Origin of the sequence: Streptomyces sp. NPDC014006, from assembly GCF_043088925.1 — a bacterium.
Classification (GTDB): domain Bacteria; phylum Actinomycetota; class Actinomycetes; order Streptomycetales; family Streptomycetaceae; genus Streptomyces.
This window is the reverse complement of the sequence record NZ_JBICAJ010000001.1, coordinates 704712-816078: the sequence shown is the minus strand read 5'-3', so window position 1 is coordinate 816078 and position 111367 is coordinate 704712. Positions and strand designations below refer to the sequence as shown.

Genomic DNA, 111367 nt, shown 5'->3' with positions numbered 1-111367 from the left:
GCCGGGCTCGCCGTCACCGGACCCGGCCGGCTCTCCGTCGACGCGGTGCTCGGGCACAGCGTGAACCGGGGCTGGATGGTGCCGGCCGCCTTCGCGACCGCCGCCGCGGGCACCGCCGCCGTCATCGGCGCCCGCGTGAAGCAGCTGCGCCGGCAGCGGGAGGGCGAGCAGGAGGCGCTGTTCGAGGGCGAGTAGGCCGACTGCCGTCGAAGTGGCGTATACCACCTCGGCGCCGGTGTGACGCAAGTGTTCGATGGGCAGTCACTGGCCGTGCGAAAACGATCTGTGGTGACGGTGTGGGGGGACGCGTGAGCGTGTGTGTGATCGGTGCGGGTCTGTCCGGACTGGCGGCCGCGCACGCGCTCAACGCCCGGGGCGTCGACTTCGTGTGCGTGGAGAAGGCGGCGGACGTCGGGGGGATCTGGCGGCAGCCGGGGGCGGGTGAGCGGGGCCCGGGGTATCGCACGCTGCACCTGAACACGGCCAAGTCGCTGACCGGGTACGCCGATTTCCCGATGCCCGGCGACTACCCGCTCTACCCCCGGCACAGCCAGGTCGCCGACTATCTGCGTGCCTTCGCCGACTGGGCGGACCTGAGGAAGCGGATCGAGTTGGGCACCGAGGTGCTGTCCGTGCGGCCGGAGCCCGGCGGCGGATGGCGGGTGACCACCCGGGCTGCCGGGGAGAGCCCCCGCAGCCGGGTCTTCGCCCATGTGGTCGTCGCTTCCGGGCACAACACCGATCCCGCGCTGCCCGATCCGCCGCCCCAGGGTGCCCGGTCCTTCACGGGAACGATTCTGCACTCCGTGGACTACCACGACGGCCGTTCCTTCGCCGGACAGCGGGTCGTCGTCGTGGGGCTCGGCGCCTCGGCCGTGGACATCGCCGCCGATCTGTCCCGGCACGCCGAGCGCACCGTGTTGTCGGTGCGGCGAGGACTGCACATCGTGCCCAAGCAGTTGTTCGGGATCTCCGTCGACCTGATCGCCGAGGCGCCCTGGTTCACCGCGATGCCCTTCGCTGAGGCGCGCCGGTTCGTGGAGAACGCGCTGCTGGTGGCGCGGGGCAAACTCGGCGACTACGGGCTGCCCGAGCCCGATCACCCGATCTTCTCGTCCGCCGTGACCGTCTCCGACGAGATCCTCAGCCGGATCCGGCACGGCGCCGTCGTACCGAAGCCCGGAATCGACTCGCTGGACGGGGACCGGGTGGTCTTCGCCGACGGCACCGCCGAGCGGGCCGACGCGATCGTCTACTGCACCGGGTTCCGGATGTCGTTCCCCGCCCTGCCCGACGGCTGCCCGGTGAACGCGCAGGGGGCGGTGGAGTTGTACAGGCGGGTGGTCGCGCCCGGGCATCCCGGGCTGTACTTCGTGGGGCTGGTCCGGCCGCAGGGGGCCATCACCCGGCTGGTGGAAGCCCAGGCCCGCTGGGTGGCGAAGATCGCCGCCGGGGACGTCGTGCTGCCGTCCGAGGACGTCATGCGCAAGGAGATCGGCACCTACCTGGCCGCCATCGCCGACCGGTACGGCGACACCGAGGGCTCCTCGATCCAGGTCGACTTCGGGCCGTATCTCGCGGAGCTGAGCGAGCTGCAACCCGCGTGAGCCGTGCGGCGAGGCCCCCGGCGGCACCGGGAGCCTCGCCGGTCCGGCTCAGTGCACGGGCTGTGCGTCGACCCGCTCGGGTGCCAACGCGGGAGGCCGGACCGCGTAGGCCTCCGAGGAGACGTACGCCGTCACTCGAGGCGGTTTGCCCTGCTGGTGGGCGAGGGCCAGGTAGGCGATCAGGCCCACGCCGTCCTCCGGGCGGCGGCCGGTGACGGCGGGCAGCGCGCGCACCAGCGGCCCCGCGTCGATGCCCTGAGCGGCGAGGACGGTGAGCGCGCGGTCGAGTGCCTCGGCGTCGTCGCGGACGTAGTCCCGGACCGGGATGTGCAGGGTGAACCCGCTGGGCAGTCCGCTGTCCGTCTCCATGAAGGAGTGGCAGGTCAGCCCGGGGCGTCGGTCGAGCCGTGACGCCGCGCCGGTCCCGGCGGCCGTGCGGAGGAAAGCGGCGATCTGCGGGGCGGGCGGGCCCGGATCGGTCCGGGACAGTCCCGCCGCCTCGGCGGCGGACAGGTCCAGGTGCTTGAGGTACACCTTGACCCGGGGCGCGTCCCAGTCGCCCAGGTCCAGGGCGAGGAAGGGGTAGCCGTCGGCCGGGGGCAGCGTCTCGAAGGCCCGCCCATGGCCGAGGCGGTCCAGGGCCTCGCGTACGGTCCGCGCGGCACGTTGCGGCCCGGACGCGGCCGGGTTCAGATAGACCTTGACCTGGGGCACGCCCCCGGGCCGCAGTTCCAGCGCGATCCACAGGGCCAGCGGGCCGTGCGGGGACGGGGGCAGGAACAGGTCCTCGAGGTCGTCGAGGCGCTCGGTGGAGAAGTTCCAGCGCCGGGCCATCTCCCGGACGGCGGCCAGGGCCGCGCGGCCGCCGCGCGCCAGGCTGCCTGCGCCACAGCCCGGTTCCAGCAGGACGCGCAGTGTGGGGTTCGCACCGGCGGTGAACGACAGGGAGTACTCCACCGGAGTGTGGTCGTCGGACAGGAACGTCCGCGACGGCGGCGGCAGGTCCAGCGGCCGTTCGGCGGCCGGGCCCAAGGTGGTGAGGAGGACGCCCGCGTAGGCCTCCGCATCGGCCGGGTCCAGTCCCGCCACCGCGCACAGCCGCCGCAACTGGCCGGCCGTGTGCCCGCCGAGCGTCCCGGCCCGCGCGGCGCTCACCGCTGCTCCCGCCGCGAGCCGGGCCGGGCATGAAGATACCCGCCTGCGGAGGCGGGTATCGGGGGGTGCCACACGGTGAGGGTGGATCTGGGTCCGGCGCCGGTGGATATGTGGTCCACGGAACCTCCTTCGCCTCGTCAGTAACTCGGAATACCGCGTTCCTCACTACCCGTGAGGCCGAGTCGTCATGCGACGCTGCGAAGGCGCTGAGTGTTGCGTGAATCACCTGAGCCAGTTGAGGAACTGGCTCCACAGACCGGTGCGTTCGGGCTTGCGGGCGGCCGGCGCCGAGGGGGCCGGAGCCGTGGGGACGGCGGTGACCGGCGGCACGGCGCCGGACGCGGTGCGCACCGGCGTGAAGCGGGCCGGCAGGGCGCCCAGGGCCCGGTGGAAGGGGCCGGAGCGCCAGGTGAGGCTGTCCTCGGGGATGGCGAGCTCGATGTCGGGCAGCCGGTTGAGCAGGTTTTCCACGGCCGTGACGGTGATCTGCCGGGCCGGCTCCTTGGACGGGCACGCGTGCGGGCCGGCGCTCCAGGCGAGATGGGCCCGGTTGCTGCCGGACTGCCGGGTGGCGGAGAGTGCCGGGCCGGAGTTGGCGGCGGCGAAGCTGACCAGAACCAGCTCGCCCGCCTCCAGCCGGTGGCCGGCGAAGTCCACGTCGTGGGCCGGGTAGTGCGGCGCGTAGTTGGCCATGGGCGGGTTGTCCCACAGCGTGTCGTCGAGGGCCTCGTCGATCAGACCGCCCTCCTTGGCGTACCGGTCGTCGGTGAGCAGCCGGTGCAGGGTGTTGCCGATCAGGTTGCGCAGCGGCTCGGCGCCGGCGCCCAGCAGGAGGGCGAGATGATGCACCATCTCCTCGTCGGACAGAGCGGCCTGATGCTGCATCAGCCAGGAGGTGACGTCGTCGCCCGGCCTGCTCCGCTTGAGCGCGACCAGTTCGCCGACGGCCCCGAACATCACCTCGACGGCCTTCTCGGCGTTGACGCCGTCGAACATGCCGGAGATGCCGAAGAGCACCCGGTCGCCGATGTCGGCGGGGCAGCCGAAGAGCTCGTTGAAGACGAACAGCGGCAGCTGCTTGGCGTAGTCGCCGAGCAGGTCGACCGAGCCGCGGGCGGCGAACTGGTCGATCAGGTACGTCGAGATCTGCTCGGTGCTCCGGCTCAGCCGCCGCACGTCGACGCGGGCCAGGGAGTCGGTGACCGCCTGGCGCAGCCGCAGGTGTTCGGCGCCGTCGGCGAACATGCAGTTGGGCCGGTACGCCAGCAGGGGCACCACCGGGCTGTCCGCGGGGACCTTGCCCTCGTGGAAGGCCCGCCAGCGGCGCGCGTCCTTGCGGAACGTGCCGGAGTCCTGCAGCAGTTGCAGGGCAGCGGTGTAGTCGGTGACGAGGGTCGCCTCGACGCCCGGGGCGAGCTCGACGGGCGCGGCCGGCCCGTAGTGGCGCAGATAGGAGTAGTACGCCTGCGGGTCGGCCGCGAACTCCGGCCCGTACAGCGGCACCCGGGCGCCGGAGCCGTGGGCCGGGCACCCGGGCGGGGGCACCGGGGCGGGGGTGTGAGCGTCCATGTGTCAGTTCCTAGGGGGTGTGCCGGCGGCGCGCGTCGGGGGCCGGGGGGTCTCGCTCGTGCGCGGGGCCGGGGGATGTCTCGCTAGTGCGCGTGCGCCAGCAGGTGGCGGACGAGGGTGGTCAGGGCGGCGGCCGACGACTTCTCGTCGCGCGCGTCGCAGGTGACGACGGGGGTGTCCGCCAGCAGGTCCAGCGCCTCGCGCAGGGCCGCCTCGTCGCGCAGGGGTGAGCCGCCGAAGTGGTTGACGGCGATGGCGTAGTCGAGGCCGTACGTCTCGATCAGGTCGATCACCGGGAAGGAGTCCGCGAGCCGTTCGGGGTCGACGAGCACCAGCGCGCCGAGGGCGCCGCGGGCCATGTCCTCCCACATCTGCACGAAGCGCTGCTGGCCGGGGGTGCCGAACAGGTACAGCACGACGCGGTCGCTGATGGTCAGGCGGCCGAAGTCCATGGCGACCGTGGTGGTGGTCTTGCCCGTCACGCCCTTGAGGTCGTCGATCCCCTCCCCCGCCCGGGTCATGGTCTCCTCGGTGGACAGCGGCTCGATCTCGGAGATGGAGCCGATGAAGGTGGTCTTGCCCACCGCGAAGTGACCGACGACGAGGATCTTCACGGCGGTCTGGTCGGCGCCGCCGCGCACGTACGCCTGCGCACCGAGCCGCGCGGGCTCAGCCGAACTTGGCGCGGAGACCATTCAGTACCTCCTCGAGGATCTCCCGGTCGGCGAGGGGGGCGCGGGCCACGGGCGGGCGGGTGACGAGGTAGCCGCCCTCCGCCAGGGAGGCGAGGAGGATCCGCACCACGCCGAGCGGCAGCCGGGTGTGCCCCGCGATCTCGGCGACCGAGAGGTAACCGGCGGAACAGATGTCCAGCAGCCGCTGTTCCTCGGGCGACAGCCGGGTGGGCCGCTGTCCCTCCTCGGGGGCCGCCGTGACGAGGGTGATCAGGGACAGCTGCTCGTCGTCGGGCAGTCCGCGTCCCTTGGTGATGACGTAGGGACGCACTAACGGCGCGGTCTCGGGCTCCCAGTCCTCGTACCCGCTCATGAGCGCACGCCGAGGTCTTCGCGCGGCGGCGCGGCGAGCACCTTGCCGAGCTGGCCGACGAGTTGCTGCATGCGGAAGGTGATGTCCTGCATGTCGACGTCCGGGGAGGCGGAGACGCCCAGGTAGGCGCCGTCGCCGGCGGAGATCAGGAAGACCCAGCCGCCGTCGAACTCCACCAGGGTCTGCCGCCAGGCGTGCCGGGGGTCCTCACAGAAGAAACCGAGCGAGCGGCTGAGGGACTGCACTCCGCTCATCGCGGCGGCGACCCGGTCGGCGTCGTCCTTGTCGAAGTCCTTCGTCCGGGCCATCAACAGACCGTCGGCCGAGATCAGGACCGCGTGCAGAGCCCCGGGAATCTCCAGGGCGCTGTCGAGCATCCATGACAGATCGTCGTTCACGAGACCTCATGTCCTTCGCTGCTTGCACCACGTGTGCTGCTCGTAGGGCCCGCCTCGTCGCGCGCGGCCCGGCCGGACTGCGTGCCCCGCTGGAACGCGCCCATGATCGCCGCCGTCTCGGCGCCGGAGCGGCCGGAGGTGCGGGCGTCGGATGCGCTGCCGGGCACGATCGCCATCGGCCGCTTGCGGCGCCTGCGGGGCAGGCCGTCGGCGGTGGCGGACGCGGTCAGCGCGGGCTCGGGCCCGTTGGAGTGGGGCATCGCGTGCGTGGGCATGGAGTGGGCCGGCGCCTTCTGCTCGGGCATGGCGGTGAGCAGTTCGTGGGGCAGCAGGACGACCGCGCGCACCCCTCCGTAGGGGGAGGAGGAGTCGACGGACACCTCGAAGCCGAAGCGTTCGCACAGCACGCCGATCACGGCGAAGCCGAACTGCGGCGGGTTGCCGAGCCCGGACACGCCCTTGACGCGGCGGCTGGACAGCAGTCCCTCGGCGCGGGTCCGCTCCTCGTCGTTCATGCCGACACCCGCGTCGTCGACGACGATGCAGATGCCCTTGGGCACGGTGCGGATGTTGATCTCGACGACGGTGTCCGGGCTGGAGTAGCTGGTGGCGTTGTCGAGCAGTTCGGCCAGGGCCAGCGCCACCGGCTCGACGGCCCGGCTGGTGATGCCGAAGTCGACCTGGGAGAGGATCTCCACGCGCCGGAAGTGACGGATACGGCCCTGGGCGCTGCGCACCACGTCGTAGACGGAGGCCACGTCGCGGTGGCGGCCGAGCCAGCCGTCGCAGAGCACGGCGATGGACTGGGCGCGGCGGCCGAACTGCGAGTTGGTGTGGTCGATCTCCAGCAGATCCTGGAGGATGGCCGAGTCACCGTACTTCTCCTGGAGCCGCGAGACGACGAGTTGCTGCTCGGCGGCGAGGCCCTGCAGGGTCCGCATCGCGGACTTCAGCACGGTCTTGGTCGCCTCCTCGGCCTCCTCCTGGGCGGCCTGAACCGACTGGGCGTAGTGGTTCTCCAGCTCGGAGTAGTGGCTGGTGAGCCCGTCGATCTCCTGCCGGAGCGCTCGGGCCGCCCTGCGCTGGCGGACGACGAGGGCGACGGCGGCGACGAGAAGGACGAGGAGCGCCCAGAGCACCGGGTTCGCTGTGTATTCCGTCATAAGACTCTCTTCAGGCGACTGACGGCCGGCTGATGATCCCGTCCAGGAGAGTGGACGCGCCCGCTCCGCAAGTCCGGTGATCGTATCACCGCCAGAACAAGTGACCGACCGTCAACAGGCGTCGCCTGTCGAAACGTTGGGACGACGCGACGTCTACGCGAGAAGAACTCCCGGTGGCTCAGACGCCGAGCCGCCTGGTCAGGGAGCGGCGTCCGAGCAGCAGGGCGGTCCCCGTCACCAGGGCCGCGGAGGCCAGGGCCAGGAAGTAGCCGGGGCCGGGGACGCGGTCGCCGGAGAGCTTCAGGGCGTTGCCGCCGATGCCGCCGCCGAGGGCGCCGGAGAGCCAGAACAGGGCCACCATCTGGCTGACGAAGGTCGCCGGGGCGATGGCCGTGGAGGCGCTCATGCCGACCGGCCCGAAGGACACCTCGCCCGCGGCCAGCAGTGCGAAGGCCAGCAGCAGCCACAGCGGCGACACCCGGGTGCCGCCGGCGGCCAGCGCGGCGGCGGACGCCATCACCAGGTAGGCGGCGGCCACGGCGGCCATGCCGGCGGCGTACTTGACCGCGGTCGGCACGCGGTCGCCCGCCCTCGTCCACAGCCAGGCGAACAGCGGGGCGAGGGTGAGGACGAACAGCGGGATCGCCGCCTGGAACCAGCTGGCCGGCACGGTACGGCCGAACACCTCGCGGTCGGTGGCGTGCTTGGCGAACAGCGAGAAGGCGGAGCCGCCCTGCAGGAACAGCGCCCAGAAGACGGCCGAGGCGAGGAACAGCCAGACGTAGGTGCGCACCCGGACGCGTTCGGCGGCGGTCAGCAGCGGGGTGCGCAGCAGCCGCCAGAAGCAGATCACCGGGGAGGCCACGCACAACAGGCCGATCAGCGCCATGAGATGGGGCATGCGAAAGGTGCCGAGAGCGGCGTCGGTGCCGTAGCCGAGGACGACCGGGGCGGTGGCGGCGAGCGTGATGCGCAGCACCCGGGTGCGCTCGGCGGGGGTGGCGGAACGCTCCGGGGCGCGGCCGGTGTCGCCGAAGTGGCGGGCGCCGCGGACGTACTGGAGCAGTCCGGCGCCCATGCCGAGGGCGGCGGCGCCGAAACCGAGGTGCCAGTTAACGCCCTCGCCGAGCGCACCCACGACGATCGGTGCGAGCAGGGCGCTGACCTGGACGCTCATATAGAAGACGGCGAAGCCGGCGTCCCGGCCGGCGCGGTCCTCGCGGTCGTAGAAGGCGCTGAGCAGGCCGGCCATGTTGGGTTTGAGCAGGCCGGTGCCGCAGGCGATGAGCAGCAGGCCGGGGTAGACGGAGCCGGTGACGGGCACCGCCATCGCCGTGTGCCCGAGGGCGATCAGGACGCCGCCGTGCAGGACGGCGCGGCGGGTGCCGAGGACGCGGTCGCCGATCCAGCCGCCGGGCACGGAGGCCAGGAAGACGGCGGCCATGTAGGCGCCGTACAGGACAGCGGCGTCACCGGTGGACAGTCCGAGACCGCCCGAGCCGCTGTCCTCCGTCGCGTACAGCACGAGGATCGCCGTCATGCCGTAGAAGCTGAACCGCTCCCATACGTCGGTGAGGAAGAGGGTGGTGAACCAGCGGGGGTGGTGCAGCGGGCCGGTGCGCCGCACGGGGCCCGGGTGCGGGACGCTGCCGGCCTGCCGCGAACGCCGGTCGGCGGCGGGCGGTTTGATCGGGGCGGCCATGTTTTCCTCCCAGCGAACGACGAACGGCGCGGGCCAGCATGGGGACGACCCGTCGACACCCGGTCGAGAAACACTCGGACGCGATCGGAACGGGGGCGTGCGTCGAAGGAGACCTCCAGGTCAGCGACACGTGGCCGAACTGGGCCGCCGGGGCGCGTCATGTCGGGCGGGGGCCGTCTTCGGCCCGGCCCGGGGGCGGACTTCGGACCTGGGCCGCAGGGGGCGAGGCTTCGGGCCCCGGACCGGCAGAGGCGTGGGCGTCGGCGTCAGAGGCGTGGGCGTCGGCGCCGGGGCCGGGGTCGTCCGAGGTGAGCGGCGGGTTCGAGGCGGCGGGAAGCAATCCTGAACCCCGGGAGGGTGTCGCGGCGCCCGGTCGGGGGATGTGCCGGGCGCCGCGGGTGAGGGGGGTGTCACAGGGCGCTCCCCTCGTGCCGGAAGGAAACCCCGGTCTGCTCGGAGATCGCTCGCGTCCGGCTCGCCCGCCGGGCGCTCGAGTGGGGCTCAAGCCGCGCTCGACCACAACTCCCTTGTCTTGTAGGCGGGTTCACTACCCTGCCCATATGTGGCTTATCGGAATACTCGGCGCTTTCGCCGTGATCGTCCTTCCGGCCCTGCTCGGGCGACGGCTGCTCGGCATCGACGCCGGCCTGCTGCGCCTGGTGATCGCCGCGCTGGTCGGCGTCTCCGTGTCCGGAACGCTGGTCGGCCCCCAGCTCCAGACGCCGGGGCGCGGCTGGATACTGCTGCCGCTGATGCTCGGCGTGGGGCTGCTGGCCTCCATGCTCTGCCTGCTCGTCCTCGACCTGGCCGTCCCCGCCCGCCGCGTCCGGCTGCTGGGCCGGCTGCGCGCGGTGCGCTCCCGCCTGTCCCGGGCCCGGCGCTACTCCGAGATCGTGGCCATCCTCGGCCGGCACGGCCTCGGCCCCTACCTCACCGGCCGCGCCCGCGGGGGCGGCACGGCCCGGCACGCCAAGCTCGCCCTCGAGCTGCGCGAGGCCCTGCAGGCGGGCGGCACGACGTTCGTGAAGCTGGGCCAGCTGATGTCCACCCGGCGCGATCTGCTGCCCGAGCCGTACGTCACCGAACTGAGCCTGCTGCAGGACCGGGTGCCGCCCGCGCGCTGGCCGGAGGTCGAGGCCACGCTGCTGGCGAGCTTCGGCGCCCCGGTGACCGAGGTGTTCGCCGAGTTCGACCGCGAGCCGCTCGCCGCGGCCTCGGTGGCACAGGTGCACGCCGCGGTGCTGCGCGACGGCACGCGGGTCGTCGTCAAGGTGCAGCGCCCCGGTATCCGCGACGCCGTGGAGCGGGACCTGGACATCGTGGAGCGGCTGGCCCGCACCCTGGAGAACCGCACCGAGTGGGGCCGCACCCTCGGGCTGGGCGAGCTGGCCGTCGGCTTCGCGGCGGCGTTGCGCGAGGAGCTGGACTTCCGGGTCGAGGCCCGCAACCTGGCCTCGGTGCGCCGGGCCGTCGAGGCGCGCCGCGACGACAGCGTCACGCTGCCGGTCACGTACGAGCAACTGACGTCCGAGCGGGTCCTCGTGATGGGCCGCATCGACGGCCAACCGCTCGGCCAGGCCCGCCCCGACAGCCCCGAGCACGGCGCGAAACTGGCCCGGACCCTGCTGACCGCGCTCCTCGACCAGATCATGTACGACGGTGTCTTCCACGCCGATCCGCACCCCGGGAACATCCTGCTGCTGCCGGACGGCAGCCCGGCGCTGCTGGACTTCGGTTCGGTGGGGCGCCTGGACGGCGGGCTGCGCGCGGCGATGATCGGGCTGTTCCTCGCCGTGGACCGCGGGGAGCCCGCCGCGCTGCGGGACGCGCTGCTGGAGGTGACGGATAGGCCGGAGGACGTGGACGAGCAGCGGCTGCTGCGGGCCCTCGGCCGGTTCAGCGGACGTCATCTCGGGCGCGGCTCGACGCCCGACGTGCAGATGTTCACGGACCTGTTCCGGCTGGTGGCCGACTTCCGGCTGGCCGTGCCGCCGGAGATCGCTGCGGTCTTCCGTGCGCTGGCCACGCTGGAGGGGACGCTCGGCCGGGTCTCGGCGGGCTTCGACATCCTCGCCGCGTCCCGGACGTACGCCGAGTCCCGGTTCACGCAGCAGTTGCAGCCGGAGACGGTGCGGGACGCGGCGCGGGAGGAACTGGTCGCCCTGCTGCCGGTGCTGCGCCGGCTGCCGCGGCGGCTCGACCGGATCAGCGGGGCGCTGGAGGAGGGCCGGCTCGGCATCAACGTCCGGCTGCTCGCCGACCCGCGCGACCGCCGGGTGATCGGTGAGCTGGTGGGCCGGGTGCTGCTGGCGGTCCTCGGCATCTTCTTCGGCGTCCTCGGCGTGCAGTTGCTGGGCATGCGGGGCGGTCCGGAACTGACGGCCGGGATGAGCCTGTACAGCGTGATCGGCTACCACCTGCTGGTGCTGTCCGCGGCGGTGGTGCTCCGCACGGTGTACGTCCTCGCCAAGCCGTTGCCGTGACCGGGCCCCGGCACACCGACACGTGAACAGCCGGGCCGGGCCCGCCCCCCACGGGGACGGGCCCGGACTCCTTCTCCGCCGGTCGTATCAGGCGGGGACGGTCGCGTCGCGGGAGCCTGCGAGGAGCTCCCCGGGCGTGCCCCGGCGGACGATCCGGCCCGCGTCCATCACCAGGATCTCGTCCATGTCCGCGAGGCCCTCCGTGCGATGGGTGACCAGGATCAGGGACATGCCCCGCGTGGAGGCGAGCACATCGCGCACGACCGACTCCGCGGTCGCCGGGTCCAGGCCCTCCGTCGGTTCGTCGAGCAGGAGCAGCGGCGGCGCCGCCAGCAGCGCGCGGGCGAGGAGCAGCCGCCGGTGCTGGCCGCCCGAGAGCCGTCCGCCGCCGTCGCCCACGAGGGTGTCGAGTCCGTCGGGCAGCGAGCGCACCCAGTCCAGCAGGCCGGCCCGGCGCAGCGCGTCGCACAGGTCGGCGTCCGTGGCGTCGGTGCGGGCGGGCAGCAGGTTGTTGCGCACCGAGGTGTGGAAGACGTGCGCGTCCTGCAGGGCGCCGCTGACCGTGCGCCGCAGGGCGGCCTCGTCGACGTCGGCCAGGTCAGCGCCGCCCAGCACGATCCGGCCCTCGCACGGGCGCGCGAACCGTGCGATCGCCGCGAGGAGGGTCGACTTGCCCGCACCGCTCGCGCCGACGACGGCGACCCGGCGCCCCGGCGGCAGGTCCAGGTCCACGCCGTGCACGGCGCAGGGGCCGTCGGGGCGGTGCCGTACGTGCAGATCGTGCAGGGTGAGGTGCGCGGAGGCGGGCGTCGCGGTGTCGCTGTCCCGTGCGGGCGTGGGCGGCGTGCGCAGCAGGGCGCGGACCCGGCGGGCGCCGACCGGCAGCGAGGTGAGGAGCTGGGCGGCCGCGGGCAGCGGGGCGAGCACTTCGAAGACGGCGAGCGTCATGAGCGGCAGGGCCACCGCCCACACGCCCGTGTCCCGGTGCGCGCAGACCACGGCGACCGCCACCGTGGTGGTGCCCTGCACCACGGTCAGCGCGGCCGCGGCGAGGGCGGACAGCAGGGCCGCACCCCGGTCGTGCGCACGCAGCCGGCGCGCGGTGTCGACGGCCCTCGCTGTCTCCCGGTCCGCCGCGCCGAAGACGCGCAGATCGGCGGCGCCGTCGAGCAGGTCGACCGCCCGGACGGCGAGTTCCGCGCGCAGGGCGGCACCGCGCCGTGCCGCCCTTGCCGACGCGGCCGCCGTCAGCGCGGGCAGCAGCAGGCCACCGGCCGCCAGGCCGAGCGCCAGGGCGGGCGCGATCGCCGGGACGGAAAGGGCGGCGCAGCCGATCGCCGCGGCGGACACCGCGAGCGCGGACAGCACCGGGAGGGCGACCCGCAGCAGGGCGTCCTGGACCAGGTCGACGTCGGCCACCAGGCGGGAGGCCGCGTCCGCGTCGCGGATCGCGATGTCCTCGTGGGCGGGCCTGCGGGCGAGGGCGCCGAAGACCGTGCCGCGCAGCCGTGCCACCGCGCGCAGCGCCGCGTCGTGGCCGGCGAGCCGCTCCCCGTACCGGAACAGTCCGCGGGTGACCGCCAGGGCCCGTACCGCGACGATGGCCACGGACAGCGCGCCCATCTCCGGCTGCTGCGCGGCCCGCGCGATGAGCCAGGCGGCGAGGGTCATCAGGGCCACGCCGGCCAGATCGGCGGCGAGCGCCAGGCACGCGGCGGGCATCAGCCGCCGTACCGGGCCGGACGTCCGCAGCACGGACAGCAGCGCCCTCACCGTGCCACCCCGCTCGACACGGTGCCCCAGACGTCCGGCTGCCGCTTGGTGTCGTGGACCGGCTCGATCTCGCATACCCGGCCCTGCCGTACCTCCAGGCGGCGGTCGGCGGCGCGCAGGAGGCGGGCGCGGTGGGCGACGAGCAGGACCGTGCGCCCGGTCATCAGGCGTTCGCTCGCCGCCAGGACGGCCTCCTCGCTGTCGCCGTCCAGTCCCGCCGTCGGTTCGTCCAGCAGGATCAGCGGTGCGTCGCGCAGGAACGCGCGGGCCAGGGCGAGGCGTTGGCGCTGGCCGGCCGACAGGCCCGTGCCGCGCACGCCGAGCCGGGTGGCGTAGCCGTGAGGCAGCGCGCCGATGAATCCGGCCGCCGCAGCCGCCGTGGCGGCGCGTTCGACCTGCTGGTCGGTGGCGTGCGGGGCGCCGAGCCGGATGTTGTCGGCGACGCTGCGGTCGAAGAGGTACGGCCGCTGCGGCACCCAGCCGATGTGCCGGCGCCAGGCGTCCTGGTCGAGCGTGGCGAGGTCGCGGTCGCCGACGAGGACGCGCCCCTCGTCGGGCCGGACCAGGCCGAGCAGCAGGGCGAGCAGGGTGGACTTCCCGGCGCCGCTGGGGCCGGTCAGCGCGATCCGCTCCCCCGGTTCGACGGTGAACGTGACGCCGCTCAGGACCGGTTCGGGGCGGCCGGGCAGGCGGACGGTGACGTTCTCGAGACGGATGCGCTGCGGGCGGCCGACGCCGTTGTCCGCGCCGGGGCCGGGCGCGGGGGCACCGGTGGGCGCGTCCAGCAGCGTCAGCGCCTCGCGGGCCGTCGCCACTCCCTCCGTACCGGCGTGAAAGCGGCTGCCCAGCGCGCGCAGCGGCAGATACGCCTCCGGGGCGAGCAGCAGCACGGTCAGGGCGGTGGGCAGGTCGAGGGAGCCGCCCAGCAGGCGCAGGCCGACGGGTACGGCGACCAGCGCGAGCGAGAGCGTCGCCACGGTGTCCAGCACGAGTGTGGACAGGAAGGTGATGCGCAGGGTGCGCAGGGTGGCCCGGCGGTGCACGTCCGCGACGTCGGCGACGAGCCGTTCCTGCGCGCCGGCCCGGCCGAAGGTGCGCAGGGTGGGCAGGCCGCGCAGGGCGTCGAGGAAGTGCCCGCCGAGGGCGGCGAGGGCCTCCCAGCGGCGGGCGGTGGCGTCCCGGGTGTGCAGTCCGACCAGGGCGCCGAAGAGGGGCACGAGCGGCACGGTGACCAGCAGGACGAGAGCGCTGAGCGGGTCGTGGGCGAGCATCGTGGCGAGGACGGCGGGCGGTACGACCGCGGCCACCAGCAGTTGCGGCAGATAGCCGACGAGGTAGGGGTCGAGGGCGTCCAGGCCGCGGGTGAGCAGGGTGGCGATCTCGCCGGCCCTGCGGTCCTGCGCGTCGTAGGCGGTGCGCCGGGCCGCAGCCTCCAACAGGCCGGTGCGCAGGGCGAGTTTGGTGGCGGCGGCGGCGTGCTGCGCGGCCATGGCCTGCACCCAGCCGGCGATGCCGCGTGCCGCGACGGCCGCCGCGGCCCAGGCCATCGTGGCGCCCGTGGGCGTGCGGCCGGTGAACGCCTCGCCGAGCAGCCGGGCGAGCGCCAGGGCCTGCCCGACGGTGCCGGCCGCGCCGAGCAGGACAGCGGCGGCCACCAGCAGGCCGGCGCCGCGGGCGCGCGGGGTCAGGCCCAGCAGCCGCCGCCGTGTCAGCCGGTCGGCGGCCCGCTCCGACGCACCGCCCGGCTGCGTGGGTCCGTCCGCGCTTCTGCCGCGCCGCACGGCCCGGCGCTCCCCGTTGCGGCCCGTCATGTCGCGTCCGCGAGGCATCAGAAGTACACCGGCGAGCGGTCGTCGGACTTGGTGCGGAAGCTCCACCACTGCATCGCCTGGAAGGCGAGCAGCACCGGCAGGACCAGCAGGACGACCGGGCCGACGACGCTGAGCGTGCCGGGGTCGGCGGCGGCCTCGGCCACCGAGACGTTCTCGTGCGCGCCCGCGGTGCTGACCACGGCCTGCGGGAAGTGGGCGGCGCCGATGAGCAGGACGGGAGCGAGCGCGGCGAACGCGCTCACCACCGGGGCCGCCCGGCGGGCGCCGGCCGCGAGGCGCGAGGCAAGCAGCAGGGCGGCGACGGCGGCGGCCAGCAGCAGCGCGGTGGGCACCGGGTTGAGCAGGCCGTCGCGGGCCCGGCCGTCGGCGACGGCGGCGGCCGCGGTGAGGACGGCGAGGCCGGCCGCGGCGGGCGCGAGGCGGCGCGCGGTCGCCGCGGCCCGCACGGCGACGCCGCCCTCGGTGCGCACCGCGAGGAACACGGTGGCGTGCAGGGCGAACACCGCGAGCGCGGTCAGCGCCGACAGCACCGGTACGGGACGCAGCAGGACGCCGGGATCGACGTCGAGCCGGCCGCCCTTGACGGGTACCGCGCCCAGCAGCGCGCCGCCGAGGGTGCCCCACATCAGGGCGAGGACGACGCAGACGATCTGGACGACCGTGTCCCAGCGGCGGCGCCAGCGGGCGCCGGGCACCCGGCGGCGGAACTGCACCGCCGCCTCCCGGGTCAGCAGCGCCCCCACGGCGAGCACGATGACCGGGTACATCCCGCTGATGACACTGGACTCCAGGCCGGGGAAGCCGCCGAGGGTGATGCCGGCGGCCGCGACCAGCCAGACCTCGTTGCCGAGGAAGAACGGCCCGGTGGCGGCGGCGACGGTGTGCCGTTCGGCGTCGTCACGGGCGAGCCACCGGCCGATGATGCCGGTGCCGAGGGTGATGCCGTCCAGGGCGAGGTAGCCGGCCAGGAACAGCCCCAGCAGCGCGTACCAGATGTTGTGCCACACGATGAACTCCCAGTGTGTTCGGCGCTGTCGTCGGGGCCGTCAGAAGGTGGGGGCGGCGGAGGAGGGGGTGGTCTGGCGGGGCAGGCCCGCGACCGCGGTGGGACCGTCGCCGTCCTCGCCGGGCGCCCGGCCGAGCTGGGCGGCGTCGGGGCCGCGCCGGGCGAAGCGGAACAGCAGCGCCCAGTCCACCAGGAGCAGGGCGGCGACGAGGGTTCCGAAGACGAGCAGGGAGGTCAGCACGGTGCCGTGGGTGAGGCCCGGGGTGATGGCGTCCTTGGTCTTGAGCACGCCGTAGACGGCCCAGGGCTGGCGGCCCACTTCGCGGAAGACCCAGCCGGAGACGTTGGAGAGGTAGGGCAGGAACAGCGCGGCGGTGAGCAGCCACAGCAGCACCTTGCGGCGGATCAGGTTCCGCTTGATCATGAACAGCACGCACAGGACGGTGATCAGCATCATGAACAGAGCCGGGATGATCATCACGAACTCGGCGGTCTGGCTGATCCCGGGCGGGAAGTAGTTGTCCGGGCCGAACTTGTGCGTGAACGTCTCCACCATGGCCTGCGCCCGGTCCGAGCGGTGGCCGTACTTGGTGGGCGTCTGCTTGACCGAGTAGCCGATCTGCCAGCCGCCCAGCGACGCCGTCAGCAGGACGAACACCGGGGTGAGCGGCAGGGCCAGCTTCAGCGACGACCAGAAGAACTCCTCGTGGCCGGTGCGCCGGCGCAGGTGCCAGGCGCTGACCGCGATGACGAAGAAGGACCCGGTGACCAGCGAACCGGCCAGGATGTGCGAGGCCGCCGCCAGGGCGTTGGTGTTGGTGAGCAGTTCGGAGAAGCTGGTGAGGTGGGCCTTGCCGTCCTTGATCCCGTAGCCCACCGGGTGGTTGAGGAAGCCGTTGGCGGTCAGCACGAAGAACACCGACGAGTAGGCGGTCAGCGCGACCAGCCACAGCACGACGGTGTGCAGCACGCGGCCCATCCGGTTCCAGCCGAAGATCCACAGGCCGAGCAGGGTGGACTCGGCGAAGAAGGCGACGAGGGTCTCGATGGCCAGCGGCGCGCCGAAGACGTTGCCGGTGTAGTGCGTCAGCCCGCTCCACACCAGGCCGAACTGGAACTCCATCACGATGCCCGTGCCGATGCCGAGGGCGTAGTTGATGACGTAGAGCTGGCCCCAGAACCGGGTCTGCCGGCGGTGGGCCTCCTTGCCGGTGACGGCCCAGCGCGTCTGCATCACCACCAGGTAGGTGACGAGCCCCAGAGTCAGGGCGACGAACAGGTAGTGCGCGATGGCGGTGATCGCGAACTGGAGCCGTGCGAGTACGAGCACGTCGTCCACGTTGGTTCCCCTCGGTCGGCCGGCAGCCGGTGTCATGTGATGGTGGTGCGTCGTTCACGGGTGGATGGACGGCCTTCCCACTCCAGCCGAGCGCGGTGGAGTGCCGCTCGAGCGGTGGTGGAGGCACGGTGGAGTTCCCCGGCGCCTGCGGCCGGCGGGCGGGCGCCGCCCGGGCCGCGGCCGTCCCTCCCGCCGGGACGGCCGCGGCCCTGCCGGGTGGTGCGTCAGGGGCTGCTCGAGTAGGCGAGTTCGCCGTGCTCGATGGCCATCTCGTCGGTGTAGACGAGGTCGAGATAGCGCTCGCCCCGGTCGGCCAGCAGGGTCAGGATGCGTCTGGGGCGCGGGAGTTCGGGCAGCAGCTCCTCGACGGCGGCCACCACCGAGCCGGAGGAGCCCCCGGCGAAGATGGCCTCCTGGCGCAGCAGCCGGTGGCAGCCGCGGATGGCGGCGGCGTCGTCGACGTGCACGACCCGGTCGATCTCGGACGGGGTGAGCAGTTCGGGCACCCGGCTGGAGCCGACGCCGGGCAGCATGCGCGGGCCGGGCGGTGTGCCGAAGATGACCGACCCGACGGCGTCGACCGCGACCACCTTCAGCGCGGGCCACTCGCGGCGCAGGCCGCGGGCGAGTCCATGCAGGGTGCCGGTGGTGGAGACGGCGGCGACGAGGACGTCCACGGGGCGTTCCGGGCAGTCCGCGATGACCTCGCGGGCGGTGGTGACGGCGTGGGTCTCCCAGTTGAGCTCGTTGGCGTACTGGTTGATCCAGACCGCGTCCGGGTCCTCGGCGAGCAGGTCCTGCACGCGGGCGAGCCGGGTGTGCAGGTAGCCGCCCGCGGAGTCGGGGTCGCGGACCATCTCGATGCCGGCGCCGAACTGGCGCAGGATGCGCAGGTTGGTGCGGGAGGCGTTGGGGTCGACGACGGCGGTGAAGCGCAGCCCGTAGCGGACGGCGACCATGGCGAGCGCCACCCCGAAGTTGCCGGAGGTGGACTCGACGATATGGGTGCCGGGACGGATCATGCCGTCCTTCATGCCGCGCTCGACGATGTAGCGGGCGGAGCGGTCCTTGACGCTGCCGCCGGGGTTGAGCATCTCGAGTTTGCCGAGCACCTCGATGCCGGGCTGGGGGAAGAGGCGGCCGAGCCGCACCAGCGGGGTGCCGCCGACGCAGTCGGTGATGGAGTCGTAGATCACGCCGGCTCCTGTCGCGCGGAAGGGGTGTCGTGGGGACGGGCGCCGAACAGGGCCCGGCAGCCGTCGAGTCCGTGCACGGTGACCGGCACCTCGGCGGCGGGGCTCAGCTCCCACTGGGCGCGGGTCATGCGCCAGCGGGTCAGCACGGCCGGTTCGCCCTTGCGCAGCTGGGTCTCGATGCCGTCGCCGTGGTAGCCGAGCTTCTTGTTGAGGGCCAGCGCGGCGGCGCCGTCCTCGAACACGGCGGAGGTGGCATGCCGGGCGCCCAGTCCCGCGAAGGCGAGGTGGAGGGCCGCGGCCCGCATCTCGGTGCCGATGCCCCGCCCCTGGTGGCCGCGGGCCAGCCAGCTCTCGGTGGCGACCTCGGCGAGCCGGGGGAAGGACCGGGCCTGCAGGCCCTGGACGCCGACGGGGCGGCCGTCGACGAAGACGGCGAGGCCGAGGTTCCAGTAGTCGGGGCGGCTCAGGGCGAGCCCCTTCCACAGGTACTGCAGGACGCGGCCCGCCACCACCTGCGGCTGGGCGTCGCTCCAGCCGCCCGGGAAGGGGGCGGCACCGGGGGCGTGGATGCCCTGGTCGGCGACGAGTTCGGCGAGGGCGCGCAGGTCGCTCTCGTCGGGCACGCGCAGCTCCAGCCGGGGGGTGGTCAGCCTGAGCCGGAACTGCGGCAGCCAGATCCCGAGCAGGGCGCGGTTGCCGCCGGGCGCCGCACGCGTGCCGTCCGGTGTGGATTCAGCGATGGTTTCAGCCATGGTGGAATGCTCCGCAGGCGGTCTCAACGGGTGGTGGAAGACGTCTCGACGTGCGGACGGGCCAGGACACCGGCGGCGGGCGCCGGGGCGCTTCGGCCGCGGCGCGAGGCCGCCCGTACGGCACCGGTCACCAGACCGGTCAGGATGATCACCGGCCACAGCACGTCGGGCACCGCGCCGACCACGCCGCCGAGACCGAGCAGCGCGAACGCCGCCGCCCGCAGCCGGCGCAGCCGCGCGGGTCCGGGCGCCGGTACGGCGAGCAGCACACCGGCGAGCAGCAGCGCGCCGCAGGCCACCGGGTCGACAACGTTCAGCGTGCCGACGGCGTCCCCGAAGCCGCCGCGGATCGCGGCCAGCCCCGGCTCGACCCAGAACCAGGCGAGGCCGGCGACGGCCAGCGCCCCGCCCCAGCGTTCGGGGGCGGCGTGCCACCGCCGCCGCATGCCGCGTTCGGCGAGGTCGACGGCGTTGAACGGGCTGTACAGCACGGGCCGCCGGCCGAGCAGCAGCACGGGCAGGGCGACCAGTTCCAGTCCGCCGTAGCCGCTGAGGCCGGCGAGGAGCACGGAGGTCTCGGTGTAGAGGGCGACGCCGATGGCCGGTCCGTCGGGCAGCACACCGATCGGGTAGAGCAGCATCGGCAGCAGGAGCAGGGCTGCGCCGGGCCAGCCGGACAGTCCGCCGCGGGTGCCGCGGGCGAGCAGGGGCCGCATCAGGGCCAGTGCGGCGGTGTAGGCGACGGCGAGGCCGAGCGCGGTGGCGGCCGCGGCGAGGAGTTCGCCGCCGCTGTGTCCGTGGGCCTTGGTGGTGACGATCTGGGTCAGTGCGGCGGCGCCGGCCGCGACGCGTACGGCGCGGCCGAGGGGACCCGCGTCCCGGCCGAGGACGCCGGCCCGGCCCGTGCCGGGCATGCGGGGGGCGGTCACAGCTCCACCTTCACTCCGTAGCGGCGCAGCCAGTCGTTCAGGCCGAGCAGCATCTCGACGTTGGCGCGGGCGACCCAGGCCCGCATGCCGGAGTCCAGCACGGACGGGTCGTCGATGAGGGCGCGCACGCCGGCGGTGTCGGCGAGGGGCGTGGCCGGGGCGGTGGGGTCGGCGAGCAGGGCCTCCATGCGGGCGCACAGGGCACGCCCGTACGCCGGGTCCTGGGTGACCGGGTAGGGGCTCTTGGCGCGGTTGACGACGTCGTCCGGGAGCAGGTCGGCGACGGCGGCGCGCAGCAGGGACTTCTCGCGTCCGTCGAAGCTCTTCAGCTCCCAGGGCACGTTGTAGGCGTAGTTGACCAGGCGCCAGTCGCAGTAGGGCATGCGGGTGCCGAGGCCGACCGCGGAGGCCAGGGACTCGTCGTGGCTGAGCAGGGTCTCCAGCCAGCGGGTGAGGTGGAAGTAGGTGATCTCCCGCATCCGCAGCGTCTGGCCGCTCTCGCCGTCGAGGCGGGGCACCTCGGCCATGCTGCCGGCGTAGGCGTCGGCGCAGTAGCCGTTGAGGTCGAGCTTGCCGAGCAGGTCGGGGGCGAGCAGGTCGCCGCCCAGGCCGTGCTTGCCGCCGCCGAAGCGGGCCATGGCGACCCAGGGCAGGGTGGGGGCCTCGACGAGCTCCTTGTTGTGCACCCAGGCGAAGCCGCCGAAGACCGCGTCGGCGATCTCGCCGAGCAGGACGGAGCCGACGTGCTCGCGCACCGCCCCGCACAGCAGGTGCAGGGAGGTGTTCATGTTGCCCAGCGGGCTGGGTACGTCCTTGGCGCGCAGGACGGCGCCGCGCACCGCCGGGTCGATGATGTCGGCGGTGTTCAGCACCAGGTCGGTGTGCTCGGTGCCCAGATGGCGGACGACGGACTGCACGAAGGGGGCGTCGGGGCTGCCCCAGATCTCGTCCTGCTTGAACTCCTCGGCGCTGCCGAAGGAGACGGTGAAGGTGCGCACGGGGCCGCCGCCGCGCTCGGCGAGCGCCTGGTGGGCCAGCGCGGTGACGGCGCTGGAGTCGATCCCGCCGGACAGCAGGATGCCGGGGACGGCGCCGGTGCCCAGGGTGCGGCGCACGGAGTCGCCGAGCAGCTCACGGATGCGGGCGATGGTGGTGGCCCGGTCGTCGGTGTGCTCCTCGGCCGTCAGCTGCCAGTAGCGGTAAGAGCTGCGACGGCCCTCCGTGAAGCGCAGCACGTGGCCGGGCGGCACCTGGTGGAAGCCCTTGAGGATGCCGTGCCCGGCGGTGCCGGCGTAGGAGAACAGTTCGCGCAGGCCGTCGGCGTCCACGACCGGCTCGACGGCGGGGTGGGCGAGGATCGCCTTGCGTTCGGAGCCGAACAGCACGCCCGCGCCGAACGGGTGGTAGTACAGCGGCTGGTTGCCGAGCCGGTCGCGGGCCAGCACCAGTTCGCGGCGCTGCTCGGACCAGATGGCGACGGCGAACGCGCCGTCCAGGTGCTCGGCGAAGCGCTCGCCCCAGCGCAGCCAGGCGCGGCCGACGAGTTCGGCCTGGGTGGCGGTCGCGCTGACGCCGAGGGCGCGGCACAGGTCGCCGGTGTCGTACAGCACTCCGGTGACCGCCGCCGCGAGCACCGTGCGCCCGGCGTCCTGGAGCACCCACGGCTGGGCGGGGGCGCCGGTGCCGGCCGCGTCGGACCAGCGGGTGCCGAGGGCGGCGTGCTCGGTGACCCACAGCCGCTCCCCGTCGGGGCCGCGCTGGGCGAGGGCCGCCGTCATGGCCCGCAGCGTGGGCTGCTCGCGCCGCAGATCCCTTTCGTGATCGATCCATCCTGCGATACCGGACATGGCGATGGGGCTCCTCTCAACGGTGGAGCCCCAGGCTGGAGTCGGCACCTCAAGTTTCCCTGGACGGCCTCTCCAGCAGCCGTGCGGAGGATGCGGCACGGACGGGATCCGCCTTCCGGCGGGTCCGGCCATCCGTACCGGAAGGGAGTGGGGCTGTGGGCATCGAGCCCGAGGTACGTCACAACTCGCCCGCCACGTCCACGGACGTGCTGATCGTCGGAGGCGGGATCACCGGACTGAGCTGCGCGTTGTTCCTGCGCCGGCACGGTGTCGGGTGCGTGCTGGTGGAGCGGCACGCCTCCACCTCGGTCCATCCGCGGGCCTGGGGCTGGTACCCGCGCACCCTGGAGCTGCTGCGCGGCGCCGGCGTGGAGGAGGAGGTGCTGCGGGTGGCCGCGGGTTACGCGGACCACCGCCGGCAGGCGACGGTCGAGTCGCTGGCCGGGCGCGAGCTGCGGGCGGTCATGCTGCCCGAGCCGGACGACCTGAGCGCGCTGACGCCGTCCCGGCAGATCGCGCTGGGCCAGGACCGCATGGAGCCGATCGTCCGTGCGGCCGCGGCCGAGGCGGGCGCCGAGCTGGCGTTCCACACCGAACTGACCTCCTTCGAGCGGCCGCAGGGCCCCGGCGGTCCGGTGGTCGCGACGGTGAAGGACCGGGAGAGCGGCGAGGAGCGGCAGGTGCGGGCCCGCTACCTGGTCGCCGCGGACGGCGGGCGCAGCCCGGTGCGCGAGACGCTGGGCATCGCCCGGGGCGGCCGGGGCACGATGCAGCACCAGGTGAGCATCCTGTTCCGCGCCGACCTCGAAGGCCCGCTGGCCGGCCGCCGGTTCTCCATCTGCCAGATCGAGAACGACGAGCTGAAGGGGGCCGTGCTGGGGCACGACGACACACTGCGGCGCGGCACCCTCATCGTCCAGTACCACCCCGAGCAGGGTGAGCAGGTCGAGGACTTCACCACCGAGCGGTGTGTGCGGCTGGTGCGCTCGGCGATCGGGGACGGGCAGGCCGACGTGGGCATCATCGGCGTACTGCCGTGGGAGCTGGCCGCGCTGACCGCCGAGCGGTTCCGGGACGGCTCGGTGTTCCTGATCGGGGACGCGGCGCACGTCATCCCGCCGATCGGCGGCTACGGCGCCAACACCGGCGTCCACGACGCGCACAACCTGGCGTGGAAGCTGGCGGCGGTGTTGCGCGGCGAGGCCGGCGAGGGTCTGCTGGACTCCTACGACGCGGAGCGCCGGCCCGTCGCGGAGGCGACCGTGGAACAGGCCCAGCTGCGGCTGCTGGTGCGGTCGGGGCGGGCCGGTGAGGAGCAGCGCCGGGCCACCCTGGAGGTGCTGACGGTGATGCTCGGCCACGCCTATCCGACGGCGGCGGAGCCGGGCGCGGAGCTGCCGCGGTTCCGGGACCACGAGCGGTTGCGCGGTGAGCCGGGCACGCGGGGTCCGCACGTGCCGGTGCTGCTGCGGGAGGACGGCGCGCGCCGGGCCGGTTCGCTGCTGGACGTGTACGGCCCGGAGCCGGTGCTGCTGTTCGACGACACCGTCCCCTCCTGGCGGGGTGCCGCCGAGGAGGCCGCGCGGCGCACCGGGGCGCGGCTGCGTCCCGCCGGCTTCGGCGCGGAGCTGACGGACCGCTCGGAGCAGGGCTGGCACGAGCGGTACGGGGTGAGCGCCGGTGGTGCGGTGCTGGTGCGGCCCGACGGTTTCGTCGCCTGGCGCTCGGCGACGGCGCCGGCGGACGCGGCCGGTGCGGCCGGCGCGGTGACGGACGCGCTGCGCCGCATGCTGGCGACCGACTGACGCCGAGCCGAAAGGGCCGCCGCCCCGGGGAGGGGCGGCGGCCCTTTCGGCTCGGCAGGAGGAGGGATCAGGTGACCGTGAAGTTGGCCATCATCGCCATGTCCTCGTGTTCGAGGTTGTGGCAGTGGAAGACGTACTTGCCGGTGTAGTCGCTGAAGCGGACCAGGACGCTGAGCTTCTGGTTGGGGGCCAGCCGCGCGGTGTCCTTCCAGCCGACGTCCTCGGGTTCGAGGGTGGTGGAGCCGCCCCGCTTGTACACCTGGAACGGTGACAGGTGCAGGTGGATGGGGTGGTGGGTGGTGGAGGAGAACTCCCAGATCTCGATGTCGCCCCGTTTGATGTCCGCCCAGCTGCGGTCGGTGCTGAAGGGGTAGCCGTTGATCTTGTAGACGTAGTGGCCGCTCTCGCTGTTCCTGGCCAGCGTGAAGGAGCGGGTGCGCACGGCCTTGGCCGGGTCGAGCCGCTCGAGGGTGGAGAGCCTGGCGGGAACGGAGGTGTCGTCGCTGACCTTGGCGCCGACGACGAACTGCATGAGTTCCGCGGTCGAGCCGTCGCCGAGGCTGTTGGTCATGGTGATCTTCGTGCCGGGGGCGTACCGGCCGAAGTCGACGATCACGTCGAAGCGTTCGCCCGGCACCATGTAGATCGAGTTCATGCCCTGCGGCTGGGCGAGCAGTCCGCCGTCGCTGCCGATCAGCGTGAACGGGTCGCCCGAGCCGGGCTCGGGGTCCAGCCGGACGCGGTAGCGGCGGGAGTTGGAGGCGTTGAGCAGCCGCAGCCGGTAGCGGGCGCCCTGCACCTCGAAGCGGGGCCAGGGCACGCCGTTGACCAGGATGACGTCGCCGGTCATGCCGTTGTGCGCGTCGCCGGTGACGCCGGGGGTGGTCTTCAGGGTCGGGTCGATGGACGGATAGGCCAGGGAGCCGTCCGAGTCGAAGGCCCGGTCCATGATCATCACGGGGACGTCACGGTCGCCCTTGGGCAGCGGCAGCGCGTCCTCCTCCTCGTCGTGCACCAGGTAGAAGCCGGCCAGCCCGCGCCAGACCTGCGGCCCGGTGAAGTCCATCCGGTGGTCGTGGTACCAGAGCGTGGAGGCCCGCTGCAGGTTCGGGTACGTGTAGTTCCGGGTGCCCTGCGCGGTGGCGCCCTCCATCGCCATGCCGGCGTGGTGCATCGTGTGCGCGGACGCCGTCCAGCCCGAGGCGGGCAGCAGGTAGTCGGTGGGGTAACCGTCGCTCTCGGCGGGCGTCTTGCCGCCGTGCAGATGGGTGACCATCGGCACGGGCAGGTCGTTGCGGGTCCGCACGACGGCGGTGCGGCCCTTGCGGACGCTGAACGTGGGTCCGGGGAAGGTGCCGTTGTAGCCGAAGATCTCGGTCTGCACGCCGGGCAGGATCTCCGCCTTGGTGGTGTAGGCCCGCACGTCGAAGTAGTCCGTCGTGCCCTCCGAGGAGGTCGGCTGGATGACGGGCGGCCGTTTGAAGGGCAGGCTGAACCGGGCCGGCAGCGGCACGTCGCCGGACTGCACGGCCCCGTCGCTGTTTCCGGCGTTGTCGCAGCCAGCGGCGAAGGGCAGGATCAGCCCGGTGGAGCCGGCGCCGACGGCACCTATGAAGCGGCGTCGCGAAAGAGTCATGTGCCTTCCTAGTCGATCACGATGAGCGAGCGGCCGAGCGTGGTCAGCAACCGGTTGCCGTCCTCGGTGACGACGAACGGGTCCTCCACATGGACGCCACCCAGACCGAACTCGTAGTACGGCGTTTCGGAATTGACGACGGTTCCGTCCTCGATGACATCGGCGTTGCCGGGTGTGATCAGGACGGGTTCGTAGATCTCCGCGCCGATGCCGTGGCCGACGTGATGGCGGCGATAGTGCGGCACCCCGGCGGCACGGACCGCCTCCACGGTGCGGTCGAACAGCTCGCCGCCGGTCATGCCGGGCTTGGCCGCCTCCAGGGCGGCCTGCTCGCCGGCCAGCATCGCCGCGTACACGGCGGACAGACGGGCGGAGGGCTCGCCGAGACTGGCGGTGCGCGCGATGTCGGACCAGTAACCCTGGTAGGTGCAGCCGACGTCGAACCAGACGGACTCGCCACGGCGCAGCGGCCGGTCGGAGGGCCGGGTCTGCCCCAGGACGCCGTCCCGGCCGAACTTGATCAGGGTGAACCGCGACCGGCCGCCGCCCCGCGCCACGGCCGTCTCGAACTCCCGCACCATGTCCTGCTCGGTGACGCCCTGCGCGGCGATGCCGAGGGCCGCCCGGATGCCGTCCTCGGCGAGCGCGGCGGCCTTCGCGATCCGGTGCAGCTCCGCCTCGGACTTGACCTTGCGCACCTGCTGCAGCACGGCCGCCGCGGGGCGCACCGCGCTGCCCGGCAGGGCCTCGGCCAGCCGCTCGAGGAAGCCGGGCGGGGTGGCGTTCTCGTCCACGCCGATACGGGCGCCTGCCGCGCCGGCCTCGGTGAGGATGCGCACCAGCGCGGCCAGGGCGTCCGGCGCGGGCGCGGCGTCCACCCCGATCTGCTTGAACCGCTCCTCGCGCGCGCTCAGCTCCAGCCCCTCGGGCAGCACCCGGTGGAAGGTGCCGTAGGCGACGACCCCGCTGAGCGCGGTGGTCGCGTCCAGGAACTGGTCGACGTCACCGCGCGAACTCGCGAAGTACGGGGCGTCCGGCCGCTCCCGGGTGACCACGGCCAGGGCGCGGCTGGCGTACGGGTGGTTCTGGCCGCCGACGCTGGAGATCCCGGTGAGATACAGGACGTTCTCCGCGGACGTGGCGACCAGGACGTCCAGGCCCGCCTCGTCCATGAGCCGGGCCAGCCGCCGCGCGCGCGTGCCGGCGCCGGTCACAGGGCCAGCCTCACCCGGTAGTGGTCCAGCCACAGGTTCAGCTGGAGCATCAGCTCGACGTCGGCACGGGCCATGCGGTCCTTGGTGAGCCGCTCCAGACTCGCCACGACCTGCCCGGCCGCCTCCACGTCCAGGATCTGCCGCACCGGCGCCTGCGGGTCGGCCAGCACCGCCTTCATCGCCCGCTGCAGCCCGGCCGGGTAGTCGGGGTGGTTCGAGACCGGGGAGGCGCTGCGGTGCCGGTCGAGCACCGACTGCGGCAGCAGATCGGCGACGGCCGCGCGCAGGATGCCCTTCTCGATGCCGCGCCGGTTGTGCATCTCGTTGGGGATGTTGTACGCGTACTGCACCAGCTCGGGATGGTTGATCGGGGTACGCAGCTGAAGGCCGGCCGCCGAGTAGGAACCGGCGTCGATGCCGAAGCGGGTGTTCATCAGGTAGGCGACGCGGCGCATGTGCCGCTGCCACTCGTCCTCGTGCGGCAGATACTCGACCTCGGCGACCGCGGTGGCGTACACGTCGCGGTAGTACTCCTGGAAGCCGAGCGCGGCGAGGGCGTCGGCGTGGAACAGGCCGGTGCCGAAGCCGTTCTTCGCGCCGAACTTCTGGGCCAGCGCCACCCAGGGGAACGTGCCGGAGAGCACCAGGTCCTTGTGCGTGAACCAGGTGGCGCCCTGGAAGTACTTGTCGCCGCCGTACCCGGCGAACACCACCCGGCGGCCCTCCTGCGCGGCCGCCTGCACCGTCAGGTACTGGGCGGTGTCCATGTCGTACTGGCGGGTCGGGAAGTCCTTCGACTTCAGCATGCCCACCCGCACGATCGGGTCGAGGATGTCCCCCGTCTCCAGCTCCAGCACGGTGTGGTCGGCGCCGATGTGCGTGGCGACCTCCTGCGCGAACGGGGTGTCGTGCGTGGAGCGCATCACGTCGGCACGGAACTCGCTGCTCTTGAACTCGATGGTGAACGCGCGCAGGCTGCCCCGCTGCGAACGGGCCAGCGAGTCGGCGGCCAGGCCCGCGACCGCGGAGGAGTCCGCGCCGCCGGAGAGCATCACCAGCAGCTGCGAGGGGTCGTCGGTGAGATTCTCCTCGACACTGCGCGCCAGGATCTCGCGGACCGTCGCGACGGTGGTGTCGTAGTCGTCGGTGTGCGGCTGGGTGGAGATGGACCAGTACTTGTGGCGGCGCAGCCGGCCGTCCCGGCCCCAGCGGGCGATCTCGGCGGCGCCGACCCGGTCGAAGCCGGAGAAGATGCCGCCGTGCGGCAGCGCCTGGGAGACCGCCTCGCGCAGACCCGCGGCGTCGACCACCGGGTCCACCTCCGGGTGCGCGAGCAGCACCTTGCGCTCGGAACCGAACACCATGCCGGTCGAGGTACGGGTCCAGTACAGGGGCTGCCCGCCCAGGTGGTCGCGGGCGAGGACCATCTCCTCGGTGCGGCCGTCCCAGATCGCCACCGCCCAGGCCCCGGTGAGCCGCGGCAGGAAGTCCGCCCCCCACTCCCGGTAGGCGTACGCCACCAGGGCGGTGGGCCCCGCAGAGGCGGGCAGCCGGACCCCGGCCGCGGCCAGGTCGGCGCGTACCGCCTCGGTGCCGGTGGGCCAGCCGGTGACACAGGCGACGATGTCGTGCTCACCCGCCGGCAGCACGTACGGCTGCTCCTCGGCCACCCCGTCGATGTGCAGCAGCCGGACCCCGAGCGCCGCGTGCTCGCCGGTCCACACCGCCTCCCCGTCCGGCCCGCGCTGCGCCAGGGTGGACGCCATCGCCGTGACGACCGGCCGATGCCTGCGCAGGTCCCTATCGAAGTCGATCCAGCCAACAAGCCCGGACACGCCGTCACCTCTCGTCCTGCGTCTGACCGCTGATGAATACGTCTGACTGTGCTGATGGGTACGTCCGGCAGCATCCGGCGGCACGGTCGCGCGGCGGACGCACCCCGCTCGAGGCGCAGTGGACAGCGCAGGCCGGGCGCCGACGCGAACGATCCTCGAGCCGGACTCCGCGCGGGCGGTGCACCGTGGCGGCCCCCGTCCGTGGATTTCGAGGAGGCGTACGTGACCACCCGACCGACCGTGCCGCGCAGCTCCTGGCTGGCGCTGAGCGCGGTCCTGCTCGCCGGATTCCTGCACACCTTCGACGTGACCGTGGTGAGCGTCGCCGCGCCGTCGATCCAGGACGGCCTCGGCGCGTCCGACGCGGCCGTGCAGTGGCTGCTGGCCGGCTACAGCCTGGCCTTCGCGCTGCTGCTGGTCACCGCGGGCCGGCTCGGTGACGCCTACGGGCGGCGGCCGCTGGTGCTGGCCGGCATCGTCGCGTTCACCGCGGCCTCCGCGCTGTGCGCCGCCGCGCCCGGCACCGGGGTGCTCATCACCGCGCGGGTGCTGCAGGGGCTGTCGGCCGCGCTGCTGGCCCCGCAGATCGCCCCGGTGATCATCCTGCTCTTCCCGCAGCCCCGGCGCGGCGCCGCCTTCGGGGTGCAGGCGGCCGTGATCGCGGCGGCCACGTGCAGCGGGCCGGTGCTCGGCGGACTGCTCGCGCACGCCGACCTGTTCGGGCTGGGCTGGCGCGCGGTCTTCCTCGTCAACCTGCCCGTCGGTGCGATCGCCCTGGTGCTCGCCGCACTGTGGCTGCCGGCCGAGACGTCGGCCCGCGCCCCGCGTCTCGACCTGGCCGGTGTGGGGGTGGCCACGGCCGGCCTGCTGCTGCTCCTGGTTCCGCTGGTGGAGGGCCGCGAGACGGGCCGACCGTGGCTGGTGATGCCGCTGGCCCTGGTGGGCCTCGCGGTGCTCGCCGGGCTGGCCCCGCTGCAGCGCCGGGCCGAGCTCGCCGGACGCACACCGCTGCTGACGCCGGACCTGTTCCGGGGCCGGGCCTTCCCGGCGGGCGCGAGCGTGAACTTCCTGGTGATGGGCTCCGTCGCGTCCTTCTTCCTGGTGTACGTCGTCCATCTGCAGGACGGGCTCGGCTTCAGCGCGAAGGAGACGGGCTTCACGCTGTTGCCGTTCGCGCTGTCCGCGGCGGTCGCCTCGGGTGCGTCGGTGCCGCTGACGGGGCGTCTGGGACGGCGCCTGCTGGAGGCGGGCTCGGTGCTGATGACGCTCGGCACGGCGGTGCTGCTGTGGCTGACGGTCGCTCAGGGCTCCGCGCTGCGGCCGCTGCACATCGTGCCCGGGCTCGTGCTGTGCGGCGCCGGCATGGGGCTGCTGAGCCCGCCGCTGTACAACATCACCCTCTCGGCGATGTCGCGCGGCGGCATCGGTTCGGCGAGCGGGGTGTTCTCCACGTTCGGCCAGGTCGGCAACGCCTTCGGGGTGGCCCTGGTCGGCTCCGTCTTCTACGGTCTCTCCCGCGGCGCCGCCGGTTCCACGACGGCGATCGGCTGGGCCCTGGCCTGCCAGCTGACGATGTCCCTGCTGGCCCTCGCCCTGCTGCGCTTCGGCCTCCCCCGCCCGCCCCACCACCCGCCGGCCCCCCACACCACCGACCCGAAACCGGCAGTCCGGGAAACCCTGCCCGGCTGACCAGCGGGGGTCTCCCTGCCGGGGCGCTTCCCGGACGGGGACGCCTCCCAGCCGGCGCCTTGCGCCGGCCTCTCCCCCACCCGGTCGCCCACCGGCGGCCGGGTTCCGCCATGCACCGGGCACCGGTACCGGCAGCCGGGCCCACGCCCACCCGGACCGCCCGCCCGACCCCGGTGGTGACGGGGCGGGTCCGCCGTCCCGACCGCACGGACGACGGCGGGACGGTGAGCCCGGCAGCAGACCGTGCCGTACGCGGCACCGCCGGGCGGCCGCACCCCGTTACCGGCAGGGACGTCTCAGGACTCAGCCGAACCGCCGCCTCGACCGGCAGCGCCGCGCCGGGTGTGTCGCCCGCCCGGGAGCCCATCCCCGCACCCCGGCCTCCCGCCACCAGCCGAAGTCGTGCCCCGGACACCGCACTGGACCGGCCGGCAAGGCCCGCGGCGCCATCCGCCGGGGTCCCGCACCGACCGCGGTCGCACCCCCGGTACCGCCCCCAGCCGGCAGCCGGCCCCGCCGTGCGCGCAAAGGGCGCCGGCCGCGAGGAGCGATGTTCCTCGCGGCCGGCGCCCTTTGCGTGGCGGTCCGTGTCAGGTGGTGGCCGCCACGGGTCTGATGCGGTGGATCACCTCGGTGACGTTCATCGCGCCGTCCCGGCGGTACGGCGCCAGCCTGCGGCGGTGCTCCACGTGCTGCGGGCTCAGTTCGAAGGCACGGAAGCGGGGCTCGTCCGTCCAGTCCGTGAGGACCCAGTACACGCCCTCCCGCTCGGTGTCCCGCACCAGCGTCTGGCCCAGGTTGTCCGGCTCGCGGGAGATCGCCTCGCCCACCTCCCGCCAGGTGCGCTCGAAGTCCGCCGACTTCTCCGGGAAGATCTCCATCCGGAGGATCACCGTGTGGGTCACTGCTCCTCGTCCTTTCCCGCGTCCTTGCCCAGCAGTCGGGCCACGACCCCGCTCAGCGTGTTCTTCGCGAAGATCGGTACGTCCGCGCAGCGCCACGCCACCACGCCGTCCGGCCGTACCAGCACCGCGCCGCGCGCCGTCACCCCGTACAGCTCGGGCCAGCGGTCGTCGACGTCGGTCAGCTCCGAACCGATGCCGTACAGCGCGAGCGGCACGCTCAGTTCGTGCGAGACAGCCCGGGCCGCCTCCTGCCAGTCCCGGTTGTCCGGCCCGGTCAGCAGTACCGGCCGGTCCCCGAACAGGTCCAGCACCGACAGCTCCGCGCCGCCGCGCCGCAGCCGCAGATGCGGGGCCCGGCTGCCGGGCCGTCCGTCGTTCTCCGCGGACCACACGCCGTACCCCGGCAGCACGCCCTCGTCCCAGGCGGTCACCGCGGAGGAGCGGTAGCGCCAGGACAGCCACACCAGGGCGTCCTCGACGATGCCCGGGTGCACGGAACGGTGCTCCCCCGGCTCGGTCAGCCGCGGCCGGTCCTTGGAGCGCAGGGCGGCCTGTTCGACCGTGGCCTCGCAGATCGGCCGGCGCTCCTCGTCGTAGCTGTCGAGCAGCCCCGCACCCGCCCAGCCGTCGAGGACCGCGGCCAGCTTCCAGGCGAGGTTGTGCGCGTCCTGGATGCCCGTGCTGGAGCCGAAGCCGCCGCTGGGCGGCATCACATGGGCGGCGTCACCGACCAGGAACACCCGCCCCTCGCGGAACCGTCCGGCGGTGCGGGCCGCGCCCTCCCACGGGGAGACGGACCGGATGCGCGGGCGCAGGTCCGCCACGCCCGTCGCCGCCCGCACCAGGTCCGCGCACCGCTCCTCGGTGAACGACTCCAGGTCGCTCTCCTGGGGGTCGTACGCGACGTGCAGCAGCCAGTCGGAGGCGTTGTCCAGCGGCATCAGCGCGCCGCGCACCTCCTCGCCGGCCGTGTAGCACAGCAGGAACCGGCGGCCGGCGAGCGGCTCGGTGAGATCGGCCCGGAAGTGGATGTTGACGTAGTGGCCGAGCGTCTCGCCGTCGAAGGGGACGCCGAGCGTGTCGCGGACACCGCTGTGCGCGCCGTCGGCGGCGACGAGGTAGCGGGCCTTGAGGGTGCGCTCGACGCCCGTGGCACGGTCCCGGACCCTTGCCGTGACCCCCTCGTCGTCCTGGGTGAAGGACAGCAGTTCGGTGCTGAACCGCAGGGCCACCCCGAGCCGTTCGGCACGGCCGCGCAGCACGTCCTCCAGCTCGCCCTGGTGGCACAGGCACCAGCCGGTCGGGGACAGCGGGCCCACGTCGGCGGTCACGTCCATGACGTACTTCTCGTCCAGCACGGCCAGTTCCGGCCCGGCCAGCGAACGGGCGGCGATGACACCGGAGTTGCCGGCGAGCAGCCGCGCCGAGGGCATGGCGCGCAGCTCGTCCTCGACGCCGGCGGCGCGCATCAGCTCCATCGCCCGCGGGTGCACGCCGCGGGCGCGGGGGTGCCCGGACAGTTCGGGGCGCTGCTCGAGCAGCAGGCAGTCCACGCCCTGCTGAGCCAGGAAGACGGCGGTGGACAGACCAGCCAGCCCGCCGCCGACCACGAGGACATCGGTGTTCCGGAGCGTGCTCCGGGTGGTGCTCAGCACAGTCTCACCCTCCTTGCCGTGCCAGGTGCCGTGGTTGGTGTTCGACGAGCACGGAGGCGTCCTTGTCGCCGTCGCCGGCCGCGAGCACCTCCGCGAACCGCTCGCGCACGCAGGCCAGCACGGGCATCGCGGACCCCTGCTCGGCAGCGGCCTCCATGGCGATGCGGATGTCCTTCTCCATGAGTTCGGAGCGGAAGAACGCCGGCTCGTAGCTGCGCTTGAGCATCAGGTCGGCGCGGAAGCGCATCACCAGGGAGCTGAAGCCGCTGGCGGAGACGACGCCGATCAGCTGGTCGCGGTCCAGGCCGGCCGCGGTGCCGTAGGCGACGGCCTCGGCGAGCGCGGCGACCTGGGCGCCGAGCAGCAGGTTCAGGATCAGCTTGAGGCTGGTGGCGGTGCCGGGTGCGCCGACGTGGACGACCTCGCTGCCCAGGACGTCCAGGACGGGGCGGGCCTCGTACAGGTCCTCCGGCGCCCCGGAGACGAACACCCGCAGCTCTCCCCTGCGGGCCTGGAGGGGGTTGCCGACGACGCAGGCCTCGACCCGGCGCAGGCCCCGTTCGGCGAGGCGGGCGGCGGCCTCGCGGGCGTAGCCCGGCGAGACGGTGGAGGTGTCCACGATGACGGTGCCGGGCGCGAGCACCGGGACCACCCGGCCGAACAGGACCTCCTCGACGGCCTTCTCGTCGCTGAGGCTGAGCAGGACCAGGCGGTGGCCGGCCGCCGCCCGTTCCGGGGCGTCGGCGAGCCGCGCGCCCGCCTCGACGAGGGGCGCGGCCTTGTGCGCGGTGCGGTTGAAGACGGTCAGCGTGTGCCCGGTCTCCAGCAGCCGCCGGGCCATGCCGCCGCCCATGTTGCCGAGGCCGATGAACGCCAACTGACGCTCTGTCATGGTGAGTTCTCTTCTCTTGTGGTCGCTGGGCGGAAGCCGAAGAGGGGGACGCGCACGCCGTGTGCTCAGTACGCGGCGTCCACCTGGTACACGGCGAACGGGACGCCGGTGCGGGTGTCGCGGAAGGGTCGCAGCGGGGCGGTGTCCTGGCGGTGGCCGGAGCCGGCCTCCCAGGTGCGGAAGGCCTCCAGGGATTCCCAGCGGCTCATCACGGCGAGCGCGGTGGGGTCGGCGGGGCTGCGCAGCAGCTCGTTGCCGAGCATGCCGGGCACCCCCGCCAGGCGCTCGCTGACCCGGTGGTAGGCCTCACGGACGGCGTTGAGCTGCGCGTCGTCGTAGGCGGCCTGGTAGACCACGACCCGGACCTCGCCGCCGCGCTCACCGGGCATGGGCGGCCGCCCTGCCGTCGATGCCGTGCAGCACCTCCATGACGTGGAAGGTGCCGCCCTTGCGGTACGGGTGCAGGGTGGCCCGGTGCTCCAGGTGGGCCGGGCTGTCCTCGAACTCGCGGAAGCGCGGCTCGTCCACCCAGTCGCTGACGATGACGTACGTGCTGCCGGGGCCGTCCTCGCGGGCCAGCGACTGGCCGAGGTTCGCGGGGTGGCCGGTGACCGCCTCGGTGCCGGCGAGCCACGCCTGCTCGAAGTCGGCTTCCTTGCCCGGCTCGATCTCCATGCGGAGCATCACCCGGAAGGTCATCAGGAGATCCCCCCGTCGACGCCGATGGTGTTGCCGGTGACGTACCGGGACAGGTCGCTGGCCAGCCACAGCACGGCGCCCGCCACCTCGTCGGGGGTGCCGAGCCGTCCGAGGGCGGTCTTGGCGCCGTAGCGCTCGGACATCAGCTTCTGCTGCTCGGCGGGCATGGCGTGGAAGTTCTCGGTCTCGATCACGCCGAGCGCGAGCATGTTGAAGCGGATGCCCTGCGGGCCGAACTCCTTGGCCAGGGAACGGTTCAGGCCGGCCAGCGCCGCCTTGGTCATCGTGTAGTGGGCGCGCAGCGGGATGCCGGCCTCCACGGCACGGGAGCCGATCGACACCACCGAGGAGCCGGCGCCGAGCAGCGGCAGCGCGTGCTGGATGACGAGGTGGGCGCCGGTGACGTTGGTGGCGAGGACGCGCTGCCACTCCTCCAGCGGCAGCTCGGCGTACGGGATGTGGCTGATCGCGCCGGCGTTGTTGACGAGCAGGTCGAGGCGGTCGCCGTGTATCTCGCGGACCTGGGTGAGCAGGCCGGCGATCTCCTCCGGCTTCGACAGGTCGGCGCGCAGCACGTGGTGGTCGCCGCCGGTCTCCTTCAGCTCCCGCTCCAGGGAGGCGACGTACTCACTGTCGCGCTGGTAGCAGGTGACGACGTCGACGCCGGCGTTGGCGAGTGCCAGGACGACGCCCCGGCCGACACCGCGGGTGCCGCCGGTGACCAGGGCCTTCTTGCCCTTGAGGCCGAGATCCATGGAATCCTCCGATAGGTGAGGGAAGGTCAGAGCAGGAAGCCGAGCGCGGCGCAGTTGGCGACGAGCGCGACGATGGTGAGCACGCTGCGGCGGCGGTTCCAGGCGCCCCAGGAGCCGCGGGGGTCCTGGAAGTCGGCCGGCAGGTGCTCGGGGTCGATGGTGCGCATCTTGCGGTTGACGGGCGCGTTCTTGGTGACCGAGATCAGCGCGGTGGCCGTGGCGAGCACGCCCGCCACGGCGAACAGGGTCCGCGCGGAGGTGTTCTCGGCGCCCACCGCCAGCGCCGCGTCCAGGGCGACGGTGCCGACCAGGCAGATCGGCATGGCCGGGTCGTAGCGCTGGCCGAAGAACGCGTGGGCGTGCACATAGCGGTCGGTGGGCAGCGAGGCGAGGTAGGGGAAGCCGCCGAGCTGGGTGCCGAACAGGACGCCGGCGGCGAGCCCGTTGAGCAGCAGCAGGAGGGGGGCGAGAACGTTCAGCACGGGGGCTCCCTCAGCGGACCAGGGCCCGCGCCGCGGCCTCGACGCGCTCCTTGATGAGCTTCATCTGCACCTTGGTGTTGATGTCGAGGTGCTCGGTCATCGCGCTGTCGGTGGCGGGGGCCTCGGGCTTCATGTGGAAGTCCTGCACCCAGCGCATGCGCACGCCGCCGCCGGGCTCCTCGGTGTACTCCCAGAAGATGTGCATGAACTCGAACGGGCCGGTCTCCACGCGTTCGGCGCGCACCGTGCGGGTGGCCGGGTCGCCGGTCCGCCTCGACACCCAGCTCCAGACGTTGCCGTCCTCGTCGGGGTGCATGGTGAGGCGGAAGACGACGGTGTCGCCGTCGCGCTCCAGCACCTCGGCGGAGGCGTACTCGCTGAACAGGTTCGGCCAGTTGGGGACGTCGTTGGTGATCTCCCATACGACGTCCAGGGGGGCGTCGATGACGATGTGGTTGTCGGTGTGTCCAGCCATCACGAACTCCGTGGGTCGTCTTGCGGAAGGAAGGGGTCAGCGGCCGAGCACCAGGGCGGAGGTGAAGCCGCCGTGTCCGCGCGCCAGGACCAGTGCGTGACGCAGCGGCAGTTCCCGCGGGGCACCGGTGACCAGGTCGATGTCCAGGCCCGGGGCGAGGTCGCGGACGTGCGCGGTGTGCGGGATCACGCCCTCGCGCAGGGCGAGCAGGGCGGTGGCCACGTCGAGCGGGGCACCGCCGCCGTAGAGCCGGCCGGTGAGCGTCTTCGGCGCGGTGACCGGGACACCTCGCGGGCCGAAGACGGCCGTGATGGCGTCCGCCTCGTCGCGGTCGTCGGCCGCGACACCGGCGGCGTCGGCGAAGACGACGTCGATGTCGGCGGGGGTGAGCCCGGCGTCGGCGAGGGCCGCCTCGGCGGTACGGCGCAGGGCGCGCGGCCGGCCGGAGTCGGGGGCCGGGTCGAAGCCGGCGGCGTAGCCGAGGACCCGGCCGTAGCCGGTGCCCGCGCCGCGCTCGGCGGCGGCCTGGGCGCTCTCCAGCACGAGGATGGCGCCGCCCTCGCCGGGCAGGTGGCCGCCGGCGTCGGCGTCGAAGGGCAGGTAGGCCCGCTCCGGGTCGTCGACGGTGGACAGCCGGCCGGTGCTGAGCTGGGCGGTGAGGCCGTACGGGCACAGCGAGGCGTCGGTGCCGCCGGTGACGACCAGCTTCGAACCGCGCCGCACCAGGCGCCGGGCCTGGCCGATGGCGTCGAGGCCGCCGGCCTGCTCGCAGGCCAGCACGCCGCACGGGCCGCGCATCTTGTGCCGGATGGAGAGCTGGCCGGTGGTGGCCGCGTAGAACCAGGCGATGGACTGGTAGGCGCCCACCCAGCTCGGGTCGTTGCGGTAGAGCGCGGTCATCTCCTTCTGACCGAACTCGGTGCCGCCGGAGGACGAGGAGGTCACGACCGCCATCTCGTACTCGGGTACGGCGGTGAGGTCGGCGCCGGAGTCGGCGAGGGCGGCCTCACCGGCGGCCAGCGCCAGGTGCGTCCAGTGGTCGGTCTGGGCGATCAGCCGGCCCGGCACGCTGTCGGCGGCGGCGAAGCCCGGCACCTGCCCGGCGTGGCGCACCGGATACGGGGACGGGTCGAAGCGCTGGATGCGGCCGATGCCGGACTTGCCGGCCAGCACCGACGACCAGTGGGCGTCGACGCCGATGCCGGTGGGCGCGCAGATGCCGAGGCCGGTGATGACGGGCGCCGTCGAGCTGCTCATGGTGGTCACTCCCCCCGTCCCGCGGCGGCCGCGGCGGTGCCGGGCCGGGCGAGGACCATCGCGCTCTGGAAGCCGCCGAAGCCGCTGCCCACGGTCAGGACGGCGTCCATGGCGTGCTCGCGTGCGGTGACCGGCACGTAGTCCAGGTCGCAGAGCGGGTCCTTGGTCTTCAGGTTGGCGGTGGGCGGCACGACCTGGCGGTCCAGCGCGAGCGCGCAGGCGGCGACCTCGATGGAGCCGATCGCGCCCAGCGAGTGGCCGACCATCGACTTGATGGAGCTGACCGGGATGTCGTAGGCGTGCTGCCCGAGGCTGCGCTTGAACGCGGCCGTCTCGTGGCGGTCGTTCTGCTTGGTGCCCGAGCCGTGCGCGTTGATGTAGTCGACGGCGGTCGGGTCCAGCTTCGCCTGGTCCAGGGCGACCCCGATGGCCTGGGCCATCTCGCGGCCGTCCGGTTTCAGGCCGGTCATGTGGTACGCGTTGCTGCGGCCGGCGAAGCCGGCGATCTCGGCGTAGATCCTGGCGCCGCGGGCCAGGGCCGCTTCCCGTTCCTCGATGACCATGACCGCGGCGCCCTCGCCGAGCACGAACCCGTCGCGCTCCCCGTCGAAGGGCCGGGAGGCGTGCTCGGGGTCGGCGTTGTTCGGCGTGGTCGCCTTGATCGCGTCGAAGCAGGCGGAGGTGATCGGGGAGATGGGGGCGTCGGTGGCACCGGCGACGACGACGTCGGCGGTGCCCTCCTCGATGAGCTGCACCGCGTGCCCGACGGAGTCCAGGCCGGACGTGCAGCCGGTGGAGATCAGCGCGACCGGGCCCTCGGCGCCGGTCTCCCAGGCGACCTCCACGGCGAGGGTGGACGGCACCATGTAGCCGTACAGGTGCGGTACGCCGTACTCGTGGTCGACGAGCCACTTCCTGCCGCTGTCGGAGAGGACGACGTACTCCTCCTCCAGGCCCATCGTGCAGCCGACCGCGCTGCCCAGGGAGACACCGATCCGCTCGGGGGCCAGGGTGTTCAGCTCCAGGCCGCTGTCCGCGACCGCCTCGCGGGCGGAGACGACGGCGAACTGGGCGGCCCGGTCCATGCGCCGGATCTGCCGGGTGGTCAGGCCGGCCGCGGCCGGGTCGAAGTCCACCTCGGCGGCGACCTGCGAACGGAACGCCGCCGGGTCGAACAGCGAGATGCGCCGGGTCGCGGTGCGGCCCGCGGACAGCGTCCCCCAGAAGGCCTCGCGGCCCACCCCGCCCGGCACCACGGCACCGATGCCGGTGATGACGGCGCGTCGGGTCACCGGGCACCGCCGACGTCGGGGTTGGCCTGCTCGGGGCGCTGCGCCTGCTCGGTGTCGACGTGGCCGAGCTCGGGGCGCGGCGCGAGCGGCGACAGGTGGAAGGCGCAGCGGGCGGTGGTCTCGCCGGTGTTGACGAGGCGGTGGCGCACGCCGATCGGGACGAGCAGGGAGTCGCCGGCGTCGAGGACGACGACGTCCCGGCCGTCCAGGGTCATCTCCAGGTGGCCGTCGACGACGTGGATGAACTCCTCCGAGTACGGGTGGTAGTGCTCGGTGACCCAGTCGCCGGGCTCCAGGGTCATCGTGCCGCCGAAGCCGGAGCAGCAGCCGACGGTCTTGGGGCTGAGGGTGACGCGGATGTCGCCGCCGCGCTTGGTGTTGGCCTCGACCTCGTCGGCGGCCACCTTCACGGTGCGGGTGATGGCGGTGGTCACTGGATCCGCCCTCCGTCCTTGGTCCAGATGTAGAACGGCTCGGCCATGGCGTCCTTGGGCTCCTGCCAGTTCGGGTCGTAGGGCTCCACGCACTTGGCGAGCCGGGTGTTGATGTCGTCGTAGAGGGGGTGACTGCGGGCCCGGTACAGGTTGGGGCCGATGTCCTGCTCGGCCTCGACGAGGTGGAAGTACAGGCCGTGGAACTTGAAGAGGGTGCGGCGGTCGACGCCGACCATGTGGGGCAGGTCGGTGGAGTCGGACTCCTCGAAGATGCGGGCGATGTCGTCCGTCTTGTCCGGCCGGAGCTTGGCGACGATCAGGGTGCGGTGCACTGGTCCCTCCCAACGGTTCGGTGGTCGCAGGGAAGGTCGCACCGCGGTCTGGAGAGGCACTCGAACTCCCCTCCAGTGAGGGGGCTTCGAGCGGTGCGCGAGGCGCGGTGGGTTGGCTGACCGTGAGAAACGTCTGTCACTTGCAGAAGGGGCGTCGAGCACATGCCGTTCGCAGCCATCACGTACGACATCAAGCCGGGGCACGAGAGGGAACTCACCGAGATCTTCGGCTCGTTCCGCCGGGTCAAGGGCAGCCGCGTCGAGGACGCCTCCGGGCAGGAGGCCGGCACGATCCTGGCCACGGCGGTCTTCCTGCGCGACGACACGCTGGTACGGGTCATCGAGTACACCGGCGATCTGGAGGCCGTGGCCCGCCACATGGCGATGCAGCCGGGCGTCCGCGAGGTCGAGCGGAAACTGAAGCCGTACCTGACCAGGCCCCGCGACACGGACACGGTCGAGGGCTTCGTCGCCACGTTCCGACGCAGTCTGCTGAACACGGTGGCCCAGATCTCGATCCGGGACGTCCCGCAGCCGGCGGCGTAAAGGCGCCCCACGGGCGGCCCCGCCGGCCCCGGACCCACCCTGCACCAGCACCCACCGCACGAGAGATCCGCCCCGCCCCCCGACGAACGCCCACACGGACGTCCGCCGGGGGGCGGGGCGGTACCGGGACAGCACCCGGGACACCGTCGCGATCCGGCGGCGGCCCAGTGGGCGGTGGTGCGTGGCGCGGGCCCCCGCCGGTGTGCGTGCGCGCGTGTGGGGGGGGGGGGGGGGGCCGGGGGGCCGGCCCCCCCCCCCCCCCCCCCCCCCGCGCAGCGCCCCGCACCCTCAGCCGGGGTGACCCGCGCTCACATCGACGTCACCGCCGCCGCCGTGACCGCGAGTGCCAGGACCGACAGGGCCGTGCGCAGGTGGTGGAAGCGGCGCCACAGCGGGCGTGGGTCCTGCCAGTCCGCCGGGATGACGGACGGGTCGGTGATCGCCTTGACGCGCCGGTTGATCGGCACGTTGCACAGGTGGGACACCCCGGACACGCCCAGCATCAGCACCGCCGCCACCACGAACAGCGTCCGCGCGGTGCCGCCGGCGATCACCGCCAGCACCACGTCGACCAGCGTGCTGCTCAGCACGATGACCGGCATCGTGGGGTCCCAGTTGCGGCCGAGCAGCTGGTGCGCGTACACGTAGGTGCCGGTCTCCATCGCGAACAGCGCGGGCAGCACGCTCAGCGCGACGGCGAACAGCACTCCGGCGGTGACACCGCTGCCGAGCAGGGCCGCGACGGCCAGCACCTCGGTCATGACGCCGCGGCACCCGCGGGGTGGGTGTCCACGGTCAGCTGCGCGACCGTGCGCATGGTGGCGTTGCGGAAGTACTCCGCGAACGCCTGCGGCGAGGTCGTGTCGCGCGGCTCGGCGAGGTACGGCCCGAGCTCGTCCTCCGCCGTGTGCACGCCCTGCTGCCGGGCCATGTGCCGGCCGACGGCCGCGAAGTCGCCCTCGTAGTGGATGACGCGGACGACCACGTCGTCCTTCAGGAACACCGCCGTACCCAGCAGCCGGCCGGCCTGATCGCCGTCCTCGCCGGTGAAGACCGGGGTGTCGACCCGCTTGAACTTGGCGAAGATCTCCGCGATCTCCTCCTCGAACCCGGGCTTGACCCGGTAGGTGATGGCTGCGTACGGCATCAGATTCCTCCGTCGACTTCGATGGTCGTGCCGGTGACATAGGCGGCCGACGCCCCGGCGAGATACAGCACGGCGCCCGCCACGTCCTCGGGGCGGCCGAGCCGCCCGAGCGCGGTGAGGCCGGCGAGCTTCGCGGCCAGCTGCGGTGGCAGCCCGGCCCCCGGCTCCGTCTCGGTCACGCCGGGCGCGACCAGGTTGACCCGGACGCCCCGGGGCCCCAGCTCCTTGGCGAGCGCCCGGGTGAACCCGACCAGGGCGGCCTTGGAGGTGGTGTAGTGCACGCCGAGGGGCCGCCCGCGCAGCGCCACGGAGGCGCCGATGCTCACCACGGACGCGCCCTCGGCCAGCGCGCCGAGCAGCGACTGGGTGACCAGGTAGACGGACGTGGTGTTGTGGTCGAGCACCCGCCGCCACTCGGCGTCGGACAGCGCGTCGAACGGCGTGTGCCCGTCGACGCCGAGATTGTTGACCAGGACGTCGAGGCCGCCCTCGCCGAACCGGCCGGTGACCGCCCGGGCGAGCGTCTCGGCGCCCTCCCGGGTGGTCAGGTCGGCCTGCACGGTGTCGAAGTCGGCCCCGAGCGCCTCCAGTTCGGCGGCGAGCGCCTTGGCCGCCTCGCCGTCATGACCGTAGGAGACGAGGAGCCGGGCGCCGGCCCGGGCGAAGGCGAGTGCCGTCGCCCGGCCGATGCCCTTGGTCCCGCCGGTGACCAGGACCCGCTGTGCCGCCGCGGCAGCGGTCACCGGACCGCCCCGGCGCGCGGCGCGACACTGATCATCTGCAGCAGCATCCGCGGGGTCTCGGCCTCGCCGACGGCGTCGTCGTCCAGCACGATGCCGTACCGGCGGTTGATCACGCTCGTCACCTGCAGCAGGGCGAGGGAGTCGTAGCCGAACTCCAGGAACGGGGTGTCGAGGGCCTCCTCGCCCTCCAGTGCCATGCCCTCCTCCGGGGCACCGACGCATTCGAGCAGCAGCTCACCGAGTTCGGACAGGGTCATGTCGCTCACGATGCTTCCTCTCAACTTCCTTGACGGGTCAGTGGGCCCGCGCCAGCAGGGGTCCGGTGGAACGCGCCGCGGTGTCCAGTTCGAGCTGCGGCGAGGAGTCGAGCACCGCGCGGTGCAGATGCTCGACGCTGGGCGAGGGGTCGAGTCCGAGGCTCTGGTTCAGGCAGCGGCGCAGCTGCCGGTAGACCACCAGGGCGTCGCTGCGGCGTCCCACCCGGTACAGCGCGAGCATCAGCTGCTCGTGCATGGCCTCGTGCAGGGGGTGCCGGGCGGCGAGCCCGGAGAGCTCGCCGATGAGTTCATGGTGGCGGCCCAGCCTCAGGTCCGCCTCGATCCGGCGCTGAAGGACGCTCATCCGCGACTCGTCGAGCCGGGTGGCCTCCACCTCCAGCAGCGGCCCGCACTGCACGTCGGCGAGCGCGCGTCCGTGCCACAGCGACAGCGCCCGGCAGAAGTACGAGGACGCCTCGGCCCAGTCGCCGTGGTCCAGGGCGCGGTGCCCGGCCAGGGACAGGGCGTCGAACTCGTGGGCGTCCAGCAGTCCGCCGTGCACGTCGAGCCGGTAGCCGCCGGGCTCGGTGACGAGGACGCTCTTGGCGCCGTTGGGCAGGCAGGCGCCGTCGTCGTCGAACGTGGCCGCGATCGCGTTGCGTATCTGCAGCACGTACGTCTGCAGGGTGGTCTGCACACTGCGCGGAGGGTTCTCGCCCCAGACCTCCTCCACCAGCGAGGACACCGAGACGACCTGGCCGGCCTGGAGGGCGAGCAGGGCGAAGACCTTGCGCGGTTTGACGGCGGTGAGGTGCACGGGCACCCCGTTCAGGGTGGCCCTGAAAGGGCCGAGCACGCTGATGTCCATGCGCGTGGATCTCCTTCGGGTTGCGGGATCAGCCGGCCTGGTACGGCGTCACGTCGGACGTCGCCGCCTCGCAGCGCAGCGCCTCGCCGACGGCGCGGGGCAGCTCCCGGCCGCGGACGAAGAAGTGCGTGCCAAGGACGGTCCGGAAGGTGAAACGGGCCGTGGTGCAGTGCTCCCAGCTGCGGACCTCCGCCGGGGAGACCAGCGGATCGACCTCCGAGGCGTAGGCGGCCAGGGAGCACGGCAGCGGGGTCATGGGTGCGGAGCGCAGGCTCTGCGCGAGGAACAGGTCGGCGCGCAGGGTGGCGAGGGTGCCGTGCAGCCAGCTGAGCCGGCTGCGCAGGGGTGCGGGGATGCTCTCGTGTCCGCCGAGGGAGGCGATCAGCTCCTCGTCGGGCAGTTCGGGCCGCAGCAGCGCGTCCACCAGCGGCGAGGGCAGCTGCGGCGCCGAACACGCGCCGACCGCCAGCAGCTCCGGCGGCCGCTGCCCGGTGCGCACACGGTGCTCGGCGAACCGGTACGCGGCCAGGGCGCCCATGCTGTGCCCGTAGAAGGCGTACGGCTCGTCCAGCAGGCCGCCGAGATCGGCGTCGAGTTCCTCGACCAGCCGGGCGCCGTCGGTGATCCGGGGGTCCTTGCGGCGCGTCTCCCGGCCCGGCAGCCGCACCGGCAGGGCGGAGATTCCCGGACCGACGCGCTGTCGCCATCCGGCGAAGCTCATGGCGCCCCCGCCGGCGTGGTGGAAGCAGAACAGCCGGATGCCGTTTTCGCCGGTCAGCGGCCGGACCGCAAGGTAGCGCTGCACCCGAATCCCCCTTCGCTCCGCATCTTTTCGGTCAGATGCGCGATCCGAGCGTCACCGCAGGGGCTCGCTCTCAGCTCAACTTGTGCTGGAGCGCGGGTCGGGGAGCGGCGGGAGCAGCGGGAGCGCGCCGCCGGCCTGGTCGCGGTCGCCGAATCCGGCGTCGTAGACGGCGGCGCTGACGGTGTAGGCGTCCTCGACCAGCCAGCTGTGGAAGGACCACTCCTGTCCGGTGCCGGGCGTGCCGTCGGGCCGCAGCATGCGCATGCGCGTGTCGCGCGGCCCGAAGCCGAACTCGGTGAAGCGGAATCGCAGTCCCTGCCCGATCGCCTTGCTGTAGGCCTCCTTCAGCGTCCACAGCCGTACCAGCTCCCGGTTGCGCCGCTCCTCGGGCACCCCTCGCAGCGCCTCCAGCTCGTGCGGCGTGCACACCCGCAGCTCCGTCCCCAGCTCGAGCATGCGCCGGTCGGCGGGCTCGGTGTCCACGCCGAGCCGCCCGAACCGGGTCAGCCCGACCACCAGCAGCCCGTCGGTGTGACTCAGGCTGACGTCGAGCTGGTCGATCCCGCGCAGATACGGCCGCCCGCCCGGCTTGTACGCCAGCTCCAGCTCACGGGCCGACGTGCCGAGCACGGCGGCGGCCGCCGACTTCAGCAGCAGCCGCGAGGCGACGAACCGGTCCCGGTTGCGCGAGGCCGGCATCCGCGCGAGCCGCCGGTGATCGAACCCCAGGTCCTCGAGGAGCCGGGGTTCTTCCAGATCCTTCGGCAACCAGTCGTCGACGTCGGCGTACACGACGCAGGAGCCGAGAAGGCCCACGGCACGGCGTACGTCCTCCCAGGGGTGAGAGGGCCCACGATGCCGCAGGGGCCGCAGGGCGGATCGCATAGGGGGGTACCTCCTGCACAAGGGGACGGTGGACGCCCCGAAGCGGGCGGGGCTGTGCCGGTATGCGGCGTCACCGCCCGATCGCCGTCGCGTAAAGGTCGTAACTGCGCGCGTCCTCGAACCGGTGCAGCACTTCCGCCAGCATCCGGTCCGCCGCGTCGTCGGACACACGAACCCCCCGCTCGAGCCGCGCGGCGACCCGTGCGAGCGCCACCCCGATCCACGCGGGGTCCGCGAGAAACCCGCCCGCCGGCCGCTCCCGCCACACCCCGAGACACGCGGCCCCCGCGACAAGCAGCGCATAGCGATCGGCCAGGGCGTACGCGCGCGGGCTGACGTACTTCCCCGCGGGACGGGCGGCCAGCTCCTCGCACCCCTCCCGCAGCACCCGCAGCTGGGAGACGAGCACGGCCGCCGCCCCTGCCGCCGCGCCGTCGGCACACCGCGCCGACTCCTGAAGGGAACCGATCAGCGAGTCCCGTGCGCAGCCGTCCGCGTCGTCCGCCACCCGGTACGGCGGCAGCCCGGCGTCAAACGGCCGGAACAGCGCTGCCAGTTCACCGCCGTCCGCCGCCCCGCCCAGCGAGGGCAGCCGCAGCATCTGGGAGACGAGCACGGCCCGGGAGGCCGACGCCCCGGCGCTGCCGAGCCCGATCATCGGCAGGTCCCGTGCCGTCTTGTGGAAGATGCCGTACGCCCCGCCGGTCGCGTACGCCTCCGCGCCGAGCACGATCGACAGGTCGTCCATCGTCTCGGTGAGGATCGTCGGCAGCAGGTACTTCGCCACCGCGCCGAGTGTCCGGCACTCCCGCGGCAGCAGATGCACCGCCCGGGTGGCGAGGAGCGAGAGGCAGTCACACACCAGCAGGTCGGCGAAGGCGTTCACCAGGGCGGTGCGGGTGCGCGCGGAGTGCAGGGAGGCGGGGCTGCGCAGCCGATGCGAGCGGGCGAAGGCGGTGGTGGTGCGCAGCGCGGTGTCGGCGCAGCCCAGCGCCATGGACAGACCGGCGCTGCGGGTGAGCGGGAAGACGTGTTCGGCCAGCCGTGTGCCGTCACCGGCCGCGGAGAGAAGCCGCCCGGCGTCCAGACGGTGGTCGTCGAAGGCCACGCCCTGGATGACGCAGCCGCGCACGCCGACGGTCCGGCGGCGGGGCAGCAGCGTCATCCCCGAGCCGGCGGTGTGCGCGGGGCCCGGCGTGAGGAAGGCGCTCGGGCCGCGCGGGGTGTCGGCGAACAGCACGAGCGCGTCGGCGCGGGCGGCGTTGTTGACGGCCTCCTTGCGTCCGCTGAGCCGGTGGCCGTCGCCGTCCGGCACCGCGGTGAGCCGGTTGCGCAGGAAGTCGTTGCCCTGGGGCGGTTCGGGATAGCCGCAGGCCATCCGGCCGCCGGCGAGCAGCAGATCGGCGGTGGCCCGGCGCTGCTGCTCGCTGCCGCCCGCCCACACCACCACGGAGGCCAGGTACGAGGTCCAGCCGTAGCCGAGGCCGAGTGCGGCGTCACGCCGGAACACCGCGCGCAGCACCCGGCCCAGTACGTCGAGGCGGTCGAGCCGGCCGCCGAGTCGCCGGGGCACGAACTCGGCGTTCAGCGAGAAGGCGTCGAGCAGCCGCTCGGCGGCCGGCAGCAGCCGCTGCTGTTCGTCGGCGGCGAGGAGCTGCTGGGAGCCGAGCGGGTTGCCCGGGTCGTCGAGGTCTCCGAGGTCGTGTTCGAGCCGGGCGATGCGTTCCTGCACGGCGGCTTCCGAGGAGTCCGCCGTGTTCACCGCGGTGGTCATGACCTGTCTCCGTCCTCGTCCGGCCCCCGCGGGGCCCTGCCCGACCGCCACGGCTCAAGACGCGCTCAAGGTCGTCCGGCCAGACTCGTTCACATCGCTCGCGCCGTGCCGGGCCACGGAGGTCAGGTGCGTCACCGGAACCTCCGGCGGCGCCGGCGCCATCGGCCAGGCGAGCGGTTGGCCGTCGTTGCGGTAGGCCTGCCAGAGCGGGTTCTGGTCGGCGGGCAGCCACATGGCGCCGTAGACCACGAGGCAGTTCCAGATCGGCCGCAGCAGCCGCTCGAGTACGACTCGGGCGACCGTGCTGCCGCTCCTTGCTGTTGCGGGCATGTCGTGCCGTCCCTTCTGAGGTGGGAAGAGCCACGATCCCCGGAGCGGCTCGGCCTCTCCTCGAGGAACTCTCGTGCGTGCCGCGCGCGGTGGTGTGCTCGAGTGCGGCTCGAGCGGGGTGTGGTCGGATGTCGGGGCGAGTGCAGTGCCGAGGCACAGAAGGGGGGCCGGACGGTGTATCAGTGCGAGCACGAGCTGACGGTCGTCGAACGCTTCACGGCCACGTCGGCCCCGTCGGCGTTCGACCGCGAACTCCTCGGGTACGCCCGCTACCGGGAGTCCCGCAAGGGGTTCGTCTCCCGGGTGACGGCGGCGCTGACCGGGCGGCCCGGCGGGTATGTGCACCTGGAGCAGTGGACGGGGCTGGACAGTCTGCTGCGGGTGGTGCACCAGAACGCGGCCGCCCTTTCCGGTGCGCACGGGCTGGCGGCGACGTTGCGGACGGAGTCCCATCTGCTGGTCAGCGTGGGGCGGATGGTGTCGTCCGGCACCCCGGCCGAGGCCGCGCTGCTGGTGCTGGTGCGGGCCCGGGTGACGGACGACCCGGAGCGGTTCGAGACGGACTTCGGCGCGCTGGTCGGCCAGTGCGTGGGCGAGGAGACGTTCGGCGGCAGCGATCTGCTGCGCTCGGTGACCGACGCCTGCGCCTACACCGGTGTGATGTGGTGGCAGGACGCCGCGGCCTGTGAGCGGGTCCGCAGCGGCGCCGCCTACCGGGACCGCCGCGAGCGCCTGACGGCCACGGCGACGGTCGTGGAGGAGACGGCCCGCCCGCTGTCGCCCGTCTGAGCCGTCGCGGCCGCCCGTGTCCGGCGCGAGTCCCTCTCGAGGGGACGCCCGCAGCATCGGCCGTATGGACGAGCCCATCGAACCCATCGAACCGAGGGAAGCAGCCGTCGTGCAGCCGGCGTTCGCCGTCGTCCGCGGGCGGCCGGACGCCTTCGAACTGGCGGCCCTGACCGCCGTGCTGCTCGCCCGTTTGCGGGCGCGGGAGGACGGTGCAGGCGGCGACGAGGACGGCGCGCTGCGGGCCCCCTGGGACCGGCCGCGCCGGGCCCGGCCGCAGACCGGCTGGACGGCGCGGCGCTGAGCCGACGCGCACCACCCGACGCAACCGGTGCCCCCGAGCACGGGTCAAGCGCCCTTCAAGAGGCTGCACATACCGTGCTGTACCGGGCGAACCAGGCGTCGAAACGGGGGACGTCGAGCGCCCGTACGACTCGCAGGGGGTCCACATTGAACGGCTACCGCACCTTCACCGAAGTGATCATGGACAGAGCCGCGCGGACACCGGAGCGCGCCGCGCTGCTCCTGCTGCCGGACAGCGACGAACGCGGCCGCCCGGCCCCGGTCTCCTACCGCGCGCTCGACGCCCAGGCCCGCCGTCTCGCCGCCCGGCTGTGCGCCGACGGCGCCACCGGGGAGCCGGTGCTGCTCCTGCACGCCTCCCGCAGCCAGTTCGCCGTGTCCTTCCTGGCCTGCCTGTACGCCGGCGCCATCGCCGTACCGGTGCCGCCGTACGGCGGCCGCAGCCACCACGAGGAGCGGGTGGCCGGCGTCGTCCGGCAGACCTCGCCGCGGGCCGTGCTCACCGACGCCGCGCTCGCCCCGGACGTCTCGCGCCTGCTGGCCCGGCACGGCCACGGCTCGCTCCCCTGCCTGGCCGCCGACGCGGTGTCCGGCCCCTCGGACGCGCCGCTGCCCGAGCCGGGCCCGGACACGGTGGCCTACCTGCAGTTCTCCTCCGGCTCCACCGGCGATCCGCGCGGTGTGACGGTCACCCACGCCAATGTGCTCGCCAACCAGGAGGCCCTGACGGCTCTGCTGGGCACGGGGCCCGACTCCCGGATCGGCGGCTGGCTGCCCTTCCACCACGACATGGGCCTGGTCGGTCAGTTGCTGCACCCGCTGTGGCTCGGCGCGACCTCCGTCGTACTGTCACCGGAGTCCTTCGTGCGGCGGCCGGTGCGCTGGCTCCAGGCCATCGACCGGTACGGCATCGAGGTCAGCGGTGCGCCGGACTTCGCCTACGACCTGTGCGCGCGGCGGGTCACCGACGAGGAGCTGGACGGGCTCGACCTGTCCGGCTGGCGGGTCGCGGTCTCCGGCGGGGAGCCGGTGCGCGCCGAGACCGTCCGGGCCTTCACCGAACGGTTCGCGCGTGCGGGCCTGCGCGCGCAGGCGATGCACCCCGCCTACGGCCTGGCCGAGGCGACGCTGCTGGTCTGCGGCGGCCCGGCCGCCGGGGGCGAGCGGACGGTCGACGCCGACGCACTGCAGCAGGGCCGGCTGCGCGAGCCGCGGCCCGGCCGGCCGGCGCACACGCTGGTGCCGTGCGGCACGGTGGACGCGGCGGCGGGCCGGATACGGGTCGTCGACCCGGAGACCCGCGAGGTCGTGCCGGACGGCGGGGTCGGGGAGATCTGGGTGAGCGGACCGGGCGTCGCCCCCGGCTACTGGCGTGACCCCGCGGCGACCGCGGAACGCTTCGGGGCCGCGACGGCCGACGGCCAGGGCGGGATGCTGCGCACCGGTGACCTGGGCGCGGTGGACGGCGGCCGGCTCTATGTCACCGGCCGGCTGAAGGACGTGATCGTGGTCGCGGGCCGCAATCTGTATCCGCAGGACCTGGAGCGCACCGTGCAGCGGGTCAGCTCGCTGTTCGGCACCGGCTCGGCGTTCTCGGTGCCCGGCGAGCGCGAACGGGTGGTCGTGGTGCAGGAGTTGCGCACCCACCAGCGCTACTCCCTCGATCTCGAGGAGCTGGTGACGGACGTACGGCGGCGCCTGACCGAGGAGTTCGAGGTGACGGTGGCCGGTGTGCTGCTGGTCCGCCCCGGCACGGTCCGCCGCACCACCAGCGGAAAGGTCGAACGGGTCGCGATGCGCCGGCTGTTCCTGAACGGCGGTCTGCGCCCCTTGCACCAGTACGTCGCCGACGATCTGGCACCGGCGGCAGGCCGGCGCCGGCAGAGCGTGGCCGGCGGGATCGGGGCGTAGGGAGGCGTCCGCGCCGGGCCGGTGCGGGCGAGCGGGGCCCGTACGTGCAGCCGCGAGGCGGTACGGACCCCGCGTCCACGACAGACACCGCCGGGCGATGGGGCCGGCGGACCACCGGCAGGGAAACCGACGGAAGGGGAGGACGTGAGCGACACGGCACCGGGCGGGCCCGACGAGGGGGGCTTCGCCGCCTGGCTCACCGACCGGATCGGCGGGTACGCCCGGCGGGAGGTCGGCGAGGACGAGGACCTGTCCGACTGGGGGCTCGACTCGGTGGCGCTGCTCAACCTCTTCGGGGACATCGAGGCGGAGTTCGGTCCGCTGTTCGACCCCGCGGACATCTGGGCCCACCCGACCATCCGCGACCTCGCCCACTATCTGGCGATGCGCTGCGGCATGCACCGGCACTCCGGGCGGGTCCGGGCGGTGTTCGTGTTCACCGGGCAGGGCTGCCAGCACCCCGGCATGACGGCCGGGCTGCACCGGGAGCTGTCCGCCTACCGCCGCCATCTCGCCGAGGCCGACGAGGCGATCGCCCCGTACCTGGGCCGCTCGGTGCGCGAGCTGATCCTCGGCGACGACCCCCGGGTGCACCAGACGGCGCTGACCCAGCCGGCGCTCTTCGCCGTCGGGTACGCCCTGGCGATGACGCTGCTGGAGGAGGAAGGGGTGCGCCCGGTGGCCGTGCTGGGCCACGGCACCGGCGAGCTGGCGGCGGCCGTGATCGCCGGTGCGCTGACGCTGGCGGACGCGGCGCGGCTGGTGTGCCTGCGCGGTGCCTGTATGCAGTACCTGCCCTCCGGCGGCGGGATGATGGCGACGTGCGCCGGCCCCTTCGAGGCGGCCGACGCGGCGGCGGGTGAACCACAGGTGTCCGTCGGCGCGTTCAACGCGGCCCGCGCCACGGTGCTTTCCGGTCCGGTCGAGAGCCTGGAGCGGGTGCGCGAACGCCTCGCCGAGATCGGCATCTCGAGCGTCTTCCTCCAGGTGGCCCACGCCTTCCAGTCGCCGCTGATGGAGCCGGTGGCCGGGCGGTTCGAGGACGCGGCCCGGCATGTGCCGGGCGGGCGCCCGTCGTTGCCGTACTACTCGACGGTGTACGGCCGGGAGTACGGTGAGCCGCTGACCAGCGCCTACTGGACCGCGCAGATCACCGCGCCGGTGCGGTTCTCCGACGCGGCCCGCCGGATGCTGGCGCAGCAGGCGCCCAGCCATGTCGTGGAGATCGGCCCGAAGGCGGTGCTCACCCCGTTCCTGCGGCGGATGGCCGGGGCGCACGGGCCGTCCGTGCTCACGGTGTGCCGCGGCCCGCGCAGTGACGCGGTGGACCTCGCCGGTGTGCTGTCCCAGCTGGACGCGGGCCCGTTGGCGGAGATCTGAGCCGGCCGCCCCTACGGGATCCAGCCGGCCTCCTCGGCGATCCGGATGGCGTCGATCCGGTTGCGGGCGCGGAGCTTGTCCACGATGGCCGTGAGGTAGTTCCGTACCGTGCCCTGGGTCAGATAGAGATGGTCCGCGATCTCGGCCGCGTCGGCGCCGCGGGCGGCGAGCCGCAGCACCTGCGTCTCGCGCGGGGAGAGCGGGTTGTCCGGCGCCTCCCAGGCGCTGAGCGCGAGTTCGGGGTCGATGACCCGCTGGCCGGCCGCGACCGAGCGGACCGCCTGGGCCAGCCGGCTCGGCGGGGAGTCCTTGAGCAGGAAGCCGGAGACCCGCGCGGCCATGGCCCGGCGCAGCGTCCCGGGTCTGCCCAGGCTGGTGAGGATGAGCGTGCGGCACTGCGGTGCCTTCTCGTGCAGATCGGCCGCCGCGGTGAGCCCGTCGACGCCGGGCAGATCGATGTCGATGACGGCGACGTCGGGACGGGTCTCGAGCGCCGACGGCACGATGAGGTCCCCGCGGGCCACCGAGGCCACGACCTGGAGATCCGGCTCCAGTTCCAGCAGCGCGACGAGCGCGCCGCGGACCATGTGCACGTCCTCGGCGAGCAGGATTTTGATCAACGGCATTGCTTCCCCCGATATGTCAGTTGCTCAGACCGCGGCTCTGTCCGCTTCCCCGGTCCAGCCGCCCGCGCCCGCCGCGGCGTGCCCGCGCGGCACCAGCGGTTCGGCGTCCTCCTGCTTGGGCGGCCTGAGCGGGGCGATCGCCGTCAGCCGGAACCGGTTGCCGGCGACGACGCCGGCGGACATCTCACCGCCGACGGCGGCCAGCCGGGTCCGCAGGTTGCCCAGTCCGCTCCCCCGGCCCGGCGCGTCGGGGCGGTCGGGCGCCGCGACGCCGTCGTTGACGAGGTCCATCCGCACCGTGTCCCCCTCGCTGCGGACCTTGATGGTGCACGACTGCACCTTGCTGTGCCTGAGCATATTGGTGACGCCCTCGCGCAGGGCGGTCGCCAGCACGGTGTCCACCAAGGGGTGGAGGCGTCCGCAGTCGATGTCCACCTCGACGCCGACATCGGCGGCGGCCATCACCTCGACGACCGACTGGGCCTCCGTCTCCAGCGACATCTCCCGGTAGCCGCTGGCCACCAGCCGCACATCGGACAGGGCCTGCCGGGCGACGACGAGCACGGAGGCGATCTCCTCGCGGGCCCGCTCGGGGTGGACCGGTACCAGGCGGTGGATCAGTTCGCTCTTGAGCGTGATGGTGGACAGGCTGTAGCCGAGCAGGTCGTGCAGGTCCCGCGCGAAGCGCAGCCGCTCCTGGGTGACCGCCATCCTGGCCATCTCGGCGCGGGTGTCGTGCACTTCGCGCACCAGGTCGGTGAGCCGGGTCAGTCCGTAGATGACCAGACCGGTCAGCGCGGTGGAGACGGCGTAGTAGCCCGTCTCCAGGGGTGTGGCGTGCTCGCCGAGCGACCAGCCGAGGATGAACAGCGGGACCGCGCCGTAGCAGGGCCAGGCGATCCGTCCCGGGAGCATGAGGAGAATCGATCCGGCGAGGGGTCCGGCCATGCTGCCCCAGGCGACGCCCAGCCAGACCAGCGGCCCGAACGTCAGGGCGGCCTGCACGGCGACGACGGCCGCCCGGCGCCGCTCGGACCAGCGGCGCGCCCGGGGCGCGGTGAGCAGGATCTGCACGGTGTAGAGGGCGGCCACGACGGCGGTGCACAGGACCAGTGCGGGCGTGCCCGACACCTCGTTCTGCACGTTCAGCACGGTGACCACCCCGTACCCCGCGAAGACCACCGTGCTGATCCCCTGGGCGAACCGCGGCGCCAGCAGGTCCCTCGCCCCGCTCAGGCTCCTGGCCTGCGCCGGCGCCCCACCGGCCGGACGACTGCTCGCCGTGTCCGGAGGCACTCCCTCCGCCGGGCCCCTGACACGGATGAGATCACTGTCCGAAGTCCTGAACCGGCCCGCCATGTGTCGACTCCTCGCATGGATGTCGGGAGCATGCGTGACGGAACTATAAGCCGACACATGCCCGGTACGGGACCTGTGCAGCGTCTTCACGCGAGCTACAGCAGAAGCGGTACCGGGTTGAGTTCCTCGTACGGTGTGGGGCGGGCGAGTTGGCCGAGACGGACCGGTACCTCGTACAGCCTGCCGGGGGCGAACCTGGCGTAGAAATGCCGTAGTCCCGGTACCAGGACCTTGACCACCGGAATCCCGACGTCCGGCCGGGTCTGGTCCAGTACCAGCAGCTCAAGGCCGTGCGCCGCGACGAGGGCGCGGACGTCCTCGACGTCGGCGAGGAGGTCGTCGTGGCGCAGGTGCGGCCGCCAGCTGACCGGGGTGCGCGCCGACTGCCCGGTATCGGGCAGCAGATGAGGCTCGTCGGGGACGTGACCGGCCGCGCCGGAGCTCGCGGGGGGCAGCATCTGGACCATTTCGGTCAGCGCCCGGCGCAGCGCCAGCCGCGGGTCGAAGTGCGCCCCGAACCCGTAGACGGTGTCCGGCCCGTCGGCACTGCGGGAGGCCGCCACCACGACCGGGATGCCCAGGTCGGAGGTGAGGTCGAGGGCCCAGACACGGCGGCCCGCCCGGCCCAGGGTCTCGCGCAGGCCGGTCAGCCACGGCTCGTCGAAGGCGTCCAGGTCGAGGCCGGGCCGGCGCAGCCGGTTGTACCACCACAGGGACACCGCGTCCCGTTCGACGAGTTCCAGGAAGCCCTGCACCACGGCGTCCTCGGTGCTGCTGCCCGCCGCGTTGCCGTTGGAGTCGGCCCACTGCCCGTCCGCTGCGCCGCCGGGCGCGCTGTCGAAGTACAGCGTTGAGGTGGGCAGCAGCCGCTGGGCGCCGGCGGTGAGCGACCACACCGGGGTCCACTCGGTGGGCCGGTGCGCCTCGAAGGGCGCGCACACGTGGTGGAACGGAGTGTGGGAGGCGTTCCAGCGGCCCCGGTCGGCGTACTGCCGCTCGTGGAACAGCTGGTAGGTGTTGGGGTGGACGGCCGCCTCGCCGAGGCCGGTAAGGGAGTCGGTGACGGTCAGCTCGTCGCCCTGGCGGCTCGCGCAGTAACGTTCCACCGCCTCGCACAGGGCGCTCGCCCGCGCCTCCGTCGCGCTCACGCCCTTGCCCGAGCTGCGCGCGCGCAGCACCCGGTGCATCCCGGCCGCGGAGTGCCCGCGCAGGGCCAGGTTGTGGCCGGAGTCGTAGGCGTGCAGCCCCTCGGGGAGGCCCGCCATGGGCGTGATGTCCGTGACGATACCGGTGACAGGGCCGATCAGATGGCCGTGCCGCTCGAGCATCTGCCGGGCGGACAGCGCACGGTCGTTGCTGCCGGATCCGGCGGCCTTGGGCCGCGAGAGCAGGACCACCGGCCGCCGGGTCCGCTCGGCGACCAGCGTGGGCTCGCCGCAGTCCGGGCACTGCGGGCGCCGGCGCACCGGGTGGTGGGTGGTGCGCAGCGTGAGACTGTCCAGCACGCACACTGCCCCCTGCTCCGGACCCCGCAGTCCGGCAAGCCACTTGGCGGTCTCCAGAACGGCGCTGTGCAGCCCCACGGCCCGTACCGCGGCCAGTGAGGGCGACGGCCGTACATCGGCGGCCGGCCCGAGTGCCCGGCGCACCGACAGCTCGCCGCGCCGGTGCTCGCGCAGCCGGTGCGCCAGGCAGGACCAGCACGCGCCGTCGCCGTCCGGTGCGAAGACCGGCCCGGTCCACGGCTCGGCGGCGAACGGGCGCGCCAGCAGCCAGGGACGGCGCGCCGCCCGTAACCGGGCCGCCACCGCGGCGAGTTGCGGCGCGAGGTAGTCCTCGCACAGCACGAGGGCGAAGTCGGCGTCGGCGTCCTCGGCGACCGCGGTGACACCGGAGGCGCGGCAGGCGGAGCGGGCCGCCTCGATATCGACGTCCCCGACGCCGATCACCGCCACCGCCCGGGCGCGCACCTCGCCCTCGGCGACGGCCCCGTCCAGGCCGGCGCGGTCCCAGTAGGCCTCGGCCGAGCCGCGCTCGGAGCCGGCGGACGGGCAGGGCCCGTCGTGCCGGTAGCCCACGAGGTTGGCCTCGGCCAGCTGCCGCACCACCCGGCCCGCCACATCGGCGGGCATGGCGGCCGCGGCCTCGCGCAGCAGCTCGGGCAGGGTACGGCTGCCGTCGAGCAGCTCCAGCAGGGTCTCCGCACCGGCGCCCCGCACGGCGGTGACGTCCTGGTCGGACCACACGAACACGGCATCTCCCGGGACCGACACGGCCCGCACGTGGCGCTTGAACGCCACGAACGGGCCGCGAGCCGGGCTCTGCTGCTCTCTCACGCACCCGCCCGGGTGCCGAGCACCGAGGAGATGCACATGCACCAGCCGGCCCGCCCGGCGTCGGCACGGGACAGGCTCTCGACGAGGATCTCCCCGAACGCGCCGCCGGCCGGGCCGGACTCGCCGGTGCGGGACTGCTGTTCGGTCAGGCGCGAGATGTCCTCGGTGATGTTCATGCGTACCCCCTGTGTGATGAACGAACTCGTCGGTGGACGCGGCGAAGTGGAGGCGAACCGAATGGCGCCCCCGGCGTCCGGTTCGAGAGTCTGCTGTCGGAACTTCAAGCTCCGGCAGTGCGCCACTCACCGGAGCGGCATGACATTTTCATGAGGGCGGTCGTGCGCCCGTCACTGGGCCGCGAGCGGACCGCGGTGCGAGTCTCATGAGCCGGACTCCGAACGGGCCGCCACGGGGACGCCGGCGGCCGTGGCCCAAGGGGGAGAACGCTTATGGAGATCCAGATCCTGGGGTCGCTCGCCGCGCAGGAACGCGGCGTGTCGGTCGTACCGAGCGCCGCCAAACCCCGCCAGCTGCTGGCTCTGCTCGCGCTGCACGCCGACCGGGTGGTGTCGGTGCCGACGCTGATGGAGGAGATCTGGGGGGAGGGCATCCCACGCAGTGCCTCCACCACCCTGCAGACCTACATCCTGCAACTGCGCCGCCGGCTGACCGCGGCGCTGGACGGCGATCCGCTGCGCGACGCCAAGGACATCCTGGTCACCCGGTTCGGCGGCTATCTGCTCCAGGTCGAGCCCGGCCGGGTCGACGCCCACGAGTTCGAGCGGCTCGCCGTGGCCGGCGGCACCGCCTTCGAACTCGGCGACTACCGCACCGCCTCCGGCCTGCTGCACCGCGCGCTGGCACTATGGCAGGGCCCGGCCCTGGTCGACGTGCCGGCCGGGTCGGTGCTGGAGCTGGAGGTGCTGCGCCTGAATGAGGAACGCACGGCCGCGCTGGAGCGGCGCATCGAGGCCGACCTGCGGCTCGGCCGGCACGCCGAGGTGGTGCCCGAACTGCGGGTGCTGTCCGCGCGCCACCCCCTGCACGAGGGTTTCTGCGCTCAGCTGATGCGCGCCCTGCACCGCACGGGCGGCAGCTGGCGGGCGCTGGAGGCCTACCAGCGGCTGCGCGGCTCGCTGGTACGCGAACTGGGCCTGGAACCGTCGTCCGCCCTGCAGGAACTGCACCAGGCGGTCCTGTCCGGCGACCCGGAACACACCCTGCACCCGGCGGGGGGTCGCGTGGGCGGGGGCGGGGGGCTGTCGGTGGGGTGACCGGCCTGTTCGGGCGGTTGCCCCGGCTTCGGGCCTGTTCGGGCGGCGCCCGGCGACGGGCCACCGCAGCACGGGCCGTACCACGGGCCGGGTCCCGGCCCCCGGTCCGTGCCCGATCGAGCGATTCTCCAGAAGGGGTGCCGGAGCCTTCGAGGCCGTCTCCCTACGGTGCCGCAATGACGACCTTCGACGAACTGCTCGCCCTCGCCCCCGCACCCGATCTGCACCGCTCCACCGACGAGCTGAAACGGCTGAAGGAGGAACTGAGCCGCGGCCCCGACCCCGAGGCCACCCGGCGCCAGCACGCCAAGGGCAAGCTGACCGCCCCGGAGCGGCTGCAACTCCTCTTCGACGAGGGAACGTTCACCGAGATCGAGCCGCTGCGCCGGCACCGCGCCTCGGGTTTCGGCCTGGAAGCGCGCAAGCCGCACGGCGACGGCGTGGTCATCGGCTGGGGCCTGGTGCACGGCCGCACGGTCTTCGCGTACGCCCACGACTTCCGGGTCTTCGGCGGTGCCCTGGGCGAGGCGCACGCGGAGAAGATCCACAAGGTGATGGACCTGGCGGAGGCGGCGGGCGCGCCCGTCGTCGGCCTGAGCGACGGCGCCGGCGCCCGCATCCAGGAGGGCGTCACCGCGCTCGCCGGGTACGGCGGCATCTTCCGCCGCAACACCCGCTCCTCCGGCGTCATCCCGCAGATCAGCGTGATCCTCGGCCCGTGCGCGGGCGGCGCGGCGTACTCCCCCGCGCTGACCGACTTCGTGTTCATGGTGCGCGGCACCGCCCAGATGTTCATCACGGGCCCCGACGTGGTCCAGGCGGTCACGGGCGAGCAGATCACCCACGACGGCCTCGGCGGCGCGGACGTGCACTCGTCCCTGTCCGGCGTGTCCGGGTTCGTCTACGACGACGAGGCGGACTGCCTGGCGGACGTGCGCCATCTGCTGTCGCTGCTGCCGCAGAACAACCGCGAACTGCCGCCCGTCGCGCGCGGCGGCGATCCGGCGGACCGCCGCACGGAGGCGCTGACCTCCCTGGTCCCGGCGGACCCGCAGCGGGCGTACGACATGCGCGCGGTGATCGAGGAGATCGTCGACGACGGCGAGTACTTCGAGGTGCACGAGGCCTGGGCGCAGAACGTGGTGTGCGCGCTGGCCCGCCTGGACGGCCACGTCGTGGGCCTGGTCGCCAACCAGCCCACCGCGCTGGCCGGCGTGCTCGACATCCACGGCTCGGAGAAGGCGGCGCGCTTCGTGCAGTTCTGCGACGCGTTCAACATCCCGCTGGTCACGCTGGTGGACGTGCCGGGCTTCCTGCCGGGCGTCGACCAGGAGCACAACGGCATCATCCGGCACGGCGCGAAGCTGCTGTACGCCTACTGCAACGCGACGGTCCCGCGCATCTCCCTGGTCGTCCGCAAGGCCTACGGCGGCGCGTACATCGTCATGGACTCCCGCTCGATCGGCGCCGACCTGTCCTTCGCCTGGCCGACGAACGAGATCGCGGTGATGGGCGCGGAGGGCGCGGCGAACGTGGTCTTCCGCCGCGAGATAGCCGCATCCGACGACCCGGACACGACCCGCGCCCGCCTGATCAAGGAGTACAAGTCCGAACTGATGCACCCGTACTACGCGGCGGAACGCGGCCTGGTCGACGACGTCATCGACCCGTCCGAAACCCGCATCGTCCTGATCCGCTCCCTGGCGATGCTCCGCGCGAAACACGCGAACCTGCCGGAACGCAAGCACGGCAATCCGCCGATGTGACGCGAACCCCCGAAGGGGCAGACGAGTCGGGCTGTACGCCGGGTTCTGTTCCCCGGGTTCCTCGCGGAGCCCGGGGCGACGGCCATCCATCTAGGGCCGGCGTTGCCGCCGGTCTCGTGCGGTCTACCCGCGGACTCGGGCGGGCAGCCCTCGAACGTCCGCGCAGAGCGCCTTTTACAGCGCTCCTTTTGACCTTGCTCCGGGTGGGGTTTACCTAGCTGCCCAGGTCACCCTGGGCACTGGTGGTCTCTTACACCACCGTTTCACCCTTACCGAGGGCCGAGGCCCCCGGCGGTCTGTTTTCTGTGGCACTGTCCCGCGGGTCACCCCGGGTGGCCGTTAGCCACCACCCTGCCCTGTGGAGCCCGGACGTTCCTCGGGAAGCCCCCCGTCAAGGGGACTCCACGCGGCCGTCCGCCCGGCTCGTCTGCCGTGCGGACCATGGTACCGGGCGGGTGGTCGTGCGCGGACCGGCGGCCGTCGCGAGGACCGAGCCCGCCAGGATCAGGGCGAAGGACACCGTGATCGTCACCGTCAGGCGCTCGTCCAGGAACATCGCGCCCGCCGCCACCGCGACCGCCGGGTTGACGTAGGTGATCACCGTGGCCCGCGTCGGACCGGCCTCCTTGATCAGCTCCATGAAGGCGACGAACGCCACGGCCGTGCAGATCACGCCCAGCCCGGCCAGCGCCGCCAGCACCGAGGGAGCGGGCACCTCGGACGGCCAGGTCGCCGCCGCGGCGGGCGCGTACACCAGCGCCGCCAGGGCCAGGCAGGGCGCCGTCAGGTGCAGGGACGGAACGTCCCTTAGGTGACGCGCGGCGATCAGCGGCGCCGTGGCGTAGCCCACCACCGTCAGCAGCACCTCGGCCAGGGAGCGCGCGTCGCCGCCGGTCAGGTGCGGGGCGGTGAGGACGCCGACGCCGGCGAGTCCGAGGGCGAGGCCGCTCAGACGTCGTATGCCGAGGCGTTCGGTGTCGCCGAAGGAGCGGGCCAGGGCCACGCCGACGACCGGGACGCCCGCGATCAGCAGGCCCGCGGTGGAGCTGGACAGGTGGCGTTCGGCGTCGGTCAGGGTGAACCACGGGCCGATGATCTCGATGCACGCGAAGGCCAGCAGCGGCCGCCAGTGGGTGCGCACGGTGTGCGCCAGGCCCGGCTGCCGCAGGGCGAAGGGGAGAAGGAGGGCCGCGCCGAGCGCGCAGCGCACGAAGACCACGGTGGCCGGGGACACCGCGTCCACCGCCACCTTGATCATGAGATAGGGGATGCCCCAGACCACTCCCATGAGGGAGAAGAGGAACCAGCCGCGTGCAGTCATGCGCCGAGTTTCGGCCAGGGCGTCACCGTGCGTCTTGAACGCTGTTGCGGTACGCCGCCGGGGTCACCCCGAGCACCCGGCGGAACCAGCGGGTCAGGTGCGCCTGGTCGGCGAAGCCCACCAGGCCCGCCACCTCCGCAGGGCGCAGACCCGCCTCCAGCAGGCCGCGGGCCCGGGTCACCCGGTGCTGGGCGAGCCAGGCGTAGGGCGGTATCCCCATCGCCGTACGGAAGGCGCGCAGCAGCTGGTAGCGGGACAGGCCCAGCTCGGTGGCGAGGTCGGCGAGGGAGGGCGGGGCGAGCAGTTCGCCGGCCAGGCGGTCGCGGACGACGGCGGCGACGCGGTCGGCGCCGGGCACGGTGTCGCTCGCCGCGCGGGCCGTGGAGTGGCGCCGGGCCAGGGCCGTGAGCAGCCACGGCAGCCGGGACTCTGCCTCCAGGGGGTCGGGGCAGGCGGCGAGTTCGGTGTGGGTCAGGCGCAGCGCGGCGGCCAGTTCGGGATCGTGCAGGACCGGTTCGCGAAAGTGCGGGAGGGCGTCGCCGAGCACGCCGTCGCCCAGCAGCTCGGGCGCCGCGTACAGGGCGCGGTAGGCGTAGCCGCCGTCCGGTGCTGCGGGGCCGCCGGTGTGCATCTCACCGGGTTCCAGGACGACGAGGGAGCCGGGCCCGGAGTGGATCCGCCCACCCCGGTAGGCGATGACCTCCAGGCCGCCGAGGGTGACGCCGACGGTGTACTCGGCGTGGGCGTGCGGGGCGTAGACGTGCCGGTCGAAGGAGGCCGTCAGCAGATCGAGCGCCGGCCCGCACCGCCCCAGCCGCGCCCTGGTCCACCGCGCCTGTTCCCGTCCGCCCATGCCGCACACCCCCAGCTTTTCCCAGAGGGTGCAACGCCGAAGGGCTCAGAGAAAGTCCGCGGTGTCCAGGTCGAAGGCGAAGGGCTCGGGCCGGCGCAGCGGCTTTCCGCAGGGACGAATCCAGCCCTCGCGGTAGTCACCGTCCACGGGGTCGCCGAAGAGCGTCGTGCGGGAGATCTCGCGGTCCACGAGAAGAGGGAGCGGGATCTGACCTCGGGCACAACAGCGGCGCCTGGCCTCCCGGTCCCGCCACGGCGAGAACTGCATGTCCGTGTCCGTCCGCCGGTACATCCGGCCCACGATCCGGCTGACGCAGTGTCCGTGGTTCCCCTAGGACGGCGGGGTCACGGCCATGTCACCCTCGATGAGCTCCACCCGGATGCCCTCCGGGGTGTCCAGCTCCGCGAACCAGTCGGTCATACGTCCCTTCACGACCGGGTCCCATTCCGTCGCCGCCCTGCCCCTCACGTCGGTTCGGGCCGGCTTGGAGCAGCCGGCGGCCACCGTGCCGAGACGTCGGGCACCGTTCCCACGATCGTGGCCGCTTGACCCTGCCGCGACGTCAGCCTCTTCACTGGGGTCATGCGGATCGGAGAACTCGCCGCGGCCGTCGGGGTCACCACGCGGGCCGTGCGGCACTACCACCACCTCGGGCTGCTGCCCGAGCCGGAGCGGCTGGGCAACGGCTACCGGGACTACACCCTGCGGCACGCCGTCGTGCTGGCCCGGATCCGGCGGCTGACCGAGCTGGGGCTCGGCCTCGCGGAGGTGCGGGACGTGCTCGCCGACGATGCCGGGAAGGACCTTATCGAGGTGCTCACCGAGCTGGACGCCGACCTCGCCCGGCAGGAGGAGGCGATCCGGGAGCGCCGGCGGCGGCTGCGGGAGCTGCTGGAGGCGGAGGCGCTGCCCGCCGAGGGGCCCGTCTCGCCCGGGACAGCCGCACTGCTCGCCCGGGTGCCCGGCTCGGCGTCGCCCATGGCGGCCAAGGACCGCGAGATCCTCGCGCTCCTGGACACCGCCGCGCCGCCCGAGGCGCGGGAGCGGATCACGGCCGTACTCGCCGAGGCCCTGGCCGACCCGGAGGCCGTACGACGGACCGAGCACGCGTACGCGCTGCTCGACCTGCTCGCCGGCGCGGCGGCGGACGATCCGCGGGTGGCGGAGGCCGCGCGGGCGCTGGCGGACGCCGTCCCGGCCGGTCTGCTGCCCGAGGGCGGTGTCCCCGAGGGCGACGCCTTTCTGCGGGCGGTGTGCGCCGACTTCTCCCCCGCGCAGGCCGAGGCGTTCCGGCGGGCGCTGCGGATGATCGCCGGACAGCGGCGATGAGGACCGCCCGGGCGCTGGCCCGGCACGAGGCACGGCTGATGGTGAGTCTCCTGCTGTGGCTCGCCCGGCGGCGCCACGGCACCCGCGACGCCACGCACGCCTTCGGGTATGCCCGCGGGCAGGGCGCCACGACCGCCGGACTCGCCTTCGTCTGCGTCGTCGAGACCTTCACCTTGTCGGTGCTGCTGCGCGACTGGCCGACCGCGCACGCGGTGGCGCTCGTGCTGGACGCCTACACGGTCGTGTTCGTCGTCGCCCTGCACGCCGCGTCCGTCGTCCGTCCCCATGTGCTCGACGGCGCCACCCTCCGCGTGCGGCACGGCACGCACGTGGACCTGCGCATTCCAAGGCACGGCATCACGGCGATACGGCGTGAGCTGCGCGCCTCTTCCGCGCGCGCCCCCGGCGAGCTGGACGTCGCCGTCGGCGGGCAGACCTCTCTCACCCTGGAGCTGGCCCGCCCGGTCACCCACGTCACGCTGCTGGGCCGGCGGCGCGAGGTGCGTGTCGTACGGCTGCACGCGGACGACGCCGACGGCCTGGTGCGGGCGCTCACGCCGGCTCGAAGCTCACCTTCGCCGTCGGGGGATCGGCCTGGGTGAGCCGTACCGGCAGGCGCTCCCCGAGGGAGCCGGGGCCTGCGCCGCGGATCTCCCCGATGACCGCGGGTGACTCCACCTGGACGGTTCCCCGGTGGTCGTCCAGCTCGACGACGCACCCCTGGAAGACCTCGCCCACCCGGTCCTGCAACACCACCGCCTCGACCAGGTCGATGCAGGCCCGGTCGACCTTGCTCGCGAGGCGGCCGCCCTCCGCCATCCGGTCGTGCACCACGTCCAGCGCGGCGCGCGCCCACTCGGGCGGTTCCTGCCCGGCACAGGCCGCGAGCGCGAGCTCCGAGGCCCAGCGGTCGACGAGCCGGCGCAGGGGAGCCGTGCAGTGGGTGTACGGCGCGGCGACCGCGGCGTGCGTGGTCAGCTCCGGGATCCGCCCGTCGCGGAAGACGGTGTACTCGGCGTGGCCCATCACCGTGGCGCACGCCTGGAGGAAGGCGGCGTGCCGCGGCCGGTGCGGGTCGAGCGAGCGGACGAGCTGCGCGTACGACACGTGGTGGGGCCAGTCGATGTGCAGCGCGAACGCGGTGCGGCGCAGCCGGTCGACGGCGCCGACCGGGGTCGGCGGCAGGGTGCGCAGGATGCCCGTGCCGTGCGCCAGCATCAGCTCGGCGCCGGTCATGCCGGTGAGCAGGGAGATCTGGGCGTTCCAGCCGTCGGTGGCGAGCGGGGCGCGATAGGCGAGTTCGTAGGTGTGGTCGCGCGGGACGATCTCCTGCTCGGGCACGCGCAGCGAGACACCGCCGCGCTCGGCCTCCAACGCCTCCCGCAACTGGCCGACGGTCTTCAGCAGCGCGAGCGGTTCCTCCGCCGTACCGGCGTCGATCTGCTGCTGCACGCCCGCGTAGTCCAGCCGGGCCCGGCTGCGCACCAGGGCGCGGCGGACGTCGACGCCGCGGGTCCGGCCGTCGGCGTCCAGGTCGATCGTCCACAGCACGGCGGGCCGGGTCTGCCCCGGCAGCAGGCTCGCGGCGCCCTCGCTCAGCACGGGAGGGTGCAGCGGGACGCGGCCGTCGGGGAAGTACAGGGTCAGCACCCGCTGCCGCGCCTCGCGGTCCAGCGGCCCGCCCGGTACGACGAAGGCGGCCACGTCGGCGATGGCGTACCGCACCCGGTAGCCGGTGCCCTGCCGGGACAGGTGCAGGGCCTGGTCCAGGTCGAGGGAGCCGGGCGGGTCGATGGTGAACAGCGGGACGTCGGTGGCGTCGTGCACCGGCAGCGCCGGGTCCCGGGCCGCCCGGTCGGCCTCGGCGAGCACCTCGGGCGGGAAGGGGCCGGGGACGGCGAGCCGGGTGCGCAGCGCGTCGAGGGCGCCGCGCATCGGGCCCTTGGGGGCACCGGTCACGTGCACGGGGCAGCGGAGCATACCGCCACCGTAGGGCGCGGGCGGCCGGGAGGCACGCCGTACGCTGTGGCGGTCCCGTTCGATAAGGAGAAACTCCCGTGCTCGTCCTTCTCCCGCCCTCCGAGGGCAAGGCCCCCTCCGGCACCGGCGCCCCGCTCTCGCCGGAGTCGCTGTCGCTGCCGGGGCTCACCCCCGCCCGCGAGGCCGTGCTGGAGGAGCTGGTCGAGTTGTGCCGGGCGGACGAGGAGAAGGCGCGCGAGGTGCTCGGGCTGAGCGAGGGGCTGCGCGGCGAGGTCGCGAAGAACGCGGCGCTGCGCGAGGCCGGTGCGCGGCCCGCCGGTGAGGTGTACACGGGCGTGCTGTACGACGCGCTGGGCCTCGCATCGCTGGACGCGGCGGCCCGGGAGCGGGCGGCGGAAGCGCTGCTGGTGTTCTCGGGGCTGTGGGGTGCCGTGCGGGTGACGGACGCGATCCCCTCCTACCGCTGCTCGATGGGCGTGAAGCTGCCCGGCCTGGGGGCGCTGGGCGCGTACTGGCGCACCCCGATGGCGTCCGTGCTGCCGGAGGCGGCCGGGGACGGACTGGTGCTGGACCTGCGGTCGGCGGCGTACGCGACGGCGTGGAAGCCGAAGGGCGAGGTCGCGGAGCGCACGGCGACGGTGCGGGTGCTGCACGCGCCGACCCGGAAGGTGGTCAGCCACTTCAACAAGGCGACGAAGGGGCGGATCGTGCGCAGCCTGCTGACGTCCGGCACCGCGCCCGAGGACCCGGCACGGCTGGTGGAGGCGCTGCGGGACCTCGGATATGTCGTGGAGACAAAGGCTCCGGCGAGGCCGGGGCGGCCGTGGTCGCTGGACGTGCTGGTGGACGAGGTCCACTGAGGGCTGGGCCCTGTCGTTCGGATCACCCCGGCGTCGCCTCCGCCTTGCAGCTGCACGCACCAGACCCGCTCGGGTCGGCCGAAAGGCGCCGCATCTCACAGCCGGCCTGATCCAAACGACAGGGCCCAGGTGCACATGGGGCCCACCGAGCTTGCGTTGCACATATTGCAACGACCTTTGCGCCCTCCGCATCGGGCGGGCAGGATGACGCCATGCCCGAGTCTCAGCCTGCCTCCGTACCCCTGCCTGCCCCCGTGTCGTCGCCTGCCTCCGTGCTGGACCTCGCCCCCGTTCTCCCGGTGGTCGTGCTGCAGGACGCCGCCGACGCCGTACCGCTGGCGCGGGCGCTGGTCGCCGGTGGGCTGCCCGCGATCGAGGTGACCCTGCGCACGCCCGCCGCGCTGCCCGCCCTGCTGGCCATCGCACAGGAGGTGCCGGGCGCGGTGGCCGGCGCGGGCACGGTCATCACGCCGGAGCAGGTGGCCGACTGTGTCGCGGCGGGGGCGCGGTTCCTGGTCAGCCCGGGGTGGACGGACGGTCTGCTGACGGCGATGACGGCGTCCGGGGTGGGGTTCCTGCCGGGGGTCTCGACCGCCTCGGAGGTGGTGGCGCTGCTGGAGCGCGGAGTGCGGGAGATGAAGTTCTTCCCGGCGCAGGCCGCGGGCGGCACGGCGTACCTGACGTCACTGGCCGGCCCGCTGCCGCAGGCCCGTTTCTGCCCCACCGGCGGCATCACGCCCGACCTGGCGCCCGACTACCTGGCCCTGCCCAACGTCGGCTGCGTCGGCGGCAGCTGGATGGTGCCGGAGGACGCGGTGGCGGCCCAGGACTGGGCCCGGATCGAGCGGCTGGCCCGGCAGGCGGCCGGGCTCGGCGGGCGCGGCCGCTGACGGCTCAGCGCAGGTGCCCGGTGTCGTTGAACAGACGGACGCTGGCGTTGCCGTCCGCGTAGTAGGCCACGACCGACAGGGACGCCGCCGACAGTTCCATACGGAACAGGGACTCCGGGGGCGCGCCCAGGGCCAGCCGGAGCAGGGTCTTGATCGGCGTGACATGGGTGACGAGCAGGACCGTGCGGCCGGCGTACGCCGCGATCAGCTTGTCGCGGGCCGCCGCGACCCGGGTGGCGGTGGCCGCGAAGCTCTCGCCGCCGCCGGTCGGCGCGGCGTCCGGCGAGGCGAGCCAGGCGTTCAGGTCCTCGGGGTGACGCTCGCGCACCTCGGCGAAGGTCAGCCCCTCCCACGCACCGAAGTCCGTCTCGCGCAGGCCGTCCTCGACGGTCACCTCCAGGCCGAGGCGGGCGGCGACGATGCCGGCGGTCTCGCGGGTGCGGGCGAGCGGGGAGGCGACGATGTGCTGGATGGTGCCGCGCCGGGCGAGCGCGGCGGCGACGCGTTCGGCCTGCTCCCGGCCGATGTCGGAGAGGGCGGGGTCGGTACCGCCACTGCCCGAGAAACGCTTCTGCGGGGTGAGCGGTGTCTCACCGTGCCGGAGCAGCACGAAGGTGGCCGGGGCCCCGAGATCGGGAGCGGAGCCCCAGCCGGGGGCGGAGGTCTCGGAGGGGGCGGCGCCTGTCTGGGCTGGGGCCGCACCCGTCTGGGCTGGGGCCGCACCTGTGTCGACGACGGCAGCCCCGACTGCACCACTGGTGCCCGCCGAAGTGGCGGCGCCGCCGCTGACAGCACCCCCGCTGTCCGCCCAGGCGGCACCGCTCGCCGGAGCCGCATCGGATGCCGGGACGGCCTCGCGGGTCGGCTCGGCAGGCGCCCCCGACGCCGTGGGTGCTGTCGTCCCGGACACCGTGGGTGCCGTCGTCCCGGACACCGTCCGGGCCGCGCGGACGTCGGCCAGTGCCGCGCGGGCGCGGGCCGCGCCCGCCGCCGCGTCGCCGGGCGGGCCCGACGGCTCCGGGGCGGCGGAGGCGGTCGCGTCCAGCTCCGCGCGGGACGCCGACGGCGTCCACTCCTCGCCGCGGCCGCCTGCGTCCATCGCCTCGTTGGCCAGGCGGTCGGCGTGCTTGTTCCGCTCGCGCGGGATCCACTCGTAGGTGACCTGGCCGGGCGGGAACACCGTCGCCGCCTCGGCCGCCAGCGGCTTCATCGACGGGTGCTTGATCTTCCAGCGGCCCGACATCTGCTCGATGACGAGCTTGGAGTCCATCCGGACGTGCACCGAGGCCGACGCGTCCAGCTCGTGCGCCGCGCGCAGCCCGGCGACCAGCCCCCGGTACTCGGCCACGTTGTTGGTGGCGACGCCGATGTACTCGGCCCGCTCGGCCAGCGTCTGCCCGCTCGCCGCGTCCCGGACCACGGAGCCGTACCCGGCCGGGCCGGGGTTGCCCCGCGACCCGCCGTCGGCCTCGACGATGAACTCCCGCACCCGCGCGGCTCCCTACAGCCCGGACTCGGCCGTGCGCACCAGAATGCGGCGGCAGTTCTCGCAGCGCACCACGGTGTCCGGCGCGGCCTTGCGGATCTCGCTCATCTCGGTGATGGCGAGCTCCTGGCGGCAGCCCTGGCAGGTGCGCTGGTACAGCTTGGCCGCACCGATTCCGCCCTGCTGCGCGCGCAGCTTGTCGTACAGCTTGAGCAGGTCCGCGGGGACGGCGGCCGACACGACCTCGCGCTCCTTGGTCACCGAGGCGATCTCGCCGTCGATCTCCTCGGTCGCGGCGTCCCGGCGCGCGGTCGCGTCGTCGATCTTCGCCTGGACGGATGAGACCCGCTCGGTCAGCTCGCTCACCCGCTCCTGGGCGGCCTCGCGGCGCTCCATGACCTCCAGGACGACGTCCTCCAGGTCACCCTGCCGCTTGGCGAGGGAGGCGATCTCGTGCTGGAGGTTGGACAGGTCCTTCGGCGAGGTCACGGCGCCGGAGTCCAGGCGCTGCTGGTCACGGACGGCGCGCTGGCGGACCTGGTCGACGTCCTGCTCGGCCTTGGTCTGTTCGCGTGCGGTGTCGCTCTCCTCGGTCTGGGCGGCCACGAGCAGGTCGCGCAGCTGGGTGAGGTCCTTGGTGAGCGACTCGATCTCGGCGTGCTCGGGCAGCGACTTCCGCTTGTGCGCGAGCTGCTGCAGGCGCACATCCAGGGCCTGGACGTCGAGGAGTCGGATCTGGTCGGCGGGCGCGGCGTTCAGTTGGGGGCTCCAGGTGACGGGGAGTGGCTGGTCCAGGGGTCGGTGACCGTCTTCGAGACGTGGACGCGCAGGTCCCATCCGTGCCGGTCGGAAATCTCGTCGAGCTGGCTCGCGGCCAGCTCGCACCAGGGCCATTCGGTGGCCCAGTGCGCCGCGTCGAGCAGCGCGAGGGGACTGTGGGCGACCGCCTCGCTCGCCGGGTGGTGGCGCAGGTCGGCGGTGAGGAAGGCGTCGACGCCGGCCGCGCGGACCTGGTCGAAGAGGCTGTCGCCGGAGCCGCCGCTGACGGCAACCGTGCGGATCGTCGTCCCGGGATCGCCGGCCACGCGGATGCCCTGGGCGGTCGCGGGCAGGCGTTCGGCGGCGCGCGCGGCGAATTCGCGCAGGGGCAGCGGGTGGTCGAGCTCGCAGACCCGGCCCAGGCCCCGGCGGCCTTCCGGATCGCTCGGGTCCGGCACGAGCGGTCGTAGGACACGAAGGTCCAGCGCACCGGCGAGCGCGTCGCTCACGCCCGGATCGGCGGTGTCCGCGTTCGTGTGCGCCACGTGCAGCGCGATGTCGTTCTTGATCAGCGTGTGCACGACGCGGCCCTTGAAGTGGGTGGCCGCGACCGTGGTCGTACCGCGCAGATAGAGCGGATGGTGGGTGACCAGCAGGTCGGCGCCGAGCTTCACCGCCTCGTCGACGATCTCCTGTACGGGGTCGACGGCGAACAGAACCCGCGCGATCTCCTGCCCGGGGTCGCCCACGACGGTGCCGACCGCGTCCCAGGACTCGGCCCGCTCGGCGGGCCACAGCTTCTCCAGCGCGGCGATGACTTCAGACAGACGGGGCACGGGTGCAAGGCTACCTGGCTGATCTGCCCCTACGTACAGCTGTCGCCGCCCCTGTGACCGGGCTTGCGCCACTCAGCACATTCGCCCCGTTTTCCTCAGGTGAATCGCTTCTGCACCACCCTTATGTGTGAAGGGGCGGCCGCCGCGTATCACGCCCGTGCAGGCGAAAACTAGCTTCGTCGCCGGAGGTGACCGAACGATGACGGCCTGTGCGATCGAACCCCCGGCTGCGGACGAGGACGGCCTCTCCCCGCGGGCAGGGTGCGTGATCACGGCGGACGGCGGCTACGCCGCACGCCTCGCCCACGACGGTGAGTCCCCCTTCCCCGAGCGCTGGACCCTCGGCGGCCCCGAGCCGTACGCCGTGCCGCTGCGCGGGAACCAGCCAGAGGAGGCCGGCACCGAGGTGCAGCCGATGGCGGACGGCCGGGTGCTGATCAAGCGCCGGGTCGGCGAACGCTACGACTTCTGTCTCCTCTATCCCACCGGCCCCGGCACCGGTGAGGCGCCGCTCGGCGCGGTGACGGCACCCGAGGACGGCACGCTGCGGCTGCTGCCGCCGGCGCCGGGCGGCGAGCGGGCGTACGCGCTCGCGGTGGGCCCGCGCTCCAGCACGGTGTGGCTGGTCGCGGGCGGGGCGTTCGGTCCGGAGCGGCTGGCCGAGGTGCCGGGGCGCTGCTCGGGCGGGGTGTGGCTGGATCACGCCGGTCGGATGCTGGCGCTGGACCGGGAGACCGGCGGGCGGACCAAGGCGGTCGTGGTGGACCTGGGGCGCGGCGGGGAGGTGTCGCCGCTGCTGCAGATCGCTGAGGCCAGCGACGACCGGCTGCTGCTCGCCGACCCCGACAGCGGCCTGCTGCTGATCTCCTCCGACGCGCCCGCGTCCGGCGAGCCCCGGCTCGGCTGGGGCGTGATGGGCAGCATCCTGCCGGTGCGCTTCCCGGACTGCCTCAGGCTGCCGGAGCGCCGGGTGACACCGTTCGCGATCCAGCCGGGGCAGGTGCTGACGCCGGAGAACTGCGCGGTGGCGCTGCGCATCGACGGGCCGCTGGGTACCTGGACCGGGGTGTGGCGGCCGGCCGAGCGCCAGGTGCACCATCTCCCGGCCCCCGCGGGCTGGTTGACCGGCGCGGGGCTCGTCACGCCCGAGGGCACGCTCCTGCTGCCGTACGCCACCGAGGAGGTCTCCTGCGGACTGGCCCGGCTGACCGTGCCGCATGCGGCCCCGCCGGCACAGGAGGGCCCGGCCGAGGAGGTCCCCGAGCCGGTCGCGCCGCGCCCCGTGCCGTTGCAGCAGGCTCCCTTGGGACGACTTGTAACGAACTAGTGCCGGTTGGCGTGTGCGGCTGGATTACGCCCGAGGTGCGTTGGTTACACTCGCCCGGCTGTAAGGAAAGATCATGTTGACGGGGTGAGTTCTTCCGATGAGCGACGCCAGCACGACGCAGCCGCAGAGCCGTGAGGCCGAGATGGCGGCCGCCGGGCACGGCAGGCACCGGGGTCCGGTCTCGACGCAGGACGGCGAGACGGCTCCCCGGGGCCGCCACCGCAGGACGTCCGAACAGGCCGGATCGGCGGCCTGACGGCACGTACGCGAACGGCCCCGCCCCCGGGTACTCGGGGGCGGGGCCGTTCCGCGTCTCAGGAGTGGTGGACGACGGTGTCGGTGAGGACGGGCGCCTCGTCCCGCTCGACGGCGCTCACGGCGACCCGCACACCGCCCTCGGCGCGCCACATGCGGATGCGCAGGGTCTCCCCCGGACAGACGACCCCGGCGAACCGCGTGCTGTACGACCGCACCCGTGTGACGTCTCCGCCGAGCAGCGTGTCGACGACGGCCTTGAGGGTCATGCCGTAGGTGCACAGTCCGTGCAGCACGGGCCGCTCGAAGCCGGCGGCCCGGGCGAACTCGGGGTCGACGTGCAGGGGGTTGTCATCGCCGGAGAGGCTGTACAGCAGCGCCTGGTCCTCGCGGATCGCGCGCTCCACGACCCGCTCGGGCTCGCCGGTGGGTGCCTCGAGGCGCGTCGCGGGCCCGCGCTCGCCTCCGAACCCGCCCTCGCCGCGAACATGGACGTGGGCCTCGTCGCTCCACAGCGGGCCGTCGCCGTCGGCGACGTCGGTGCGCAGCACGAGGACGGCCGCCCGGCCCTTGTCGTACACCGCGGTGATACGGGAGGTGGCCCGCGCGGAGCCCTCGACCGGGAGGGGACGGTGCACGGTCAGCGCCTGCCCGGCGTGCAGGACGCGCGCGAGGTCGACGTCGACGCCCGGCACGGACAGCGCGCGGATCACACCGGGCGCGCCGGAGCCGGCGACGGTGGCGAAGCTCGGCAGGACGTGCAGCCGGGACCGGAGGGCGTAGCGCAGCTCACCGGGGTCGGTGGCGGGGACGCCCGCGCCGATGCCGAGGTGGTAGAGCTGGACGTCCTTGGCGGTCCAGGAGATGTCACCGGTGAGGGGCGCGGCCGCAAGGGCCTGGGCTGGGTCGATGGGCATGGGGCTCCTGTACGTCGCCGACTGCCCCTTGTATAACCCAGCGGACCGGGGGGCGAGGAAAACTGACGATCCATCAATCGCTGTCGGCGTCGTGACATTTGTCCTGCCGCACTCCGTACACACGCATCTCCCCGGCGGCGCCCGCACCTCCATACCGTCGGGGACATGACGACCACGGAAGCGGCCGTCTCCTTCACGGGGGCGGTCAAGACCTTCGGCGCGGTGCGCGCCGTCGACGGCATCGACCTGGACATCTCCCCCGGCGAGACGGTGGCCCTGCTCGGGCGCAACGGCGCCGGCAAGTCCACCACGATCGCCCTGCTGCTCGGCCTGCTGGCCCCCGACGCGGGCGCGGTACGGCTGTTCGGCGCGCCGCCGCGGACCGCGGTGCGCTCGGGGCGGGTCGGTGCGATGCTCCAGGAGGCGCGCGCGGTGCCCCGGATCACCGTCGGTGAACTCGTCGGCTTCGTCGCCGGCCGCTACCCGAAGCCGATGCCTGCGGCTCAAGCCCTGCGGCTGGCCGGGATCGAGGAGCTGGCCGGGCGGCGGGTGGACCGGCTGTCGGGCGGGCAGGTGCAGCGGGTGCGGTTCGCGGTGGCACTGGTTGGGGACCCCGCGCTGCTGGTGCTGGACGAGCCGACGGCGGCGCTCGACGTGGAGGCGCGGCACGCCTTCTGGGCGTCGCTGCGCTCCCCCGCCCGGCAAGGTCGTACGGTCCTGTTCTCCACCCACTATCTGGAGGAGGCCGACGCGCACGCCGACCGGATCGTGGTCGTCGACCGGGGCCGGATCGCCGCCGACGGCACGGGCGAGAAGCTGCGCCGGGCGGCCGGCGGCCACCGGGTCTCCTTCGATCTGGCCGGGGGTTCCACCGAGGGCCTGCATCTGCTGCCGGGTGTCCTTTCGGTGGAGTTGCGCGGGGACCGGGCGCACCTGCGCACCGACGACTCCGACGCGACGGTGATCGCGCTGGCCGAGCGCGGCGCGATACGCCGCCTCGAGGTCGCCCCGGCCTCGCTGGACGACGCGTTCCTCGCCCTGACCGCGCCGGCGGTGATGTGATGCTCGCCTACCTGCGTCTGGAGGTGCGCCGCACGCTGCGCGACCCCGGCTTCGTGATCGGCGGGATCGCCATGCCGGTCGTGATGTACCTGCTGTTCACCAACCTCGGTGACGTCACCGGCGAGTGGCGGACCGGCGCGATGGTCGGCATGGCCGCCTACGGCGCGGTCGGTTCCGCGCTCAACACCGGCGGCGGGGTCGCCGAGGACCGGGCGATCGGCTGGCTGCGGCAGTTGCGGGTGACGCCGATGACGCCCGCTCAGGTGGTGACCGGCCGGGCGCTGACCGGCGGTGTGACGGTCCTTCCGGCGATCGTCGCGGTGCTCGCGGCGGGCGGTCTGGTCAACGGCGTACGGCTGGCGGTGTGGCAGTGGGCGGCGCTGGCCGTGGTGTTGTGGCTGGGCTCGGTGCCCTTCACCCTGCTGGGGCTCGGCAACGGTTACCGGCTCACCGGGCAGACCACCGGTGTGGCGAACATGGTCTGCAACCTGGGGCTCGCGGTGCTCGGCGGACTGTGGTTCCCCCTCGCCCTCTTCCCCGGCTGGCTGCGGGCACTGTCCGCGTGCACGCCGACCGCGCGGTTCGCGGAGGTGGCGGGCTCGGTCGCGACGGGACAGGTGCCGGCGGCGGCTGCCATGCTCGTTCTCGCCGGCTGGCTGACGGCGTTCGGCGCGTACGCGGTGTGGGCGTACCGGCGCAGTGGCGAGACCGGCTGATCGGGGGAGAGAAGATGGCGTTCAGGGACGGCGTGGCCTGCCGGATCCGCGCGGTGCGGACGAAGGTCGCGCGGCAGAGGGAGGCGGCGGACGCGTTCCGGGCCGAGCAGCGGACGGCCGGCAAAAGCGGGGAGCCGCTGGACCGTCCGGGGCCGCCGCCCAGTGGATTCACCTTGCTGCCATGGCTGCTCATGGGTCTGGGTGCGCTGTCCAACGTCTTCCAGGGGAAGGCTCCCAACCCCTGGATCGGGGGCCTCGGGCTGCTCACGTTCAACTCGCTGTACGTGTACGTCGTCTTCCACGCCTTCGACCGGACGAAGCGCGAAGCGCTGCGCACCCGGGTGGCCCTGTGCCTGATCGGCGCACTGACCTGCGGCCTGGCCATCGGTTACGGCGGGGCGTGGCTGATGTTCTTCCCCCTCTTCGGTCTCGCGCTGGGCGCGATCCTGCGGGGACCGCGGCTGGGCCGTTACGGCACCGCCCTGGGCGTCCTGTCGGGCACCGTGGCGGTCGTGCGCGACGGGTGGGGCAGCATCAGCATCGGTTACAGCACCTTCCTGGCGACGATGGTGACCGCCGCGATGCTGTCCCTGTCCGAGGCCGTGCGCGAACTGCGGGCCGCGCGGGAGGAGCTGGCGCACCGGGCGGTGGAGCGGGAGCGGCTGCGCTTCTCCCGCGACCTGCACGATCTGCTCGGGCACACCATGTCCGTGATCGTGGTCAAGTCGGAGGCGGCGAGGCGGCTGGCGGCGCGCGATCTGGACGCGGCGCTGGCGCAGATCACCGACATCGAGTCGGTCGGGCGCCAAGCCCTCACCGAGATCCGGGAGGCCGTCACCGGCTACCGGGACGGCAGTCTGTCGACGGAGCTGGACCGGGCGCGTTCGGCGCTCACGGCGGCGGGCATCGAACCGGTCGTGCGCCGTTCGGGACCGCCGCCGTCAGCGCAGACGGAGGCGCTGCTGGGGTGGGTGGTACGCGAGGCGGTGACGAACGCGGTCCGCCACAGCGGGGCGCGGCGTTGCGAGATAGCGGTGGCGGGGTCGGGGGAACGGGTGCGGCTGACGGTGAGCGACGACGGGCGCGGGCCGGTCGCTCCGCGGGAGGGCGCGGTGGGGGGTACGGGGCTGAAGGGGCTGACGGAACGGCTGGCGGCGGCCGGTGGCACGTTGACGGCCGGCGTCGGGGAGCGGGGCGGGTTCGTGGTGCGGGCGGAGCTGCCGGTGACGGCGGATCTCGCGCAGCCGGCCACGACCTGAGCGGGGTGCGGGACGCCGGTGCGGCCTACGCTGAGCGGGTGAACGAGGAGATGTCCCGTGGGCGCCGCCCCGGCAAGTCGATCCGGGTGCTGCTCGCCGAGGACCAGGGGATGATGCGCGGCGCCCTGGCGTTACTGCTGGGGATGGAGCCGGACATCGAGGTGGTGGCGCAGGTAGGCACGGGGGACGCGATCGTGGACGCCGCGTTGACGCACCGCCCGGACGTCGCGCTCCTCGACATCGAACTGCCCGGCATCAGCGGGCTGGACGCGGCCGCAGAGCTGCGTGACCAGGCGCCCGACTGCCGGGTGCTGATCCTGACCACCTTCGGCCGGCCCGGCTATCTGCGCCGGGCCATGGAGGCGGGCGCCGCGGGGTTCCTCGTCAAGGACGGGCCGGTGGAGGAGCTGGCGGAGGCGATCCGCCGGGTGCTGACCGGCGAGACGATCGTCGATCCGGCGCTGGCCGCCGCCGCGCTCAGCGCGGGGCCCAGTCCGCTGACCGCGCGCGAGTGCGACGTACTGAAGGCCTCCGTGGACGGCGCGACGGTCGCCGACATCGCCGCCGTGCTGCATCTGTCGGAGTCCACGGTCCGCAACTATTTGTCCGCCGCGATCGGCAAGACGGGTACCCGCAACCGCATGGAGGCGATGCGGGAGGCCCGCAGGCAAGGGTGGCTGTAGTCCCCTCGGCCCTGCTCGCGCCGTCACGGCTCCCGCCGGAAGACGGCCGTCCACAGGAAGGGCTCCCCGAAGTACGGGGAGTCCGCGGGCTCGTCGCGCATGGGGCGCAGTTCCAGCTCGGTCAGGCCGCAAAAGATCGCGCGCAGTGACTGAGCGGTGTAGGCGAGGCCGCCGTGAAGCGCGCCGGTGCGGTACAGCTCGGCGTCGGGCAGCTCCGAGCCCATGGCGCCGGACGCGAAGCAGGTGAGGGTGAAGTGACCGCCGGGCGCGAGCAGCCGGTCCAGCAGGGCGAGGTGACTGATCCGGCGGTGCGGCGGCAGGTGGTGGAAGCAGCCGGAGTCGTGGATGAGGTCGTACGGTCCCGTCAGCTCCGTACCCATCAGGTCGAAGGCGTTGCCGCACAGGTAGCGGACCGCAGCGGTGTCCGTCCTCTCGCGGGCCCACGCCACCGCCGCCGGGGACAGGTCGACGGCGTCCACCTCGAAGCCGCGCGCGGCGAGATACCGGGCGTTGCGGCCGGGACCACAGCCGAGGTCGAGGGCGCGCCGCCCGGTGATGCGGCCCGCGTCGAGCCAGGCGGCCAGGTGCTCGTCCGGCTTGTCCGCGAAGAACGGCACCGGCCGGGCGCGGTCGGCGTAGAAGTCGTCCCACCATCCGGCCGCCCCGGCCGTCCAGCGGTCCGCGCGGGGCGCGAACAGCCCGTCCAGCAGCGTCAGTACGTCCTCCGTGGTGCGGATGTGGCGGTCCATGGGGGCCTCGCTTCCCTCGCCTGCCGGGTCCCGCGATGGTAGGCGGGTGAAGAGGCTGATGCCCAGGTCAGAGGGGCTTCAACGATCCTGCGCGCACGCCGGGTTGGGCCGGTGGGCGGGCCGGCGGAGGGGTGGGAGGGCGTCACCCCGGGGGTGCGGGGAAAACGGGGCAGACACCGGCTGCCTGGGCGGGGCGGGGGCAGTGGGCGGCGCGCCGGAGCCGCTTTCTCGGCGGTTTCGGACCCACGGTGTGCCGCCGCCCCTCACCGTGCCGCACTCCTGCGCGGCAGCCAGAGGAGCATCAGGACCGCAGCCGCCAGCAGGACCGCCGTGGACGCTCGGAAGACCAGGGCGTAGCCGTCCGTCAGGGCCTGCGGGGTGCTCTCGTCGCCCGTGCGGGCCGCGGCGACCGTCGACATCACCGCCAGCCCCAGGGAACCGCCCATCGTGCGGGAGGTGTTGATCAGGCCGGAGACCAGTCCCGCCTCCCCCGGCGCCGTGCCCGAGGTGGCGAGGGCGGCGAGGGGGGTGATGGCCATGCCCCCGCCGAGCATCATCAGCACCCCCGGGATCATGATCGTCGTGAGGTAGGGGCCGTGCGCGGTCATCGCCGACTGCCAGCCGAAACCGGCCGCCGCCACCAGCGAGCCGAGCACCGCCACCGTGCGCGGCCCGGCCGAGCGCATCAGGCGCGGGGCGGCCTTGGAGCCGAGGACGACGGCCAGCGAGCTGGGCACCAGGGCGAGCCCGGCCGCCAGCGGGCTGTAGCCCAGCACGTTCTGGGCGTACAGGGTCATGAAGAACCACATGCAGAACATCGTCGAACCGCTCACGAACATCGCCGCGTTCGCCGAGGCGACCGAGCGCAGCCGCAGCAGGCCGAGCGGCATCAGCGGGGACGCGGTGCGCGCCTCCACGGCGAGGAACAGCGCGATCAGTGCGAGCCCCGCGGCCAGCGGAGCCAGCGTCTGCGGCGCCGTCCAGCCCGCCGCCTCGGTCTGCGAGATCCCGTACGCCAGGGTGGCCAGGCCGGCCGTGACCAGGACGGCGCCCGGCAGGTCCAGACGCCGCCCGTCGCCGGCGCGGCTCTCCGGGAGCCAGGCCAGCGCACCGGCCAGGACGACCGCGCCGACGGGCACGTTGATCAGCAGGACCCAGCGCCAGGACAGCACGTCGACCAGCACCCCGCCGACCAGGCCGCCGGCCGCGCCGCCGCCCGCGCCGACGGCCGCCCAGGTGGCGATCGCGCGGGCCCGGGCGGCGCCCTCGGGCACGGCCGCGGTGAGGATGGTCAGCGTGGAGGGCGCGAGCACTGCCGCGCCCAGGCCCTGCACGGCGCGGGCGAGCAGCAGCTGCCCGCTCTCCTGGGCCAGCCCGCCGCCCACCGAGGCCAGCGTGAACAGGGCGAGCCCCACCAGGAACATCCGCTTACGCCCGTACAGGTCGCCGGCCCGGCCGCCGAGCAGCATGAACCCGGCGAAGGCGATGGCGTAGGAGTTCACCACCCATTGCAGGCCCGACGCGCTCAGGCCGAGGTCGGCGCGCATGGAGGGCAGGGCCACGTTCACGACGGACACGTCGAGGACGACGAGGAACTGCCCGGCGCAGGCGAGCGCCACGACCAGCCAGGTCGGCGGGGCGGAGCGGCGGGGGGTCCGGGTGGGGGTGGCGGCTGCTTCGAGTATGAGTGTCATGCTCTCAACCGGTCGGCGCCCCTGCATCGGGATTTCGCCGGGGCGCCCGGTCCGCCCGCGGTCCTAGGACCGCCCCCCTCCCGGCCGGGGCCTGACGCCCGTTCAGATGGTCATGACATGGTCAAGAAATCGTTAGCTGACCAAAGCATCGGAATAGTTGCCCATGCATACGGGTTGCTGCTGATCATGACACGAACGACGACCGACCAGCCCGCCCGGTCAGCGAGCGGGGCCGTCGTCCCGGTGCTCGCGTTCGCGGGCATCGCGGTCGCGGTGATGCAGACGCTGCTCGTCCCGGTGATCAAGGACCTCCCGCAGCTGCTCCACACCGCGCCGAGCAACGCCACCTGGGTCCTGACCTCCACTCTCCTCTCCGGCGCCGTCGCCACCCCGATCATGGGCCGCCTCGGCGACCTGTACGGCAAGCGGCGCATGCTGATCGCCAGCCTCGCCGTGATGGTGGTCGGCGCGCTGATCAGCGCCGTCACCGACGACCTGATCACGATGATCGTGGGCCGCACTCTTCAGGGCTTCGCGATGGGCGCGATCCCGCTCGGCATCGGCCTGATGCGCGACACCCTGCCGCGCGAGAAGCTCGGCTCGGCGATGGCCCTCATGAGCTCCTCCATCGGCGTCGGCGGCGGCCTGGCGCTGCCCGCCGCGGCGCTGGTGGCCCAGCACGCCGACTGGCACGCCCTCTTCTACGGCGCCGCCGGCCTCGGCGTGCTCTCCATCGCTCTGACCCTCCTCACCGTCCCCGAGTCCCCGATGCGCGCGGAGGGCACCTTCGACCTGCTCGGCGCGCTCGGTCTGTCCGCCGGTCTGGTGCTGCTCCTGCTGCCGATCACCAAGGGCAGCGACTGGGGCTGGAGCTCCGGCACGACGCTCGGCCTGTTCTCCGCCGCCGTGGCCGTCCTGCTGCTGTGGGGCGTGATGGAGCTGCGCCTCAAGGCACCGCTGGTCGACCTGCGCACCACCGCGCGCCGCGAGGTGCTGCTCACCAACCTCGCCTCGATCATGGTCGGCGTCAGCTTCTACGTCGTCTCCCTCGTCCTGCCGCAGCTGCTCCAGCTGCCCACCGCCACCGGGTACGGCCTCGGCCAGTCCATGGTCGTCGCGGGCCTGTGCGTGGCCCCGCTGGGCCTGACGATGATGTTCACGGCACCGGTCTACGCCCGCCTGTCCGCCCGCTACGGCCCCAAGGTCACCCTGATCCTCGGCCTGCTCGTGATCGCCGTGGGCTACGCCGGCGGCCTCGGCCTGATGAGTGCCGCCTGGCAGACGGTCGTCACCTCCGTCATGCTCGGCGCCGGCATCGGCCTCGCCTACTCCTCGCTGCCCGCGCTGATCGTCGGCGCCGTCCCGGCCTCCGAGACCGGCGCGGCCAACGGCCTGAACACCCTCATGCGGTCCATCGGTACGTCGGTGTCGAGCGCGGTGATCGGCATGGTGCTGGCGAACACGGCCGACCATGTCGGCGGCACGGCCATCCCGACCATGCACGGCTTCCGGGTGTCCTTCCTCATCGCCACGGGGGCGGTGGCCCTGGGCCTGATCATGGCTCTGCTGCTGCCGGGACGGCGGCCGGCGGCGACGGTGCAGCTCGTCGCCTCCAGCGAGGAGGACGCGAATCTGGAGCGGGCGGAAGAGGTGCTGCGGGGCTTCCGCGGGCGGGTGCTGTCCGCCGACGGCGTGCCCGTGGCCCGGGCCAAGGTCACGCTCATCGACCGGCGGGGGCGGCAGGCGGGCGCGACGGTGTCCTCCGAAGACGGCAGCTACGCACTGGCCGTGCCGGGGGCCGGGCCGTACGTGGTTGCGGCGAAGGCCACGGGTTTCGCCCCACTGGCTTCTGCGGCCACCCACTCCGGTGGCGAGCCGGCGGTCGAGCTGGATCTCTCGTTGCCCGCACAGACCGTCAGCGCATAGCGCCTCGTGAGGTGCCGGTGTATGCCGTCTCACGGCTGCGGCGCCTTCGTGGCTGGTCGCGCCCACGCGGCGGAGCCGCATGTCGATACAGTCCCGCGCCCTTTCGGGGCGCGCATCGCACCCCCCGTCGAGATGCCGACGGGGGGTGCGACAGCATGGGGGGCCCAGCAGTGACGTACGACCGAAGGAACGCCCATGCCGTCCGCCCCCAAGCCCGAGATCCTCGCCGCGTTCGAGGCCGCCAAGGGGTTCATGCCGGTCGATGAGGGGCTGGCCCTCTACGCGGCTGCCGTCGGGGCGGGGGCGTTGGGGCTGCCGTTGCTGGAGGTCGGGACGTACTGCGGGCGCTCGACCGTGCTGCTCGCGGACGCCGCGCGGCAGGCCGGGGTCACCGCCGTCACCGTCGACCATCACCGGGGCAGCGAGGAGCAGCAGCCGGGGTGGGAGTACCACGACCCCGAGACCGTCGACGCCGGGATCGGGCTGATGGACACGCTGCCGACCTTCCGGCGGACACTGCACCGGGCGGGTCTCGAGGAGCACGTCGTCGCGATCGTGGGGCGCTCGCCGCAGGTGGCGGCGTTCTGGCGGACCCCGCTCGGTCTCGTCTTCATCGACGGCGGGCACACCGACGAGCACGCGAACGCCGACTACGAGGGCTGGGCGCCGCACGTCGCCGAGGGCGGGCTGCTCGTCATCCACGACGTCTTTCCGGACCCGGTGGACGAGTTCACGGGTCAGGCGCCCTACCGGGTCTATCTGCGGGCGCTGGCGTCGGGCGCCTTCACGGAGGTGTCCGTGACGCGGTCGCTGCGGGTGCTGCGGCGTACGGGCGGCGGAATCTGAACACCGGGCGTTCGCCCCGGTTAGGGTGGCAGGCGTGTCGTACCTAGGCCCGGAATTCGATCCGCCCCAGCCTCGCCGCTTCCGCCGGCGCCCGCTGGTCGTGGGGCTCGCGGCACTCGTGCCGGGGGCGCTGCTCGGCTGGCTGGTGTACGAGGCGGTGGGCGCCCCGGGTGACACGGGCGGCCCGCACCGGGCGTCGGCCGTGGCCACGCCCCGGCACACCGGCGGCTCCTCCTCCGCCCGGGACGACGACAAGCCGCCCACCGGATCGCCCACGCCGGCCGCCCCCGCGCCCTCCGCGTCGGCCTCCGTGCCCTCCGCGTCCGCCCCCGCGGCCTCCGGTCCGCTCAAGGGCAAGGTCGTCGTCATCGACCCGGGCCACAACCCCGGCAACGTCCAGCACGGCGCCGCCATCAACCGCCAGGTGGACATCGGCACGAACCGTAAGGAGTGCGACACCACCGGCACCTCCACCAACGACGGATACGCCGAGGCCCGGTTCTCCCTCGACGTCGCGCACCGGCTGCGCACGCTGCTGCAGCAGCAGGGCGCCACGGTGAAGCTGACGCAGGACGGCGACCGGCCGTACGGCCCGTGTGTGGACGAGCGGGCCCGGATCGGGAACACCGCCCATGCCGACGCCGTCGTGTCGATCCACGCGGACGGGTCCGCGCCCGGCAACCGCGGCTTCCATGTGATCCTGCCGGCGGCCGTGCACGCGGGCGCCGCCGACACCCGCCCCATCGTGGGGCCTTCGCGCGATCTCGGCGAGCGCATCGCCGGCAACTTCGTGCGCGTCACGGGCAGCGCGCCCTCCAACTACCTCGGTGACGGTACCGGGATCGTCACGCGGAAGGACCTGGGCGGTCTCAATCTGTCAACGGTTCCCAAGGTGTTCATCGAATGCGGCAACATGCGCGATAGCAAGGACGCGGCACTGCTGACCAGCGGCGCCTGGCGGCAGAAGGCGGCGCAGGGGATCTCCGAGGGAATCGTGAGTTTCCTGCGCGGGTAGGGATCAGTGCGCTCTTCTCTGCGGACAGCCTCGTCGGACGGACGATAAGGTCGTCCCTACGATGAGGGGCCACCCCCGCGCTTCACACCGGGGCCTGACGGCGACATGGTGACAGCGACGCCTCTTCCGACGACGAGACGACCTATGAAGGACCTGAAGTGAATATCCGCTCCCTCACTCGAGGCGACGGCGTGGTGATCGGAGCAGCGGTGTTGCTGTTCATCGCGTCGTTCCTCGCCCTCTACTCGTACGCCGGCTACTCCGGCAACCAGAACGCGTGGGAATCGCTCGGGACAGGCCTGGGTACCTACATGGGGGCGGTCGTCGGGGCCGCTCTGATCGTCGTCAGCCGCTGCCTGGGGCAGCCGCGCAAGGTGGCCGGCCTCGATCTGGGCATGGTGGGCACCGGGTTCGTGATCCTCTCGGCCTGGACGCTGTTCTGGACCCTGGTGGACGTGCCCGACAACATCGACGCGGGCGCCGGCCTGGTCCTCGGCTTCATCGCCGCACTGGTCCTCGCCGCCGCCGCCATCGCCACGCCGCTGGTGCCGGCCCTGCAGGCCCCCCTGGCCCCCGCGTCGCAGCCGTCGGCCCCGCACCCCTACGGCGCCCAGCCGCAGGGTGGGTACGGCTACCCCGGTGCGCCGCAGCCGTCGTACGGCGGTCAGCCGCAGCCGGGCGGTGCCCAGCCGTACGGCGCCCAGCCGCAGACCGCGCAGCCGCAGCAGGCCGCCCAGCCGGATGCGCAGGGGCAGGCGCCCGCCGGGGACTTCTCCCCGTTCTGGTTCGCGGTGCCGGTGCCGCGTCCGCTGTACGCGGAGGACGGCTCACCGACGCCGATCGCCGAACTGGCGCCGGGCACCTGGTACTTGGCGGTCGAGCAGCGCGGCGCGCAGCTGGTCGCGCAGACGCAGGACGGCCGCCGCGGCGTGCTGCAGGACACCTCGGGCATCCAGCGCGGCTGACCGCCCGCCCTTGTGACCTCACGGCCCCTCGCCCCTTCCGGGCGGGGGGCCGCTGCCGTCCCACTGCGGCGAACACCTAGGAGGCGGCGGCCAGTTCACTCGCGCTCGGGACCTTGTCCTTCACCTCGGCGCCCGCACTGCGGCCGGCCTCCTTCACCTTCCCGATGACGTCGTCGAAGCCGCCGGCGGCGGAGGTGTCGCCCTTGCGGAGCTTGGCGGGCAGGTCCTTCAGGGCGTCGATGCCCGCGGTGAGCGGGGCGATGGCCCTGGCCAGCCTCGGATCGCCCTCGGCCTTGTCGTCGCCGCCGCAGCCGGTGGTACCGGCGAGCAGGGCGCCGCACAGGACGACAGCCACGGCGAGGCGGCGCAGGGGTGCGGGCACGAGGTCCTCCGAAGGCACGCGTGTCACTTCTCCCGCAGCCTCACCCGGGACACCGCAATCCGCCAGTGGGGCGGGGCCGTTCGGGTTTCAGGCCCCGGCCGCAGGCAAGACGACGGGTATGTCCCCTCGATATCGCAGCAGCGCGAATCAGGCCGGGACGGTCGTCGCCGTCGTCGCCGACGTCATGGCCGTCATCCTCGGCCTGTGGATCCTGATGTACCTGCTGGACGCCAACCGGGCCAACGACCTGGTGCAGTTCGTCCACCACACGGCGAACTGGCTGGCGAGCTGGTCCCGCGATCTGTTCACCTTCGACGAAGCCTGGGCCCGAGTGGTCGCCGGCTACGGCCTGGCCGCCGTGGTCTACCTCTTCGTCGGCCACGCGATCGCCAACCGCATCCACCGCCACTGACGGCTCCGCCGCTCCCCCGCACCCGGTGCCGGGGAGACGGCACCGCCGTGTCGCGGGTAGAAAACTTGATCGAAAAACAAGAAAAGTCACCGCCGAGTTGACGTAGTGTCACTCCTGCTCGCCTGACCTCGAGCGAGCTCATGAAGGGGGAACACCATGCGTCACAAGATCGCGGCCCTGGCCGCGAGCACCATCGTCCTGGCCTGCGGGTCCATCGCCACCGCTACCTCGGCGTCGGCGACCGTCGACCCGCCCGGCGGCGGCTGGGACCACACGTACACCACCTCGGACGCCAAGCAGGGCGGCACGGTGTACATCGCCGAGCACGGCGACATCGTCTCGCTGTGCGACACGGCAGCCGACGGACTCGCTCCCCGGGTGTCGATAGCCGCCGAGGAGAGCATCGGCGGCATCTACGACATCCGCTACACCCTCACCGCCTCGGGCGGAGAGGGATCGTGCGTCTCCGCCAAGGCCTCGCAGGGCGGCGTGTACGACCTCCCCGAGGGGCGGCACGTCGGCGTCACGATCTGGCTGGGCCCGGACCGCAAGTCCCAGACCCAGCACTACTACCTCAACGACAACTAGCCGACGCGCTGGGGCGGAAGCAACCCTCGCGGCCCGTTCGCCCCACGTCACCGTGCGGGCGGGCGGGCCGCGTCGTTTCCGGCCGCGTCAGCTCACGCGCAGCAGTCCGGCTCCAGGCCCGTCGGTAGCAGTTCCCCGCCGAACACCGCGCACGTCGCCTCATGCCCCCCGAGCGCCGCGACGGCGAGGAGCAGCGACCCGGCCGTCCATGCGGTCAGCTCACGCGGCCAGATCGCCTGGTCCTCGAAGACGTAGCCCGTCCAGTACAACCCGGTGGCGGGGTCGCGCAGATGCTGGATGGACTGGAGGATCTCCAGAGCCCGGTCGGACTCGCCCGTCGCCCACAGCGCCAGGGCGAGTTCGGCGGACTCACCGCCGGTCACCCACGGGTTGGGGATCACACAGCGCACGCCGAGGCCGGGCACCACGAAGTCGTCCCAGCGTTCCTCGATACGGGACTTGGCCTCCGCGCCGGTCAGCGCACCGCCCAGCACCGGGTAGTACCAGTCCATCGAGTAGCGGTCCTTGTCGAGGAACCGCTCCGGGTGCCGGCGTATCGCGTGCCGCAGCGTGCCCGCCGCCAACTCCCAGTCCGGCTGCGGCTCTTCGCGCTGTTCGGCGATCGCGAGCGAGCACCGCAGCGCGTGGTGGATGGAGCAGGACCCGGTGAGCAGGGCGTCCGCCGTGGCCGTGCCGTCTTCCTCGCGCCGCCAGCCGATCTGCCCGCCGCTCTGCTGCAGGCGCAGCACGAACTCGACGGCCGCGTACACGGTCGGCCACATGCGGTCCAGGAACGTGTCGTCACCCGTGGACAGATAGTGGTGCCACACCCCGACGGCCACATAGGCGACGAAGTTGGTCTCGCGGCCGGTGTCGGTGACGTCGTCGTGGGCGCCGTCGGCGTAGGCGGCGTACCAGGAGCCGTCGTCGTTCTGGTGGCGGGCGAGCCAGTCGTAGGCCCGTTCCGCGGCGGCGTGCTCACCGGCGGCGTCGAGCGCCATGGCGGCCTCGGTGTGGTCCCACGGGTCGAGGTGGTGACCCCGGAACCACGGGATCGCCCCGTCCTCACGCTGCACGGCGAGGATGCCGCGCACGGTGGCGGCGGCCTGCTCGGCGGTGAGGACCCCGGGCAGGACGAGGTGTTCTGTCCGGGGAGTGGTCACGTGGCGTCCGCCTCGGCGGACACAGCCGGCAGGTGCGGCTTGGTCGCGTAGACCACGAAGCTCTTGCCGATCAGCGGGTTCAGCGCCTGTTCGGCGACCCGCGTGGCCAGCGGCTTCTTCATGATGTCCCAGACCAGCAGCTTGTGGTAGGCGCGCACCGGCAGCGCCTTGTCGTTGTCCACGCCGAAGGCGCACTTGAGCCACCAGTACGGCGAGTGCAGCGCGTGCGCGTGGTGGGTGCCGTAGGGCTTGAGGCCGGCCTCGCGGACCTTGCCGAGCAGTTCGTCGGCCTTGTAGATGCGGATGTGGCCGCCCTCGACCTCGTGGTAGGCGTCGGACAGCGTCCAGCAGACCTTCTCGGGGCCGTAGCGCGGCACCGTGATGGCGATGCGCCCGCCGGGCCTGAGCACCCGGACCATCTCCGCCAGTACGCCCTTGTCGTCGGGGATGTGCTCCATCACCTCGGAGATGATGACGACGTCGAAGGAGTCGTCCGGGAACGGCAGGGCGAGGGCGTCGCCCTCCATGGCGGTGGCGGTCGCGCCCTGGGGTGCCTCGCCGGCCTCCTTCATCGCCGCGAACCATTTGGCGACCTCGCGGATCTCCTCGCCGTTCTGGTCGAGGGCCACGACCTGGGCGCCGCGCCGGTAGCACTCGAAGGCGTGCCGGCCGGCTCCGCAGCCGAGGTCCAGGACACGGTCGCCCGGGGCGAGCGGGAACCGGGAGAAGTCGACGGTCAGCACGTGGCCCTGCTTTCGGAGTGGCTTTCGGAGTAGACAGTTGCGGTCGCGGTACGGCCCGGCCGGTGGCCCGTTGAGGCGTCGATCGCCTCGCGGTAGCGGGCCACGGTCCCCTCGGCGGCCCGCGCCCAGGTGAAGTGGCCCAGCACGCGCTCACGGCCGGTCTGCCCCAGGCGGGTCCGCAACTCCGGGTCGCCCAGCAGCCGACCCAGCGCGGCGGCCAGCGCGCCCGCGTCGCCGGGCGGCACCGCGAGGCAGGTCTCGCCGTCCCGGCCGGCGACCTCGGGGATCGCGCCGCCGGTCGTGGCGACCAGCGGGGTGCCGGTGGCCATGGCCTCGGCGGCCGGCAGCGAGAAGCCCTCGTACAGCGACGGCACGCACGCGACCTCGGCCGAGCGGACCAGGCCGACGAGTTCGGCGTCGGAGATGCCCTTGACGAAGTCGACGGCGCCCTCGAGGCCGTAGCGCTCGATGGCCTGCGCGACGGGTCCCTCGGTGGGCCGCTTGCCGACGACGACGAGGTGGGCGTCACCGTGCTCGGTGCGGACCTTGGCCAGCGCCTCGACGAGGAAGACCAGGCCCTTGAGCGGGACGTCCGCGCTGGAGGTGGTGACGATCCGGCCGGGCACCTTGCGCACGGACGCGTCAGGCGAGAACAGGTCGGTGTCGGCGCCGATGTGGACGACGTGGATACGGCCCGGGCGTACGCCGAGGTGGTCGACGATCTCCTGCCGGGAGGTGCCGGAGACGGTGAGCACGGACGGCAGGCGGCGGGCGACGCGCTTCTGCATGCGCGTGAAGGCGTACCAGCGGCGCACCGAGAGGCGGCGCTGCCAGGTCTCGGCGGCGTCCAGCTCCAACTGCCGGTCGACGGTGATGGGATGGTGGATGGTCGTCACCAGCGGTGCGCCGACATCACCCAACAGGCCGTAGCCGAGGGTCTGGTTGTCGTGGACGACGTCGAACTCGCCGCGCCGGGCGCGCAGATGGCGGCGGGCACGCAGGGAGAACGTCAGCGGCTCGGGGAAGCCGCCGGTCCACATGGTGCCGACCTCGAGGGCGTCGATCCAGTCCCGGTACTCGCCCCTCTTCGGGGTGCGGAAGGGGTCGGGCTGGCGGTAGAGGTCGAGGCTGGGCAGCTCGGTGAGGCGGAGCCGGCCGGCGTAGTCCTCACCCTCGTCGAGGACGGGGTAGGGCTGGGAGCCGATGACCTCCACGCGGTGGCCGAGGCGGGCCAGCTCGCGGGACAGGTGGCGGACGTAGACGCCCTGACCGCCGCAGAACGGGTTCCCTTTGTAGGTCAGGAGCGCGATGTCGAGCGGTCGCCCGCCGTCCGCGGCGAGGCCCTCACGGGACCCCGTCCGACTGGCCTCAGCGGTCACTCCGGGCCCCTCTCTGCCTGCTCCGTCCCGCGAGATTACGCCGGGACGCTAATCTAGAACAAGTTTCAGACTTGATCGCTCAGGAGGCTCTGAATCTACCGGCAGGTAGCGACGCTGTGAGCAGTGGATCAGGTGATTCACGCCACGGGCGCACGGCTGCCATGCTGACCGAACGCACGCCCTCACCGACTGTCACGGACGGACCCATGCCCGCGCACGCCAGCACCTCGCGCTCCGACACCTCGCCCCTCACGGAGCGGCAGGAGGAGCGGCGCCGCCGCATCCTGCGCGCGAGCGCGCAGTTGGCGGGCCGGGGCGGCTTCGACGCGGTGCAGATGCGGGAGGTCGCGGAGGCCTCGCAGGTGGCGCTGGGCACGCTGTACCGCTATTTCCCGTCCAAGATCCATCTGCTGGTGGCGACCATGCAGGACCAGTTGGAGCACATGCACGGCACGCTCCGCAGGAAGCCGCCGGCCGGCGAGACGGCGGCGGAGCGGGTGGCGGAGACCCTGATGCGCGCCTTCCGCGGTCTGCAGCGCGAACCGCATCTCGCCGACGCGATGGTCCGCGCCCTGACCTTCGCCGACCGCAGCGTCTCCCCCGAGGTCGACCAGGTCTCCCGGCAGACGACGGCGATCATCCTGGACGCGATGGGCCGGGACGACCCCACCCCGGCCCAGCTCTCGGCGGTCCGCGTCATCGAACACACCTGGCACGCGGCCCTGATCAGCTGGCTCTCGGGTCGCGCCTCCATCGCCCAGGTCAAGGTCGACATCGAGACGGTGTGCCGGCTGATCGACCTGACGGAGGACGAGGAGGGGCGGTGAGGGGGGCTCCCCCGGCGCCGAGGCGCAACCGCCCCTCCGGCCCTTTCCTACGGCCCGGTAAAGTGGCGGCGTCGTCATCACACCCGTACAGGGGGAAGCCGGTGCCCATCCGGCGCTGACCCTTCCCCCAGCTCTCGACTGCGCTCGAGCAGGGGAGACCCCAATCCGTGAGCCGCCTTCGGGCCGGCGAGCCGGATCGCCCGGTACGGACGTGACCGGCTCACGCACCGTCGAGGTCTACGGAGCCGAGCCGCCCGGGGTCCTCCCGTGCTGCCCGGCTCCCGGTACAGGGAGAGGCACCCGCCGATCATGAACATTCGTCGCAGCGCAGCGGCCGTTGCCGCCGTCGCCGTGCTCGGCGGCGCCGCCGCGCCCGCCATGGCCGCGTCGCCCGCCCCGACCCCGTCGCAGGCGCTGCCCTCCGGGCTGTACGGCACCGCCGACCCGACGTACGACGGCGTATGGCGGCAGTCGCTCGCCCTGCTCGCCCAGCACACGGCCGGCGTGAAGCCCGCGGACAAGGCCGTGGACTGGCTGACCGGGCAGCAGTGCGCGAGCGGTGCGTTCGCCCCGTTCCGGGCGGAGCCGGCCAAGCCGTGCGACGCGAAGACGATGACCGACACCAACCAGACCGCCGCCGCCGTGCAGGCGCTCACCGCGCTCGGCGGCCACGACGCCGTCGTCACCAAGGCGGTCACCTGGCTGAAGTCCGTGCAGAACAAGGACGGCGGCTGGGGCTACGTCGCCGGCGGCGCCAGCGACGCCAACTCCACCTCCGTCGTCGTCGGCGCGCTCGCCGCGGCCGGGGAGAAGCCCGCCGCCGTCACCAAGGACGGCAAGTCGCCCGCCGACGCCCTGCTGAAGCTCGCCCTGCCGTGCGCGCAGGGCGGCGCCTTCGCCTTCCAGCCCGACAAGTCCGGCAAGCTCGCCGCCAACGCGGACGCGACCGCGGCCGGTGTCGTCGGGCTGCTGGGCAAGGGCCTGGTGACCAGCGCGGGCGCGCAGACCGAAGCGGTGTGCGAGGACGCCCGCACTCCGGCGCAGGCCGCCGCCAACGGGGCCGCCTACCTGGCGAAGACGATGGCCAAGGACGGCCACCTGACCTCCGCCATGCCGGGCGCCACCCCTCAGCCCGACTACGGCAACACCGCCGACGCCGTGGTCGCGCTCGCCGCGCAGGGCGGTGCCGCGCAGGCCGCGAAGCCGCTGGCGTGGCTGGAGAAGAACAGCGCGGGCTGGGCCAAGCAGAGCGGTCCCGCCGCCTACGCCCAGCTCGTCTTCGCCGCGCACACCGCGGGCACCGACCCGCGCCACTTCGGCGGCCAGGACCTCGTCGCCGGGCTGAACGCGACCGGTCCGGCCCCGCAGGCGGCCGAGACGAAGGGCGCCGAGAAGGACAAGAAGAAGGACGATGACGCGCCCTTCGGCGTGTGGTGGTTCGTCGGCGTCTGCCTGGTCGCCGGTATCGGCGCCGGCTTCCTGATCAGCGGCCGCAAGGGCCGCACCAAGTGATCCGCCGCGTCGCCCTGCTGTGCCTGGCCCTGCTGCTGCCGCTGGTGGCGGCGGGCCAGGCGCGCGCCGTCGGCTACCGGTACTGGTCGTTCTGGGAGCGCGACGGCTCGGCATGGACGTATGCCACGCAGGGGCCGTCGACGGCCCGGCCGGCCGACGGTGCCGTGCAGGGCTTCCGGTTCGCGGTGAGCGAGGACTCCGGCGACGCCGCACGGCCGCGCGGCACCGCCGACTTCGCGGCGATCTGCGCGCACACCCCGCGGCAGGACGGCACGAAGCGGGTGGCGCTGGTCATCGACTTCGGTACGGCCGCCGACGCCCCCTCCGGCGAGAAGCCGCCGGCCGCCCGCACGGCCTGCGCCCGCGTCCCGCGGGACGCGACGACGGCCGAGGCGCTGGCCACGGTCGCCAAGCCGCTGCGCTACGACACCAACGCGCTGCTGTGCGCGATCGCCGGGTATCCGCGGCACGGCTGCGGGGAGCAGGTCTCCGGCAAGGCCACGGGCACCCCGCAGGCAGCGCCGAAGGCGAAGAACGATGACGGCGGCCCGTCGGTCGGCCTGATCGCGGGCGGCGGGGCCGTCGTCGTCCTGGGTGCCGCGGCGGTGTGGCAGGCGCGGCGGCGGCGTGCGTAGTCACCGTGGCCCCGCCACCGTGCACCCCGGCGCCTGGTGGCTGTGGGCCCTCGGCCTCGGCACCGCCGCCACCCGCACCACCAACCCCCTGCTGCTCGCGCTGCTCGTGGCGGTCTCCGCCTACGTCGTGACGACCTGCCGCCCCAACGCGCCCTGGGCCCGCTCCTACTCCGCGTTCCTGAAGCTGGCCCTGGCCGTGCTGGTCGTCCGCCTCTTCTTCGCGGTCGTCCTCGGCTCCCCGATACCGGGCACGCATGTCGTCGTCACCCTGCCCGAAGTGCCGCTGCCCCACTGGGCGCAGGGCATCCGGCTCGGTGGCCGGGTCACCGCCGAGGGCCTGCTGTTCGCGCTGTACGACGGGCTGCGGCTGGCCGCGCTGCTGATCTGCGTCGGCGCCGCGAACGCGCTCGCCAACCCGCACCGGCTGCTGAAGTCCCTGCCGGGCGCGCTGTACGAGACGGGTGTCGCCGTCGTCGTCGCGCTGACCTTCGCCCCGCATCTGATCGCCGACGCGCAGCGGCTGCGGGCCGCCCGCCGGCTGCGGGGACGCCCGGACCGCGGGCTGCGGGGACTGCTCCAGGTGGCCCTGCCGGTGCTGGAGGGCGCGCTGGAGCGGTCCGTGGCGCTGGCCGCCGCGATGGACGCCCGCGGTTACGGCCGCAGCGCCGACGTGCCCGCGCCGGTGCGCCGTACGACGGCCGCGCTCACGCTCGGCGGGCTGCTCGGCGTGTGCGCCGGCACGTACGGGCTGTTCACCGCCGACGGCGGCCGCTACGGCCTGCCGGTGCTGCTGGGCGGGGTCGCCGCCGCGCTGGCCGGCCTGTGGCTCGGCGGACGCCGCACGCCGCGCACCCGTTACCGCCCCGACCCCTGGGACGCCCGCGCCCTGTCGGTCGCCGCGAGCGGCATCGCCGTGGCCGCGGCGCTGGTCCTCGCCGGCTCCCCCGCCCTGAACCCCGGCGTGGTCCCGCTCACCGCGCCCGAGTTGCCGCTGTGGCCGGCGGCGGCCGTGCTGCTCGGCCTGCTGCCGGCGTTCCTGGCGCCCTCGCCGAAGGAACCGTCCCCCGAGGTGCCGTCGCCCGCTGTGCCGACCCGCGAGGCGCCCTCCCCCGAGAAGCAGCCCGAGGAGTCGTCGTGATCCGCTTCGAGAACGTCTCCGTGACCTACGACGGTGCGAGCGAACCCACCGTCCGCGGCGTCGACTTCGAGGTGCCCGAAGGGGAACTCGTGCTGCTCGTCGGCCCCTCCGGCGTCGGCAAGTCGACGATCCTGGGCGCGGTCAGCGGGCTCGTCCCGCACTTCACGGGCGGCACCCTGCGCGGCCGCGTCACGGTCGCCGGCCGTGACACCCGCACCCACAAGCCGCGCGAACTCGCCGACGTCGTCGGCACGGTGGGCCAGGACCCGCTCGCCCACTTCGTCACCGACACAGTCGAGGACGAACTCGCCTACGGCATGGAGTCCCTGGGGCTGTCCCCGCAGGTCATGCGGCGCCGCGTGGAGGAGACGCTGGACCTGCTCGGCCTCGCCGATCTGCGCGACCGGCCGATCGCCACGCTCTCCGGCGGCCAGCAGCAGCGCGTAGCGATCGGGTCGGTGCTCACCCCGCACCCGCGGGTCCTCGTCCTCGACGAGCCGACCTCCGCGCTGGACCCGGCCGCCGCCGAAGAGGTCCTCGCCGTCGTCCAGCGCCTGGTCCACGACCTCGGTACGACGGTGCTCATGGCGGAACACCGGCTGGAACGCGTCGTCCAGTACGCCGACCGCGTCGCCCTGCTGCCGGGCCCCGGCGAGGCGCCCGTGGTCGGCGCCCCGGCCGACGTCATGGCCGTGTCGCCGGTGTACCCGCCGGTCGTCGACCTGGGCCGGCTCGCGGGCTGGTCCCCGCTGCCGCTGACGGTCCGCGACGCCCGACGCCGGGCGGGCGACCTGCGCGAACGGCTGGCGCGACGGGACACCGCCCCGAAGGCTCCGGCCGCCACGCTCCCGACGACTTCGGCCTCCGCTCTTCCGGCCCCGCGGCCGGCCCCCTCCCGCCTGGCCCGGCTGCTGGGCCGGCGTCCCGCCGACGGCCGGGCGCCGGAGGCGTACGCCGCCGAGCTGCGGGCGCTCGCCGTGCGGCGCGGGCGCGTGCAGGCGCTGCGCCGTGTCGACCTGATCGTCTCCCCCGGTGAGACCGTCGCGCTGATGGGACGCAACGGCGCCGGCAAGTCGACGCTGCTCAACACCCTCGTCGGGCTGGTCCGGCCGACGTCGGGCACCGTGCTGACCTGCGGCACCGCCCCCTACGGTGCGCCGCCGCGCGAGCTGGTGCGCCGGGTCGGCCTGGTCCCGCAGGAGCCGCGCGACCTGCTGTACGCCGACACGGTCGCCGCCGAGTGCGCGGCCGCCGACGAGGACGCGGGCGCCGAGCCCGGGGCCTGCCGTGCCCTGGTCCGCGAACTGCTGCCCGGCGTGACGGACGGCACCCACCCCCGGGACCTGTCCGAGGGCCAGTGTCTCGCGCTGGCGTTGGCCGTCGTGCTCACCGCCCGGCCGCCCCTGCTCCTGCTGGACGAGCCGACCCGCGGCCTGGACTACGCGACGAAGTCCCGCCTGGTCACCGTCCTGCGCGAGCTGACGGCCGCCGGGCACGCGGTGGTGCTGGCCACGCACGACGTGGAGCTGGCCGCCGAGCTGGCCCACCGGGTGGTCCTGCTCGCCGAGGGCGAGGTGATCGCCGACGGTCCCACGGCGGACGTCGTGGTGTCCTCCCCGTCCTTCGCCCCGCAGGTGACGAAGATCCTCGCGCCGCAGCAGTGGCTGACGGTCGCGCAGGTGCGAAAGGCCCTCGCATGAGCCGCTCCCCCGGCGCCGCCCGCCCCGCGCGGATACGCGCCGTCCGCCTCGGCCCCCGCTCGGTCGCCGCGCTCGTGCTGGTCGGCGCGGTCGGGGTGGCCGCGCTGCTGTGGCCGTTCCTCGCCCCGCCCGGCTCCCAGGTGCTCGCGCACGCGGAGGACGCCCCGTGGCTGTTCGCGGGTCTGCTGGTGCTGCTGGTGGCGGTGGCCGCGGCGACGATCGCCGAGTCCGGGCTCGGCCCGAAGGCGGTCGCGATGCTGGGGGTGCTGGCGGCGACCGGCGCCGCGCTGCGGCCCGTCGGCGCGGGCACGGCCGGTATCGAGCCGATGTTCTTCCTCATGGTGCTCAGCGGCCGGGTCCTCGGTCCCGGTTTCGGGTTCGTGCTGGGCGCGGTGACGATGTTCGCCTCCGCGCTGCTGACGGGCGGGGTCGGCCCGTGGCTGCCGTTCCAGATGCTGTCGATGGGCTGGTTCACGATGGGCGCGGGCCTGCTGCCCGGCCCCGACCGGCTGCGCGGCCGCGCCGAACTCGTCCTGCTCGCCGGGTACGGCTTCCTGGCGGCCTTCGCCTACGGCACGGTCATGAACCTCGCGGGCTGGCCCTTCATGGGCGGCAACGCCTCGAACATCGCCTTCGACCCGCACGCCGATCCCGGCGCCAACCTGGCCCGCTTCGTCGCGTACTGCCTCGCCACCTCGCTCGGCTGGGACCTGGGCCGGGCGCTCGTCACGGTCGCCCTCACCCTGACTCTCGGCCCGGCGATCCTCAGGGCGCTGCGCCGGGCCACGCGGCGGGCGGCGTTCGAGACGCCGGTCACGTTCGATCCGGCCGGCGAGTGAGAGGCCGTACGCCGACGGTGAGCGCGCGGGGGTCGCGGCGGTGAAGCACCCCACATGACCCAGGTCACCTACGAAGCGGGGCCGTAGATCCATTCATGTGTCATGGACGCGTCGTCATGGGCGCTGACCTGGGCTTTGAGAGCCGGGTCACACACTTGGCCGTTCTTCTCGATGCGACCACAACTAGTAAAAGGGGGCATTGCGGGCGCCTGTCGGGCCTGGTTCTCTGGACGACGTCGCACGGCGCCGACGTGCCCACAGGGCCGCGGCGCCTCCGCATGCCACGGCCGCGCTCAGGCGGCTCCACGCATCACGTGCTCAACGGCGTGCCGGCGACGCCACTGTCCCCGAGAAAAGGCTCCCCGTGTCCGCCGTTTCCCTCTTCCGTCGCATCTCCGCCCCCAAGAAGGCCCTCGCCGGTGCCGCCGTGGCCGCTGCCGCGTGCGGTTCCCTGATCGCCGCCGCGCCCGCCCAGGCCGCGACGGCGCAGGCCTCCTCGGCCCAGGCGGTCGCGAAGAAGATGATCGGCAGCTCGGCGCAGTACCAGTGCTTCTCGAAGATCGTCGAGCGCGAGAGCGGCTGGAACCCGAACGCCACCAACTCCTCCAGCGGCGCCTACGGCCTGGTCCAGGCCCTGCCGGCCTCCAAGATGGCCTCGGCCGGCTCCGACTGGAAGACCAACCCGGCGACCCAGATCAAGTGGGGCATGAACTACATGAACGAGCGCTACGGCAGCCCGTGCGGTGCCTGGAACTTCTGGCAGGCCCACAACTGGTACTGATGGCGCCGGTACGGACACACCTCCGTACCCCGGCAGACGCGAAGGCGGCGGCCCCCGATCCCCTGGGCCGCCGCCTTCGCCCTTCCCGGGCCGGTTCCGGATCAGCTCGGAGCGCGGTCCCTCTCCGCCTCCTTCGGCAGGTTGCCGACCCGCACGGCCGCGACCCTGACCACCGTGGTGCGGGGGCCCTGAAGCAGGTACGTCAGCCCGAAGCCGGCGCCGACCACGGCCGCGCCGCCGACCGCGTCCAGCACCCAGTGGTTGCCGGTCGCAACGATCGCGCAGACGGTGAGCAGCGGATGCAGCAGGCCGAGCGCCTTCATCCACCCCCGTGGCGCCAGCATCACGATCACCAGGCCGCACCACAGCGCCCAGCCGAAGTGCAGCGAGGGCATCGCCGCGTACTGGTTGGTCAGCTCGGTGAGCGTGCCGTAGTCCGGCTTGGCGAAGTCCTGCGGGCCGTGGACGGTGTCGACGATGCCGAGGCCGGGCATCAGGCGGGGCGGCGCGAGGGGGTAGAGCCAGAAGCCGGCGAGCGCGAGCACGGTGGCGGAGCCGAGCGCGGCGCGGGCCCAGCGGTAGTCCAGCGGGCGGCGCCAGTACAGCACGCCGAGGATCGCCAGCGGGATGCCGAAGTGGAACGACTCGTAGTAGAAGCTGAGGAACCTCTCCAGCCGGCCGGCCGAGACGACGGTGTGGTTGACCCAGTGCTCGATGTCGAGGCGCAGGAACGCCTCGAGGCGGTGGATCTGGTGGCCGTGGCGCTCGGCCAGGGCCCGGCCGCCGCTGTTGGTGCCGCCGGTCGCGGCCAGCCGGATCTGCGCGTACGCCCAGTAGGTGAGGCGGATCAGCAGCAGCTCGAACAGCAGGTTGGGGCGGCTGAGGACGCGGCGCAGGGCGGGCAGCCGCGGGAGGTACCGGAAGCGGGGGGCGGGGGCGGCGTACCGGGTGGGCAGGGGGTTGTCGAAGGACGCCGAGGAGCGGAACAGGAAGGGCACGGCGGTGGCCGCGGCGAGGGCGGCGAGCAGGACGAGGTTCGCCAGCAGCGGCTGGAACAGCGGCTTGTCCGGCAGCAGCATCCGGGCCGGCAGGCTCATCACCAGCACGACCGCGACCGGCCACACATACCGGTCGGCGGACCGCCTGCCGACCCGTCCGACGACGGTGAACAGCACCCACAGCAGCTGGTGCTGCCAGGCGGTGGGCGATACGGCGAGGGCGGCGCAGCCGGTCACGGCGACCGCGAGGAGGAGCTGCCCGTCGCGGGCGTAGCGCACCGCGCGGCGTACCCCGAGGACGGCGACGACCGCGCCCAGGGCGAGGAACAGGGCGATCTCCAGCGGACCGGTGAGGCCGAAGCGGAGAAGGGCGCCGTGCAGGGACTGGTTGCCGAGAGCGTCGGCACGGCCGCCAAGGCCCGCTCCGGCCATGTGGTGCACCCAGTAGGTGGCGGAGTCGTGTGCCATCGCCGCCCAGGCCAGCGCGGTGCAGGCGGCGAAGGTGACACCGGCGGACAGGGCAGCCCGGCGGCGGCCGGTGCACCACAGCAGCGGAGCGAACAGCAGCAGCGTCGGCTGCAGGGCGGCGGCCACGCCGATCAGTACGCCGCTCACCCGCTGCCCGCGCACGACGAAGCAGCCGAGCAGGACCAGCAGCACCGGCAGGATGCTGGCCTGGCCCAGCCACAGGGTGGTGCGCACCGGCAGCGACAGCATGAGCAGGCCGATCGCGACGGGCGCGGCCGGCAGGGAGATGCGCCTGCCGGCCGACTGGGGCAGGGCACGCGCGGCGACGACGCCGAGGGCGGCGACCAGCAGCAGGGTGGAGAGGGTCCAGCCCCAGCCGACGGCCTGCTCGGCCGCCCGGGTCAGCGGCTTGAGGACGAGCCCCCCGAATGGGGTACCGGTGAAGCGCGAAGAGTCGTACAGGGAGCCGTTGACGTGCAGCACGCCGTGCGGGCCGACCCAGGTCTCCAGGTCGGCCAGCCGCTCCCCGCGCGGGCTGCACAGGACCGCGGCGGCCTCGCTGGCGGCGAGGGCGGCCACGATCAGCCACAGCCCCAGCCCGAGTGCGCGCAGGCGCGCCTGTGCCGCGCGAGCGGCCGTCGCTGCGACGGCTGCCGCCGGTTGCCCGCTGTGCTCAGCATTCGCCACGCCTGGTCGGCCCTCCCGCCCTGACGCCCACTGTCCTGTTGGTGATGGAAGTAATAGACCGCCCGGCTTTGTCCCGAAGACGATAGACCGTCCGGCTTGTGAACGCCTGCGCGCGGCGCGAGAAGGGTCACACCGGGGCGGCGGGTGCTCGCGGCCGGAGCGGGCAGATGCCCCTGGACAACCGACATTTAGCTGCATCACGCAACGAGGTGCGTACGCCCCGTAACGGGACCAACGGCGCCTATGGTCGGTTTTCGGTCCGCCGCCAGCGCCGTCGCGTGGGCCCTGTCCTTGTCCCCGTCGAAAGGCAGGCGAGCGAAGTTTTGTCGGCAACGACCGCAGCCGCTCATCCCGTCAGGCCCATCACCCTGAAGAAGACTCCGGACGTCACCGTCACCGACCCGGCGCTCGTCAAGCGCGCGGTCAAGGCGGCGGCGCTGGGCAACGCCATGGAGTGGTTCGACTTCGGTGTCTACAGCTACATCGCAGTCACCCTCGGCAAGGTCTTCTTCCCCTCGGGCAACCCGACCGCCCAGCTGCTGTCCACCTTCGGCGCCTTCGCCGCGGCCTTCCTGGTCCGGCCGCTCGGCGGCATGGTCTTCGGACCGCTCGGCGACCGCGTCGGCCGCCAGAAGGTGCTCGCGGTGACCATGATCATGATGGCGGCGGGCACGTTCGCGATCGGACTGATCCCGTCGTACGCCTCCATCGGCGTCGGCGCGCCGCTGCTGCTGCTCGCCGCGCGGCTGGTGCAGGGGTTCTCCACCGGCGGCGAGTACGCCGGTGCGTCCACGTTCATCGCCGAGTACGCCCCTGACAAGCGGCGCGGGTTCCTGGGGAGCTGGCTGGAGTTCGGCACGCTGGCCGGCTACATCGGCGGTGCGGGGCTGGTCACGCTGATGACGGCGCTGCTGTCCACGGACGAGCTGACCTCGTGGGGCTGGCGCATCCCGTTCCTGATCGCGGGCCCGATGGGGATCATCGGCCTGTATCTGCGGATGAAGCTGGAGGAGACCCCGGCGTTCGCGGCGGAGATGGAAAAGGCGGAGTCGGCGCGTCCGAAGGTGCCGCTGCGGGAGATGATCACCGGGCAGTGGAAGGCGCTGCTGCTGTGCATGGGCCTGGTGCTCGTCTTCAACGTCACCGACTACATGCTGCTGTCGTACATGCCGAGCTATCTGACGAGTGAGCTGAAGTACGACGAGACGCACGGGCTGCTCGTGGTGCTCGGTGTGATGGCCGTGATGATGATCGTCCAGCCGTTCGCGGGTGCGCTGACCGACCGGGTCGGCCGTCGTCCGGTGATCGCGGCGGGGTGCGTGGGCTTCCTGCTGCTGTCCGTCCCGGCGCTGCTGCTGATCCGGCAGGGCAGCCTGGTCGCTGTCGCGCTGGGCATGGGGGCGCTGGGGCTGCTGCTGGTGTGCTTCACCGCCGCGATGCCCTCCGCGCTGCCGGCGCTGTTCCCGACGCGGGTGCGGTACGGGTCGCTGTCCGTGGGCTTCAACGTCTCCGTGTCGCTGTTCGGGGGGACTACGCCGCTGGTGGTCACGGCGCTGATCGGGGCGACCGGGAACATGATGATGCCCGCGTACTACATGATGGCGGCGGCGGTCGTGGGTGGCGTGGCCGTCTGGTACATGGCGGAGTCGGCGGGGCGCCCGCTGCCGGGGTCTGCGCCGGCGGTGTCGCGGGCGGCGTGACGCCGGCGCCGTCCGGCGGGGCGGGGGCGGGCCGTCGTTTGTCTGCGCGTTGCGTTGTCGCTGGTCGCGCCCACGCGGCGGAGCCGCATGTCCAATACAGCCCCGCGCCCCTTATGGCCCTGCGGCGGCCCCTCGCGGTGCGTGGGTGGCTGGTGTCGCGCGCTGTGCCGGTGGGTGAGGGGGAGGCAACCCCGTCGCGCCGGGCTGCGCCACCCACCCCCGGCCGGCCGCAGCACCGCGTGCGAAGCCAACGCCGGGCCACTCACCCCAGCTCCGGCCGGTCACAGCCCTCCCGCTGGCGGAACCGTTGGCTCCGGGGGGTCGTCCTTACGTGGCGTGCGCACAACACCTCGTATTCTCACCCTCGTTCTCACTCTGCTCGGCATCCAGCTCGCCTGGCTCGCCGCGCCGGCGTATGCCTGTGGCTGTGGGGCGATGATCCCCAGCGGGCAGCAGCAGGTCAGAGTGGACCGCGAGGTGTCCGTCGTGCGGTGGGACGGCCGGCAGGAGCAGATCGTGATGAGCCTGACCGTCGCCGGCACCGCCGACCGCGCCGCCTGGATCATGCCCGTCCCGCACCGTGCCACCGTCCGCCTCGGCGACCCCCGTCTTTTCGACCAGCTGCGGGAGCAGACCGCCCCGGAGCACCGCACGCGGTACTACTTCTGGCCCCGCTCCGGCGACTGGCCGTTCGCCTCGGGGGACGACGGCGCCTCCGCGGCGGCCCCGCCGTCGGCCGGTGCCGGTGTCGGCGTCGTCAGCCGGCAGCGGCTCGGCCCGTTCGACGTGGCCCGCCTCACCGCCGACGACCCGGCCGCGCTGAGCGACTGGCTGCACCGCAACGGCTTCGCCCTGCCCGCCCGCCTCGCGCAGGCACTCCAGCCGTACGTCGACCGCCACTGGGAGTACGTGGCGATCCGCCTGGCCCCGCAGAGCACCCACACCCCCCTGTACGGCGCCCTCGACCCACTGCACCTCACCTTCGCCGCCGACGCACCGGTCTACCCGATGCGGCTCTCCCGCCTGGCCGCCAACCCGCAGTCGCTCGGCCTGTACCTGCTCGCCGCCCACCGCATGGAGCCGCGCACGTCCATCGGCGGCGAGCGGCCGAAGGTCACCTTCGCCGGACGCGTCAGGGACCCCTGGGGCCCGCTGGCCGAGATCAGCCACGGCACCGAGTACCTGACGGCCCTCGACCAGGAGTTTCCGGTGCCGTCCCGCATCGACGGCGACCATGAGCTGCGGCGCACCGCGACCGACCGTACGTACCGCGAGGTCGTCTACAGCTACCGGCTGCGCGAGATCGCCGGACTGCCGGCGTGGCTGGTGGCCACGGGCGGCGGCCTGACGGCGCTGGCGGCCGTGATCGCCGTGTGGACCGTACGCGCCACACGCCGCACCTCCCGGGCACCCGTGCCCAACCTCTGAAATGCTGTGCCGTGGGACGCGGGATTCGCATGGAAGGTGCAGACGCATGAGCGGGTCGCAGCTCTGGGACGACGTCGACGACTACTTCTCCACCCACCTCGCGCTGGACGACGAGGCGCTGCTGGCCGCGCTGCGCGACAGCGAGGCCGCGCAGCTGCCGCGGATCAACGTCACCCCGACCCAGGGCAAGTTCCTGCAGCTGCTCGCCCAGATCCAGGGCGCCCGCAACGTCCTGGAGATCGGCACCCTGGCCGGCTACAGCACGATCTGGCTGGCCCGGGCGCTGCCCGCCGACGGCCGGCTGATCTCGCTGGAGTACAGCCCGAAGCACGCCGAGATCGCCACCCGCAACATCGCCCGGGCGGGCCTGGACAAACTCGTCGAGGTGCGCGTCGGCCCGGCCCTGGAGTCGCTGCCACAGCTCGCCGACGAGAACCCGCCGCCCTTCGACCTGGTCTTCATCGACGCCGACAAGGCCAACAACGCCCACTACGTGGAGTGGGCGCTGCGGCTCACCAGCGCAGGCAGCCTGATCGTCGTCGACAACGTGGTCCGCGGCGGCCGCGTCGCCGACGCCGGCAGCGAGGACCCCGACGTCCGCGGCACCCGCACCGCCATCGAACTGATCGGCTCCCACCCCCGGCTCAGCGGCACCGCGATCCAGACGGTCGGCAGCAAGGGCTACGACGGCTTCGCGCTCGCCCGGGTCCTGTGAGACCCGCGGGCGCTGTGCCGGCCCCCGGCGCGGCTCAGACCTCGTGGTAGAAGCCGACGTTCACGCTGCGCGGGCCCGTGCGGTCCTGGATGACGATCTCGCCGGAGCCGCCCCGGGGCAGCGCGACCGTCCCGCCGTAGACCAGGGGCTGGGCGTACTCGCCGACGATCATCCGCACCTCCGAGGACGGGTCCGGCTGCGAGCCGCGCAGCCAGGTCAGCTGCCAGCCGCCGTCCGGACCGCAGAGGAACTCCAGGTGGACGCGGGAGACGAACAGCCAGTCCTCGGGCGTGACGAGCCGGCACGTTGCGGCGTCGCGCCCGACCCTCAGCACGGCGCCCAGGTCACTGGGGGCGTCGGCCATGGTCATCCCGGCCGTGGCACCCTCGTCTGCCCCGGAGACGGAGGCCATGGTGAGTTCGAGCACGTGCGCTCCCTTTGCGACGTCGCGGTGCGGCGGCCCGGTTGGTCCACCGCCGCCGCATGATAGATCGGCCGGCGGGGCCCCGTCCGGCACAATGGGTACATGACCGAGCGAAAGCCACCCGGGGTGCCGTTCGAGTCCTGGGTCGACAAGCAGATCCGCGATGCGCAGGCTCGCGGTGACTTCGACCGGCTGACCGGCGCGGGCGAGCCCCTGCCGCCCGAGATCGAGTCGACGTACGACGAACTGTGGTGGGTCAAGCGCAAGTTGCACCGCGAGGGTCTGTCCGTCCTGCCGCCCGCGCTGGCGCTGCGCAAGGAGGCCGACGACGCGCTCGCGGCGGCGTACGCGGCGCCGTCGGAGCAGCTGGTGCGGCGGATCATCACCGAGATCAACGTCAAGATCCGCGACATGATGTTCAAACCGCCGCCCGGCCCGCCGCTGGGCCGCAAGCCGTACGACGTCGAGGAGGTCGTACGGCAGTGGGGTGAGCGGCGGACGGCCGCGGGCGGCGGTCCGGTGAACCGGCCGGCCCCCTGAGCGGGCCGGTGGACTGCGTCAGAGGTGCAGCAGGCGGCGGGACAGCTCGCGGTAGTCGCGCAGAGCCAGCCGCAGCTGCTCGGTGTCCGTGCTGGTGGCGGGCTTGTCCTCGCCGGCCTCGCCGCCCTGCCAGGACATCCGCAGGGTACGGCGGCGCCGGGAGACGGCGTCGGTGACGTGCGCGGCGATCTCCTGCAGCAGGTGGTCGGCCTCCTCCACCGCGTCACGCGGTGCGTCGACGAAGCCGGCCAGCGCGTGCGAGAGCCTCTGATGGAACTCGTCCACCTCCTCGTGCGGCATGAGCGGGCCACCACTGGAGCTGTCCGCCGCGGTCGCCGTGGTGCCGGTCGGTGTGGTGCCGGCCGTCGCCGTGCCGCCCGTCGCGGTCGTGCCGGTGCCGCGTGTGGTGCCGGTGGCGCTTTCGCCGCGTGCGTCCGGGTCGCCGGGCAGGGGCGACCGGCCGGGGCCCGGGCCGGTCACGGACCTGTCGCCCAGGCCGGGCACGGTGTGTCCCTGCCCCGGGGGCGCCACGGTGTGCCCTTCGGCGTGCCCGGCGGGTGCCACGGGCGCGCGTTCCTCCGTCACCGGGGCGTGGCGCATGCCTTGACGGCTGTCGTCGGTCATGGCGGTCAACTCCCCTTGGCGTGGCCGCGGGTCAGCCCCCACGGCTGATGGGTGCGATGGGTGGACCGAGGTGCGGCGACCTGCTCGCGCCCGTCCTTCTCGGCGCGGTCCGCGCGGTGCCGCCCGCTGTCCTGGGGCGCCGGGGCGATGAGTTCCGTGAACAGCTCGCGCGCCTCGACGAGTGCCTCGCGCAGCTCCTCCGTGCCGGGCCCCTCGCCGTCCGCGGCCAGCGGCGCGCGGGCGACGCGGTGCATGTGCCGGTAGCCCTCCACACGGCCGGCGTGGTGCACGGAGAGCGCTTCGAGCTGCTCCTCGTACTGCCCGCCGTCGGGGTAACCGCGGGCGCCGGCCACCTCGGCCAGCAGCCGGTCCGCCTCGGCGACCGCCTCGCGCGGCGCGTCGACGAAGTGTTCCTGCAGCGCCGTCCAGCGGGCCTCGTACTCCTCGCGCCGGGCCGGCTCCAACGGCTGCTCGCGCAGCCCTCCGTGCTTCTCGACGCGCCGGGCGAGGTCCCGCTCGGCGGCCTTGACGTCTCCGTCGTGCCGGGCCACGGCACGGTCGTACTCGGGTCCGAAGCGCCGCTTCAGACTCCGGCCGCCGCCCGCACCGCGGGCGCGCAGGGTCAGGGCCGCCGCGACAAGGACGACGGCCGCCACGATGACGATCACAGCGATGAGCACGCCTGTGGACATGAATGCCTTCCGGGTGCCTTCCGATTCTGACCGGCCCGTCCGACCGGTTTCCCTCATCGGGTTGCCCGCGCCCGGCCCGGCAAACGGCCCGTGCACCGGGCTCGCCGACCGGTGCGCTTGCGGGTTCGCTTGCCGGTTCGCTTATTGGGTTGCGGCGGACCCGGGTCGCCTTCCCACAATGACGGCCATGACCTGGACCGTCGCCCCCGAGCCGTACGACTCCCCGGACGCCCGCGCCCTGTGGCGGGCCTACTACACGGAGGTCAGCGACCGCTGGTACCTGCTGCACGAGGGGCGCCGCACCGACCCGGACGAGCTGGAACGGGAGATCGCCGCGGCAGACGGCTCCGACCTCGCGCCGCCGCGCGGGCAGTTGCTGATCGCGCGGTACGGCGGCGAGCCGGCCGGCAGCGCGGGCGTACGGCTGCTGGACGCGGCGACGGCCGAGCTGAAGCGGGTGTTCCTGCTGCCCGGGATGCGCGGCCGGGGCGGAGCGGGCCGGCTGGTGGCCGCCGCCGAGGACGCCGCGCGGGCCCTGGGCGCCGCCGAGCTGATCCTGGACACCCGCAGCGACCTGGTGGAGGCCCGCGCCCTCTACGCCCGCCTCGGCTACACGGAAACCGACCGCCACAACGACGACCCGTACGCGGAACACTGGTTCCGCAAGAAGCTCGGCTGAGCACGCGGATCCCGTCCGGGGGCCGGGGCGCCACCGGGCGGCGAGGTGTCCCGTCCGGGGGCCGGCAGATCTCGCGACCCGCGCGAGATGCCCCCGGGAACCGGCCCCGGGCCGGTGGGGTCAGCCGGAGGTTGCGGCTCGGCCCGTGGTGCGCGGCTGTTCGCGGGTGGAGCCGCAGAGTTCCTCGTTGAGGAGCTTGACCAGGTGGGTGAGGTCGGTGGGGCGGTCCGGGCCCCACCAGTCGCCGAGCAGGTGCGCCAACGACTCCTCCCGCGCCTGCGCGAGCCGTGCGGCGACCTCGCCGCCGGCCTCGGTCAGCACCAGGTCGATGCCCTCCCGGCGGGCCAGCTGCCGCCCCTCGATCTGCCGGGCGGCCTCGATGATCACCCGCAGCGGCACAGGGCTGCGCTCGGCCAGCACGGCCGGCTCCACCCGCCCGTACCGCTTGATCCGCAGCAGCAGCCAGCTCGCGGCCGGCAGCAGGTCGTAGCCGGCCCGTTCGGTGATCTTCCGGTAGACCTCGCGCCGCCCCTCCCGGGTGCCCAGCGCGGACAGCGCCCGGCACACCTCGTCGTACGAGGAACGCTCGACGGGGTTGCTGGCGAGGGTCTCGGTGACGTCCGGCGCCGTGACGGAGGCGCGCAGCCGGTCCTCTTTCAGCAGCCATGCCAGCAGGAAGCCCAGGAAGGCGACCGGTGCCGCGTACAGGAAGACGTCCGTGATGGACGAGGCGTACGCGTGCAGCGCCGCCGGCCGCAGCGCGGGCGGCAGGGCGCCGATGCCGCGCGGGTCGGCCTTCAGCGAGTCCGCGGAGGCCCCGCCCGGCAGCCGTACGCCCCGGAAGGCGTCGGCGAGTTTGTCGCTGAGGCGGCTGGCGAAGACCGTGCCGAAGATGGCGACGCCGAAGGAGGCCCCGATGGAGCGGAAGAAGGTGGCGCCGGAGGTGGCGACGCCCAGGTCCTCGTAGGAGACGGCGTTCTGCACGATGAGGACGAGGACCTGCATGACCAGGCCGAGCCCGAGGCCGAACACGAAGAAGTACCCGCTCATCTCGGCCGTCGAGCTGTGCTCGTCGAGCCGGTGGAGCAGCAGCAGCCCGAGCGTGGTGACACCGGTGCCGGCGATCGGGAACACCTTCCAGCGGCCGGTACGGCTGACGATCTGCCCGGAGACGGTCGACGACAGCAGCATGCCGAACACCATCGGCAGCATGTGCACGCCGGACAGGGTCGGGGTCACACCCTGCACGACCTGCAGGAACGTCGGCAGATAGGTCATCGCCCCGAACATCGCGAAGCCGACGATGAAGCTGATCACCGCGGAGAGGGTGAAGGTGCGGATGCGGAACAGCTTCAGCGGCAGGACGGGTTCGGCGGCCCGGTGTTCGACCGCGACGAACACACCGGCCAGTACGACGCCGAGCACCACGAGGCCGATGATCTGCGGCGAGCCCCAGTCCCACGTCGTACCGCCGAGGGAGGCGACCAGGATCAGGCAGGTGGCGACGGATGCGATGAGGACGGTGCCGAGGTAGTCGATGACGTGCCGGGTCGAGCGGCGCGGGATGTGCAGCGCGGTCGCGATCACGGCGAGGGCGACGGCGCCGACGGGGAGGTTGATGTAGAACACCCAGCGCCAGCTGAGGTGTTCGGTGAACAGCCCGCCCAGCAGCGGCCCGAGCACGCTCGTCGCGCCGAACACGGCACCGAACAGCCCCTGGTAGCGGCCGCGTTCACGGGGCGAGACGACGTCTCCGACGATCGCCATCGACAGCACGATCAGGCCGCCGCCGCCGAGTCCCTGCACGGCGCGGTAGGCGATCAGCTGCGGCATGTTCTGCGCCATTCCGCACAGCGCGGAGCCGACGAGGAAGATGACGATCGCGGCCTGGAAGAGCTTCTTGCGTCCGTACTGGTCACCGAGCTTGCCCCACAGCGGGGTCGCGGCGGTGGAGGCCAGCAGGTACGCCGTGACCACCCACGACAGGTGCTCCAGGCCGCCGAGGTCGCTGACGATGGTGGGCAGCGCGGTCGACACGATGGTCTGGTCGAGGGCCGCGAGCAGCATGCCGAGCAGCAGAGCGCCGATGGAGACGAGAACGTTGCCGGACACGTGCTCCTGCTGCGCACTTCCCGTCCTGGCCTGCGCGTCGACGGTCATGGAGACCTCCCCGGGTTTCGTGACACATCCATCGTGTTCGGTGTGACCGGTTATGGCCTGTTGAGTCCTGTTGGAGCCCAGTATTCCGGGGCGAGCCGCCTTCGCTCGTGTGGAGGAACCGCATAATCTCTGGAGTTCCTATGGGGAGGGGCGAACACGTGGACGAACACGGGGGTGGGGCGGAAGCGCAGGCGCGGGCGCATCCGTGTCCGGAGTGCGGGGCGCCTCGGGCGGCCGACAACACTCCTTCGTGCGGTTGCACCCGGCGGGCTTCGGACGCCCTGCGGGCCACGCGCAGCGCCGCGGCGGCCGCGGCGGAGGACTTCGATCCGCTGCGGATCAGGCCGTATGTGGAGCTGGAGGGGGCGGGGGCGCAGGGCGCGGGGGCGGACGGGGTCGCTGCGGCTGAGGAGACCATGCCGTTGGGGGTGGTTGCTGCGGAAGACGGAGCGGTCCCGGTCTCCCCTGTTCTGCCCATGCCTCTCGCGCCGTCGGACACGGCGCCCAGCGTGACGGATCTGCGGCTGTTCGAGGCGGCGGAGCCGGGGCACGTCGGTGACGACGACTCCCGTCGGGGTGGGCGCCGGGCCGCGGTACCGCGCCGGCGCCGGCGTACCGCCGCACTGCTGGCCGCGGGCGGAGCCGTCGCGGGGGTGGTGGCGGTGGCCGGGCTGGCCAGTGGACTGTTGTCGTACGACACGCCGTCCCGGGAGGGTGCCGCACCCGAAGGCGTCCGTGCGGCGGTGCCGGACACGGTCACGATGACGGCCGAGCGGCCGGCGTCTCCTGCGCCGTCGCCCTCCGCGTCGGTGTCCTCGCCTGCTCCCGGCCCGACCCGCACGAGCGCGAGTCCCTCTCCGACGCCGTCGGCGTCCGCGTCGGCCTCGGCGTCGGCCTCGGCGTCGGCGTCCACGGCCGCCAGGCCGAGCCCGACGCCTACGCCGGTGTCCACTCCTACGGCGACGATCTCCTCCGGCAGCTCCTCGTTCGCCCCGGGCGACGGCGAACAGGTTCTGCGGCGCGGTGACCGGGGGCCGCAGGTCACGGAGCTCCAGCTGCGCCTTCGCCAGCTGCACCTGTACACCGGCGACGCCAATGGCACCTTCAACGCCCAGGTCGAGGACGCGTTGCGCAACTACCAGTGGGCGAGAGGCGTCACGGACGACGGGCTGGGGGTGTACGGGGCGCGGACGCGGGCGATGCTGGAGTCGGAGACGGAGACTCCGTGAGGCGCGGGTGCCTGCGGCGGCCTGTGCGGGTGCGTTGTAGCCGGTCGCGCCCACGCGGCGGAGCCGCATGTCGAATACAGCCCCGCGCCCCTTATATGCCTGCGGCGGCCCGTTGCTGTCCGGTGGCCGGCTGATGTAGCGCGTCGTGCCGGTGGGTGGCTCGGGGCCGGGGCGGCGGTGTCCGTCCTCGGTCCGGCCACCCGTCCCCGACGACGGCACCCTTGCCCGGTGCCGGCCGCTGCCGGCGGGCACCCCCCGCCCCCTCCCCGCCGTCGGCGACTGCGGCCCGTCGTCGCCACCTGCCGGGGGACCCCCAGGGCGGCACGGATGGGCACGGGCTTCGCCCCGTCAACGCCGGGCTACGCGTCCCACCCACGGAGGTCACCGCAACACCGGGCGGCCGCCCTGCCGACACAGCTGCGGGCACTGCCACCCGCGGAGGTCACCGCAGCACACCGGACAACACGAAACGCCGGGCGCGAAGGCCCAGCGTCGGTCAGGGCAACGCCCGGCGCAGCCCAGCCCGCCGTTACGGCTCGACGTGGAGTCGGAACAGTCCCGCCCCCGCGTCCGAGACCCGGACCTGCGCAAGGTCCCGCACCCACGCGTCAGGACCGTACGCGGCGGCGCGTGGGCCGACGCCCACCACCCGCATCCCCGCGGAGCGCCCCGCCGCGATGCCCGCCCCGGAGTCCTCGAAGACCACACACTCCGCGGCCGGTACGCCCAGTTCCGCCGCGCCCTTCAGGAAGCCCTCGGGGTCCGGCTTGCTCGCCCCCACGCTCTCCGCCGTGATCCGAACCTCCGGCAGCGCCAGCCCTGCCGCCGCCATCCGCGCGCCGGACAGCGCGACGTCCGCCGACGTCACCAAGGCGTGCGGCACACCGAGCCGGGCCAGCGAGTCGAGGAACTGCGCAGCCCCCGGCACCGGCACCACGCCCTCCGTGTCCGCCGTCTCCTCGGCGAGCATCCGCGCGTTGTCCGCGAGGTTCTCCTCCATGGGCCGGTCGGGCAGCAGGACCGCCATCGACGCGTGTCCCTGCCGTCCATGGACGACCTTCATCACCTTGTCGCCGTCGAGTCCGTGCCGTTCGGCCCAGCGTCGCCAGACGCGTTCCACGACGGCGTCGGAGTTGACGAGCGTGCCGTCCATGTCGAGCAGCAGGGCGCGGGCGGTGAGGACGGTGGCCGGCATCGGCGACTCCCAGGAAGTGAGCGAACTTGCCCCGGAGGGACAAGGTGGTCCCGCCCGCCGGTCAGGGAAAACGGGCGGGAGCCACTTTGTTCCCCCACGGTACAAAACAAGTCCGGCATCCCGCCACCACTCCCGCGAAGTTCGCCGCACTCACCCGGCGACCGCCTCCCACAGGCTCCACACCCCGAGCGCCAGCATGAGCAGAGCCGCGATCTTGGTGATGAGCGCCAGCGGCACCCGCTTCATCAGGGCCTTTCCGCCCACGATGCCGAGACCGGCCACGGCCCACAGACCCAGCACCGCGCCGAGACCGACGGACAGCGGGTCGTCGTAGCGCGCGGCGAGGTTCGCCGTCATGATCTGCGTCAGGTCACCGAACTCGGCGACCAGGATGAGCATGAAGCCCGCACCGGCGACCTTCCAGAAGGTCTGGTTCTCGGGCCGGCGGACCTCCTCCTCGTCCTCGCCCTTCTTCAGCAGCAGCACGGCCGCGCCGCCCAGGAAGAGCACGCCGGTGAGCGCGTGCACGATCTGCTGCGGCAGCAGGGTCAGCACACTGCCGGCCGCGACCGCGAGCGCGACATGCAGCGCGAAGGCTGCGGCGACACCGGCGAAGACGTACGAGGCCCGGTAGCGCGTGCCGAGGACGAGGCCGGCGAGCGCGGTCTTGTCCGGCAGCTCGGCGAGGAAGATGACGCCGAAGACGAGCGCCGTCACGGTGATGCTGATCAAGGTCCCTCAATCGGTCGGGGCTGCCCCACCGAGAGTGCGGTACGTCACACGCAAGACACCTCGGCACGGCAGCACACTCGAGCGCCCGTGCCGTACGGCACGGGCGTGCACTGCGTTGCCGAAGGTCTCGCTGGCGCAATCCTCGCGGGATCCGCCTCCGGGCGCCGGCCCGGACTGAACCGAGCAGTATGTCGACGACACCGGCGAAGAGCTACTCCCCTTCTGCGCCACCCATGGTACGGGAAGAGCGCGCGACCTCGTACGGCGCGGAAAGTTCGACCGTGAACCTTGTCGTGTCATGTTCACGTCATTAATCTCTCACCGCGCGCACATCTCCCCGCAACACGGCACCGCGAGCATTCTCGCGCCCGCGCTCCAACACCCCCACCCCACAAGGGAGTTCGCATGCCCAAGTTCTACGCGCGTCGACGGCTGAGCATACTCTCCGCGCTCACCGCGCTGACAGCCTCCGCCGCCCTGTTCAACTCCCCCACCGCCTCCGCCGCCCTGCCCACGCCGGTCAGCGGCGCCACCGCCCGCAGCTACCTCTCCCAGCTCACGGTCGCCACCGAGAACCGCACCGGCTACAGCCGCGACCTCTTCCCGCACTGGATCACCATCAGCGGCACCTGCAACACCCGCGAGACCGTCCTCAAGCGCGACGGCACGAACGTCGTCACCGACTCCTCCTGCGCCGCCACCAGCGGCAGCTGGTACTCCCCGTACGACGGCGCCACCTGGAGTGCCGCCTCCGACCTCGACATCGACCACCTCGTGCCGCTCGCCGAGGCCTGGGACTCCGGCGCGAGCAAGTGGACCACCGCGCAGCGCCAGGCGTTCGCCAACGACCTCACCCGTCCGCAGCTCATCGCCGTGACCGACAGCGTCAACCAGGCCAAGGGCGACCAGGACCCCGCCACCTGGATGCCCTCGCGCACCGCCTACCGCTGCACGTATGTCCGCGCCTGGGTGCAGGTGAAGTACTACTACGACCTCTCCGTGGACACCGCCGAGAAGAACGCGCTCACGAACTACCTCGCGAGCTGCTGAGCCAGGCGGCCGCCGCTCCCGCCGGACCCGCTGGGGCGGCGGCCGTACCAATCCGCAAACCGCCAGGATGAATGTTGAACTTGCAAGCACTCGTTAGGTCTGCCTAACCTGTGGGCTCACTCGGTGCCGCCGTCCCCCACGACCGGTCCGCCGAGGTCGTTCCGCTCGACCACCGAAGGAGCCCCCACATGACCGCACGCCTCGACGGCGCGCAGCCGTACGTGCTCGGACTGTTCCGCATCGTCGTCGGCCTGCTCTTCGCCTGCCACGGTGCCGCCTCGCTCTTCGGCGTCCTGGGCGGCGCGGCCGGCGGCACCGGCGGCACGATCGCGGCCGGCACCTGGCCCGGCTGGTACGCGGCCGTGATCCAGCTGGTCTGCGGTGGCCTGGTCCTGCTGGGCCTGGGCACGCGCGCCGCTGCGCTGGTGGCCTCCGGGTCGATGGCGTACGCCTACTTCGACGTGCACCAGGGCATGGGGCTGTGGCCGATCCAGAACGGCGGCGAGGCGTCGGTGATGTTCTGCTGGGCGTTCTTCCTGCTGGCCTTCACCGGCTCCGGCGCGTTCGGCGTGGACCGGCTGCTGTCCCGGCGCGGCGAGAGCGCGCAGCGGCCGGCGCCGGAGCGGACGCCGGTGGCCGCCTGAGGATCCGCCCGCCGTAGGGCTGAGCGCAGCGTCCGGCCGCGGGCCGCCTTACGGCGCCGGTTCGCACCTCGCCGCGAGCGGCGCAACTTCCGACACTCCAGCCCCCGCCGAAACTCCTGTCCCACCTCGGGCGTACGCTCTATGGCTGTCATCGGCCGGTCTACTGCCGCTCCCCGCGCTCGCGCGGCACGGTACGGCCCACGGGGGATCACGGGGAGTCGCAGTGCTGGAGAGTGTCGGGTTGCTGACCGGCAGCCCATGGATCTACGCGGTCGTCGCGACGTCGGTGCTGCTGGACGTGTTCCTCCCGATACTGCCCAGTGGCGTCCTCGTCATCACGGCGGCCACGGCGGCGGCCGCGGGCACCGGAGCGGCGGGCGCGGCGAGCCCTGCCAAGGTCCCCGACCTGCTCTTCCTCATCCTCTCCGCGGCGACGGCCTCCGTCCTCGGCGACCTCGTCGCCTACCGGCTGGCCTGGCGCGGGGTGGCCCGCCTGGACAGCGCGATCGCCCGCTCCCGCAGACTGAGCCGCGCGCAGGAACGTCTCGGCGCCGCTCTCGCCCGGGGCGGCGGCCCCCTCGTCGTCCTCGCCCGCTTCGCCCCGGCCGGGCGCTCGGTCGTCTCCCTCGGCGCCGGCGCCGCTCACCACCGGGCCCGCGACTTCCTCCCCTGGTCCGCCCTGGCCGGCCTGTCGTGGGCCGGCTACAGCGCCGCCCTCGGCTACTACGGCGCCCACTGGCTCGGCGCCACCTGGCTGGCCACGGGGGTGTCGGTGGCGGCCCTCTTCGCCGCGGGCGCGGCCGCCGTGTACGTGATGCGCCGCCGGCCGGTGCAGGGGGCGGCGGCGCGCCGGTAACCCGCCGCCCGGCCGCTACCCCGCCCGCCGCGCCGGGGCGCCCCGCACCTCCAGCTCGTCGAGGAGGTGGGCCGTTGCGGCGGCGATCTCCTCCACCGCACGGTCGAACACCTCCCGGTTGTGCGCGGCGGGCGCCCGGAAGCCGGACACCTTCCGCACGTACTGCAGGGCGGCGGCCCGGATGTCGTCCTCGGTGGCCTCACCGGGGAGCACGGGCGGGCGCAGGGTCTTGATACTCCGGCACATGCCTCAAGTCTGGCCCCTGCCCCGGCCGATCCGCAGCGGTGCGAAGATTCCCTCCCAGGCGGCCACCATCCACGGGGCCGACCGACGAGAGGACACACCCGATGACCCTCCCGACCCACGACGGACTCACCGTGGCCGTCCTCGGCCCCGGCGGCGTCGGCGGCCTGCTCGCCGCGCTGCTGGCCCGGGCCGGCCACCGCGTGATCTGCCTGGCCGGCGAGA

At 73.5% G+C, this 111367-nt stretch carries 109 protein-coding genes, 1 other RNA gene and 1 pseudogene (2 of these 111 only partly in view); 45 read left to right on the top strand and 66 right to left on the bottom strand.

The genetic code is table 11. The features are described from left to right. Together ACF1GV_RS03745 and ACF1GV_RS03740 are read left to right on the top strand one after the other, a co-directional pair. Positions 1-195, top strand: partial view of a DoxX family protein gene (locus tag ACF1GV_RS03745; RefSeq protein WP_363267605.1) — the 3' portion only. It extends 354 nt beyond the left edge of the window; only the last 195 of its 549 coding nucleotides appear in the window; the start codon falls outside the window, past its left edge; its stop codon occupies positions 193-195. A gap of 113 nt (positions 196-308) precedes the next feature. After that, positions 309-1607, top strand: a complete 1299-nt coding sequence (locus ACF1GV_RS03740) for a flavin-containing monooxygenase (RefSeq protein WP_391677455.1) — start codon at positions 309-311, stop codon at positions 1605-1607. 48 nt (positions 1608-1655) lie between these two features. Here ACF1GV_RS03740 and ACF1GV_RS03735 read toward each other — a convergent pair whose 3' ends face one another. The 7 genes from ACF1GV_RS03735 to ACF1GV_RS03705 all read right to left on the bottom strand — a co-directional run bounded on the left by ACF1GV_RS03735 (position 1656) and on the right by ACF1GV_RS03705 (position 8641). Beyond that, complete coding sequence (locus ACF1GV_RS03735; RefSeq protein WP_391677453.1) at positions 1656-2762, bottom strand: tryptophan dimethylallyltransferase family protein; 1107 nt, start codon at positions 2760-2762, stop codon at positions 1656-1658. Positions 2763-2984: 222 nt separating this feature from the next. Further along, positions 2985-4331 (bottom strand): cytochrome P450, encoded by a 1347-nt coding sequence (locus tag ACF1GV_RS03730; RefSeq protein ID WP_391677451.1) that lies wholly within the window; start codon positions 4329-4331, stop codon positions 2985-2987. A gap of 83 nt (positions 4332-4414) precedes the next feature. Further along, positions 4415-5026: an ATP/GTP-binding protein gene (locus ACF1GV_RS03725; RefSeq protein ID WP_391677450.1), complete on the bottom strand. Its 612-nt coding sequence runs from the start codon at positions 5024-5026 to the stop codon at positions 4415-4417. Then, positions 5001-5378 carry a DUF742 domain-containing protein gene (locus tag ACF1GV_RS03720; RefSeq protein WP_363267600.1) on the bottom strand — a complete coding sequence of 126 codons (378 nt, stop codon included), beginning with the start codon at positions 5376-5378 and terminating at the stop codon, positions 5001-5003. The genes ACF1GV_RS03725 and ACF1GV_RS03720 overlap by 26 nt, the downstream gene beginning before the upstream one ends. After that, positions 5375-5776 (bottom strand): roadblock/LC7 domain-containing protein, encoded by a 402-nt coding sequence (locus ACF1GV_RS03715; RefSeq protein ID WP_391677448.1) that lies wholly within the window; start codon positions 5774-5776, stop codon positions 5375-5377. Before ACF1GV_RS03715 ends, ACF1GV_RS03720 begins: the two co-directional genes overlap by 4 nt. Further along, positions 5773-6939 carry an ATP-binding protein gene (locus ACF1GV_RS03710; protein WP_391677446.1) on the bottom strand — a complete coding sequence of 389 codons (1167 nt, stop codon included), beginning with the start codon at positions 6937-6939 and terminating at the stop codon, positions 5773-5775. The genes ACF1GV_RS03715 and ACF1GV_RS03710 overlap by 4 nt, the downstream gene beginning before the upstream one ends. A gap of 178 nt (positions 6940-7117) precedes the next feature. Continuing rightward, positions 7118-8641, bottom strand: a complete 1524-nt coding sequence (locus ACF1GV_RS03705; protein WP_391677444.1) for a peptide MFS transporter — start codon at positions 8639-8641, stop codon at positions 7118-7120. 560 nt (positions 8642-9201) lie between these two features. Here ACF1GV_RS03705 and ACF1GV_RS03700 point away from each other — a divergent pair. Next, positions 9202-11124, top strand: a complete 1923-nt coding sequence (locus ACF1GV_RS03700) for an ABC1 kinase family protein (protein ID WP_391677442.1) — start codon at positions 9202-9204, stop codon at positions 11122-11124. Between the two features lie 87 nt (positions 11125-11211). Here the strand turns inward: ACF1GV_RS03700 and cydC are convergent, their stop codons facing one another. The 8 genes from cydC to asnB all read right to left on the bottom strand — a co-directional run bounded on the left by cydC (position 11212) and on the right by asnB (position 21798). Next, positions 11212-12897, bottom strand: coding sequence for a thiol reductant ABC exporter subunit CydC (gene cydC, locus ACF1GV_RS03695; protein ID WP_391677441.1), 1686 nt, complete (start codon positions 12895-12897; stop codon positions 11212-11214). Next, entirely contained in the window at positions 12894-14708 is a 1815-nt protein-coding gene (gene cydD / locus ACF1GV_RS03690) for a thiol reductant ABC exporter subunit CydD (protein ID WP_391677440.1), read from the bottom strand. Before cydD ends, cydC begins: the two co-directional genes overlap by 4 nt. Positions 14709-14725: 17 nt before the next feature. After that, complete coding sequence (locus tag ACF1GV_RS03685) at positions 14726-15736, bottom strand: cytochrome d ubiquinol oxidase subunit II (protein WP_391677438.1); 1011 nt, start codon at positions 15734-15736, stop codon at positions 14726-14728. A gap of 39 nt (positions 15737-15775) precedes the next feature. Next, a complete protein-coding gene (locus ACF1GV_RS03680) occupies positions 15776-17065 on the bottom strand; it encodes a cytochrome ubiquinol oxidase subunit I (RefSeq protein WP_391677435.1) in 1290 nt (429 codons plus the stop codon). Positions 17066-17298: 233 nt separating this feature from the next. Continuing rightward, complete coding sequence (gene sbnA / locus ACF1GV_RS03675) at positions 17299-18270, bottom strand: 2,3-diaminopropionate biosynthesis protein SbnA (protein ID WP_391677433.1); 972 nt, start codon at positions 18268-18270, stop codon at positions 17299-17301. Further along, complete coding sequence (locus tag ACF1GV_RS03670; RefSeq protein WP_391677431.1) at positions 18267-19022, bottom strand: GNAT family N-acetyltransferase; 756 nt, start codon at positions 19020-19022, stop codon at positions 18267-18269. Before ACF1GV_RS03670 ends, sbnA begins: the two co-directional genes overlap by 4 nt. Positions 19023-19045: 23 nt before the next feature. After that, the gene (locus tag ACF1GV_RS03665; protein ID WP_391677428.1) at positions 19046-19951 is read right to left on the bottom strand and encodes a DUF6410 domain-containing protein; all 906 of its coding nucleotides are present in this window, start codon (positions 19949-19951) and stop codon (positions 19046-19048) included. Beyond that, entirely contained in the window at positions 19948-21798 is a 1851-nt protein-coding gene (asnB, locus tag ACF1GV_RS03660) for an asparagine synthase (glutamine-hydrolyzing) (protein ID WP_391677426.1), read from the bottom strand. Before asnB ends, ACF1GV_RS03665 begins: the two co-directional genes overlap by 4 nt. Positions 21799-21953: 155 nt before the next feature. On the opposite strand from asnB, the gene ACF1GV_RS03655 reads away from it, so the two are divergent. After that, the gene (locus ACF1GV_RS03655) at positions 21954-23603 is read left to right on the top strand and encodes an FAD-dependent oxidoreductase (RefSeq protein WP_391677425.1); all 1650 of its coding nucleotides are present in this window, start codon (positions 21954-21956) and stop codon (positions 23601-23603) included. A gap of 67 nt (positions 23604-23670) precedes the next feature. Here ACF1GV_RS03655 and ACF1GV_RS03650 read toward each other — a convergent pair whose 3' ends face one another. From ACF1GV_RS03650 to ACF1GV_RS03640, 3 genes are read right to left on the bottom strand one after another with little or no spacing between them, the layout of a single operon-like run. Further along, positions 23671-25239: a multicopper oxidase family protein gene (locus ACF1GV_RS03650; RefSeq protein WP_391677424.1), complete on the bottom strand. Its 1569-nt coding sequence runs from the start codon at positions 25237-25239 to the stop codon at positions 23671-23673. Positions 25240-25247: 8 nt separating this feature from the next. Next, positions 25248-26453 (bottom strand): M24 family metallopeptidase, encoded by a 1206-nt coding sequence (locus tag ACF1GV_RS03645; protein WP_391677422.1) that lies wholly within the window; start codon positions 26451-26453, stop codon positions 25248-25250. Next, positions 26450-28288: an asparagine synthetase B family protein gene (locus ACF1GV_RS03640; RefSeq protein ID WP_391677421.1), complete on the bottom strand. Its 1839-nt coding sequence runs from the start codon at positions 28286-28288 to the stop codon at positions 26450-26452. The genes ACF1GV_RS03645 and ACF1GV_RS03640 overlap by 4 nt, the downstream gene beginning before the upstream one ends. 222 nt (positions 28289-28510) lie before the next feature. Here ACF1GV_RS03640 and ACF1GV_RS03635 point away from each other — a divergent pair, with 222 nt between their 5' ends. After that, the gene (locus tag ACF1GV_RS03635) at positions 28511-29977 is read left to right on the top strand and encodes an MFS transporter (protein WP_391677420.1); all 1467 of its coding nucleotides are present in this window, start codon (positions 28511-28513) and stop codon (positions 29975-29977) included. Between the two features lie 590 nt (positions 29978-30567). Here the strand turns inward: ACF1GV_RS03635 and ACF1GV_RS03630 are convergent. The 12 genes from ACF1GV_RS03630 to ACF1GV_RS03575 all read right to left on the bottom strand — a co-directional run bounded on the left by ACF1GV_RS03630 (position 30568) and on the right by ACF1GV_RS03575 (position 39155). Beyond that, the gene (locus ACF1GV_RS03630; protein ID WP_391677417.1) at positions 30568-30882 is read right to left on the bottom strand and encodes an antibiotic biosynthesis monooxygenase family protein; all 315 of its coding nucleotides are present in this window, start codon (positions 30880-30882) and stop codon (positions 30568-30570) included. Further along, the gene (locus ACF1GV_RS03625; RefSeq protein WP_391677416.1) at positions 30879-32537 is read right to left on the bottom strand and encodes an FAD-dependent oxidoreductase; all 1659 of its coding nucleotides are present in this window, start codon (positions 32535-32537) and stop codon (positions 30879-30881) included. Before ACF1GV_RS03625 ends, ACF1GV_RS03630 begins: the two co-directional genes overlap by 4 nt. Positions 32538-32541: 4 nt before the next feature. Then, entirely contained in the window at positions 32542-33429 is an 888-nt protein-coding gene (locus tag ACF1GV_RS03620; RefSeq protein ID WP_391677413.1) for an NAD(P)-dependent oxidoreductase, read from the bottom strand. Positions 33430-33494: 65 nt separating this feature from the next. Further along, positions 33495-33818, bottom strand: a complete 324-nt coding sequence (locus ACF1GV_RS03615; RefSeq protein ID WP_391677411.1) for an antibiotic biosynthesis monooxygenase family protein — start codon at positions 33816-33818, stop codon at positions 33495-33497. Then, positions 33808-34128, bottom strand: coding sequence for an antibiotic biosynthesis monooxygenase family protein (locus tag ACF1GV_RS03610; RefSeq protein WP_363267576.1), 321 nt, complete (start codon positions 34126-34128; stop codon positions 33808-33810). The genes ACF1GV_RS03615 and ACF1GV_RS03610 overlap by 11 nt, the downstream gene beginning before the upstream one ends. Beyond that, positions 34128-34883: an SDR family NAD(P)-dependent oxidoreductase gene (locus ACF1GV_RS03605; RefSeq protein WP_391677409.1), complete on the bottom strand. Its 756-nt coding sequence runs from the start codon at positions 34881-34883 to the stop codon at positions 34128-34130. The genes ACF1GV_RS03610 and ACF1GV_RS03605 overlap by 1 nt, the downstream gene beginning before the upstream one ends. Positions 34884-34909: 26 nt before the next feature. After that, positions 34910-35365, bottom strand: a complete 456-nt coding sequence (locus ACF1GV_RS03600) for a DUF1772 domain-containing protein (RefSeq protein ID WP_391677406.1) — start codon at positions 35363-35365, stop codon at positions 34910-34912. A 10-nt stretch (positions 35366-35375) separates the two neighbouring features. After that, positions 35376-35840 carry an SRPBCC family protein gene (locus ACF1GV_RS03595; RefSeq protein ID WP_391677404.1) on the bottom strand — a complete coding sequence of 155 codons (465 nt, stop codon included), beginning with the start codon at positions 35838-35840 and terminating at the stop codon, positions 35376-35378. A gap of 36 nt (positions 35841-35876) precedes the next feature. Beyond that, complete coding sequence (locus ACF1GV_RS03590) at positions 35877-37097, bottom strand: ketosynthase chain-length factor (RefSeq protein ID WP_391677402.1); 1221 nt, start codon at positions 37095-37097, stop codon at positions 35877-35879. 5 nt (positions 37098-37102) lie between these two features. Beyond that, positions 37103-38389 (bottom strand): beta-ketoacyl-[acyl-carrier-protein] synthase family protein, encoded by a 1287-nt coding sequence (locus ACF1GV_RS03585; RefSeq protein WP_391677399.1) that lies wholly within the window; start codon positions 38387-38389, stop codon positions 37103-37105. Next, positions 38386-38823, bottom strand: a complete 438-nt coding sequence (locus tag ACF1GV_RS03580) for a cupin domain-containing protein (RefSeq protein ID WP_391677397.1) — start codon at positions 38821-38823, stop codon at positions 38386-38388. Before ACF1GV_RS03580 ends, ACF1GV_RS03585 begins: the two co-directional genes overlap by 4 nt. After that, complete coding sequence (locus ACF1GV_RS03575) at positions 38820-39155, bottom strand: TcmI family type II polyketide cyclase (RefSeq protein ID WP_363267568.1); 336 nt, start codon at positions 39153-39155, stop codon at positions 38820-38822. Before ACF1GV_RS03575 ends, ACF1GV_RS03580 begins: the two co-directional genes overlap by 4 nt. 162 nt (positions 39156-39317) lie before the next feature. Between ACF1GV_RS03575 and ACF1GV_RS03570 the strand changes: the two genes are divergently transcribed. After that, a complete protein-coding gene (locus ACF1GV_RS03570; protein ID WP_391677394.1) occupies positions 39318-39701 on the top strand; it encodes a SchA/CurD-like domain-containing protein in 384 nt (127 codons plus the stop codon). 308 nt (positions 39702-40009) lie between these two features. Here ACF1GV_RS03570 and ACF1GV_RS03565 read toward each other — a convergent pair whose 3' ends face one another. From ACF1GV_RS03565 to ACF1GV_RS03525, 9 genes are all read right to left on the bottom strand, one after another. After that, positions 40010-40462, bottom strand: coding sequence for a DUF1772 domain-containing protein (locus tag ACF1GV_RS03565; RefSeq protein WP_363267566.1), 453 nt, complete (start codon positions 40460-40462; stop codon positions 40010-40012). Continuing rightward, positions 40459-40848 (bottom strand): SchA/CurD-like domain-containing protein, encoded by a 390-nt coding sequence (locus tag ACF1GV_RS03560; protein ID WP_363267565.1) that lies wholly within the window; start codon positions 40846-40848, stop codon positions 40459-40461. The genes ACF1GV_RS03565 and ACF1GV_RS03560 overlap by 4 nt, the downstream gene beginning before the upstream one ends. Then, on the bottom strand, positions 40848-41591 hold the full coding sequence (locus ACF1GV_RS03555; protein WP_391677391.1) for an SDR family NAD(P)-dependent oxidoreductase: 744 nt from the start codon (positions 41589-41591) through the stop codon (positions 40848-40850). The genes ACF1GV_RS03560 and ACF1GV_RS03555 overlap by 1 nt, the downstream gene beginning before the upstream one ends. Next, positions 41588-41848, bottom strand: coding sequence for an acyl carrier protein (locus ACF1GV_RS03550; protein ID WP_391678481.1), 261 nt, complete (start codon positions 41846-41848; stop codon positions 41588-41590). Before ACF1GV_RS03550 ends, ACF1GV_RS03555 begins: the two co-directional genes overlap by 4 nt. A gap of 37 nt (positions 41849-41885) precedes the next feature. Beyond that, positions 41886-42716 carry a BTAD domain-containing putative transcriptional regulator gene (locus ACF1GV_RS03545; protein ID WP_391677389.1) on the bottom strand — a complete coding sequence of 277 codons (831 nt, stop codon included), beginning with the start codon at positions 42714-42716 and terminating at the stop codon, positions 41886-41888. Between the two features lie 28 nt (positions 42717-42744). Continuing rightward, the gene (locus ACF1GV_RS03540; RefSeq protein ID WP_391677387.1) at positions 42745-43521 is read right to left on the bottom strand and encodes a thioesterase II family protein; all 777 of its coding nucleotides are present in this window, start codon (positions 43519-43521) and stop codon (positions 42745-42747) included. 75 nt (positions 43522-43596) lie between these two features. Next, a complete protein-coding gene (locus ACF1GV_RS03535; RefSeq protein ID WP_391677385.1) occupies positions 43597-44406 on the bottom strand; it encodes a 4'-phosphopantetheinyl transferase family protein in 810 nt (269 codons plus the stop codon). Between the two features lie 70 nt (positions 44407-44476). After that, positions 44477-46180 carry an acyl-CoA dehydrogenase family protein gene (locus ACF1GV_RS03530; protein WP_391677383.1) on the bottom strand — a complete coding sequence of 568 codons (1704 nt, stop codon included), beginning with the start codon at positions 46178-46180 and terminating at the stop codon, positions 44477-44479. Positions 46181-46234: 54 nt separating this feature from the next. Continuing rightward, the gene (locus ACF1GV_RS03525) at positions 46235-46510 is read right to left on the bottom strand and encodes a hypothetical protein (RefSeq protein WP_363267557.1); all 276 of its coding nucleotides are present in this window, start codon (positions 46508-46510) and stop codon (positions 46235-46237) included. A 174-nt stretch (positions 46511-46684) separates the two neighbouring features. Here ACF1GV_RS03525 and ACF1GV_RS03520 point away from each other — a divergent pair, with 174 nt between their 5' ends. From ACF1GV_RS03520 to ACF1GV_RS03505, 4 genes are all read left to right on the top strand, one after another. After that, positions 46685-47299, top strand: coding sequence for a hypothetical protein (locus tag ACF1GV_RS03520; RefSeq protein ID WP_391677381.1), 615 nt, complete (start codon positions 46685-46687; stop codon positions 47297-47299). Positions 47300-47363: 64 nt separating this feature from the next. Further along, the gene (locus ACF1GV_RS03515) at positions 47364-47600 is read left to right on the top strand and encodes an acyl-CoA carboxylase epsilon subunit (protein ID WP_391677379.1); all 237 of its coding nucleotides are present in this window, start codon (positions 47364-47366) and stop codon (positions 47598-47600) included. Positions 47601-47779: 179 nt separating this feature from the next. Further along, complete coding sequence (locus tag ACF1GV_RS03510) at positions 47780-49510, top strand: fatty acyl-AMP ligase (protein ID WP_391677377.1); 1731 nt, start codon at positions 47780-47782, stop codon at positions 49508-49510. A 144-nt stretch (positions 49511-49654) separates the two neighbouring features. Next, positions 49655-50890 carry an acyltransferase domain-containing protein gene (locus tag ACF1GV_RS03505; protein WP_391677375.1) on the top strand — a complete coding sequence of 412 codons (1236 nt, stop codon included), beginning with the start codon at positions 49655-49657 and terminating at the stop codon, positions 50888-50890. 11 nt (positions 50891-50901) lie between these two features. Here ACF1GV_RS03505 and ACF1GV_RS03500 read toward each other — a convergent pair whose 3' ends face one another. The 4 genes from ACF1GV_RS03500 to ACF1GV_RS03485 all read right to left on the bottom strand — a co-directional run bounded on the left by ACF1GV_RS03500 (position 50902) and on the right by ACF1GV_RS03485 (position 55387). Beyond that, positions 50902-51510: a response regulator transcription factor gene (locus ACF1GV_RS03500; protein WP_363267655.1), complete on the bottom strand. Its 609-nt coding sequence runs from the start codon at positions 51508-51510 to the stop codon at positions 50902-50904. Positions 51511-51540: 30 nt separating this feature from the next. Beyond that, complete coding sequence (locus ACF1GV_RS03495) at positions 51541-52812, bottom strand: sensor histidine kinase (protein ID WP_391677372.1); 1272 nt, start codon at positions 52810-52812, stop codon at positions 51541-51543. Between the two features lie 158 nt (positions 52813-52970). Then, a complete protein-coding gene (locus ACF1GV_RS03490) occupies positions 52971-55127 on the bottom strand; it encodes a TOMM precursor leader peptide-binding protein (protein ID WP_391677371.1) in 2157 nt (718 codons plus the stop codon). 80 nt (positions 55128-55207) lie between these two features. Further along, positions 55208-55387 carry a hypothetical protein gene (locus ACF1GV_RS03485; RefSeq protein WP_391677368.1) on the bottom strand — a complete coding sequence of 60 codons (180 nt, stop codon included), beginning with the start codon at positions 55385-55387 and terminating at the stop codon, positions 55208-55210. A 273-nt stretch (positions 55388-55660) separates the two neighbouring features. Here ACF1GV_RS03485 and ACF1GV_RS03480 point away from each other — a divergent pair, with 273 nt between their 5' ends. Together ACF1GV_RS03480 and ACF1GV_RS03475 are read left to right on the top strand one after the other, a co-directional pair. Continuing rightward, positions 55661-56485, top strand: coding sequence for an AfsR/SARP family transcriptional regulator (locus tag ACF1GV_RS03480; protein WP_363267549.1), 825 nt, complete (start codon positions 55661-55663; stop codon positions 56483-56485). A gap of 176 nt (positions 56486-56661) precedes the next feature. Beyond that, positions 56662-58251 (top strand): acyl-CoA carboxylase subunit beta, encoded by a 1590-nt coding sequence (locus ACF1GV_RS03475; RefSeq protein WP_391677366.1) that lies wholly within the window; start codon positions 56662-56664, stop codon positions 58249-58251. An 18-nt stretch (positions 58252-58269) separates the two neighbouring features. On the opposite strand, the gene rnpB is transcribed toward ACF1GV_RS03475, so the two are convergent. The 4 genes and pseudogenes from rnpB to ACF1GV_RS03455 all read right to left on the bottom strand — a co-directional run bounded on the left by rnpB (position 58270) and on the right by ACF1GV_RS03455 (position 60614). Continuing rightward, positions 58270-58677: RNase P RNA component class A (gene rnpB, locus ACF1GV_RS03470), an RNA gene on the bottom strand. A 115-nt stretch (positions 58678-58792) separates the two neighbouring features. Beyond that, positions 58793-59509: pseudogene (locus ACF1GV_RS03465) on the bottom strand (DMT family transporter); the annotation flags it as partial. Positions 59510-59594: 85 nt separating this feature from the next. Then, positions 59595-60425, bottom strand: a complete 831-nt coding sequence (locus tag ACF1GV_RS03460) for an AraC family transcriptional regulator (protein WP_391677364.1) — start codon at positions 60423-60425, stop codon at positions 59595-59597. A gap of 45 nt (positions 60426-60470) precedes the next feature. After that, a complete protein-coding gene (locus ACF1GV_RS03455) occupies positions 60471-60614 on the bottom strand; it encodes a hypothetical protein (RefSeq protein WP_391677363.1) in 144 nt (47 codons plus the stop codon). A gap of 393 nt (positions 60615-61007) precedes the next feature. Here ACF1GV_RS03455 and ACF1GV_RS03450 point away from each other — a divergent pair, with 393 nt between their 5' ends. Together ACF1GV_RS03450 and ACF1GV_RS03445 are read left to right on the top strand one after the other, a co-directional pair. Next, positions 61008-61754 carry a MerR family transcriptional regulator gene (locus tag ACF1GV_RS03450; RefSeq protein ID WP_391677361.1) on the top strand — a complete coding sequence of 249 codons (747 nt, stop codon included), beginning with the start codon at positions 61008-61010 and terminating at the stop codon, positions 61752-61754. Continuing rightward, the gene (locus ACF1GV_RS03445) at positions 61751-62356 is read left to right on the top strand and encodes a hypothetical protein (RefSeq protein WP_391677359.1); all 606 of its coding nucleotides are present in this window, start codon (positions 61751-61753) and stop codon (positions 62354-62356) included. The genes ACF1GV_RS03450 and ACF1GV_RS03445 overlap by 4 nt, the downstream gene beginning before the upstream one ends. Here the strand turns inward: ACF1GV_RS03445 and ACF1GV_RS03440 are convergent. Further along, positions 62307-63734, bottom strand: coding sequence for an RNB domain-containing ribonuclease (locus ACF1GV_RS03440; RefSeq protein WP_391677358.1), 1428 nt, complete (start codon positions 63732-63734; stop codon positions 62307-62309). The genes ACF1GV_RS03445 and ACF1GV_RS03440 overlap by 50 nt on opposite strands. Before the next feature lie 77 nt (positions 63735-63811). Here ACF1GV_RS03440 and yaaA point away from each other — a divergent pair, with 77 nt between their 5' ends. Both yaaA and eda read left to right on the top strand, forming a co-directional pair. After that, positions 63812-64594 (top strand): peroxide stress protein YaaA, encoded by a 783-nt coding sequence (gene yaaA, locus ACF1GV_RS03435; protein ID WP_391677357.1) that lies wholly within the window; start codon positions 63812-63814, stop codon positions 64592-64594. A 212-nt stretch (positions 64595-64806) separates the two neighbouring features. Then, positions 64807-65484, top strand: a complete 678-nt coding sequence (gene eda, locus ACF1GV_RS03430; protein ID WP_391677354.1) for a bifunctional 4-hydroxy-2-oxoglutarate aldolase/2-dehydro-3-deoxy-phosphogluconate aldolase — start codon at positions 64807-64809, stop codon at positions 65482-65484. 4 nt (positions 65485-65488) lie between these two features. Here the strand turns inward: eda and ACF1GV_RS03425 are convergent, their stop codons facing one another. The 3 genes from ACF1GV_RS03425 to ACF1GV_RS03415 are packed head-to-tail and all read right to left on the bottom strand — an operon-like array spanning position 65489 to position 68565. Next, positions 65489-66973: a bifunctional RNase H/acid phosphatase gene (locus tag ACF1GV_RS03425; RefSeq protein WP_391677352.1), complete on the bottom strand. Its 1485-nt coding sequence runs from the start codon at positions 66971-66973 to the stop codon at positions 65489-65491. Positions 66974-66985: 12 nt separating this feature from the next. Beyond that, positions 66986-67729, bottom strand: coding sequence for a zinc ribbon domain-containing protein (locus ACF1GV_RS03420; RefSeq protein WP_391678478.1), 744 nt, complete (start codon positions 67727-67729; stop codon positions 66986-66988). Continuing rightward, a complete protein-coding gene (locus ACF1GV_RS03415) occupies positions 67726-68565 on the bottom strand; it encodes a Nif3-like dinuclear metal center hexameric protein (RefSeq protein WP_391677351.1) in 840 nt (279 codons plus the stop codon). Before ACF1GV_RS03415 ends, ACF1GV_RS03420 begins: the two co-directional genes overlap by 4 nt. A gap of 199 nt (positions 68566-68764) precedes the next feature. Here ACF1GV_RS03415 and ACF1GV_RS03410 point away from each other — a divergent pair, with 199 nt between their 5' ends. Together ACF1GV_RS03410 and ACF1GV_RS03405 are read left to right on the top strand one after the other, a co-directional pair. Further along, positions 68765-69892 carry a hypothetical protein gene (locus ACF1GV_RS03410; RefSeq protein WP_391677349.1) on the top strand — a complete coding sequence of 376 codons (1128 nt, stop codon included), beginning with the start codon at positions 68765-68767 and terminating at the stop codon, positions 69890-69892. 97 nt (positions 69893-69989) lie between these two features. Next, positions 69990-70148 (top strand): hypothetical protein, encoded by a 159-nt coding sequence (locus ACF1GV_RS03405; RefSeq protein ID WP_363267536.1) that lies wholly within the window; start codon positions 69990-69992, stop codon positions 70146-70148. A 58-nt stretch (positions 70149-70206) separates the two neighbouring features. On the opposite strand, the gene ACF1GV_RS03400 is transcribed toward ACF1GV_RS03405, so the two are convergent. Next, positions 70207-71064: a MaoC/PaaZ C-terminal domain-containing protein gene (locus tag ACF1GV_RS03400; protein WP_391677346.1), complete on the bottom strand. Its 858-nt coding sequence runs from the start codon at positions 71062-71064 to the stop codon at positions 70207-70209. Between the two features lie 165 nt (positions 71065-71229). Here ACF1GV_RS03400 and ACF1GV_RS03395 point away from each other — a divergent pair, with 165 nt between their 5' ends. Genes ACF1GV_RS03395 through ACF1GV_RS03380 form a run of 4 tightly spaced genes read left to right on the top strand, consistent with a single transcriptional unit; the run spans position 71230 to position 74784 of the window. Beyond that, the gene (locus tag ACF1GV_RS03395) at positions 71230-72126 is read left to right on the top strand and encodes an ATP-binding cassette domain-containing protein (RefSeq protein ID WP_391677344.1); all 897 of its coding nucleotides are present in this window, start codon (positions 71230-71232) and stop codon (positions 72124-72126) included. Continuing rightward, positions 72126-72842 carry an ABC transporter permease gene (locus ACF1GV_RS03390; RefSeq protein ID WP_391677342.1) on the top strand — a complete coding sequence of 239 codons (717 nt, stop codon included), beginning with the start codon at positions 72126-72128 and terminating at the stop codon, positions 72840-72842. The genes ACF1GV_RS03395 and ACF1GV_RS03390 overlap by 1 nt, the downstream gene beginning before the upstream one ends. 14 nt (positions 72843-72856) lie before the next feature. After that, entirely contained in the window at positions 72857-74101 is a 1245-nt protein-coding gene (locus tag ACF1GV_RS03385; RefSeq protein WP_391677340.1) for a sensor histidine kinase, read from the top strand. 50 nt (positions 74102-74151) lie between these two features. Next, complete coding sequence (locus ACF1GV_RS03380; RefSeq protein ID WP_391678475.1) at positions 74152-74784, top strand: response regulator; 633 nt, start codon at positions 74152-74154, stop codon at positions 74782-74784. Between the two features lie 23 nt (positions 74785-74807). Here ACF1GV_RS03380 and ACF1GV_RS03375 read toward each other — a convergent pair whose 3' ends face one another. Both ACF1GV_RS03375 and ACF1GV_RS03370 read right to left on the bottom strand, forming a co-directional pair. Continuing rightward, on the bottom strand, positions 74808-75533 hold the full coding sequence (locus tag ACF1GV_RS03375; protein WP_391677337.1) for a class I SAM-dependent methyltransferase: 726 nt from the start codon (positions 75531-75533) through the stop codon (positions 74808-74810). A gap of 263 nt (positions 75534-75796) precedes the next feature. After that, positions 75797-77227, bottom strand: a complete 1431-nt coding sequence (locus ACF1GV_RS03370; RefSeq protein WP_391677336.1) for an MFS transporter — start codon at positions 77225-77227, stop codon at positions 75797-75799. 186 nt (positions 77228-77413) lie between these two features. Between ACF1GV_RS03370 and ACF1GV_RS03365 the strand changes: the two genes are divergently transcribed. The 4 genes from ACF1GV_RS03365 (at position 77414) to ACF1GV_RS03350 (ending at position 81979) form a co-directional block, all read left to right on the top strand. Further along, positions 77414-79153 carry an MFS transporter gene (locus ACF1GV_RS03365; RefSeq protein WP_391677333.1) on the top strand — a complete coding sequence of 580 codons (1740 nt, stop codon included), beginning with the start codon at positions 77414-77416 and terminating at the stop codon, positions 79151-79153. 195 nt (positions 79154-79348) lie between these two features. Continuing rightward, positions 79349-79999: a class I SAM-dependent methyltransferase gene (locus ACF1GV_RS03360; RefSeq protein WP_391677331.1), complete on the top strand. Its 651-nt coding sequence runs from the start codon at positions 79349-79351 to the stop codon at positions 79997-79999. Positions 80000-80033: 34 nt separating this feature from the next. Continuing rightward, a complete protein-coding gene (locus ACF1GV_RS03355; protein ID WP_391677328.1) occupies positions 80034-81014 on the top strand; it encodes an N-acetylmuramoyl-L-alanine amidase in 981 nt (326 codons plus the stop codon). A 191-nt stretch (positions 81015-81205) separates the two neighbouring features. Next, positions 81206-81979 carry a hypothetical protein gene (locus ACF1GV_RS03350; protein WP_391677326.1) on the top strand — a complete coding sequence of 258 codons (774 nt, stop codon included), beginning with the start codon at positions 81206-81208 and terminating at the stop codon, positions 81977-81979. 76 nt (positions 81980-82055) lie between these two features. Here ACF1GV_RS03350 and ACF1GV_RS03345 read toward each other — a convergent pair whose 3' ends face one another. Then, on the bottom strand, positions 82056-82379 hold the full coding sequence (locus ACF1GV_RS03345; protein WP_391677324.1) for a hypothetical protein: 324 nt from the start codon (positions 82377-82379) through the stop codon (positions 82056-82058). Between the two features lie 100 nt (positions 82380-82479). Here ACF1GV_RS03345 and ACF1GV_RS03340 point away from each other — a divergent pair, with 100 nt between their 5' ends. Together ACF1GV_RS03340 and ACF1GV_RS03335 are read left to right on the top strand one after the other, a co-directional pair. Next, positions 82480-82773 (top strand): hypothetical protein, encoded by a 294-nt coding sequence (locus ACF1GV_RS03340; RefSeq protein ID WP_391677322.1) that lies wholly within the window; start codon positions 82480-82482, stop codon positions 82771-82773. A gap of 156 nt (positions 82774-82929) precedes the next feature. After that, positions 82930-83361: a hypothetical protein gene (locus ACF1GV_RS03335; protein ID WP_363267523.1), complete on the top strand. Its 432-nt coding sequence runs from the start codon at positions 82930-82932 to the stop codon at positions 83359-83361. A gap of 92 nt (positions 83362-83453) precedes the next feature. Here the strand turns inward: ACF1GV_RS03335 and ACF1GV_RS03330 are convergent, their stop codons facing one another. Genes ACF1GV_RS03330 through ACF1GV_RS03320 form a run of 3 tightly spaced genes read right to left on the bottom strand, consistent with a single transcriptional unit; the run spans position 83454 to position 86646 of the window. Further along, positions 83454-84524: a prenyltransferase/squalene oxidase repeat-containing protein gene (locus tag ACF1GV_RS03330; protein ID WP_391677319.1), complete on the bottom strand. Its 1071-nt coding sequence runs from the start codon at positions 84522-84524 to the stop codon at positions 83454-83456. Further along, positions 84521-85267 carry a class I SAM-dependent methyltransferase gene (locus ACF1GV_RS03325; RefSeq protein ID WP_391677316.1) on the bottom strand — a complete coding sequence of 249 codons (747 nt, stop codon included), beginning with the start codon at positions 85265-85267 and terminating at the stop codon, positions 84521-84523. Before ACF1GV_RS03325 ends, ACF1GV_RS03330 begins: the two co-directional genes overlap by 4 nt. Next, positions 85261-86646, bottom strand: a complete 1386-nt coding sequence (locus ACF1GV_RS03320) for a glycosyltransferase family 4 protein (protein ID WP_391677314.1) — start codon at positions 86644-86646, stop codon at positions 85261-85263. Before ACF1GV_RS03320 ends, ACF1GV_RS03325 begins: the two co-directional genes overlap by 7 nt. A 206-nt stretch (positions 86647-86852) precedes the next feature. Between ACF1GV_RS03320 and ACF1GV_RS03315 the strand changes: the two genes are divergently transcribed. The 7 genes from ACF1GV_RS03315 (at position 86853) to ACF1GV_RS03285 (ending at position 94078) form a co-directional block, all read left to right on the top strand. Further along, the gene (locus ACF1GV_RS03315) at positions 86853-87473 is read left to right on the top strand and encodes a TetR family transcriptional regulator (protein ID WP_391677312.1); all 621 of its coding nucleotides are present in this window, start codon (positions 86853-86855) and stop codon (positions 87471-87473) included. Between the two features lie 309 nt (positions 87474-87782). Then, positions 87783-88985, top strand: coding sequence for a prenyltransferase/squalene oxidase repeat-containing protein (locus tag ACF1GV_RS03310; protein WP_391677310.1), 1203 nt, complete (start codon positions 87783-87785; stop codon positions 88983-88985). Further along, the gene (locus tag ACF1GV_RS03305) at positions 88982-89620 is read left to right on the top strand and encodes an SCO2322 family protein (protein WP_391677309.1); all 639 of its coding nucleotides are present in this window, start codon (positions 88982-88984) and stop codon (positions 89618-89620) included. Before ACF1GV_RS03310 ends, ACF1GV_RS03305 begins: the two co-directional genes overlap by 4 nt. Further along, positions 89613-90758, top strand: a complete 1146-nt coding sequence (locus tag ACF1GV_RS03300; RefSeq protein ID WP_391677306.1) for an energy-coupling factor transporter transmembrane component T — start codon at positions 89613-89615, stop codon at positions 90756-90758. Before ACF1GV_RS03305 ends, ACF1GV_RS03300 begins: the two co-directional genes overlap by 8 nt. Beyond that, positions 90755-92458, top strand: coding sequence for an ABC transporter ATP-binding protein (locus tag ACF1GV_RS03295; RefSeq protein WP_391677304.1), 1704 nt, complete (start codon positions 90755-90757; stop codon positions 92456-92458). The genes ACF1GV_RS03300 and ACF1GV_RS03295 overlap by 4 nt, the downstream gene beginning before the upstream one ends. Further along, positions 92455-93297: an ECF transporter S component gene (locus ACF1GV_RS03290; protein ID WP_391677302.1), complete on the top strand. Its 843-nt coding sequence runs from the start codon at positions 92455-92457 to the stop codon at positions 93295-93297. Before ACF1GV_RS03295 ends, ACF1GV_RS03290 begins: the two co-directional genes overlap by 4 nt. 364 nt (positions 93298-93661) lie before the next feature. After that, positions 93662-94078: a lytic transglycosylase domain-containing protein gene (locus ACF1GV_RS03285; protein WP_391677300.1), complete on the top strand. Its 417-nt coding sequence runs from the start codon at positions 93662-93664 to the stop codon at positions 94076-94078. A gap of 101 nt (positions 94079-94179) precedes the next feature. On the opposite strand, the gene ACF1GV_RS03280 is transcribed toward ACF1GV_RS03285, so the two are convergent. Further along, positions 94180-96231 (bottom strand): bifunctional glycosyltransferase 87/phosphatase PAP2 family protein, encoded by a 2052-nt coding sequence (locus ACF1GV_RS03280; RefSeq protein ID WP_391677297.1) that lies wholly within the window; start codon positions 96229-96231, stop codon positions 94180-94182. A gap of 323 nt (positions 96232-96554) precedes the next feature. Here ACF1GV_RS03280 and proP point away from each other — a divergent pair, with 323 nt between their 5' ends. From proP to ACF1GV_RS03265, 3 genes are all read left to right on the top strand, one after another. Further along, positions 96555-97931: a glycine betaine/L-proline transporter ProP gene (proP, locus tag ACF1GV_RS03275; RefSeq protein WP_391677295.1), complete on the top strand. Its 1377-nt coding sequence runs from the start codon at positions 96555-96557 to the stop codon at positions 97929-97931. 336 nt (positions 97932-98267) lie between these two features. Continuing rightward, entirely contained in the window at positions 98268-99359 is a 1092-nt protein-coding gene (locus ACF1GV_RS03270) for a DUF2330 domain-containing protein (protein ID WP_391677292.1), read from the top strand. Positions 99360-99405: 46 nt separating this feature from the next. Beyond that, positions 99406-100074 (top strand): O-methyltransferase, encoded by a 669-nt coding sequence (locus ACF1GV_RS03265; RefSeq protein ID WP_391677290.1) that lies wholly within the window; start codon positions 99406-99408, stop codon positions 100072-100074. Between the two features lie 34 nt (positions 100075-100108). Here the strand turns inward: ACF1GV_RS03265 and ACF1GV_RS03260 are convergent, their stop codons facing one another. Then, on the bottom strand, positions 100109-100501 hold the full coding sequence (locus tag ACF1GV_RS03260; RefSeq protein ID WP_391677287.1) for a hypothetical protein: 393 nt from the start codon (positions 100499-100501) through the stop codon (positions 100109-100111). Positions 100502-100600: 99 nt separating this feature from the next. On the opposite strand from ACF1GV_RS03260, the gene ACF1GV_RS03255 reads away from it, so the two are divergent. Further along, positions 100601-101038: a DUF1992 domain-containing protein gene (locus ACF1GV_RS03255; protein ID WP_391677284.1), complete on the top strand. Its 438-nt coding sequence runs from the start codon at positions 100601-100603 to the stop codon at positions 101036-101038. 18 nt (positions 101039-101056) lie between these two features. On the opposite strand, the gene ACF1GV_RS03250 is transcribed toward ACF1GV_RS03255, so the two are convergent. Both ACF1GV_RS03250 and ACF1GV_RS03245 read right to left on the bottom strand, forming a co-directional pair. Beyond that, positions 101057-101662, bottom strand: a complete 606-nt coding sequence (locus tag ACF1GV_RS03250) for a hypothetical protein (RefSeq protein ID WP_391677282.1) — start codon at positions 101660-101662, stop codon at positions 101057-101059. A 5-nt stretch (positions 101663-101667) separates the two neighbouring features. Beyond that, positions 101668-102354, bottom strand: a complete 687-nt coding sequence (locus ACF1GV_RS03245; protein WP_391677279.1) for a hypothetical protein — start codon at positions 102352-102354, stop codon at positions 101668-101670. 187 nt (positions 102355-102541) lie between these two features. Between ACF1GV_RS03245 and ACF1GV_RS03240 the strand changes: the two genes are divergently transcribed. After that, on the top strand, positions 102542-103033 hold the full coding sequence (locus ACF1GV_RS03240) for a GNAT family N-acetyltransferase (RefSeq protein ID WP_391677276.1): 492 nt from the start codon (positions 102542-102544) through the stop codon (positions 103031-103033). A 120-nt stretch (positions 103034-103153) separates the two neighbouring features. Here ACF1GV_RS03240 and ACF1GV_RS03235 read toward each other — a convergent pair whose 3' ends face one another. Then, positions 103154-105193 carry an MDR family MFS transporter gene (locus ACF1GV_RS03235; protein ID WP_391677275.1) on the bottom strand — a complete coding sequence of 680 codons (2040 nt, stop codon included), beginning with the start codon at positions 105191-105193 and terminating at the stop codon, positions 103154-103156. Positions 105194-105702: 509 nt separating this feature from the next. Here ACF1GV_RS03235 and ACF1GV_RS03230 point away from each other — a divergent pair. Next, positions 105703-106422, top strand: coding sequence for a peptidoglycan-binding protein (locus ACF1GV_RS03230; RefSeq protein ID WP_391677273.1), 720 nt, complete (start codon positions 105703-105705; stop codon positions 106420-106422). A 529-nt stretch (positions 106423-106951) separates the two neighbouring features. Here ACF1GV_RS03230 and ACF1GV_RS03225 read toward each other — a convergent pair. Both ACF1GV_RS03225 and ACF1GV_RS03220 read right to left on the bottom strand, forming a co-directional pair. Next, on the bottom strand, positions 106952-107617 hold the full coding sequence (locus tag ACF1GV_RS03225) for an HAD-IA family hydrolase (protein ID WP_391677270.1): 666 nt from the start codon (positions 107615-107617) through the stop codon (positions 106952-106954). 150 nt (positions 107618-107767) lie between these two features. Then, positions 107768-108349, bottom strand: coding sequence for a TMEM165/GDT1 family protein (locus ACF1GV_RS03220; protein WP_391677268.1), 582 nt, complete (start codon positions 108347-108349; stop codon positions 107768-107770). Between the two features lie 405 nt (positions 108350-108754). Here ACF1GV_RS03220 and ACF1GV_RS03215 point away from each other — a divergent pair, with 405 nt between their 5' ends. The 3 genes from ACF1GV_RS03215 to ACF1GV_RS03205 all read left to right on the top strand — a co-directional run bounded on the left by ACF1GV_RS03215 (position 108755) and on the right by ACF1GV_RS03205 (position 110899). Continuing rightward, complete coding sequence (locus ACF1GV_RS03215) at positions 108755-109399, top strand: HNH endonuclease family protein (protein WP_391677266.1); 645 nt, start codon at positions 108755-108757, stop codon at positions 109397-109399. A 188-nt stretch (positions 109400-109587) separates the two neighbouring features. Beyond that, on the top strand, positions 109588-110043 hold the full coding sequence (locus ACF1GV_RS03210) for a DoxX family protein (protein WP_391677263.1): 456 nt from the start codon (positions 109588-109590) through the stop codon (positions 110041-110043). 223 nt (positions 110044-110266) lie between these two features. Next, positions 110267-110899 (top strand): DedA family protein, encoded by a 633-nt coding sequence (locus ACF1GV_RS03205; RefSeq protein ID WP_391677260.1) that lies wholly within the window; start codon positions 110267-110269, stop codon positions 110897-110899. Positions 110900-110914: 15 nt separating this feature from the next. Here ACF1GV_RS03205 and ACF1GV_RS03200 read toward each other — a convergent pair whose 3' ends face one another. After that, the gene (locus ACF1GV_RS03200) at positions 110915-111145 is read right to left on the bottom strand and encodes a DUF2277 domain-containing protein (protein ID WP_361631929.1); all 231 of its coding nucleotides are present in this window, start codon (positions 111143-111145) and stop codon (positions 110915-110917) included. A 101-nt stretch (positions 111146-111246) separates the two neighbouring features. Here ACF1GV_RS03200 and ACF1GV_RS03195 point away from each other — a divergent pair, with 101 nt between their 5' ends. After that, a protein-coding gene (locus ACF1GV_RS03195; protein ID WP_391677258.1) for a ketopantoate reductase family protein crosses the window boundary here: on the top strand, positions 111247-111367 show its 5' portion. 791 nt of this gene lie beyond the right edge of the window; only the first 121 of its 912 coding nucleotides appear in the window; the start codon lies at positions 111247-111249; the stop codon falls past the right edge of the window.

Excerpts from the sequence above, each read along its gene's own strand:
- ACF1GV_RS03395 (WP_391677344.1), top strand. The coding sequence starts at position 71,230 with ATGACGACCACGGAAGCGGCCGTCTCCTTCACGGGGGCGGTCAAGACC.
- ACF1GV_RS03375 (WP_391677337.1), bottom strand. The coding sequence starts at position 75,533 with ATGGACCGCCACATCCGCACCACGGAGGACGTACTGACGCTGCTGGAC.
- ACF1GV_RS03240 (WP_391677276.1), top strand. The coding sequence starts at position 102,542 with ATGACCTGGACCGTCGCCCCCGAGCCGTACGACTCCCCGGACGCCCGC.
- ACF1GV_RS03255 (WP_391677284.1), top strand. The coding sequence starts at position 100,601 with ATGACCGAGCGAAAGCCACCCGGGGTGCCGTTCGAGTCCTGGGTCGAC.
- ACF1GV_RS03525 (WP_363267557.1), bottom strand. The coding sequence starts at position 46,510 with ATGCCCGCAACAGCAAGGAGCGGCAGCACGGTCGCCCGAGTCGTACTC.
- ACF1GV_RS03535 (WP_391677385.1), bottom strand. The coding sequence starts at position 44,406 with ATGCGATCCGCCCTGCGGCCCCTGCGGCATCGTGGGCCCTCTCACCCC.
- ACF1GV_RS03450 (WP_391677361.1), top strand. The coding sequence starts at position 61,008 with ATGCGGATCGGAGAACTCGCCGCGGCCGTCGGGGTCACCACGCGGGCC.
- ACF1GV_RS03610 (WP_363267576.1), bottom strand. The coding sequence starts at position 34,128 with ATGACCTTCCGGGTGATGCTCCGCATGGAGATCGAGCCGGGCAAGGAA.
- ACF1GV_RS03380 (WP_391678475.1), top strand. The coding sequence starts at position 74,152 with ATGTCCCGTGGGCGCCGCCCCGGCAAGTCGATCCGGGTGCTGCTCGCC.
- ACF1GV_RS03720 (WP_363267600.1), bottom strand. The coding sequence starts at position 5,378 with ATGAGCGGGTACGAGGACTGGGAGCCCGAGACCGCGCCGTTAGTGCGT.
- ACF1GV_RS03265 (WP_391677290.1), top strand. The coding sequence starts at position 99,406 with ATGAGCGGGTCGCAGCTCTGGGACGACGTCGACGACTACTTCTCCACC.
- ACF1GV_RS03200 (WP_361631929.1), bottom strand. The coding sequence starts at position 111,145 with ATGTGCCGGAGTATCAAGACCCTGCGCCCGCCCGTGCTCCCCGGTGAG.
- ACF1GV_RS03560 (WP_363267565.1), bottom strand. The coding sequence starts at position 40,848 with ATGCCGTACGCAGCCATCACCTACCGGGTCAAGCCCGGGTTCGAGGAG.
- ACF1GV_RS03315 (WP_391677312.1), top strand. The coding sequence starts at position 86,853 with ATGCCCGCGCACGCCAGCACCTCGCGCTCCGACACCTCGCCCCTCACG.
- ACF1GV_RS03290 (WP_391677302.1), top strand. The coding sequence starts at position 92,455 with ATGAGCCGCTCCCCCGGCGCCGCCCGCCCCGCGCGGATACGCGCCGTC.
- ACF1GV_RS03565 (WP_363267566.1), bottom strand. The coding sequence starts at position 40,462 with ATGACCGAGGTGCTGGCCGTCGCGGCCCTGCTCGGCAGCGGTGTCACC.
- ACF1GV_RS03615 (WP_391677411.1), bottom strand. The coding sequence starts at position 33,818 with ATGCCCGGTGAGCGCGGCGGCGAGGTCCGGGTCGTGGTCTACCAGGCC.
- ACF1GV_RS03310 (WP_391677310.1), top strand. The coding sequence starts at position 87,783 with ATGAACATTCGTCGCAGCGCAGCGGCCGTTGCCGCCGTCGCCGTGCTC.
- ACF1GV_RS03570 (WP_391677394.1), top strand. The coding sequence starts at position 39,318 with ATGCCGTTCGCAGCCATCACGTACGACATCAAGCCGGGGCACGAGAGG.
- ACF1GV_RS03650 (WP_391677424.1), bottom strand. The coding sequence starts at position 25,239 with ATGACTCTTTCGCGACGCCGCTTCATAGGTGCCGTCGGCGCCGGCTCC.
- ACF1GV_RS03700 (WP_391677442.1), top strand. The coding sequence starts at position 9,202 with ATGTGGCTTATCGGAATACTCGGCGCTTTCGCCGTGATCGTCCTTCCG.
- ACF1GV_RS03390 (WP_391677342.1), top strand. The coding sequence starts at position 72,126 with ATGCTCGCCTACCTGCGTCTGGAGGTGCGCCGCACGCTGCGCGACCCC.
- ACF1GV_RS03210 (WP_391677263.1), top strand. The coding sequence starts at position 109,588 with ATGACCGCACGCCTCGACGGCGCGCAGCCGTACGTGCTCGGACTGTTC.
- ACF1GV_RS03480 (WP_363267549.1), top strand. The coding sequence starts at position 55,661 with ATGGAGATCCAGATCCTGGGGTCGCTCGCCGCGCAGGAACGCGGCGTG.
- ACF1GV_RS03510 (WP_391677377.1), top strand. The coding sequence starts at position 47,780 with ATGGACAGAGCCGCGCGGACACCGGAGCGCGCCGCGCTGCTCCTGCTG.
- ACF1GV_RS03710 (WP_391677446.1), bottom strand. The coding sequence starts at position 6,939 with ATGACGGAATACACAGCGAACCCGGTGCTCTGGGCGCTCCTCGTCCTT.
- ACF1GV_RS03340 (WP_391677322.1), top strand. The coding sequence starts at position 82,480 with ATGTCCCCTCGATATCGCAGCAGCGCGAATCAGGCCGGGACGGTCGTC.
- ACF1GV_RS03360 (WP_391677331.1), top strand. The coding sequence starts at position 79,349 with ATGCCGTCCGCCCCCAAGCCCGAGATCCTCGCCGCGTTCGAGGCCGCC.
- ACF1GV_RS03475 (WP_391677366.1), top strand. The coding sequence starts at position 56,662 with ATGACGACCTTCGACGAACTGCTCGCCCTCGCCCCCGCACCCGATCTG.
- ACF1GV_RS03530 (WP_391677383.1), bottom strand. The coding sequence starts at position 46,180 with ATGACCACCGCGGTGAACACGGCGGACTCCTCGGAAGCCGCCGTGCAG.
- ACF1GV_RS03215 (WP_391677266.1), top strand. The coding sequence starts at position 108,755 with ATGCCCAAGTTCTACGCGCGTCGACGGCTGAGCATACTCTCCGCGCTC.
- ACF1GV_RS03250 (WP_391677282.1), bottom strand. The coding sequence starts at position 101,662 with ATGACCGACGACAGCCGTCAAGGCATGCGCCACGCCCCGGTGACGGAG.
- ACF1GV_RS03605 (WP_391677409.1), bottom strand. The coding sequence starts at position 34,883 with ATGGATCTCGGCCTCAAGGGCAAGAAGGCCCTGGTCACCGGCGGCACC.
- ACF1GV_RS03335 (WP_363267523.1), top strand. The coding sequence starts at position 82,930 with ATGCGTCACAAGATCGCGGCCCTGGCCGCGAGCACCATCGTCCTGGCC.
- eda (WP_391677354.1), top strand. The coding sequence starts at position 64,807 with ATGCCCGAGTCTCAGCCTGCCTCCGTACCCCTGCCTGCCCCCGTGTCG.
- ACF1GV_RS03705 (WP_391677444.1), bottom strand. The coding sequence starts at position 8,641 with ATGGCCGCCCCGATCAAACCGCCCGCCGCCGACCGGCGTTCGCGGCAG.
- ACF1GV_RS03725 (WP_391677450.1), bottom strand. The coding sequence starts at position 5,026 with ATGGTCTCCGCGCCAAGTTCGGCTGAGCCCGCGCGGCTCGGTGCGCAG.
- ACF1GV_RS03620 (WP_391677413.1), bottom strand. The coding sequence starts at position 33,429 with ATGACAGAGCGTCAGTTGGCGTTCATCGGCCTCGGCAACATGGGCGGC.
- ACF1GV_RS03225 (WP_391677270.1), bottom strand. The coding sequence starts at position 107,617 with ATGCCGGCCACCGTCCTCACCGCCCGCGCCCTGCTGCTCGACATGGAC.
- ACF1GV_RS03365 (WP_391677333.1), top strand. The coding sequence starts at position 77,414 with ATGACACGAACGACGACCGACCAGCCCGCCCGGTCAGCGAGCGGGGCC.
- ACF1GV_RS03485 (WP_391677368.1), bottom strand. The coding sequence starts at position 55,387 with ATGAACATCACCGAGGACATCTCGCGCCTGACCGAACAGCAGTCCCGC.
- ACF1GV_RS03595 (WP_391677404.1), bottom strand. The coding sequence starts at position 35,840 with ATGGCTGGACACACCGACAACCACATCGTCATCGACGCCCCCCTGGAC.
- ACF1GV_RS03460 (WP_391677364.1), bottom strand. The coding sequence starts at position 60,425 with ATGGGCGGACGGGAACAGGCGCGGTGGACCAGGGCGCGGCTGGGGCGG.
- ACF1GV_RS03245 (WP_391677279.1), bottom strand. The coding sequence starts at position 102,354 with ATGTCCACAGGCGTGCTCATCGCTGTGATCGTCATCGTGGCGGCCGTC.
- ACF1GV_RS03730 (WP_391677451.1), bottom strand. The coding sequence starts at position 4,331 with ATGGACGCTCACACCCCCGCCCCGGTGCCCCCGCCCGGGTGCCCGGCC.
- asnB (WP_391677426.1), bottom strand. The coding sequence starts at position 21,798 with ATGTCCGGTATCGCAGGATGGATCGATCACGAAAGGGATCTGCGGCGC.
- ACF1GV_RS03400 (WP_391677346.1), bottom strand. The coding sequence starts at position 71,064 with ATGCCCATCGACCCAGCCCAGGCCCTTGCGGCCGCGCCCCTCACCGGT.
- ACF1GV_RS03405 (WP_363267536.1), top strand. The coding sequence starts at position 69,990 with ATGAGCGACGCCAGCACGACGCAGCCGCAGAGCCGTGAGGCCGAGATG.
- ACF1GV_RS03545 (WP_391677389.1), bottom strand. The coding sequence starts at position 42,716 with ATGGACATCAGCGTGCTCGGCCCTTTCAGGGCCACCCTGAACGGGGTG.
- ACF1GV_RS03515 (WP_391677379.1), top strand. The coding sequence starts at position 47,364 with ATGGACGAGCCCATCGAACCCATCGAACCGAGGGAAGCAGCCGTCGTG.
- ACF1GV_RS03550 (WP_391678481.1), bottom strand. The coding sequence starts at position 41,848 with ATGACCCTGTCCGAACTCGGTGAGCTGCTGCTCGAATGCGTCGGTGCC.
- ACF1GV_RS03445 (WP_391677359.1), top strand. The coding sequence starts at position 61,751 with ATGAGGACCGCCCGGGCGCTGGCCCGGCACGAGGCACGGCTGATGGTG.
- ACF1GV_RS03590 (WP_391677402.1), bottom strand. The coding sequence starts at position 37,097 with ATGAGCAGCTCGACGGCGCCCGTCATCACCGGCCTCGGCATCTGCGCG.
- ACF1GV_RS03385 (WP_391677340.1), top strand. The coding sequence starts at position 72,857 with ATGGCGTTCAGGGACGGCGTGGCCTGCCGGATCCGCGCGGTGCGGACG.
- ACF1GV_RS03235 (WP_391677275.1), bottom strand. The coding sequence starts at position 105,193 with ATGACCGTCGACGCGCAGGCCAGGACGGGAAGTGCGCAGCAGGAGCAC.
- ACF1GV_RS03370 (WP_391677336.1), bottom strand. The coding sequence starts at position 77,227 with ATGACACTCATACTCGAAGCAGCCGCCACCCCCACCCGGACCCCCCGC.
- ACF1GV_RS03670 (WP_391677431.1), bottom strand. The coding sequence starts at position 19,022 with ATGGCTGAAACCATCGCTGAATCCACACCGGACGGCACGCGTGCGGCG.
- cydD (WP_391677440.1), bottom strand. The coding sequence starts at position 14,708 with ATGACGGGCCGCAACGGGGAGCGCCGGGCCGTGCGGCGCGGCAGAAGC.
- ACF1GV_RS03440 (WP_391677358.1), bottom strand. The coding sequence starts at position 63,734 with ATGCTCCGCTGCCCCGTGCACGTGACCGGTGCCCCCAAGGGCCCGATG.
- ACF1GV_RS03410 (WP_391677349.1), top strand. The coding sequence starts at position 68,765 with ATGACGGCCTGTGCGATCGAACCCCCGGCTGCGGACGAGGACGGCCTC.